General features: G+C 64.2%; 89 protein-coding genes, 8 pseudogenes and 4 other annotated features (1 of these 101 only partly in view). Of the genes and pseudogenes, 50 read left to right on the top strand and 47 right to left on the bottom strand.

What is annotated here, in order from left to right; genetic code table 11:
• Nucleotides 1–61 precede the first annotated feature (61 nt).
• The 7 genes from G6N43_RS27965 (at nt 62) to G6N43_RS27935 (ending at nt 7790) form a co-directional block, all read left to right on the top strand.
• Nucleotides 62–808: an SDR family NAD(P)-dependent oxidoreductase gene (locus G6N43_RS27965; RefSeq protein ID WP_083150460.1), complete on the top strand. Its 747-nt coding sequence runs from the start codon at nt 62–64 to the stop codon at nt 806–808.
• Nucleotides 809–1026: 218 nt separating this feature from the next.
• On the top strand, nt 1027–1950 hold the full coding sequence (locus tag G6N43_RS27960; protein WP_234810059.1) for an acyl-CoA dehydrogenase family protein: 924 nt from the start codon (nt 1027–1029) through the stop codon (nt 1948–1950).
• Nucleotides 1951–1984: 34 nt separating this feature from the next.
• Nucleotides 1985–3004, top strand: a complete 1020-nt coding sequence (locus G6N43_RS27955) for a thiamine pyrophosphate-dependent dehydrogenase E1 component subunit alpha (protein WP_234810058.1) — start codon at nt 1985–1987, stop codon at nt 3002–3004.
• Complete coding sequence (locus G6N43_RS27950) at nt 2998–3996, top strand: alpha-ketoacid dehydrogenase subunit beta (RefSeq protein WP_407664928.1); 999 nt, start codon at nt 2998–3000, stop codon at nt 3994–3996. The genes G6N43_RS27955 and G6N43_RS27950 overlap by 7 nt, the downstream gene beginning before the upstream one ends.
• 115 nt (nt 3997–4111) lie before the next feature.
• Nucleotides 4112–5350: a Rieske 2Fe-2S domain-containing protein gene (locus G6N43_RS27945; protein ID WP_083150459.1), complete on the top strand. Its 1239-nt coding sequence runs from the start codon at nt 4112–4114 to the stop codon at nt 5348–5350.
• Between the two features lie 608 nt (nt 5351–5958).
• Complete coding sequence (locus tag G6N43_RS27940; protein ID WP_163658249.1) at nt 5959–6939, top strand: Rieske 2Fe-2S domain-containing protein; 981 nt, start codon at nt 5959–5961, stop codon at nt 6937–6939.
• 542 nt (nt 6940–7481) lie between these two features.
• Nucleotides 7482–7790: a 2Fe-2S iron-sulfur cluster-binding protein gene (locus tag G6N43_RS27935; RefSeq protein ID WP_163658247.1), complete on the top strand. Its 309-nt coding sequence runs from the start codon at nt 7482–7484 to the stop codon at nt 7788–7790.
• Between the two features lie 81 nt (nt 7791–7871).
• On the opposite strand, the gene G6N43_RS27930 is transcribed toward G6N43_RS27935, so the two are convergent.
• Together G6N43_RS27930 and G6N43_RS27925 are read right to left on the bottom strand one after the other, a co-directional pair.
• Nucleotides 7872–8750, bottom strand: coding sequence for a DUF4344 domain-containing metallopeptidase (locus tag G6N43_RS27930; protein ID WP_083150456.1), 879 nt, complete (start codon nt 8748–8750; stop codon nt 7872–7874).
• Between the two features lie 79 nt (nt 8751–8829).
• Nucleotides 8830–10077, bottom strand: a complete 1248-nt coding sequence (locus G6N43_RS27925; RefSeq protein WP_083150455.1) for a hypothetical protein — start codon at nt 10075–10077, stop codon at nt 8830–8832.
• 247 nt (nt 10078–10324) lie between these two features.
• On the opposite strand from G6N43_RS27925, the gene G6N43_RS27920 reads away from it, so the two are divergent.
• Complete coding sequence (locus G6N43_RS27920) at nt 10325–10651, top strand: hypothetical protein (protein WP_163658245.1); 327 nt, start codon at nt 10325–10327, stop codon at nt 10649–10651.
• 15 nt (nt 10652–10666) lie between these two features.
• Here the strand turns inward: G6N43_RS27920 and G6N43_RS27915 are convergent, their stop codons facing one another.
• The 12 genes from G6N43_RS27915 to G6N43_RS27860 form a co-directional block, all read right to left on the bottom strand.
• Nucleotides 10667–11359 carry a helix-turn-helix transcriptional regulator gene (locus G6N43_RS27915; protein WP_083157842.1) on the bottom strand — a complete coding sequence of 231 codons (693 nt, stop codon included), beginning with the start codon at nt 11357–11359 and terminating at the stop codon, nt 10667–10669.
• Nucleotides 11360–11379: 20 nt separating this feature from the next.
• Nucleotides 11380–11775, bottom strand: coding sequence for a nuclear transport factor 2 family protein (locus G6N43_RS27910; protein ID WP_083157841.1), 396 nt, complete (start codon nt 11773–11775; stop codon nt 11380–11382).
• Nucleotides 11776–11826: 51 nt separating this feature from the next.
• The gene (locus tag G6N43_RS27905) at nt 11827–13302 is read right to left on the bottom strand and encodes an APC family permease (protein ID WP_083157840.1); all 1476 of its coding nucleotides are present in this window, start codon (nt 13300–13302) and stop codon (nt 11827–11829) included.
• On the bottom strand, nt 13299–14669 hold the full coding sequence (locus G6N43_RS27900; RefSeq protein WP_083157839.1) for an FAD-binding oxidoreductase: 1371 nt from the start codon (nt 14667–14669) through the stop codon (nt 13299–13301). Before G6N43_RS27900 ends, G6N43_RS27905 begins: the two co-directional genes overlap by 4 nt.
• Nucleotides 14670–14672: 3 nt before the next feature.
• Nucleotides 14673–16139 carry an APC family permease gene (locus tag G6N43_RS27895; protein WP_083157838.1) on the bottom strand — a complete coding sequence of 489 codons (1467 nt, stop codon included), beginning with the start codon at nt 16137–16139 and terminating at the stop codon, nt 14673–14675.
• Nucleotides 16136–17722 (bottom strand): MFS transporter, encoded by a 1587-nt coding sequence (locus G6N43_RS27890; protein WP_083157837.1) that lies wholly within the window; start codon nt 17720–17722, stop codon nt 16136–16138. The genes G6N43_RS27895 and G6N43_RS27890 overlap by 4 nt, the downstream gene beginning before the upstream one ends.
• Nucleotides 17723–17754: 32 nt before the next feature.
• Entirely contained in the window at nt 17755–18081 is a 327-nt protein-coding gene (locus G6N43_RS27885; protein WP_163658243.1) for a hypothetical protein, read from the bottom strand.
• Between the two features lie 133 nt (nt 18082–18214).
• Nucleotides 18215–19837 carry a helix-turn-helix transcriptional regulator gene (locus G6N43_RS27880; RefSeq protein ID WP_083157790.1) on the bottom strand — a complete coding sequence of 541 codons (1623 nt, stop codon included), beginning with the start codon at nt 19835–19837 and terminating at the stop codon, nt 18215–18217.
• Between the two features lie 51 nt (nt 19838–19888).
• The gene (locus G6N43_RS27875) at nt 19889–20686 is read right to left on the bottom strand and encodes an SDR family NAD(P)-dependent oxidoreductase (RefSeq protein ID WP_083157791.1); all 798 of its coding nucleotides are present in this window, start codon (nt 20684–20686) and stop codon (nt 19889–19891) included.
• 4 nt (nt 20687–20690) lie between these two features.
• Nucleotides 20691–21167, bottom strand: coding sequence for a PNPOx family protein (locus G6N43_RS27870; protein ID WP_083157792.1), 477 nt, complete (start codon nt 21165–21167; stop codon nt 20691–20693).
• Nucleotides 21168–21213: 46 nt separating this feature from the next.
• Nucleotides 21214–21600 carry a DUF2237 family protein gene (locus G6N43_RS27865; RefSeq protein ID WP_083157798.1) on the bottom strand — a complete coding sequence of 129 codons (387 nt, stop codon included), beginning with the start codon at nt 21598–21600 and terminating at the stop codon, nt 21214–21216.
• 37 nt (nt 21601–21637) lie between these two features.
• Nucleotides 21638–24010: a lysylphosphatidylglycerol synthase transmembrane domain-containing protein gene (locus G6N43_RS27860; RefSeq protein WP_083157793.1), complete on the bottom strand. Its 2373-nt coding sequence runs from the start codon at nt 24008–24010 to the stop codon at nt 21638–21640.
• Nucleotides 24011–24151: 141 nt separating this feature from the next.
• Between G6N43_RS27860 and G6N43_RS27855 the strand changes: the two genes are divergently transcribed.
• Entirely contained in the window at nt 24152–25480 is a 1329-nt protein-coding gene (locus tag G6N43_RS27855) for a cytochrome P450 (protein WP_083157794.1), read from the top strand.
• 90 nt (nt 25481–25570) lie between these two features.
• Here the strand turns inward: G6N43_RS27855 and G6N43_RS27850 are convergent, their stop codons facing one another.
• Genes G6N43_RS27850 through G6N43_RS27835 form a run of 4 tightly spaced genes read right to left on the bottom strand, consistent with a single transcriptional unit; the run spans nt 25571 to nt 30446 of the window.
• Entirely contained in the window at nt 25571–26587 is a 1017-nt protein-coding gene (locus G6N43_RS27850; RefSeq protein WP_083157795.1) for an NAD(P)/FAD-dependent oxidoreductase, read from the bottom strand.
• The gene (locus tag G6N43_RS27845; protein WP_083157796.1) at nt 26584–27096 is read right to left on the bottom strand and encodes an isoprenylcysteine carboxyl methyltransferase family protein; all 513 of its coding nucleotides are present in this window, start codon (nt 27094–27096) and stop codon (nt 26584–26586) included. Before G6N43_RS27845 ends, G6N43_RS27850 begins: the two co-directional genes overlap by 4 nt.
• Before the next feature lies 1 nt (nt 27097).
• Complete coding sequence (locus G6N43_RS27840; protein WP_234810348.1) at nt 27098–28156, bottom strand: type III polyketide synthase; 1059 nt, start codon at nt 28154–28156, stop codon at nt 27098–27100.
• A gap of 40 nt (nt 28157–28196) precedes the next feature.
• Nucleotides 28197–30446 carry an MMPL family transporter gene (locus G6N43_RS27835; protein ID WP_083157799.1) on the bottom strand — a complete coding sequence of 750 codons (2250 nt, stop codon included), beginning with the start codon at nt 30444–30446 and terminating at the stop codon, nt 28197–28199.
• Between the two features lie 213 nt (nt 30447–30659).
• On the opposite strand from G6N43_RS27835, the gene stpK7 reads away from it, so the two are divergent.
• Entirely contained in the window at nt 30660–32462 is a 1803-nt protein-coding gene (gene stpK7 / locus G6N43_RS27830) for a serine/threonine protein kinase StpK7 (RefSeq protein WP_163658241.1), read from the top strand.
• Between the two features lie 100 nt (nt 32463–32562).
• A complete protein-coding gene (locus tag G6N43_RS27825) occupies nt 32563–33507 on the top strand; it encodes a serine hydrolase (protein ID WP_179967937.1) in 945 nt (314 codons plus the stop codon).
• On the opposite strand, the gene G6N43_RS27820 is transcribed toward G6N43_RS27825, so the two are convergent.
• Nucleotides 33501–35045: a serine/threonine-protein kinase gene (locus G6N43_RS27820; RefSeq protein ID WP_163658239.1), complete on the bottom strand. Its 1545-nt coding sequence runs from the start codon at nt 35043–35045 to the stop codon at nt 33501–33503. The genes G6N43_RS27825 and G6N43_RS27820 overlap by 7 nt on opposite strands.
• A 169-nt stretch (nt 35046–35214) precedes the next feature.
• Here G6N43_RS27820 and G6N43_RS27815 point away from each other — a divergent pair, with 169 nt between their 5' ends.
• Complete coding sequence (locus tag G6N43_RS27815) at nt 35215–36660, top strand: neutral zinc metallopeptidase (RefSeq protein ID WP_083157337.1); 1446 nt, start codon at nt 35215–35217, stop codon at nt 36658–36660.
• Nucleotides 36657–37241, top strand: coding sequence for a DUF4333 domain-containing protein (locus tag G6N43_RS30790; RefSeq protein WP_234810305.1), 585 nt, complete (start codon nt 36657–36659; stop codon nt 37239–37241). The genes G6N43_RS27815 and G6N43_RS30790 overlap by 4 nt, the downstream gene beginning before the upstream one ends.
• A 6-nt stretch (nt 37242–37247) precedes the next feature.
• Here G6N43_RS30790 and G6N43_RS27805 read toward each other — a convergent pair whose 3' ends face one another.
• Entirely contained in the window at nt 37248–37940 is a 693-nt protein-coding gene (locus G6N43_RS27805) for a peptidoglycan recognition protein family protein (RefSeq protein WP_083157339.1), read from the bottom strand.
• Between the two features lie 154 nt (nt 37941–38094).
• A complete protein-coding gene (locus G6N43_RS27800) occupies nt 38095–39444 on the bottom strand; it encodes a glycoside hydrolase family 183 protein (RefSeq protein WP_083157340.1) in 1350 nt (449 codons plus the stop codon).
• A gap of 321 nt (nt 39445–39765) precedes the next feature.
• Between G6N43_RS27800 and G6N43_RS27795 the strand changes: the two genes are divergently transcribed.
• The 3 genes from G6N43_RS27795 (at nt 39766) to G6N43_RS27785 (ending at nt 42312) form a co-directional block, all read left to right on the top strand.
• Nucleotides 39766–39969, top strand: coding sequence for a cold-shock protein (locus G6N43_RS27795; protein ID WP_083157341.1), 204 nt, complete (start codon nt 39766–39768; stop codon nt 39967–39969).
• Nucleotides 39970–40336: 367 nt separating this feature from the next.
• Nucleotides 40337–40834, top strand: a complete 498-nt coding sequence (locus G6N43_RS27790) for a DUF5994 family protein (RefSeq protein WP_083157343.1) — start codon at nt 40337–40339, stop codon at nt 40832–40834.
• Between the two features lie 227 nt (nt 40835–41061).
• Nucleotides 41062–42312: a KasA/KasB family beta-ketoacyl-ACP synthase gene (locus G6N43_RS27785; protein WP_083157344.1), complete on the top strand. Its 1251-nt coding sequence runs from the start codon at nt 41062–41064 to the stop codon at nt 42310–42312.
• A 3-nt stretch (nt 42313–42315) separates the two neighbouring features.
• Here G6N43_RS27785 and G6N43_RS27780 read toward each other — a convergent pair whose 3' ends face one another.
• Nucleotides 42316–43200 carry a cyclopropane mycolic acid synthase family methyltransferase gene (locus tag G6N43_RS27780; protein ID WP_083157345.1) on the bottom strand — a complete coding sequence of 295 codons (885 nt, stop codon included), beginning with the start codon at nt 43198–43200 and terminating at the stop codon, nt 42316–42318.
• A gap of 24 nt (nt 43201–43224) precedes the next feature.
• On the bottom strand, nt 43225–44154 hold the full coding sequence (locus G6N43_RS27775; protein ID WP_083157346.1) for a cyclopropane mycolic acid synthase family methyltransferase: 930 nt from the start codon (nt 44152–44154) through the stop codon (nt 43225–43227).
• Nucleotides 44155–44519: 365 nt separating this feature from the next.
• On the opposite strand from G6N43_RS27775, the gene G6N43_RS27770 reads away from it, so the two are divergent.
• The 4 genes from G6N43_RS27770 (at nt 44520) to G6N43_RS27755 (ending at nt 49415) form a co-directional block, all read left to right on the top strand.
• Nucleotides 44520–46049, top strand: coding sequence for a serine/threonine-protein kinase (locus G6N43_RS27770; protein WP_083157347.1), 1530 nt, complete (start codon nt 44520–44522; stop codon nt 46047–46049).
• 429 nt (nt 46050–46478) lie between these two features.
• Nucleotides 46479–46940: a cyclic nucleotide-binding domain-containing protein gene (locus G6N43_RS27765; protein ID WP_083157348.1), complete on the top strand. Its 462-nt coding sequence runs from the start codon at nt 46479–46481 to the stop codon at nt 46938–46940.
• A 48-nt stretch (nt 46941–46988) separates the two neighbouring features.
• Nucleotides 46989–47945 (top strand): 2-hydroxyacid dehydrogenase, encoded by a 957-nt coding sequence (locus G6N43_RS27760; RefSeq protein WP_083157349.1) that lies wholly within the window; start codon nt 46989–46991, stop codon nt 47943–47945.
• A gap of 96 nt (nt 47946–48041) precedes the next feature.
• Entirely contained in the window at nt 48042–49415 is a 1374-nt protein-coding gene (locus G6N43_RS27755; RefSeq protein WP_083157350.1) for a serine/threonine-protein kinase, read from the top strand.
• 28 nt (nt 49416–49443) lie between these two features.
• Here G6N43_RS27755 and G6N43_RS27750 read toward each other — a convergent pair whose 3' ends face one another.
• The 3 genes from G6N43_RS27750 to G6N43_RS27740 all read right to left on the bottom strand — a co-directional run bounded on the left by G6N43_RS27750 (nt 49444) and on the right by G6N43_RS27740 (nt 50763).
• Entirely contained in the window at nt 49444–49773 is a 330-nt protein-coding gene (locus G6N43_RS27750; RefSeq protein WP_083157351.1) for a hemophore-related protein, read from the bottom strand.
• A 122-nt stretch (nt 49774–49895) separates the two neighbouring features.
• Complete coding sequence (locus G6N43_RS27745; RefSeq protein WP_163658236.1) at nt 49896–50051, bottom strand: hypothetical protein; 156 nt, start codon at nt 50049–50051, stop codon at nt 49896–49898.
• Between the two features lie 43 nt (nt 50052–50094).
• Nucleotides 50095–50763 (bottom strand): hypothetical protein, encoded by a 669-nt coding sequence (locus tag G6N43_RS27740; protein WP_083157352.1) that lies wholly within the window; start codon nt 50761–50763, stop codon nt 50095–50097.
• A gap of 165 nt (nt 50764–50928) precedes the next feature.
• Between G6N43_RS27740 and G6N43_RS27735 the strand changes: the two genes are divergently transcribed.
• On the top strand, nt 50929–52188 hold the full coding sequence (locus G6N43_RS27735; protein WP_083157353.1) for a serine hydrolase domain-containing protein: 1260 nt from the start codon (nt 50929–50931) through the stop codon (nt 52186–52188).
• Nucleotides 52189–52397: 209 nt separating this feature from the next.
• Here G6N43_RS27735 and G6N43_RS27730 read toward each other — a convergent pair whose 3' ends face one another.
• The 6 genes from G6N43_RS27730 to G6N43_RS27710 all read right to left on the bottom strand — a co-directional run bounded on the left by G6N43_RS27730 (nt 52398) and on the right by G6N43_RS27710 (nt 56382).
• Nucleotides 52398–53069: a TetR/AcrR family transcriptional regulator gene (locus tag G6N43_RS27730; protein WP_083157354.1), complete on the bottom strand. Its 672-nt coding sequence runs from the start codon at nt 53067–53069 to the stop codon at nt 52398–52400.
• Nucleotides 53062–54294, bottom strand: coding sequence for a cytochrome P450 (locus G6N43_RS27725; protein ID WP_083157355.1), 1233 nt, complete (start codon nt 54292–54294; stop codon nt 53062–53064). Before G6N43_RS27725 ends, G6N43_RS27730 begins: the two co-directional genes overlap by 8 nt.
• A gap of 183 nt (nt 54295–54477) precedes the next feature.
• On the bottom strand, nt 54478–54924 hold the full coding sequence (locus G6N43_RS27720) for an STAS domain-containing protein (RefSeq protein ID WP_083157356.1): 447 nt from the start codon (nt 54922–54924) through the stop codon (nt 54478–54480).
• A 301-nt stretch (nt 54925–55225) separates the two neighbouring features.
• Entirely contained in the window at nt 55226–55360 is a 135-nt protein-coding gene (locus G6N43_RS30915; protein WP_263991822.1) for a hypothetical protein, read from the bottom strand.
• 48 nt (nt 55361–55408) lie between these two features.
• Complete coding sequence (locus G6N43_RS27715; protein WP_083157357.1) at nt 55409–55708, bottom strand: putative quinol monooxygenase; 300 nt, start codon at nt 55706–55708, stop codon at nt 55409–55411.
• Nucleotides 55705–56382 carry a type 1 glutamine amidotransferase domain-containing protein gene (locus G6N43_RS27710; protein WP_083157358.1) on the bottom strand — a complete coding sequence of 226 codons (678 nt, stop codon included), beginning with the start codon at nt 56380–56382 and terminating at the stop codon, nt 55705–55707. The genes G6N43_RS27715 and G6N43_RS27710 overlap by 4 nt, the downstream gene beginning before the upstream one ends.
• Before the next feature lie 294 nt (nt 56383–56676).
• Here G6N43_RS27710 and G6N43_RS27705 point away from each other — a divergent pair, with 294 nt between their 5' ends.
• From G6N43_RS27705 to G6N43_RS27690, 4 genes are all read left to right on the top strand, one after another.
• Nucleotides 56677–59895 (top strand): BTAD domain-containing putative transcriptional regulator, encoded by a 3219-nt coding sequence (locus tag G6N43_RS27705; RefSeq protein WP_234810306.1) that lies wholly within the window; start codon nt 56677–56679, stop codon nt 59893–59895.
• A gap of 131 nt (nt 59896–60026) precedes the next feature.
• Nucleotides 60027–61097 carry an NAD(P)-dependent alcohol dehydrogenase gene (locus tag G6N43_RS27700; RefSeq protein ID WP_083157359.1) on the top strand — a complete coding sequence of 357 codons (1071 nt, stop codon included), beginning with the start codon at nt 60027–60029 and terminating at the stop codon, nt 61095–61097.
• 26 nt (nt 61098–61123) lie between these two features.
• Nucleotides 61124–61930, top strand: coding sequence for an alpha/beta hydrolase (locus G6N43_RS27695; RefSeq protein ID WP_083157360.1), 807 nt, complete (start codon nt 61124–61126; stop codon nt 61928–61930).
• Nucleotides 61927–62844 carry an AraC family transcriptional regulator gene (locus tag G6N43_RS27690; protein ID WP_083157361.1) on the top strand — a complete coding sequence of 306 codons (918 nt, stop codon included), beginning with the start codon at nt 61927–61929 and terminating at the stop codon, nt 62842–62844. The genes G6N43_RS27695 and G6N43_RS27690 overlap by 4 nt, the downstream gene beginning before the upstream one ends.
• Before the next feature lie 56 nt (nt 62845–62900).
• Here G6N43_RS27690 and G6N43_RS27685 read toward each other — a convergent pair whose 3' ends face one another.
• From G6N43_RS27685 to G6N43_RS27665, 5 genes are all read right to left on the bottom strand, one after another.
• The gene (locus tag G6N43_RS27685) at nt 62901–63296 is read right to left on the bottom strand and encodes a type II toxin-antitoxin system VapC family toxin (RefSeq protein WP_083157362.1); all 396 of its coding nucleotides are present in this window, start codon (nt 63294–63296) and stop codon (nt 62901–62903) included.
• Nucleotides 63297–63545: a type II toxin-antitoxin system Phd/YefM family antitoxin gene (locus G6N43_RS27680; RefSeq protein ID WP_083157363.1), complete on the bottom strand. Its 249-nt coding sequence runs from the start codon at nt 63543–63545 to the stop codon at nt 63297–63299.
• A 120-nt stretch (nt 63546–63665) separates the two neighbouring features.
• Nucleotides 63666–67028, bottom strand: coding sequence for an ATP-binding protein (locus G6N43_RS27675; protein ID WP_083157364.1), 3363 nt, complete (start codon nt 67026–67028; stop codon nt 63666–63668).
• On the bottom strand, nt 67018–67710 hold the full coding sequence (locus tag G6N43_RS27670) for a DUF4194 domain-containing protein (protein WP_083157365.1): 693 nt from the start codon (nt 67708–67710) through the stop codon (nt 67018–67020). Before G6N43_RS27670 ends, G6N43_RS27675 begins: the two co-directional genes overlap by 11 nt.
• A gap of 434 nt (nt 67711–68144) precedes the next feature.
• Nucleotides 68145–68318 (bottom strand): Lsr2 family DNA-binding protein, encoded by a 174-nt coding sequence (locus tag G6N43_RS27665; protein ID WP_083157373.1) that lies wholly within the window; start codon nt 68316–68318, stop codon nt 68145–68147.
• A gap of 50 nt (nt 68319–68368) precedes the next feature.
• On the opposite strand from G6N43_RS27665, the gene G6N43_RS27660 reads away from it, so the two are divergent.
• Nucleotides 68369–69403 (top strand): patatin-like phospholipase family protein, encoded by a 1035-nt coding sequence (locus tag G6N43_RS27660; protein ID WP_083157366.1) that lies wholly within the window; start codon nt 68369–68371, stop codon nt 69401–69403.
• Between the two features lie 63 nt (nt 69404–69466).
• Here the strand turns inward: G6N43_RS27660 and G6N43_RS27655 are convergent, their stop codons facing one another.
• Nucleotides 69467–70087: an antibiotic biosynthesis monooxygenase gene (locus G6N43_RS27655; RefSeq protein WP_083157367.1), complete on the bottom strand. Its 621-nt coding sequence runs from the start codon at nt 70085–70087 to the stop codon at nt 69467–69469.
• A 413-nt stretch (nt 70088–70500) separates the two neighbouring features.
• A complete protein-coding gene (locus G6N43_RS27650) occupies nt 70501–71973 on the bottom strand; it encodes a DUF3375 domain-containing protein (protein ID WP_083157368.1) in 1473 nt (490 codons plus the stop codon).
• Between the two features lie 308 nt (nt 71974–72281).
• Between G6N43_RS27650 and G6N43_RS27645 the strand changes: the two genes are divergently transcribed.
• From G6N43_RS27645 to G6N43_RS27630, 4 genes are all read left to right on the top strand, one after another.
• Nucleotides 72282–72878 carry a DsbA family protein gene (locus G6N43_RS27645; RefSeq protein WP_407664927.1) on the top strand — a complete coding sequence of 199 codons (597 nt, stop codon included), beginning with the start codon at nt 72282–72284 and terminating at the stop codon, nt 72876–72878.
• Between the two features lie 126 nt (nt 72879–73004).
• Entirely contained in the window at nt 73005–76418 is a 3414-nt protein-coding gene (locus G6N43_RS27640) for a hypothetical protein (protein WP_234810307.1), read from the top strand.
• A complete protein-coding gene (locus G6N43_RS27635; RefSeq protein ID WP_083157370.1) occupies nt 76415–81046 on the top strand; it encodes a DEAD/DEAH box helicase family protein in 4632 nt (1543 codons plus the stop codon). The genes G6N43_RS27640 and G6N43_RS27635 overlap by 4 nt, the downstream gene beginning before the upstream one ends.
• A gap of 67 nt (nt 81047–81113) precedes the next feature.
• Nucleotides 81114–82181, top strand: a complete 1068-nt coding sequence (locus tag G6N43_RS27630) for a hypothetical protein (RefSeq protein ID WP_133056595.1) — start codon at nt 81114–81116, stop codon at nt 82179–82181.
• Nucleotides 82182–82209: 28 nt separating this feature from the next.
• Here the strand turns inward: G6N43_RS27630 and G6N43_RS27625 are convergent.
• Nucleotides 82210–83459, bottom strand: a pseudogene (locus G6N43_RS27625) (IS3 family transposase).
• Nucleotides 83031–83160, bottom strand: a sequence feature (AL1L pseudoknot). Its footprint overlaps the pseudogene before it by 130 nt.
• A 17-nt stretch (nt 83460–83476) precedes the next feature.
• Nucleotides 83477–83626 (bottom strand): annotated as a pseudogene (locus G6N43_RS31150) (DUF3375 domain-containing protein); the annotation flags it as partial.
• 277 nt (nt 83627–83903) lie between these two features.
• On the opposite strand from G6N43_RS31150, the pseudogene G6N43_RS27620 reads away from it, so the two are divergent.
• The 3 genes and pseudogenes from G6N43_RS27620 (at nt 83904) to G6N43_RS27610 (ending at nt 86558) form a co-directional block, all read left to right on the top strand.
• Nucleotides 83904–85134 (top strand): annotated as a pseudogene (locus tag G6N43_RS27620) (IS3 family transposase).
• Nucleotides 84203–84332: a sequence feature (AL1L pseudoknot), on the top strand. It overlaps the preceding pseudogene by 130 nt.
• A gap of 127 nt (nt 85135–85261) precedes the next feature.
• The gene (locus tag G6N43_RS27615; RefSeq protein ID WP_083157858.1) at nt 85262–85516 is read left to right on the top strand and encodes a DUF4062 domain-containing protein; all 255 of its coding nucleotides are present in this window, start codon (nt 85262–85264) and stop codon (nt 85514–85516) included.
• Between the two features lie 532 nt (nt 85517–86048).
• On the top strand, nt 86049–86558 hold the full coding sequence (locus G6N43_RS27610; RefSeq protein ID WP_234810357.1) for an SIR2 family NAD-dependent protein deacylase: 510 nt from the start codon (nt 86049–86051) through the stop codon (nt 86556–86558).
• A 498-nt stretch (nt 86559–87056) separates the two neighbouring features.
• On the opposite strand, the gene G6N43_RS27605 is transcribed toward G6N43_RS27610, so the two are convergent.
• Both G6N43_RS27605 and G6N43_RS27600 read right to left on the bottom strand, forming a co-directional pair.
• A complete protein-coding gene (locus G6N43_RS27605) occupies nt 87057–88769 on the bottom strand; it encodes an SIR2 family protein (RefSeq protein ID WP_083157856.1) in 1713 nt (570 codons plus the stop codon).
• Between the two features lie 30 nt (nt 88770–88799).
• A complete protein-coding gene (locus G6N43_RS27600; RefSeq protein ID WP_163658231.1) occupies nt 88800–89639 on the bottom strand; it encodes an FRG domain-containing protein in 840 nt (279 codons plus the stop codon).
• A 396-nt stretch (nt 89640–90035) separates the two neighbouring features.
• Between G6N43_RS27600 and G6N43_RS31145 the strand changes: the two genes are divergently transcribed.
• The 6 genes from G6N43_RS31145 to G6N43_RS27575 all read left to right on the top strand — a co-directional run bounded on the left by G6N43_RS31145 (nt 90036) and on the right by G6N43_RS27575 (nt 98586).
• Nucleotides 90036–90380, top strand: a complete 345-nt coding sequence (locus G6N43_RS31145; RefSeq protein ID WP_244960516.1) for a transposase — start codon at nt 90036–90038, stop codon at nt 90378–90380.
• Nucleotides 90335–90464, top strand: a sequence feature (AL1L pseudoknot). Its footprint overlaps the gene before it by 46 nt.
• Nucleotides 90456–91292 carry an IS3 family transposase gene (locus G6N43_RS27595; protein ID WP_407664847.1) on the top strand — a complete coding sequence of 279 codons (837 nt, stop codon included), beginning with the start codon at nt 90456–90458 and terminating at the stop codon, nt 91290–91292. Its footprint overlaps the feature before it by 9 nt.
• Nucleotides 91293–91605: 313 nt before the next feature.
• Nucleotides 91606–91788, top strand: coding sequence for a hypothetical protein (locus G6N43_RS27590; protein WP_083157833.1), 183 nt, complete (start codon nt 91606–91608; stop codon nt 91786–91788).
• 646 nt (nt 91789–92434) lie between these two features.
• Complete coding sequence (locus tag G6N43_RS27585) at nt 92435–94171, top strand: type I restriction-modification system subunit M (protein ID WP_083157834.1); 1737 nt, start codon at nt 92435–92437, stop codon at nt 94169–94171.
• 83 nt (nt 94172–94254) lie between these two features.
• On the top strand, nt 94255–95472 hold the full coding sequence (locus tag G6N43_RS27580; RefSeq protein WP_083157835.1) for a restriction endonuclease subunit S: 1218 nt from the start codon (nt 94255–94257) through the stop codon (nt 95470–95472).
• Between the two features lie 3 nt (nt 95473–95475).
• Nucleotides 95476–98586 (top strand): type I restriction endonuclease subunit R, encoded by a 3111-nt coding sequence (locus G6N43_RS27575; RefSeq protein ID WP_083157836.1) that lies wholly within the window; start codon nt 95476–95478, stop codon nt 98584–98586.
• 206 nt (nt 98587–98792) lie between these two features.
• Here G6N43_RS27575 and G6N43_RS27570 read toward each other — a convergent pair.
• Nucleotides 98793–100053, bottom strand: a pseudogene (locus tag G6N43_RS27570) (IS3 family transposase).
• Nucleotides 99623–99754 (bottom strand) — a sequence feature (AL1L pseudoknot). (Overlaps the previous pseudogene by 132 nt.)
• Before the next feature lie 298 nt (nt 100054–100351).
• On the opposite strand from G6N43_RS27570, the pseudogene istA reads away from it, so the two are divergent.
• The 3 genes and pseudogenes from istA (at nt 100352) to G6N43_RS27555 (ending at nt 103459) form a co-directional block, all read left to right on the top strand.
• Nucleotides 100352–101867, top strand: a pseudogene (istA, locus tag G6N43_RS27565) (IS21 family transposase).
• Nucleotides 101864–102675 (top strand): annotated as a pseudogene (gene istB / locus G6N43_RS27560) (IS21-like element helper ATPase IstB). Before istA ends, istB begins: the two co-directional pseudogenes overlap by 4 nt.
• A gap of 148 nt (nt 102676–102823) precedes the next feature.
• Entirely contained in the window at nt 102824–103459 is a 636-nt protein-coding gene (locus tag G6N43_RS27555) for a hypothetical protein (RefSeq protein WP_133056590.1), read from the top strand.
• A 215-nt stretch (nt 103460–103674) separates the two neighbouring features.
• On the opposite strand, the gene G6N43_RS27550 is transcribed toward G6N43_RS27555, so the two are convergent.
• Nucleotides 103675–105945 (bottom strand): GmrSD restriction endonuclease domain-containing protein, encoded by a 2271-nt coding sequence (locus G6N43_RS27550; RefSeq protein WP_083157043.1) that lies wholly within the window; start codon nt 105943–105945, stop codon nt 103675–103677.
• A gap of 462 nt (nt 105946–106407) precedes the next feature.
• Here G6N43_RS27550 and G6N43_RS30910 point away from each other — a divergent pair.
• From G6N43_RS30910 to G6N43_RS27530, 4 genes and pseudogenes are all read left to right on the top strand, one after another.
• Nucleotides 106408–106476, top strand: a pseudogene (locus tag G6N43_RS30910) (hypothetical protein); the annotation flags it as partial.
• Between the two features lie 131 nt (nt 106477–106607).
• On the top strand, nt 106608–108260 hold the full coding sequence (locus G6N43_RS30780; RefSeq protein ID WP_083157031.1) for a serine hydrolase domain-containing protein: 1653 nt from the start codon (nt 106608–106610) through the stop codon (nt 108258–108260).
• Between the two features lie 68 nt (nt 108261–108328).
• Nucleotides 108329–108586: a type II toxin-antitoxin system Phd/YefM family antitoxin gene (locus G6N43_RS27535; protein ID WP_083157042.1), complete on the top strand. Its 258-nt coding sequence runs from the start codon at nt 108329–108331 to the stop codon at nt 108584–108586.
• Between the two features lie 22 nt (nt 108587–108608).
• Nucleotides 108609–108992, top strand: a pseudogene (locus tag G6N43_RS27530) (PIN domain-containing protein).
• 17 nt (nt 108993–109009) lie between these two features.
• Here the strand turns inward: G6N43_RS27530 and G6N43_RS27525 are convergent.
• Entirely contained in the window at nt 109010–110635 is a 1626-nt protein-coding gene (locus G6N43_RS27525; protein WP_083157029.1) for a peptide chain release factor 3, read from the bottom strand.
• Nucleotides 110636–110835: 200 nt separating this feature from the next.
• Between G6N43_RS27525 and G6N43_RS27520 the strand changes: the two genes are divergently transcribed.
• Complete coding sequence (locus tag G6N43_RS27520; protein ID WP_110810536.1) at nt 110836–111456, top strand: hypothetical protein; 621 nt, start codon at nt 110836–110838, stop codon at nt 111454–111456.
• A gap of 83 nt (nt 111457–111539) precedes the next feature.
• Here the strand turns inward: G6N43_RS27520 and G6N43_RS27515 are convergent, their stop codons facing one another.
• The gene (locus G6N43_RS27515) at nt 111540–112316 is read right to left on the bottom strand and encodes an esterase (RefSeq protein WP_083157027.1); all 777 of its coding nucleotides are present in this window, start codon (nt 112314–112316) and stop codon (nt 111540–111542) included.
• Nucleotides 112317–112427: 111 nt separating this feature from the next.
• On the opposite strand from G6N43_RS27515, the gene G6N43_RS27510 reads away from it, so the two are divergent.
• The 3 genes from G6N43_RS27510 to G6N43_RS27500 form a co-directional block, all read left to right on the top strand.
• The gene (locus G6N43_RS27510) at nt 112428–113891 is read left to right on the top strand and encodes an amino acid ABC transporter substrate-binding protein/permease (protein WP_083157026.1); all 1464 of its coding nucleotides are present in this window, start codon (nt 112428–112430) and stop codon (nt 113889–113891) included.
• Nucleotides 113891–114664: an amino acid ABC transporter ATP-binding protein gene (locus tag G6N43_RS27505; protein ID WP_083157025.1), complete on the top strand. Its 774-nt coding sequence runs from the start codon at nt 113891–113893 to the stop codon at nt 114662–114664. Before G6N43_RS27510 ends, G6N43_RS27505 begins: the two co-directional genes overlap by 1 nt.
• A gap of 90 nt (nt 114665–114754) precedes the next feature.
• A protein-coding gene (locus G6N43_RS27500) for a serine hydrolase domain-containing protein (protein ID WP_083157041.1) crosses the window boundary here: on the top strand, nt 114755–115343 show its 5' portion. The gene runs 563 nt beyond the window's last position; only the first 589 of its 1152 coding nucleotides appear in the window; the start codon lies at nt 114755–114757; the stop codon falls past the right edge of the window.

The following is a 115343-nucleotide window of genomic DNA, read 5'->3' as shown; positions in this document are numbered from 1 at the left end:
GCTAGCGCGACAAAGGAACTCTTCGGAATTGTGGGTGCGGTGCGTGAATGGCGCTGACGACATGAATTCGGTTGATGACAAGCGTATCTCGCTTGTTGTCGGCGGAATCAAGGGCATTGGCGCGGCGACCAGTCGGCGGCTTGCCCGTTGCGGGCCCGTCTTCGCGACATATCTGCGTGACGAAGCTGCGGCGACTCGGTTTCAGGAGTCGGCCGGCCGTGAGGGGCTACCGATCCGCACGATGCAGGCCGACGTCAGCTCCCGTGAGGGGGTCATCGCCTTGCTGGCCGAGGTCGCGAAAGCGGCTGGGAGGGTCGACAACATTGTCTTCTCGGCCGTGAACGCGCATCTGTGCCAGAGCCTGGAAGTTTCCGAAGATGCGTGGTGGAAGGTGCTGGAGACGAATACCGCTCCGTTTCTTTGGCTCGGCCAGCACATGCCGAGGGTGTCAGGTCAAGGTGGCCGGCTCATCGCGCTGACATCACCGTTCTCTCGTCGCTACGTCGATGGATACGGAGCGGTCGGACCGTCGAAGGCCGCGCTGGAGAGCCTGGTCGTTTATCTCGGAGTCGACTTGGCGCGGTATGGCATAACCGTCAACGCTGCGTCGGGCGGACTGATCGACACACCGTTGATGCGGTCACTCGTGCCGGAGAACCATATCGGCGCCGTCGCGCGGCGAACTCCGCTCAAGCGTATTGGCACTCCGGAGGATTTCGCGGGGCTTATCGCATGGATCGCCAGCGCTGAGGCGTCGTGGATGACGGGCCAGATCGTCAGTCTGGACGGCGGATACTTCCTGCGCTGAGCGGGCTGCACGAAGGGAGCGGTCCATATGGACCTCGTGTTCACACCCGAGCACGACGAGCTTCGTACGACCTTGCGGGCGTTTCTCCAGAAGTACTCGGGGGAATCGGACGTGCGGGCCGCGATGGAAACCGTCGAGGGCGTCGACCGCTCGACCTGGGAGGCACTGGCCAAGGACCTCGGCCTGACTGCGCTTGCGGTCCCCCTGAATTCGGCGGCATGGGCTACGGCGCCGTCGAAACCGGAATCGTCTTCGAAGAGATGGGGCGGGCGCTGTACTGCGGACCGTACTTCTCCGTTGTGGCGTTGGCGACGAATCTGTTGCTCTGTTCGGGGGATTCGGCTGCAATGCAGCGCTATCTCCCCGGAATCGCATCGGGTGACTCGATCGCTACGCTGGCAGTTGCCGAGCCATCCGCACGTTGGGATCTTGAGAGCATCAAGGTGTCGGCGACGCAATCCGGTGAACGGTGGTTGTTGTCCGGAGAGAAGATGTTCGTGACCGACGGGCTGATCGCCGACTTGCTGCTCGTCGTCGCCCGATCGCCGCGCGGTGTGGGCGTATTCGCCGTCGAGGGCAGCGCGCACGGTCTTACCCGCTCCGGCCTGGGGACCGTTGACCAGACGCGCAAGCAGGCACGGCTGGTCTTCAGTGATACCCCCGCCCAGCTCGTCGGCGACGACGGAGCCGGGCGCGACATCGTCGGCCGGGCCTTGGACTTCGCGGCGGTCGCGCTGGCCGCCGAACAGGTCGGTGGGGCGTCGAAGGCCCTGGAGATGGCTGTCGAATACGCCAACACGCGCCAGCAATTCGGACGCCCGATCGGGTCGTTCCAGGCCATCAAACACAAGTGTGCCGACCTACTACTCGAGGTGGAGTCGGCGCGATCTGCGGCGTATTTCGGTATGTGGGCCGCGTCGAACGACACTGACGAACTCCCTGTAGTGGCAAGTCTGGCGAAGGCGTTCTGCTCTGAGGCCTACTGCAGGGCGGCGACCGACTGTATTCAGATCCACGGCGGTATCGGCTTCACGTGGGAACACCCGGCCCATCTCTACTTCCGGCGGGCGATCGGCACGCGTGCGCTCCTCGGAGATCCCGACTACCACCGCGAGCTCATGGCTCAGCGGCTGCCCGTCTAGGCCTTCACAGATGGACAACGACAGGAGTGAACCGGTGGCAACCTACACCCAAGCGAGCATGGACGGACCGAGTACCGATATGCCGTCGCGCGAACAGCTGCTGCAGATGTATCTGACGATGCGCACCATCACCACAGCGGACGAACGAATCAGCGCCGAGGCGCGGGCAGGCACGCTGCAGGCCACCTTCTATCCGGTGCGGGGCCTCGAGGGCGTGTGCGCAGCCCTCGGTATTACCTTGGATTGCAACGATTTTCTTGTCTCGACATACCGCAATCTCGGCGATGCCGTCGCAAAGGGCACCGAGCTGCGTCGGATAATCGCCGAGGAGTACGGCCGTGCGACGGGAGTATCGCAGGGCAAGGGTGGTCCAATGCACTTGCACGATGTGTCAGTCGGTTTCATGGCCACGACGGGCATAGTAGGGGCGGGGCTGCCGATCGCGGTGGGACTGGGCTTGGCCACACAACTCGACGGCGGCCGTCATGCCACCGCTGTCACCTTCGGCGACGGCGCCACTTCGATCGGAGCGTTCCACGAGGCCATGAATCTGGCTGCGCTCTGGGAGCTGCCCATCGTGTTCGTGTGCCAGAACAACCAGTGGGCCGAGCACACCGCCCTCAGTGACTATGCGGCCAACACCGACCTTGCAGCGCGTGCGGCCGCATACGGTATGCGGAGCACTTCCGTCGATGGGTTCGATCCGATCACGACCTGGCGGACATTGCGGACCGCGGTCACCGTTGCGCGTGCCGGGCTGGGCCCGACGTTCGTGGAATGTCGAACGTATCGACTCGCCGGCCATACCGGGGCAACGGACTACTCGTATATGCCTGCGGCCGAACTCGACTCGGCGCTGAAGCGCGATCCGGCGCCAAGCTTTCGCAGGTGGTTGCAGAGTGCCGGCATCTTCGATGCCGCTGAGTTGGACGACCTGGACCGTCGCGCCCAGGAGACGGTCGACGATGCCTTCCAGTTCGCGTTGGACAGCGAGCCGCCACAACGCGAACAGCTATTACAAGACGTATTCGCGCCGGAGAGGAACGCATCGTGACCGCCCCGGAAGACGTTCGTGTGGCGCGCATGTCGATGGCCGCCGCCATCAAGTCTGCGCTGCAGGTGGCGCTCGAAGCTGATGAGAAGATCGTCCTGCTCGGCGAGGACATCGCCGATCCGGCGGGCGGCGTCTTCAAGGTGACCAGCGGCCTGTCGACCAAATTCGGCGCACATCGAGTGCGGACGACGCCAATCGCAGAGCAGGCGATTATCGGTGCGTCTATCGGTGCCGCGCTGGCTGGTTACCGACCAGTCGCCGAAATCATGTTCTTCGACTTCATGACGGTGGCGATGGACCAGCTTGTTAACCATGCAGCGAAGCTGCGTTACATGTCAGGCGGCGCGACTCCCGTACCGCTCACAGTGCGGACCACCGTCGGCAGCAGCCGGTTCGGCGCGCAGCACGCCCAGGAACTCGAGGCGTGGTTCATGCACACACCGGGACTGAAGGTCGTTGTGCCGTCGTCGCCCGCTGAGGCGAAAGGCCTGCTGCTGTCATGCATTTTCGATCCGGACCCGTGCCTGTTCGTCGAGAATTCGACCCTCCTCTTCTCACCGAAGGAGGAAGTGCTCACCGGCGACTACCGCATCGAACTGGGCAAGGCGACCGTCAAGCGCGAGGGCCTGGATGTGACGGTGATGGCATACGGATCGAGCGTGCCGGTGGCTCTAAAAGCGGCCGACGGGCTGGCCGAACACGGGATCTCCCTTGAGGTTATCGACCTGCGGTCGCTTGTGCCCCTGGATATGCCGACATTGATGTCCTCGGTCGCGAAGACCAAGCGGGCGATCGTGATGCATGCCGCGACCCGGTTTGCCGGCCCCGGCGCCGAGATCGCCTCTGCGATCACCGAGGAGCTGTTTTCCGAGCTGCACAAGCCGGTGGTCCGCCTGGGCGGCGCGTACGCACCGGTGCCGTTTGCCATGAGCTTGTCGGTATATCCGACGGTCGATGATGTCGTTTCGGCAGCGACGGAGCTCATGCGGTAGCAGACTGATCCATCTCATCAACGTTTGAGTTCCGGCCACGTCGAGCGTGACCTTGACACCCTATCGGGCGATTAATAATCTAAGTCATCACTATATATGTGGGAGCGAGGAGCCGATGACCACTTCAAAGGCCGTGCGCGTACCGAAAACATCGTCACCGAAGGCGAATCCGCGCGATCGGTCGGCTGATCGCGAGTCGGAATACTCGACGCTCAACGCTGCCTATCCGAGGTCGTGGTGGCTGGTGGCGTTCTCGTGTGACGTGAAGCGTCGCCGTGTCGTGCCGTTGCGCGTCCTCGAGCGAGACGTCATTTTTTGGCGCGACGAGCAGGGAACCGTCCACTGTCAGGCGGCACACTGCCCACACCTCGGGGCACACCTTGGCTACGGTGGCGAGGTGGTTGACGGCGCCGTGCGGTGTCCTTTCCACGGCTGGCGTTTCGACCCGACAGGTGCTGTGGCCAGTCAGCCGGGGCCGATCGCTCCCCGAAAGAACGCATGCCTACCTACTTACCGTGTCGTCGAACGCCACGGCGGCCTCTTCCTGTGGAACGGCACGGGCACTCCCGATATCGACTTTCCGGACTTCCTCGCATTCCTGAAGGACCTGAACGCAACGCCAGACGACGTCACCTTTGCCCACCACCGGTGGTTCCTGCCCTTCCCGGCTAAATGGTTCGCCGAGAACTTGTGCGATGGCATGCACTTCGCAATCGCTCATGACACTGGTAACTGGGGTACGACCATCGTGCACGGTTCCACTCCGACCGTGATGGAGATGGAGAACGCAATCTACGAGCGACGTGGTTGGTGGAGTTGGGAGAACATTTGGCGCCGTTTCATCCGACGAGAAATGATCAACCTGCTGACGCCGGTGTCGGACAATGTGATGTCCACGTGCTGGGGCGCCTCGGTTCACTTGGTCCGCTTCGCCGGGCGGCCGCGAATCCTCGGCACCATCATTGCCTGCTGGCTACCGGTCGACGCTGATACCCATTACGTCATGGACATCACCCTGGTCCCGCGTATCCGAATCCCGATCATCGGCCGCCAACTGGAGCGACTGATCGGCTTCGTGGCCGGACTCGGCAACTGGTCGACAGCGATCCAGGACGCCGGCCTCATGATGCATCGCGAAGAGCCGGAGAATCCGCCCTATACACGTGAAGACAAGGGTCTCATCCAGTTCCGGCGATTCTGGGACTCTCGAATCGTCAGCGATGTACAACTGGCCGGCGACAACCTTCGAAGCAACGGTGCTCGGGCGGGAATCCGGGTTCGCGGTCGTGATGCGACCGTGGCCGATCACGAGAAGCTCGAGGGCGGCGCGACAACGAATGGGGCCAGCGCATGAGCAAGATCGTCACGACGGTGCTCGCCGCTAGCGGATTGTTGATCCTGTGGCGACGGCGATACGGACCGACAAGCCTCCGCGCACTTGCAAATAAAGAGGGCGTGACGACGTGGAGCGCCTGGCGCAGATCCAGGCTCAACGCCCGTCGTGATTTGGGCAGGCGCACCTAGCGGGCGTCGTATTCGGCGGACGCCACCAGCACCCACAACCACCGAGGGGCGCATCATCGGCTCGGCGAGTTTGCGCTGCCCGATGCCGTCGTCGGTGCGTCTTCGCAAACTCTGGCCAACCACCAACCTTGCATAAGAGTATTTACCGCTATATTATTTCAAGCGCTTACTTAGTTAATTGGTTCGGCGACCGATGCCGTCACTGCAAGCCGTGCAGGAGGGACCTGTGTCGCACACAGAAACGCCGGGTACGACCCGTCGGCACCTCCGCATTTCTGTCGAAAACCTGGCCGCTCGTCCAGACAACCGGGATATTTCTCAGAAGAGACCAGCACCGAATTTGGTCCACCGAGGAGCCGCGCCGAATCGCCTTCTGCCGACAGGCGGCATGCATCAGCAGCCGCCGAGTGAACAGTGTGACGTCGAAAGGGGATATGTGTGATTCGCCAAGGTTGGCCACACCAGTCCTTTCCATCCGGCTGGTTCCAGATCGGATGGTCCGCGGATTTCGCGCCAGGCGAGGTCCGCTCGGCGCGGTATTTCGGTAAGGACTTGGTAATCGCCCGCACAGAGTCCGGCACTGCTTCGGTGTTCGACGCCTACTGCCCACATCTGGGTGCCCATATCGGTCTCGGCGGCAAGATCATCGGTGAGAATCTGGCATGCCCGTTCCACGGGTGGCAGTTCGATTCCGACGGCCGAAATGTCCTGGTGCCCTACAGCACCAAGGTGAGCAAGTGCCGGTTACGTAGCTGGGCGGTGGCCGAAGTATCGGGCCTGATGCTCATGTGGCATGACCCTGACGGCACCGGACCAACGTGGGATGCGCATGCCGTCGCCGATCGTGTTCCTGATGTCGACGCGCGCGGTGCCGAGTACGTCGCCGGGTATCCAGACGGCGCACGGCGCTGGGAACGGGTGCATGTTTACCCGCAGATGATCGTCGAGAACATCACCGACCCCGCGCACTTTCATTGGGTCCACCACGCCGACTGGATAACACGGGTAGAGAACTTCTCCGAGGACGGGCCACAGTTCAATGTGCTGCACACGATGCAGTTCGCACCCAACGAGCCCAGCAAGTGGACGCTTGATATCCGTACTTACGGGGTCGGCGTCATGACGGGCACCTTCCGACGTGAGGACGAGATTCAGTTCGTCGAGGTCCAGGCGACCACACCGATCGACGAGGAGTACTCCGACGTTTGGGGCACCATCTGGATGAAGGCGCCCGACGACGGCAGTGCAATCACCGACGAGATGCGTGGTGTCATCGCAATGCAGCACGAACAGCTGGAGCGCGACTTCTTCATTTGGGAGAACATGCGATACGTGCCCGCGCCGCCATTCGCCCCCGAAGAGGCCGGGCCATATCGCGCGCTGCGCAGGTGGGCGGGCCAGTTCTATTCCGACAACTGATTCCGATGCTCCGATGGGGCTGGACGCCGTGTGACAGAACGAGTTCCATCCCAGCTATCCGAATCTTCGAAGGGAGACTCGATGCCTGGCAGCGCCGCCGGTCCCGAGCTGGACTTCGACCACTGGGATCCATATCCCACGTTTTCGGAAATGCGAGCACGTGCGGATGAGTGGTGGCACGCGTTACATTGTCCGACAACGTCATCGGCGAGCAACTGGAACTTGCGCGCAAGGCTGTCGCCAATTGTCCGGAACGTGCTGTTCACCTGATTGGAGAGCATGACTAGGCGTTCGCCGAGAAGGCGCAGATGACACCGGCGGCACACGGTCTTTCGCCGCATATCGGACGCTGACGAAAAGGCAAGGGGAGCCGAGTGATCGAGCGTCGGACCCACGCCGCAACCGACTGCGGTCGGCAGATCCACGCTTCCAGCAGCAGTGACGCACTCGCGGGACGGTCATCTTCCGACGAGCACGACGAAGCTATCGACCGTCGTGCCGAGACACGGGCGACTGTGTGCCCTGACACCGCAGTGGCCCACGTGACGCTCGTGACCGTCGAACCGTCAGGGATTGAACTCAGTGTCGAGCCAGGTGAAACCCTTATGAACTGTGCCGTGCGCCATGGCTACTACTGGCCCAACGTATGTGGTGGCATAGGCAGCTGCGGGACTTGCTTTGCCGTGATCGTCAGCAGTACCGGTGGGCTGCCACCGCCCAGCGCGATCGAGGAGGTCGGACGCCGGATGGTCGCGATCGGTGACGAGCGTCAATCGATCCGCCTGGCCTGTCAGATGCGACCGGTTGGTCATGTGGTGGTCTACAAGACTGGAGTCCGACCGCTTCTCTGAGGGTCTTCGCCGTGTTGATGGCACGAAAACGTTCTTTGACTTTGACCGGTATGAGCTGGACGTCGAATCGGGGTCTCGCCGTTACTTCCAATGGGGCTCGAGCAGTGTCGACCAGGCTTGGTCGATCTGCTCCCACTCTTCGGGGCAGCGCTCCGCGCGGTCCTGGGGTAGTTGACCGTTCGCGACCAAGTCGCCGTTGGCTTCGGGATTGGATCCGTAGATCCAGCATTCCAAGTTGTACACGCGCTGCAGGTTCAGTGAGTGTTCGTCGGCCATGTCTTCCGCGCTGAACTCCGTCTGCACTTCTGCGAGGACGGCGAAGGCGCGCGCGAAGTCCTTCACCGCGTCCACCGACTCCGGGTCCTGGCCATCCTCGCCCGGCGTCAGAAGTAGATAAGCCGCGGCCTGGTCCGCGGCGTCTTCCTCGCGCCCGGTGATCGGCAGGTCGTAGATGCTCGTCGCCATGTGGGCGAGCTCGTGATAGAAGGTCGTGTACTCGGAGCCGAGTGCTGATTTCAGGGGATCGGAGTCACCCGCCTTGGTGAACGCATCGAGGGACCAGTCGGTGTCTTCGTAGCACATGGTGATGGCGTTGTCGGACTCACTCCAATAGGCGTTCGGAGTACCGCATTGCGCTCCGCGCAAAGTGACGTCGTGGGGCAGGTTGAGCGATTCGTTCACATCGTCAGCGAGATCTTCGAGCATCTGATTTTCTTGCTGAATCTTCTTGCCGTTCACTGCTTCAGGGGTGTCGGCGTCCTCGTATACGACGATCATCTTTCCACCGGAGCCGCCGTCGGCAGGCGCCTCTGGGGCTGGGCCGTTCTTCGAATCGACGGTTTGGTCCGCCGACTGCGCCGCTCCCGACGACCCGGGAGATTCGGCTTCCTCCTTGGCGCCGCCAGCACAGCCGGCTAGTACCAACGCGGCCGCCAACACCGGAACAATTCGATTGCGCATCGCTGTCTCCTCATCAGTGACCTGGGAATTGACACGGTCGCAGATTCCGACCGCGAAGTAAATGGCAGTAGAGCGTGGGCTATTCGGAGTCGGGGTAGGCAACCGCATCCACGATGCCGCCGCCGTTCACGTCTGCGCCGAGCAGCACGGTCGAGGTGCCCGATGCCGGGTCGTAGTCGAGTAGCGATTCGCCGCTACCGCACGCCTGCGTCGCCTGGAGCTGCAGCCGGCCGTCGGTGACACCGAGCACCCGGATGCTGTGCTCTTCCTCCACGTCCGGCACGGACACCGGGGTGGTCGTGCCGTCTTTCGGATTGAGCTTCGCGAGGTAGATGTAACCGCATCCGCCCGCCGCTTGGACGAACGTGCCTGCCGGAACCTGCCAGGCGTTCAGGTCGGCCAGATCCGGGCCGACGGTTCCGTCGTTCTCCGCGGTGAGCGGTCGCGGCGCTGTGCCGTCGATGGGGACGAGCCACAGCCGCGAAGAGCTGAATTCGGCTCCGTAGCAACGGGTCAGGGCGACGTCTTTCTCCCACCACCGCACCGGCGTGCAGTCGGTGGCATTTGGAATCGCGAGATGGTCGCCCGGGGTTCCGTTGTTGCCCATCAGCGACAGACCGTTTTCGGTGCCGAGCAGCAACCGGGTGCCGTCGGGTGTGGAGAGGACCGAGGCGTTGAACTCGCTGCCGAGCTTGTCCACCGGATATGTCAGCTGCTGCTTGCCGGAAAGGTCGACGCGCGTGAGCGATGCGGGGCTGTCGACGTCGTTCGATTTCACCAGCAGCACCGCTTTGCCCTCGGGCTGGGTGTAGCGCGGGATGACGGAGTAGCCGCCCTTGACCGGGAACGAGGTGCGCTCGCCGGTGTGCAGATTGACCTCGATGACGGTCAAGTCGTCGCCGTGTCGATAGAACAGCGCGCGGCTGCCGTCGCCCGACCAGTCGGCCAATACCGGTAGCGAACCGTCGTCGCCGGGCGCGGCGAACGTTGTGATCGCGTAGCGGCCCCCGTCGGGGTTGACCAGGTACAGCGTCGTCTCGGCGTTGTAGGGCGTCGGCTCATCCGAAGAGAAGTCATCGCCGGGGTGGTTGGGTGACGCCGCGTTCCACATCGCGAGCATCCAGCCCGGTCCTACCTCCGCCCAGGGGATGGCCTGGATCGACGCCTCGGTGTTGTGGGCGACCATCTCTGCGGACGGGGTCGGCGACGGCGACGCGGGCAGGGTAGGAGTGCCGGACTGCGCGCCCGGGTCCGTTGACGACGAGCATCCGACCGCGACTACCGCCGCCGCTGCGACGACCGCTGCTTGACGCAAGATCTTTTGCATGTGCGTTCCCTTCCAGTTGAGGAAGGGTCCGTCGGAGACCTTGAAGGATTCTTGACGAATTCTTGGAACCGGCCCTGCGCGTGCCCCCGCGTCGGGGACAGTTTCGGAGCCTGAGCGCGTTTGCATCATTTGACCCATACGTGGTGTAGCAAACGCATCTTTCTCCCGATGTTGGGGCCTATATGAGGTCCATAGCTTTGTGATCAGCCGGTTCACCCCGGAACAGACCACCAAAAGCAGGGACATCATGACCACCACCGCAACCACCAAGATCGCCCTGGCCGCCCTGGCCGCCCCGATGATGACCGCCCTGGCCATTGGCCTGGCCGCCGCCGCGCACGCCGACGCCGACCCCGCCTCCATCGACGGCGCAGCCCCCTCGGCCCCCACCGCCCAAGACACCATCCTCGACTTCAAAGACCAGGGCTTCCGCGTCACCGTCAACACCACCTCCGACGCCCCGCTGACCAAGTGCTCGATCATCTCCACCCACCAGGAACGCCACCAGCACCACGGCAACACCAACGGCCTGGTCACCGTCTACGTCGACGCCTACTGCCCACCCAACGCCTAACCACCACAACCAATTTCAGCCGAGTCGTCGGGTGCGCCACCGCGACAGATCCGCGTCCAGCACCGCAGGATCGCGTTCGGGAAACACCTCAGCAGTGATCTCCAGGTGCCGGATGCGGTCGAGGTGAAATCCGCGGATGCCTTCGCGCAGCCGGCACCATCCCACGAACATCCACGAATCTCCTCCTCGCAGCAGACCCATGGCCTCCACGTCCCGGGTGGTATGGGTCTTGCCGTCCTCGGAGGAGTAGTCCAACCGCACGACCCGTCGCGCCGCGATGGCCTCGGGAATGAGCGAGACTGCCGCCTCCGACGGCGGCTCGGCGTCGATGACGAACATCGATGCCAACGCCTCATCGATCGGCGCGAGCTGATCCTCGCGGCTGACCGCGAGGACCTTCGCCCGCGCCCGCCGCGCCGCCGCGCCATACGGCGAGTTCTCCACCAGGCCGAGGCCCGCGAGCACCGCCAGCGACTCCGGCACCGTCAGATTCAGCGGCGGCAGGGAATGTTCGCGCAGGATCGAGTACCCGCCCGACACCCCATGGTCGGCGTAGATCGGGACACCCGCCAGCTGCAGCGACTGGATGTCACGCTCGATCGTGCGCTTGGACACCTCGAACTCCTCTGCGAGCCGAGCGGCCGATAACGGCCGGCGGGATCCCCGAAGCAGATCGACCAACGCGTACAACCGCTCGGCTCTCCTCATGAATGTGAGTCTCCCCGGTCTCAGGTCAGATGCGGGCGCGTCCCGTTCACCGACCACACTTCGCGGATCAGCCCATCGTCGGTGAAGTCGAAGACATCGATCCCGCCCACAGCCATCTCGCCGACTTCCATGTTCCAGAGCATCCGCCCATGCGCGCCGTCCACCGCACGCGAGACTTCGGTGAACACCACACCCGGATGCCCCTCCCGCCACCGATCCAGAAACCGAGCGAAACTGTCCGCGCCGAGCACGTCGTCGAACGGGTTCGAACCGTCGGCATCGGAGACCAGGAAGCGAATCCGGAAATCCGCACTGCAGATCCGACGCGCGATCTCGGGATCGGTGTTCCACATTTCCAACCACAGCGACAGCGCCGCATCGGCAGCAGTCGAGATTGTGTTCGTGTTCTTGTTCATGGCACCAGCGTCAGACACCGCCGCGACAACGGTATGTCGGTGTTTGCGCGGCTATGGTGCAAAGAATGAAGGCGAGTCTTCACCCGGCTCGTGCTCGAGGACGTCGCGGTTGAAGAACAGCATCTTGGCGAAGTAGACCCCGCCGGTCAGGATCAAGCCGAGGACGATCAGGTCGGGAACCAATGCGTCCGACGGAGACACCAGCGCCAGCAAGGCCAACGCCACCCAGATCACCGCCGCGACGGCCACCGGCAACTCGTAGCGCCCGAGGCTGAACGCGCCTTCCTGGCGGCCGAGGCGTTTCCGGACCGAAAGGTAGAGCACGACGATCCCGCCATAGATGAGAGCAGGCAGCAGCGTCGACCCGATGATCAGTTGCAGCAGGGCGGCACCGGGCAGCGCCAGCATCAGGATGACGCCGATCGCGAAGATCAGAAGTGTTGCCAGCACCGGGGTCTGGGTACGCGGATTGACGCGGCGGAACACGCCGTGGGCGGGGAAGCGCGCGTCGCGGGCCATGGCGAACGCCAGTCGCGCACACGACGCCATGATCACCGTGCCTGCGCCGAACATTGCGAATGTTATGCCCGACAGCAGGATTCGCTCCATGACCGGACCGAGCTGCTCGCGGATGATCGTCGCCACCGGGGACGCGCTGTTGGTCACCGACGGGATGTCCTTGACGGCCACTGTGAGCGTGCCGATGAACAGCAGCCCGAGCACGGACGACGCCACCACGGACAACACGATCGCGCGCGGCACACTGCGGAACGGGTCCTTGGCTTCCTCGGCCAGATTCGCCGCGGAGTCAAAACCGACGAGTGTCGTTATGCCCACGATCATTCCGGCCATCAGGGCGCCGCCGATCGCGAAGTAGTGGGGATCGCTGGCCGCGACGCCCCGCGAGACGAGGTTGTCCATCGTTCCGCTGCCACTGAACGCCATGACGGCGATGAGGCCGATGATCAGCACGGCCAGGATGACGAGCTCGAGGCCCACGGCGGCGGATGAGACCATGCCGAGCAGTCGCGTCGACGCGATGACGAGGACGGCTTCGATCAGCAGCAGCGCGACCGTGAGCAGCCGTGCCGCATGCTCGCTCGGCTGCATACCCAACAGGGGCATGAGTGCCTGGCTGGCCAGTGCGTTCGTCATCGCTACCACGGCGATCGCCAGATACCAGAACGTCAACCAACCGAACCACCAACCGATCTTGGGATTCGCCAGCCGTGAGGCCCACTGGTAGGACGAACCGCTGAGCGCGATGCGAGCCGCGAACTGTGCCACCACGAGTGCCACGAGGGTCTGCCCGATTCCGGCAAGGACGAACAGCCAAACGCCGACCGGTCCGGAGCTCTGCAGCATGGCGCCGTAGGTCGCGAAGATGGCGACCAGGACCGAGATGAACGCGAACGAGATCGCGAACGTCTGGAACGGCCCGAGGGTACGTTTCAATTCCGGTGCGTAACCGGAACTCCGAACCGCGTCGTCAGCGCTGCGGACGTCGGGAATCTTCTCTGTCGTCATGGTGAAACCTGCACGCTCTGCTCGTAGTTGAACACGTTGTCGGGGTCGTACTTCGCCTTGACGGTGCGCAGTCGGTCCACGTTGGCTCCCCAGTACGCGGCCTCCCATCCCGGCATGCCCGCATTGGGCACGTTGACATACGCCCCATTGACGTAGGGCTGCAACGCTTCACCGAACTCCTTGATCCACGCTTCGCATGTCGCCGTCAACGGGTCTTCCGAGGCGGGAAGCCCACCGCGGGTGCCCCAGCCCGCGCCTGGCTCGGCATAGTAGAGTGCGTTGCGGTGGACAAAGGCCGAGCCGTCCGCCGGTTCGCTGTCCTTGACGGCCCCGCCGAATGCGTTGGTGAAGTAGTTGGACTCCGGGGTCGGCGCCTGCGCCATGAACGACTTGACGATGTTCACGGCCTCCGCTGGATATGGCTCATAGATGAACTGAGAGAGGAACTTCCAGTTCGCCAACTCGTCTGCGGGCGGTATCTGGAACCCTGCGTATGTGTCGGCCCAGTTTGCATCCGTCACGACGACATTCGGCTTGCCGACGGACAGGATCGGCGACAGCAGGCTTTCCGCTTCGGACTCTGATCCCGACGCCAGCAGGGCGATCAAGACGAACTCGTCACGGCGGATTTCGAGCTGGCTCGTCAAGCGATTGTCGGTGTACGGTGCGGACTGCTGCCACGCCTCGTACACCTCCGACAGATCGTCGAGTCCCGTCCACGTCGCGGTGACGTAGATGGTCTGCGTCAACGGATACGTGCGGTACGTCAGCGTGGTGACGATGCCGAAATTGCCATTGCCCGCGCCACGTAACGCCCACAGCAGATCCGCGTTGTTCTCTTCGTCGGCGACGATCGTCTCGGCCCCGCTGCCCGCCGGTGCGACGACGATCTCCGCCGCCAACAGGTTGTCGGATGCCATGCCGAAGTTGCGAGTGAGCAGACCGAAGCCGCCGCCGAGCGTCGCACCGACCAGTCCGACAGTTCCCTCGGTGCCGGTCGGCGCGGCGCAACCAGCCGCCCCGAGTGTGGTCACCGCCTCCAACTGGTTGAGCCCGGCGCCGACGGTGGCGGTGTTCGACGACGTGTCGATTTCCGCCGACTTGATTCGGCTCACGTCGATGACCAGACCGTCGTCGATGGAGGACCAGCCCTCCAGGCAGTGCCCACCGCTGCGTACGCGAACCGCAACCTCGTTCTGTCGTGCCCACGAAAGGGCGTTGACCACATCCTGCGTCTCGTTGCAGTACACGATCGCTTCGGGGCGATGACGGAACAGATGGTTGTAGCCGAGTCGTGCGGCGTCGTAGCCCGAATCACCCTGCCGGACAACGTCACCCGTCAAAGTAGTGTTCACAGTGGTGCCCATCGCTCAGTGCTTGAACATTTCGGTGTCACCCGGCTCGGTCTCCAGGATGTCCCGGTTGAACTTCCACAACTTGAAGAAGTAGAGCCCGCCGATGATGAACAACCCGACCACGACCAGGGTGGGGACCCGCGCTGACGGGGGTGCCATGATGACGAAAATCGCGATGGCCGACCAGATCAAAGCGCTGACCGCAACGGGCATTTCGAACCGCCCGAGATCGAATGCGCCCTCCACGCGGTCCAATCGTTTGCGCACCGACAGATAGAGAACGATGGTCGCGCCGTAAAGAAGAGGCCCGAGAATCGTGCCGGTGGTGATCAACGCCAGCAACGCGTCACCGGGCATCACGGCCATCAGCAGGATCCCCAAGACGACCACCAGGATCGTCGCGGGAATCGGCGTTTGGGTGCGGGGGTTGACGCGTCGCATCAACCCGTGCGCGGGAAATCGGGAGTCACGCGCCATCGCGTAGACGATTCGCGAGCAGGTGGCCAGGGTTACCAAGCCGGCACCGAAGAACGCGAAGACGATTGCGGTGAGCAGGATGCTCTCGGTGACGGGGCCCAACTGGTCGCGCAGAATCAATACGACGGGTGAATCGCTCTCGCTGATCCGCGTCACGTCATCGATCGCGATCGTGAGCGAGATCAGGAATATCAGCCCCAGCACCGACGCCGCGACGACCGAGCCGACGACCGCGCGGGGGACGGTGCGGTAGGGGTCCTTGGCTTCCTCGGCGAGGTTGGCCGCGGCATCGAAACCGACGAGAGTGGTCATGCCCAGGACCGTCGCGAGCATCAATCCGCCGCCGATGGCGAAGTAATTCGGAGCGCCCTCGGTGATCCCTCGTGACACGAGGTTGTGGACGGACCCCTTACCGGAAACCATCACGGCCACAAAAAGTGCGATGGTCAAGATGATCACCAGCGACAGCTCCAGGCCCACCGCACCGCTGTTGATCATCGCCAACAGGCGAGTCGACGCGACGACGATCAACGCCTCGACGATCATCAGCACCACCGTGATGATGCGCGCCGTGCCTTCGTTCTCGGGGATGCCAAGCAGCGGCATCAGGGCCATTTGGGCAAGCGCGTTGTTGATGGCCACCACGCCCGCCGCCAGGATGCAGAAGTTGGCCCACCCGAACCACCAGCCGACCTTCGGGTTGGCCAGTCGCGAACCCCATTGGTACGACGAGCCGCTCAGCGGGATGCGGGCGGCGAACTGCGCGATCACGAGCGCCACGAGCGTCTGCCCGATGGCCACGACGATCCAGAGCCAGATCCCGACCGGTCCCGCGTTCTTCAGGACGTCGTCGTAGGTACCGAAAACGCCGACCGCCACCGAGATGAATGCGAACGAGATCGCGAACACTTGGAATTGGCCGAGAGTTCGCTTCAGTTCGGGTTCGTAACCGCAGTCCTCACAGAATTCATCGGCGTCCGGCTTCTCGGGCGAAAGCTGTGTCATTTCGGTGCCTCCTGCCGCCCCGATGGGCACTCTAGCTGGGCGGATGTGCATGTATTCATGTTTTTTACCTTTCCGACAGTTACTGCGGCGGGGTGATCAATCTCCGGCGCCGAGCGTGGTTTCAGCAGGAACCACACTGCGGCCGACGACGCCAACAGCAGAAGCGAACCGACACCGGCCGCTACGGCGAGACCTTCGGTGAAGGCGCTCTGCGCGGATGTCAGCAGCGCGTGAGCCTTCTCGGGCGGCAGCGTGGCTGCCGAATTATGCGCAGCACCAAGGGTTTCCCTCGCATACGACGCCACGTCGTCATGGATGCCCTGTGGAATCGTGAGCCCACGGTAAACGGCCGCGATGATGGACCCGAGGAGGGCGATGCCCAGTGCCATGCCCAACTCGTAGGCGGTTTCCGAGAGGGCCGCCGCTGCACCGGTTCGCTCCGGCGGGACGCTGCCGATGATGAGGTCGTTGGCCACCGTGTACGCCAGGCCGAGGCCGACGCCGACAAAGAACAGGGCGACGCCGAGCCGGGGGTAACCGGTGGCGGGGCTGATGGTTGTCAACGACGCCATCGCGAAACCGATGACCGCCAACCCGGTGGTGAGCACCGCGCGCCGGGACCAGAAGCGGACGGCCACACCGGCCGACACACCGAACACCATCGCGGCCACCGCGGCGGGTAGTTCGGCGAGGCCGGCGTTCAGCGGGCTGTACCCATTCACCAGTTGGAAGTACTGGGACAGGAAGTACACCACGCCCGAAAGGCCCAGTATCGAAAGCAGGTTGGCGGTGACGACACCGGTGAAGGTGCGGTTGCAGAACAGCCGGATGTCAATCAGCGGGTCGGGCAGCTGTAGCTGGCGTCGGACGAACAGAGTCATCGCTGCGGCCCCGACCAGGCCGGCCGCCACGATGTCGATGCGAATCCCGTTGTGGACGCCTTCCTTGAGGGCGTAGACGAGGCCGAGGGTTCCGACGAGCGACAGACCGACACTGGGCAGGTCGACCGGTCCGGGTGTGGGGTTGCGCATTTCCGGCAACAGCACGGCGCCGCCGACAAGTATGACGGCGATCACCGGGACATTGATCAAAAAGACTGAGCCCCACCAGAAGTGCTCGAGCAGGAGCCCACCGACGACGGGACCCAGTGCGGTGCCTGCCGAGAAGACGGCCGCCCAGATGCCCACGGCGACGCTGCGTTCACGTGAGTCGGAGAACAGGGCGCGGATGAGCGCGAGGGTCGACGGAGCCAGGGTCGCTCCGGCGACTGCGAGCAGGGCGCGCGCCCCGATGAGCAGCTCGGCGTTCGGTGCGTACGCAGTCGCCACCGACATGATCGCGAAGCCGATTGCACCACCGAGCAACAGCTTCTTGTGACCGATGCGGTCACCGAGACCACCCATCGTGACGAGCAGACCGGCCAGCACAAATGAGTAGATGTCGCCGATCCACAGCACCTGGGTGGCGGTCGCGCCGAGGTCTTTGGTGATGAACGGGACCGCCACCGCCAGCACGGTGGCGTCGACACCGATCAGCAGGACGCCCAGCGCGAGCACGCCGAGCGCCGACCACCTGCGTGTCATGACCGTTTACTCCGTCTCGGCGGTTGTGGTGGTTAGGCGTTGGGTGGGCAGTAGGCGTCGACGTAGACGGTGACCAGGGCGTTGGTGTTGCCGTGGTGCTGGTGGCGTTCCTGGTGGGTGGAGATGATCGAGCACTTGGTCAGCGGGGCGTCGGAGGTGGTGTTGACGGTGACGCGGAAGCCCTGGTCTTTGAAGTCGAGGATGGTGTCTTGGGCGGTGGGGACCGAGGGGGCCGCGCCGTCGATGGAGGCGGGGTCGGCGTCGGCGTGCGCGGCGGCGGCCAGGCCAATGGCCAGGGCGGTCATCATCGGGGCGGCCAGGGCGGCCAGGGCGATCTTGGTGGTTGCGGTGGTGGTCATGATGTCCCTGCTTTCGGTGGTCTGTTCCGGGGTGAACCGGCTGATCACAAAGCTATGGACCTCATATAGGCCCCAACATCGGGAGAAAGATGCGTTTGCTACACCACTTATGGGTCAAATGATGCAGACGCGGTCAGGCGGTCGGCAGCACCTTGTTCTCGTGGGCCCACGCCGCGGCGGCCGTGCGGGACGAGACGTCGAGCTTGACGAAGATGTTGGCCAGGTGCCTGCCGACGGTCTTTTCGCTGATGAACAGCTGTTTTGCGACGTCGCGGTTGGATGCGCCCGACGCGATGAGCCCGAGCACCTCGACCTCGCGCTTGGTCAGCCCGCCCGGCAGCTCGGCGTCGGTTGCCTGACACGGCTGCGCACCGAGTTCACGGTAGATCGACTCGGCGTTGGCGCGATCTGCGGCGGCGCCGGCGCTGTCGCTGGCACCCTGCCGCGCCAGCGCCATCCACTCGCAGACCTGCGCCATCTCGTAGCGGCGTTGGGTGGTCCGGTATCGGCGCAGCGCCTCTTGCAGCAGGGGCAGCGCCTCAGCTGGGGTGCCCTGTTTGACGAGCACCGCGCCCCGATAGTGCAGCGCCCACGCGCGGAAGCCTGGCGAGTCGAATTTCTCGGCGCCAGCCTCGAGTTCGCGGCAGTACTGATCAGCCTCGTCGACGCGGTCGCGTGCCAGTGCGATCTCGATTACCGCGGGCAGCAGCCTGATGCGGGTGATTTCGTCTTCCTCGGCATCGATCCGCATGCGCAGGTCGTTCCATGCGCCGGCGTGGTCGCCGAGTTGGCATTTCAGCAACGCCTCACCCGGCAGCGGTTCGAACCCGATCTCCCGTGCCTTCGCGAAAGCCGCGCGGGCGCCGTCGATGTCGCCCATCCGCCGACGCAGGTCGCCGAGTTCGTAGTGTCCCTCGCCCGACGTCGGTGCGTGAAAATCCTCGATGGCGTCGAGGGCATTGATCAAGCGCTGCTCGAGCTCGCGGTAATCTGTTGTGGCGCTGAGTAATTGCCATTTATGGACCTCGCACGTGGTGCCGTACCACGTGGCGGCGACGTCCGGACCTTCACGCCATTTGTCCATCGCGTTGGTCCAGGTCTTCATGCGGTTCATATCGCCGAGCCGATAGCACTCGTGGATCACGGCGCAGTAGATGTCGCCGGCCCAGTCCACAGGAACCTGACCCGCCAGCACCGGCATCATCGCCTCATCGAGTTCGGCAAGCGCCTCGCTGGTGCGGGCGAAGGGAAGTTTCGACAGACCGCTGGCGGTCAACCCGAGCGCGGTCAGTCCTGGCGAGTTGCGCTGACGCACGAACTCCTGAAGTTCTTCGGCGCGTTGCACTCCCGCGTCGAACTCGCCGGCGATCACAGACAGCTGCGATTCCACGTACAGCAGATAGGCGAGCGCCTCGTCCTCGGGCGAGGAGTCGAGCAGCCGGCGGGCGCGGTTGATCCACACCCGGGTGATCGTCGGGTCACCGCCGTTGAGCCACTGCAGTGCGACATCGGTGGCCTTCATGGCGGCTGTTTTCGTGTCGTTCTCGGCCACCAACCGGTTGAAGGCCTCTTCGGACATCCGGATGGATTCCCTGCCGTGGCCCAGCCGCCACGCCGCCATGCCGAACGAGGAGAGGTCATCGGTGCTCAGCTCCGCGGTCTGCGCTGCACGGCCGAAATGGTCGTAGGCGGCGCGCCAATCACCACGCGAGTACGCGTCTCGCGCAGCGATCACGTCGTCATCTACTGCGGGCATGATTGAAGACGGTAATCGCAGGTAGCCGCCTAAATCACCCGAACGGCGTCATCAGCGTTTGTGCATCTGCCCGGCCGCGATCTCGGCGGTCGTCTTGGCGGCGAGACCACCGCCGAGGCGCGACGCCAGCGCGGGGGTGTTCATGGCGAACCGCGCGATCGCGCGCTGGCGCAGCGGGGCGACATCGACCTCGCCGCGGTTGCGCTCGATCGCGGTGACCACGGCGTCGCCGACCTGCTCGGGTGAGGCGGTGCCCGCGAACGGCAGCGGTGTCGCCCCCGACTCGGCGAACATGCCCGCGTCGCGGATGAACCCGGGACAGATCACCGATACGCCGACGCCGGCGGGCCGTAGGTCGTCGCGCAGACACAGCGCGAACCCGCGCAGGCCGAATTTCGTTGCGGCATAAAGTGATCCGCCAGGACTCGCCGCCTTGCCGGCCAGCGATGACACGAAGACGAAGTGGCCCGACCGTCGCATGGTGAACGTGGGGATCAATGCGCGAGTCATCTGGATCGGCGATTCGAGGTTCACCCGCAACGCCCTGTCGGTCTGATCGGAGGTGAAGCTGTCGAGCGTGCCCGACGCCGGCAGGGCTGCGTTGGCGACGAGGACGTCGATGTCGCCCGCCTCGGCCAACAGCGCGTCGCTCGCGCCGACTTCCGCGAGGTCGCTGACGATCGTGCGGTGACCTTCACCGGCCAGAGACGCCGCTAACGCGTCGAGTTCCTGCTGTTTACGTGAGCTCAGGATCAACTGCGCACCACGGGCGGCGAGCGCCGCGGCGATGGCGCGTCCGAGGCCGCCGGTGGCCCCGGTGAGCAGGACGCTCTTGTCTGAGAGGTGCATGGGACTAGCGGGGAGTGAACTTGACGGCGACGATCTTCTCGCGGGCGAGGCCCTCCTTGAACTGGTCGAGCGTCGGGATCTGGTTGTCGCGGAACTTGAGTCCCATCATCGTCTGCGCTTTCTTGACGCCGTAGGACTGCGCGCAACGATGCGCGAGGTCGGCGACGACGTCCGGGTTGGAGATGAGCTCGCCGTGCATCTTCGTCGTCTTCCCGCCGTGCACGACCTCGGCGTCGGCGCCACCGGTGAAGTTGTGCTTCCATCCCGCGTTCGCGATGGCGTACAAGTCGCCGTCGATGTGGTGTGCGCTCACCGGGATCGAGAACGGGCGCCCCGATTTGCGTCCCTTGAAATTCAAGACCATCAGCTGTTTACCCAACGGACCTGCCAGCGGGGTGCGCAGCAAGACGCGTAGCGCCGGGTTCGCCACCTTCAACAGCGTTTCGGGCGGATGGTCGGCTTTGACCGCGGGTTCTGTCATAGCGCCACGGTATTCCTGATCCGCGGCGGGCTAAAGGGTATTTCGGTTAGAGACTGCCGAGGTCGTCGGGGACGTCGACCGCGTTCTCCTGCAGCGCCGCCATCGGCACGATGTCGAGCGTGCGTTCATGAGTGGATGCCAGCACCACAGGGGCCGCACAGCCGTCGTGGTAGGCGCGCAGCCAGTTCACCGCGGTGACGCACCAGCGGTCGCCGGGTTGCAGACCGGGGAAGCGGTATTGCGGCATCGGGGTCGACAGGTCGTTGCCGATGGAGCGTTGGTGTTCGAGGAACTCGGCGGTGACCACGGCACAGATCGTGTGCCTGCCGACGTCTTGGGGGCCGGTCGAGCAGCAGCCGTCACGGTAGAAACCGGTCATTGGGTCGGTGCCGCAGGGCTCCAACGCCGCGCCGAGGACGTTGAGTTCACGCACCCGCACAGTATGCCGCTGCGGCTGCCGATCCGTGCATCTAGATCAGTGAGTTCTTCGTCATCCAGCGCATCACCTGCCACCCGACGAACACCGGCAGCCAGGTCGTCAGCACCCGGTACAGCAGCACCGACGGAACGGCGACCGCCGCGGCCATCCCGAACGCGGCCAGACCACCGATCAGCGCGGCCTCCACGGCGCCGACGCCGCCGGGCGTGGGTGCTGCGGACGCCAGCGTGCCGCCGACCATCGTCACGACCGTGACGGTGATGAACGACGTGTCGCCACCGAACGCCTCGATCGCCGCCCACAGCGCGAACGCATTACCGAGAGTGGTTGCCGCACAACCGAGCACGATCACCGCGAGGCGTTTGGGTTCGCGGCCCAGCTCGATGAGGTGGCCGACGACCTCCTCCAGCCGCGGTCGCACCGACGTGGCCAGCCAGCGTCGTAACCTGGGCACCAGCAGGAACGTGCCGATCAGGCCGAGCAGCAGGCCGGCCGCCAGATACAGGATGTTGACGCTCGGCACGAAGCGAGAAAGGTTGGCGGACACTCCCGCTGCCGTGCTGAAGAAGATCAGCAGGATGATGTGGGTGATCACCTGAACCGACTGTTGCAGTGCGACGGCGGTCGTCGCGCGCATCGGGGTGACGCCGCCCTTCTGCAGATACCTGGCGCTGAGCGCGAGGCCCCCGACACCCGCAGGCGTGGTGGTGGCGGCGAACTTGTTGGCCACCTGCATCACGATCAGGCCCCACAGGCCGACCACACCGTCGGCGGCTGCCCACAGTGCCGCTGCCGCACCGATATACGTCAACCCCGACGCCGCCAGCCCCAGCAGCGCCCACCACCAGTTCGCGCTGCGCAACTCGGTGAGGAACGTCGGCACCGAGCTGATGAACGGATACGCGACGTACACCAGCGCGATCAGCAACACCAGTTGGATCAACTGACTGCGAGTGAAACGGGTGACAGTCTCGGTGCGGATCTCGTCGACGCGGGTCTGCCGCTTCACCTCCTCGCGCGCGGCGGCGATCACGGCCTTCGGATCGACCACGGACTGCCGGATGCGCAGCGGCACAGCCGCATTCGTGAGACGCCGCGATGCCGTCAACACCGTGTTCTTGCCGAAGGCGTCGATGGCGGCGCGCACCGCGGACGGCGCGTCGTAAAGATGCGTCGTCGTCACCAGCAGCTGCGCGATGTCGGACCGCAGTTGCGCCTCGGTGGCGCCGTACTCGGCGGTGTCGAATCCGCCGAACAGCACCGTGTCATCGACGGTGATCTCGCTGGCGCGAAGGTCTCCGTGCGAGATCTGACAGTCGTGGAGTTCGCGCAGCGATTCCCAGACCCGGCTGACGGGGATGGCCGCTGTGCAGTCGCCGATCGGCGTACCGCGGGCGGGGGTGTGGGCGTACAGCGTCCAGCCGCGTTCGAGCCCGGCGACGGCGATCGTGGCGATGTTGGCGACCTTGAGTTGGCCGATCGCGATGGCCATCAGCGCGCGATGCTCGACGAGGCGGCGCATCGACGCGTGCAGGGGCGCGGTCTCGCGGTCGCGGAAGCGCACCTTGCGCCACAGCTGCAGGAGCACGCCGCCGCCGCGTTGGTGCGGGCCGTACATCTCCATCACGGCCGTCGTCTGCTGGTTCTCGCACGCGGCCTGCAGGATCAGCGGCCCGGCGCCCGACGGCCGCAGCACCTTGAGCTCGTAGACGATGCAGCCGCGGCGGGCCATCGCGCGCACCGCCCCCTCCAGCGGCACGTCGAGCCCGGGGGTGCCGACGACGAGCACGACCAGCGCGCCGACGAACCAGCCGACGGCCAGCCCGACCAACGAGCGTGCGGGGACGATCGCGCTGATGACGAGATGTATCGGGACGAACGCCAGCAGCAGCGCCCACCACCAGCGTCGCCACCGCGCGGGCAGCCACGGCCCCGACACCGTCAGCACGGCGGCCAGCATCGCGATCCAGCGCGGATCGTCGACGAACTGCGAGGGCAGCGTGTCGAGGCGATCGGAGAGGTCGAAGTGCCACTGTGGGGCGGCAAAGCCCGCATTGGTGATCGACAGCGCCAACCCGGCGATTGCGGCCGCCGCGGCATACGCGCCGAGCAGCTTCCACTGCCGGCCCACGATGAGGCTGACCAGGATGACGAACGGCGCCGCCAGGATCAAGACGCCGTATGCGAGGTACACCAGGTTGGCCTGGGTCGGGGTGAGGACGGCGACGATCTCGGAGATCGACCGCTCGAGCGCCACCCACTCGTTGCGGGTGATCACGGAGCTGGTGACGACGACCGCGAGGAACACCGCGGACAGGACCACGCGGAAGATGTCGTTGGTCCGGCGGGTCAACGGTTGCAACAGGCTGCCCGAGACGGTGATGTCCCGTCCGTCAACTCGCATGTATCAAGGATCTTTCGGAAGCGGCGGGTCAGTGTGCGACTCGCCGACACCTTAGCCGTCTGTGTCTCGCCCACCTGTTCGCGGCGACCGAAACCGCCGAACTTATTGCCCACGGTGGTCCCGCGACGTACCGTATTAGGCATGAGTCTAACAACGCGGGACGGCCTGCCCCCTGGGCCCAAGGTGCCCAGCGCGATACAGACGTTGGTGATGTTGGGGTGGTGGGCGCCGTTCGTGGCGGCCTGTCGGCGCAGGTACGGCAAGGTGTTCACGCTGCGGAACACGATGATGGGCGAGATGGTCTATCTGGCCGACCCGGACGCCATCAAGACGGTGTTCGCCGGCGACCCGCGGATCTTCCATGCGGGCGAAGCCAATTCGATGCTGGGCGGACTGCTCGGGGACACCTCGGTGCTGGTCATCGATGACGACGTCCATCGCGACCGCCGACGGATGATGATGGGGCCGTTCCATCGCGACGCCGTCGCGCGCCAGGCCGACCTGATGGCACAGATCGCGGCCGAGAACATCGCGGGCTGGCCGGTCGGACGGCCGTTCGAGGTGGCCCCGAAGACGTCCGAGATCACGCTCGAGGTCATTCTGCGGACGGTGATCGGCGCCAGCGACCCGGCGCGGCTGTCGGCGCTGCGCGATGTGATGCCCCGCCTGCTGCGTGTGGGTCCGTGGGAGTCGTTGGCGATCGCGAAACCGAGCCTGCTCGGACGACGGCCGTGGCGGCGGTTCAAGCAGACGATGGAGCAGGCCGATCGACTGCTGTACGCCGAGATCGCCGAACGCCGCGCCGATCCGAACCTCGCCGAGCGCACCGACGCGCTGGCGATGCTGGTCCAGGCGGGCGGGATGAGCGACAAGGAGCTGCGCGACCAGCTGATCACCCTGCTGGTCGCCGGCCACGACACCACCGCCACCGGGCTGGCGTGGTCGCTGGAGCGGTTGACCCGCCATCCGTCGATCCTGGCGAAGGCGGTCGCCGCGGCCGAAGCGGGCGATGACGAGTACCTCGACGCGATCGCCAAGGAGACGCTGCGCATCCGTCCGGTGGTGCCCGATGTCGGTCGCATTCTCAAGGAGCCCGTCGAGGTGGCGGGGTATCGACTGCCGGCCGGGGTGATGGTGGTGCCGAGCATCCTGGCGGTGCACGCCGATCCGGAGGTTTACCCGGATCCGAACAAGTTCGATCCCGACCGGATGGTGGGGGCGACGCTGAGCCCGACGACGTGGTTCCCATTCGGCGGCGGTAATCGACGCTGTCTCGGCGCGGGGTTCGCGATGGTGGAGATGCGGATCGTGCTGCGCGAGATCCTGCGTCGCGTCGAACTGAGCACCGCCAACGCGCCTGGGGAGAAAACGAAGCTCAAGCACGTCATCATGACGCCGGCGCGTGGCGCGCGGATCACGGTGCGGGCGGCCAAAAAGGTTGAGCCCGAGGTGCCGTCGGCGAGTCGCTGACGCGGTTCCTTCGCCGTCTCGCCGAATCTGAGGTTGTGCACGCGGTTACGCAGGAGTTGGCTGCATAGGTTCAGATTCGGGGGCGACGCGTCACTCGGCAAGCTGGTTCACGACGCCGGCGAACACCGTCGGCAGCGCCGCGGCCGCGGGCACGATGCGCTTGCGCAGCACCGTCGACTCGCTCGCCCGCAGCACCGCGGCCGTCAGCAGCCGATACCGTCGCGACATCCGCTGCCACTGCCGCTCGTAATCACCCGGCCGGTCGGCGATCACGCTTTGCACCAACAACTCCGCCCCGCCGAAGGCGATGCCCAGCCCTTCACCGGTCAGCGCGTCGACATAACCCGCCGCGTCACCCACCAGCAGTACCCGACCCGCGACACGGCTGCGGACCTTCTGCCGCAACGGGCCCGCGGCCATGTCGTGTCCGTGCGGGTGACCGCTGACCCGCTCTGAGAGTGCCCCGAACTCACGCAGATGATCGTCGAACGAGCCCCGGTTCGACGACAGGATCGCGATGCCCACACAGTCGTCGGCCACCGGTGTCACGTACGCCTCCGCGCCCGAAGTCCAGTGCACCTCGACGCGATCCGTCCACGGCGCGATCTGGACATGCCGCCGGATGCCCCACCGCCGCGGGCCACGGGTCGCCGACTCGAGGCCCAGCAATCGGCGGGTCGGCGAATGCAGACCGTCGGCGGCCGCCAGGTACCGCGCCCGCAAGCCGCCCGCCGACACCGACGTCTCATCCTGCGTCACGGCACCGATGTCGCTCTGCACGACCTCGACTCCAGCTGCGGCCACCGCGTCCAAAAGCGCTGTGTGCAAACATGTCCGCCGCACACCGAGTCCGGCGCCTGAGCGGAACGTGGCACTGACTTCCCGCGATCTGTCCAGGTACCGGATGCCGACGAACTCCCTGCCGGGCGGTGACACCCCGAGCCGTTGCAGCTGCCGAACCGTGTGCGGCATCAACCCCTCGCCGCACGCCTTGTCGATGGCCCCGGCACGCCGTTCGACCACGACGACCGAGAGCCCCGCGCGCGCCCCGTGCAATGCAGTGGCCAGGCCCGCCGGTCCACCGCCCGCGACGAGAAGGTCGATCACGTCAGGGATTCCAGCGCGGCGTTCTCGACCCGGATCCGCCGCCGCAGCAGCGCAGCATCGAGCACCGAGAACACCAGCGCGGTCAGCCACCCCGAATGCACCAGCGGCAACGCCGCACCCTCGGCCACCACGGCCACGTAATTCGGATGTGGCACAACCCGATACGGTCCACCAGTCACCCGTTGCGCACCGGGGACGACGACCACCCTGGTGTTCCACTGCCTGCCCAGCGTGGCGATGCACCACCAGCGCAGCCCCTGCGCGAGCGCCACCACCGCCAGCATCGGCCAGCCCAGCCAACCGACGAACCGGCGGCGCAACAGTGCGGCCTCGGCGAGACATCCGGCCAACAACCCGGTGTGCAGGGCGACCATCGCGGGGTAGTGCCGAGCCCCGTACTCACGGCCACCCTGCGCCCGACTCCACACCAGATTACGTTGCGAGACCACCAGTTCCGCGACCCGCTCAGCCGCGACCGCGCCGATCACCAGAACGTAAAACCGCTTCACGTCAGTGCCAGCGCAGCAGCACGAGCTCGGAGCAGAACCCCGGACCCATCGCCATCAACACCCCGGGGCTGCCCTTCGGCGGCCGCTTTGCAATGGTGTCGCGCAGCACGTGCAGCACCGACGCCGACGACAGGTTGCCGACCGCGGCCAGCGACCGCCACGTCAGCTCCAGCGCATCCTCGGGCAGGTCGAGCGCCTCGGTGATCGACTCGATGATCTTCGGGCCGCCGGGATGGCTCACCCACGCGCCGACATCGTCGACGCTGAGCCCGTGCGCCCCAAGAAAATTGGTGACGTCGTCACCGACATACCGCTCGATGACCGCAGGCAGGTCCGGCGAGAGCACCAGCTTCATCCCGTTCGCACCGACGTCCCAACCCATCGTGCGCAGCGAGTCGGGATAGAGGTGGCTGCGGGTGTCGACGATGTCGGGACCGGACGCGTTGATCTGCTCGGCACGACGGTCACCGACGGCAACCACCGCCGCGGCGCCGTCGCCGAACAGTGCACTGCCGACCAGCGTGGCCATCGACGGATCGGCCCGTTGCGTCAGCGAGCACAACTCCACCGACACCAGCACCGCGACGTCGTCGGGTGCGCCCCGCAGATAGTCGTGCAACCGAGCCACGCCCGCCGCCCCTGCAACACAACCCAATCCGAAGATCGGCACCCGCCGCACGTCGGGCCGCATGCCCAGCCGACCGGCGATGCGCGCGTCCAACGACGGCACCGCGATACCGGTGACCGTCGTCGACACGATGAGGTCGACGTCCTCGGGTGTCAGACCCGCCTCGTCGAGCGCCCCCAGCACAGCGGCGCACCCGAGATCGACGGCATGCTTGATGAAGGTGTCGTTGAGATCGCCGAAATCGGTGAGGCCCACGTAGTCTTCGAAAGGCAACACGAAGTGGCGGCTGTCGACCTTCGCACTCTTGTGCAGGCTGTGCAGCACATCGGTGAACGCTTCCCAGCCCCCGAGCTCGATGAGCGCGTCGGTGATCTCGCGTTGGCTGTAGCGGTGTGGCGGCAGCTCGCCGTGCACACCCGCGATGACGCTCACGAGACCCATGCCCGGTAAACGCCCCCGGTTACTGAAATCTTCATCTGACTCGCCCTTCCACTCGGCGTTTCTGCGGCTCACCTTCGGTGAGCCCGATACGGTCATGCAGCCGGACCAGTGGTTTGGGCGCCCACCAGTTCCACCGGCCCAACACCTGCATGAACGCCGGTACCAACACCATTCGCACCAGGGTCGCGTCGACCAGCACGGCGACGGTCAGACCCAGCCCGAACAGCCGCATCACCTGAACCTGGGCCGCGATGAGCGCGGCGAACGAGATCGACATGATCAGCGCGGCCGCGGTCACCACCCGCCCGGTGCGCGCCACCCCGAGGGCGACGCTCTCGCTGTTGTCGGCGTTGGTGCGGCTCGACGCCAGCCAGTACTCGCGGATTCGCGAGATGAGGAACACCTCATAGTCCATCGACAACCCGAACGCGATACAGAACAGCAACACGGGCATGTTCGCGACCAGCGTGCCCGTCGACGTCGTCCCCAGCGCGCCCAGATGCCCGTCCTGGAAGATCCACACCATCGAGCCGAACGCGGCCGTCAGCGATAAGACGTTGCACACCACGGCTTTCAGCGGCAGCACCACGCTGCCGGTCAGCAGGAACAGCAGCGCGAACGTGATGACCGCGATCAGCCCGAGCACCAGCGGCAGGCGATTCGTGATGGCCTCGACGCTGTCGTGGTTGATCTGGGCGGTGCCCGTCATCTCAACGGCGCGGCCCTCGGGTCCGGGTACCTGGTGCAACCGGTCGAGTTGGGTTTCCGAGCTGTCGGAGAACAGCGGTGCGCTGCTGCCGACGGTCAGGAATGCGCTGCCGTCGGCGACGCCGGTGGCCGCCGCGGGGGGACCGACCTTGGCGCCGTGGACAAATGTGCCGTCCGGTGCGGATACCTGCGTCACGTCGGGCACCTGCGACAGTGCGGCGGCGTAGCCGTCGAGGTCCGCGGACGGTAACCCACGCGCGTCGGGTATCACGACGGTGACCGCGGTTTCGGAGTTGTTGACGAAGTCGTTGCGCAGCTGGTCGCCGACCTCGTGCGCGGAAAGGGAATTCGGCAGCACCCGGTCATCAGGGAATCCCCAGCGGACGCCCAGGAACGGTGCACCGAGCAGCACGAGCAGCGCGACGACGGCGAGCCCGATCGGGATGGCGCGCGCCATCACGAATTTCGTTGAGCGATACCAGAACTGCTGCTCGACGGGTCGGTGCACCGGTTCGGGTCGCTTGAACACCCGTCGCGCCAGCCGGCGTACATCGAGCGCATCGAGCCGGTCGCCCAGCAGAACGATGGCCGCGGGGGTCACGATGACGGCGGCGGCCGCGGCGAACGCGACCGTCGCGACACCCGCGTACGCGAACGACTTCAGGAAATGCATTGGGAACAGGACCATCACGGCCATCGACAGCGCGACCGTCGTCGCCGAGAACAGCACCGTGCGCCCTGCGGTGACCATGGTGCGCACCAGCGCGGTCTCTCGATCGGCGCCGTCGGCCAGCTCGTCGCGGTAGCGGCTGATGATCAGCAGCGTGTAGTCGATCGCCAGCGCCAACCCCATCGCGGTCGTCAGGTTCAGCGCGAAGATCGACACGTCGGTGCCGAACGTGATGAGCCGCAACACCGAAAGCGAGCCCAGGATCGCGAGAACGCCGACGCCCACCGGCAGCGCGGCGGCCAGCAGCCCGCCGAACACCCAGACCAGCACCAGGAAGCTGAACGGAATCGCGAGCGACTCCATCAACAGCAGATCGCGCTGGGACTGCTCGGTGAGCTGAACGTTCACCATCGCGACACCGCCCGCCCGCACGGTCACGCCGTCGCGGGTCCCGGTGACCTCACTGGCCAGCGTCTTGGCGTACTTCTGGGTGTCGTTCTCGTTGCCTCTGATGCCGGCGACGATCAGGCCGGACCTACCGTCCTTGCTCACCAGTTCCTGCGCCGTACCCGGCGCTGCGGTCCACGCTGAGGTCACATTCGCGACGTGGGGCGATCGCTTCAGCTGATCCACGACGTCCAGACCCACCTCGCGGGCGGGCCCGGTGACGGCGTCGTTCTCGCCGGTGACTGTGAGCACCATCTGGACGTCGCCCTGGCCGAACTTCTGGGTCAGCAACTCGGTGGCCCTGGACGACTCCGCGGTGGGGTCTTGAAATCCGCTCGAGGACAGGGTTTCGGCGACCGGAATGCCGAAAATGCCTGCCGCAACCGCCACCAACACGGCGACCGCAATGATGCGGCGCGGTGCCGAAAGGGCCGTCAGGGCGATTCGTTGCAGCAAGTTCATCCTCCGGAGCGACGCTGACAGCGCCCTAAACATCCCACGTGAGTGGCTGGTCAGCTGCACGAGCGTCTTGTATATATACGTTTCCGGCGGCCGATTTGTTCACCGCGTATGTGACGAGTCGGTGACAACAATTAAGACTTTCTGGCAAACCTGATGTAGTTTCGAGCGACACAGCGACGCGGGGGCCCGCTGCCGAGGAGTTAAACGGTGGATCCGACACCATTCGGGCACTATCAGCTGCAGCAGCTGATCGGCCGTGGGGGAATGGGCGAGGTCTACCGGGCCTACGACACCAAGACCGACCGGATAGTCGCGGTCAAGGTGCTGCCGCCGAACATGGCGGCCGACGAGACGTTCCAGGTGCGGTTCCGGCGCGAATCACAGGCCGCCGCCGGACTCAATGACCCGCACGTCGTGCCGATTCACAGCTTCGGTGAGATCGACGGCCGTCTCTACCTCGATATGCGGCTGATCGAGGGACGCAATCTCGGCACCATCCTCAACGAGACGAAAAAGCCGCTGAGCGCCGAGTTTTCGGTGAAGGTGGTCGAGCAGGTCGCAACGGCGCTGGACGCCGCACACGCCGCGGGGCTGATCCATCGCGACGTGAAACCGTCGAACATCCTCATCACCGACCGCGACTTCGTCTACCTGATCGACTTCGGCCTGGCCCGTACCGCAGGCGAAGTCGGGCTGACGACGGCGGGCAGCACGCTGGGAACGATGGCCTACATGGCCCCCGAGCGGTTCGAGGGCAAGCCCGTCGACCCGACGTCGGACATCTACGCGCTGACATGCGTGCTCTACGAATGCCTCACCGGTGCGCGGCCGTATCCGGCGCAGAGCCTCGAACAGCAGATCGCCGGACACATGACCCAGCCCATTCCACAGCCGTCGGCGGTGGATCCCACACTCGCGGCGTTCGACGACGTGATCGCGAAGGGCATGGCCAAGAACCCGTCGAAGCGGTATCAGACCGCGGGCGAATTGGCCGCTGCCGCACGGCGAGCCCTGAACGCGCCGGTGCGGATGGCCGGCAGCGGACGGCATTCGGCGCGACGGGCCGCCTCGACCGATCGACGGGTGTCCGCGCGCACGATCGCCGTCGCCGTCGCGGTGGCCGTGCTGCTGGTGGCCGGCGGCATCGGCGTCTGGCAGTGGCGCGGCGGGAGCGAGCGTGCCGAGCCCGAGAGAGTCGCGGAGAGCACGTCGACGGCGACACCGCAACCGGCGCCCGGCGCGGTCGAGTCGATCGCGGCGACGGTGCCCGAGGACATCCGGTCGACCGGGCGGTTGATCATCGGCGTGAATGTGCCCTATGCCCCAAACGAATTCAAAGATGCCAGCGGCGCGATCGTCGGCTTCGACGTCGATCTGATGAATGCGATCACCCGGGTCCTGGGGCTGGTGCCGGACTATCGGGAGACCGCGTTCGAGGCAATCATTCCGTCGGTGCGCGGCGGCGACTTCAACGTGGGGATGTCGTCGTTCACCGACACCAAGGAGCGTGAAGAGGCTGTCGACTTCGTCACGTACTTCGAGGCGGGCACGCTGTGGGCGCAACGACCCGGTGTCGAGGTGGACCCGAACAACGCGTGCGGTTTGACGGTCGGCGTGGCGTATCCGTCGCTGCAGGAGTCGGAGGAGATTCCGGCCAAGAGCGGGGCGTGTGAAGGGGCGGGACAGCCGCCCATCAACAAGAAGGTGTTCGTCAGCCAGGACGATCTCAACGCCGCCCTGATCAACGGGGAAGTCGATGCGATGTCGGCGGATTCGCCGGTGACGCTGTTCGCGATCAAGACCTCCGGCGGTGCGCTGGAGCCCGCGGGTGAGGTGTTCGACTCTGCGCCCTACGGGTGGCCCGTGGCCAAGGGGTCGGGCTTGGCGGAACCGCTGTTGAAGGCGCTCGAGCACCTGATGCAGACCGGCGAGTACCGGACGATTGCGACGATGTGGGGCGTCGAGAAGGGCATGGTCCTCACGCCGACCATCAACGGGGCGACCAAGTGATGCGCGCTGCCTGACGTTTGTCGGCGGTGATGGCATTGTTATCAACAGCGCGCCGCCTTGCTGCGCGGAGTCCGTCCCGTCGGCGGTGATACTGGGGGAGATGGCCACGACGACCAACAGCCGACCCGTCCCGGGTTCGAGGGACACCCGACCGAAGAGAAATCGACCTCTTCTGCTGCTTGTGCTCGCCGCGTTGGCGATCGGCATCGTCGGCGGCGGTTTCGTCATCGGGAGCAATCTCCGGTCGGCGCCGACGTCGACGGAGACCAGTGCGCCCGCGCAGCCGACGACCGCACTCCCGTCGCCCGCACCTAGTGTTCCCGTTGATACCAACCCGTTCGCCGCCGAGTTCGCCTCACTGGCCGCCGAACTCAACGCGGAGGCCGGCATCGTCGTCCGGCCGGTGGGTGCAGGACCGGCACCGGTGACAGCGGGCTCGTGGACGACGGGGCCCGCATGGTCGACGATCAAGGTGCCGCTCGCGATCGCCGGGCTGCGCGAGAGCGATCCGCCGGTGGTGACCGACGCGATGCGCGCGGCCATCACACAGTCGGATAACGATGCGGCCGAAGCGATCTGGGCGAGTCTCGGTGATCCGACCGTTGCGGCGCAGAGGGTTCAGGCGGTGTTGGCGGCGACAGGTGACCCGACGGTCGTCGAATCACGAAAGGTCAGGCCGGAATTCAGCGCCTTCGGCCAGACGATCTGGTCGCTGACCGATCAGGCGACGTTTCTGTCCGCTTCTGTATGCGACCTCCAAGACCAGCCGATCATGGATCTGATGGGGGACATCGCGCCCGATCAGCGTTGGGGGCTCGGCAGGATCGATGGCGCGAAATTCAAAGGTGGCTGGGGTCCGTCGCCCGAGGGCAACTACTTGGTCCGGCAGTTCGGCGTCATTCCGGTTGACGACGGCTTGGCGGTGGTCGCCGTCGCGGTCGAGCCGAGGTCGGGTTCACTGGAGGACGGCTCGCAGGCGTTGACGCGGGTCGCGACCTGGCTGCAGGAACACAGCGCGCTGCTGCCGGCGGGTCGCTGTCAGTAGAGGTAGACGACGGCGTCCTTGCCGCCTGTGCAGGTGATGTATGCATTACCGGGGCGTGCTTGGCAGTCCATGATGAAATTCGGCCCGTCACAGGGGATCCCGCCTGGTAGCGAGCGACAGTCGACGGCACCGGGAGCCGACACCTGCCGAAGGTCACGGCTGGCATCGCCGTAGGTCTGCCAATACGCGTGGAGCACATTCTCGGTGAAGAGGCAGGATGTGTCGGCCGAACCCCTGCGCGCATGAGTGCCGACGTCGTTGCGGCCGGGCAGCGAGTAGTCGCCGGTGCAGCTCTGGGGGTTCGCGCTGGTGTCGTTGCCGACCAGCGGTGGCGGTGGTGGCGAGCCCACGGACAGCGGAGTTTCCGTGGGTTTCGGGCTCGGACTCTTGCTGTCGCGGTTGGTGGGCCGCGGATCTGGGGTATCCGGCGCGGTGGCCACCGGCGGGGGATCGTCGTTGGCGAGCAATCCGATGACGATCCCGATGCCGCCTAGGGCCAGGACCGCGACGACCCCGATGACGGCCGGTATCAACCACTTGCGCGGGGTCGAAGCGGGTGCAGGAGGCGGGGCCGGGCTGTACGACGGGTAGGCCGGTTGCGGGGAAGCGATATCGGCCGGCCGCACGACGGTCGGGCCGCTGAATGGGTAATTGGGGGCAGGCGGGGACGGCGGATTCGGGGGTCTCGGTTGCCGCTCGATCACGGTGTCGGCCTGCAGCGCGCGTTGTGCCGCTCGCCCCAGCGCGCCGCAGCTGCCGTAGCGGTCGTCGGGCTCTTTGGCCATACCGCGGGCGATGACCTCGTCGAAGGCCGGCGACAGGTTCCGGTTCGCGAGGCTGGGCTGCGGTGGCGGCGAGAACAGGTGTGCCGTCATGACCACCTCGAGGCTGCCCGATTGGAATGGCGCGACGCCGGTGAGGCATTCGTAGAGGACACACGCCAGTGCGTACACGTCGACCGCGGGCGTGGCGTCCTGGTTGCGGAACCGTTCCGGGGCCATGTAGGCGAACGTGCCGATGTGCATTCCCGTTGCCGTCAACCCGCTGTCGCCCTTGGCTTCTGCGATGCCGAAGTCGACGAGATAGGGGAAGTCCGACGGCGTGACGATGATGTTCTGCGGCTTGACGTCTCGATGGATCAGCCGCGCCTCATGCGCTGCGTCGAGAGCCGCGGCGACTCCGTTGACGATCTGCACAGCGCGCGAAGCGGAAAGCGGCCCGTCGGCAAGCACCTCCTGCAGCGTCCGACCGTCGACGAGCCGCATGTCGATGTAGGGATGGCCGTCGATCTCACCCCAGTCGTGGATCGGAATCACGTGTGGTTCTTGAAGAACGGCGGCCGCCCGCGACTCACGCTGGAAACGCGTCCTGAACTTCTCGTCCTGCCAGTACTGCTCCGCGAGGATCTTCAGCGCGACCGTCCGGCCTTTCCTCGTGTCCTCCGCTCGGTACACCTCTCCCATACCGCCCCGGCCGATAAGGCCGGTCAGCCGGTAATGGCCGAACATCTGGCCGACACGTGCGCTACCTGACGCCACGTTGATCTCCCTCCTTGAAGACGAGTATCCCCAGCCCGCAGGAGCGGTGCGAGGGGTTATGAGGATGTGGTGGCCGCCCCGATGGGTTGTTCGGCTATTCGCCCTGCTGAAATGGGCCGAACGCGGCAGAGTTGGGAGAGAATGTGGCACCTGTGAGGGGTAATTGCGAGTGAACGACGTGGTGACCGGTCGCGGCCGCAACGGAGCAGCCCGGTTGGGGCTCGTGGTGGCCTGCGTGGCGTTGCTGTTGGCGGGATGCACGCCGACGGTGGTCAACGGGCGGGCGACGTCGATGCTCTTCAACCCTGACCGGGTCGGCGGCCTGCCGGTGACCGAGGGGCCCAGTGGCCCGCGGCCGAATGCACCCGCGCCCGAGGGCACCGTCGAGATGACCGACAACGGACCGATGGACAAGCTGGCGCTGTTGTCGGTCAACGACATTCAGGAATTCTGGGCGAAGAACTACGAAAAATATCTGCCCGGTGAGTTCGTCCCGGTGGCCACGCTCATCTCCTACGATTCGGACGACCCGTCGACCCCGCCGCTGTGCGGGTCGGAGATGTATCAGGCTCCGAACGCCGCGTTCTGCTACAACCTGAACACGATGATCTGGGACCGCGGCATCTTTCTGCCCGTCGCGCAGCAGTACTTCGGTGACATGGGTGTCGTCGGCGTGATTGCACACGAGTACGGACACGCGCTGCAGTGGATGGCCGGGCTGGCCGACCTCGATACACCCGGTCTGGTCAGGGAACAGCAGGCCGACTGCTTCGCCGGGGTCTACCTGCATTGGGTGGCGGCCGGCGATTCGCCACGATTCACATTGAGTACCGGCGACGGTCTCAACCATGTGCTCGCCGGCGTGATCTACATTCGCGACCGGCTCGAAGGTGGGCCTGCGGAGGATCCGCACGGTTCGGCGCTCGACCGGGTCAGCGCGTTTCAGTTGGGCTTCACCGGCGGCGCGGACCAGTGCGCCGCGATCGACATGGACGAGATCATCAGGCGGCAGGGTGATCTGCCCGAGCACGTGACGTCCGGATACGAAACGACGCTGGACAGCCCGATCAACGACGACACATTGTCGAAGTTGATGGATGTCTTGAAGACGACGTTCGAGCCCGTCTCGCCGCCGACGCTGACGACCGACCGCGTCGACTGCACCGGCGCGACGATCACCGAACCGACGGCCTACTGTCCCGATTCCAACAAGATCTTTGTCGACATGCCCGCGCTGCAGGCCGCTGGTGCGACCAAGAACGAGGACGAGGACGAGGTTCTGGTGCAAGGCGACAACACCGCGTTGTCGATGGTGACGTCCCGCTACACGCTGGCGTTGCAGAAGGAGCGCGGCGTCAGGATAAACACACCCGTATCAGCCTTGCGCACAGCGTGTTTGACGGGTGTGGCGCAGGGACGGATGACCGCCGAGGACGGCGCCGACTTCGTCCTGTCGCCGGGGGACACCGATGAAGCGGTGGCGGGGCTGTTGACGAACGGCATGGTCGCCAGCGACGTCAACGGCGTCTCGGCGCCTGCGGGTTTCACGCGGATTCTTGCGTATCGCCTCGGGCTTTCCAGCGGAGTCGACGAGTGCTTCGAGCGGTTCTCATGACGCGCCCGCCGGGACAGGGTCAGGGTCAGGGCGATCCGTGGTGGGTGCGTCCAGGTGGTGCTCCGCCGCAGGGTAGGCCCGCGTATCCGCCGCCGCAGCAGCCGCGTCAGCCGTATCCGCCGCAGGGGTATCCGCCGCCGCGGCCGTCATACCCGCCGCATCAGCAGCCTGGGTGGCACCAGCCGCAGACTCAGCAGCCGTACTGGCAGCAGCAACCGCCCACGCGTCCGGCGCCTCCGAAGCCGGCGCGCGGACCGATGATCGCCGGTGCGATCGTCGCCATCGTCGTGCTTGGCGGACTGGCTCTGCTTGGCGGGCTGTGGTTCTCGGGAAGCTTGGGCAGCGGAACGGTTCTCGATGTCGCGCAGGCTGAGGCCGGGGTGAAGCAGATCCTCAGCGATCCGATCAACGGCTATGGCGCGAACGAGGTTTCGGCGGTCAGGTGCAATGACGGCAAGAATCCGAAAGTCAAACAGGGCGAAGGCTTCACCTGCGATGTGACCATCAACGGTGCCAAACGCAGAGTCCAGGTGGTCTTCCGAGATGACGCCGGGACGTTCGAGGTCGACGGGCCTCGATAGGCGCGCCTACCGCAGACCCGCCTCGATCTCTCTGACGATCTCGTCCGCCTCGGGCCCGCAGACCGTCGGCAGAGCTACGGGGCCTGCGGCCAGCAGACTGTCCACCCGGTTCTGGAGGTCGCCGGACGCGACGTGGTCGTAGAGACTTGCGCCAGGACATGTCGTTTTGGGAGCGAAGTCCCGATGCCCCGCCAATGTGCCGGTGGGTATGCCGAATTGTTGCGCAGCCCAGGCGAATACCAACGCCGTCCCGTTCAGTTGGTCCTCCGACACCGCCTCCTTGTCGAAGTCGCCCTCGCAGACGACGAGGAAGTGACCGGTCGGGTCGTAGGTGGTCGCGGTATCGCCGACGAGATGCGGGTCGCGCAGCTGGTAGATGTTCCCGTTGCGGTCGACGCTGTAGTGGTAGGCGATGTCGATCCACCCCTGCGTGTCCTGGTGGTAATGCTGATGTTGGCGGAGTCGAGCCGGCGCGTTGGCGTTGTTGCCCAGAACCACCTCGGTGTGGTGCAGCGTCATAAGGCTGAGGGGATTGGGCGCACCACCAGGACGGGGCGGTTGCGCACCCCAGGCATCCCGGCACAAGACCACAGGGTTCACCGTCGCCGCTGCCGTGGGCTGGCTCAAGCAGGTCAGCGCCAATCCCGCGGCTCCCAACTGCAGCAGTCGGCGACGGGACACGTGCGGAACTACGTCCATGACTGCACGATATGTAACCGATTCACTCCTATGCGCGAGATTCACACCACGGCTGTGGTCAGACTCGAACAGCCATGGTGTGAATGTCGCCCATAGGGCTGCAAACAAGCTATGCCCGGCGCCTCCCCGACACCGGGCATAGCTGTGTACTGCCTTACGGCAGAACGGTTCTCATCAGCATCACGTTGTACGCCGACCACAGCGACACGTTGTAGTACAACTCCTTACCCGTCGACCACGGATGCAGGAACGGCGCATAGATACCACCGGGGAACTGCATCGACGGCACCAGCAGCCGCTCCGGGCTCCACGGCCCCTGCGGCGCGGGTGCGGTCCGCATGACCATGTCGTTCGCGCCGTTGCCGTAGAGCACCAGGTACTGCTTGAGATAGGTGTTGAACTGCGCCGACATCTCGCTTACCGGCCCCGGGATCACCGGCGTCGCTGCCGCTGGATCCCCCGGCACCCAGGAGTTCGAATCACCGTTCCAGTACTCGTACCTGCGAGGGTCGGGGATGCCCGCCGGCAGCACCCGCGAGATGTATGCGGAGCCCCCACGCCCCGAGGGGGTGCCGAAGGAGTAGATGTAGGGATCTCCAGGCCCGGGTTTGAGGAACGCTCCCTGCTGGAAGTTCTCGTTGCCCGGCACGTAGCGCGCCCGCTGCACGTTGTTGGGCGCGGCCGGGCGCACGGAGTCCGGATACACGCCCCAGCGCTCACCGTTGTCGGGCGAGACCGCGATCGCCGAGAAGTTCGTCGTCCACCGGCCGTCGCTGTCCCAGTTCTTGATCGACATGAAGTTGATGTACTGCTTGCCGCCCACCGAGATGCCCGCCGTCGGGATGATGCCCTTCTCTGTCGGCGCCCACCTGATGCTGTTGATGATCTGCTTCGAAAGGCCCTGCGCCCACAGCGGTGAACTCGACGCCGCCACGGTGTTGGTCAGCGTGCCGTCGCGGCTGCGCATCAACACGTTGTAGCGCCACTGTTGGCCGCGCACACTGCAGTAGCCGTAGGTGTCGCCGAACGCCATCAACACTTCGCCATTGCCGTTGTCCCACATGATGCCGAGGTCGGTCCCGGTGATGGCGAACCGCTTGACCGTGTCGTTCGGGCTTTCCGGCCCGGTCACCCAGCCGACGAGGGAGGTGCCCGGCGGCGACGGCGCCGGTGGCGCCGGCGGATTGACGGGGTTCGCATCGGGAACCGGTCGCGCCGGGTCGGGGACGACCGCGGCCTGCTGCTCGATCTGCCCGGAGCGCGGGATCTGGCCCAGGTGGGGCAGCGGGGCGCCGTCATTCGTGCCGGTCGGCCGTTGACCCCGCGGTCGACCGTCGCCGGGCAGGTCCGGCGTCTCGCCGGTGTTCGCCGTCGTCGGAGGTTGAATGGCCGCGGCGGGACCCGTGCACGGTGCGGCGAACGCGGATGGCAGGACACCCATCGCGACGGTCAGTGCGGTGGCCGAGGCAACCGAAGCCGTTGCGATGAGAAGTCGCGGCGACATGTCACACCTTTCAGGGGCACGACGTCGCAAAAGACGTCTTTGGGGGCTGATGTGACCATAGTGATCAGTGGGGTTTTTGTGACTACTGGTACCCGGATGGATATGCTTCCGTGACCGTGTCGCAACCACTTGCGGCGATGCGTGCAGCCAGCCGCTGCAGAAGCGTTGGCACGCAAGGAAAATCGACAGAGCGCGCACGCCGACCCCCGGAACTGGACGAAAGATATTCCAGCACAAGCGAATACGCTTTATCGGCAGACCGTGCTACGGTTGACCTGGGTGTTTTTCGACATCCAATCACAATGAGAGAAGTAGAAAAGTATGACGCAGGGAACTGTGAAATGGTTCAACAGCGATAAGGGCTTCGGCTTCATCGCTCCCGACGGTGGAGCGGACGACGTTTTTGTTCACTTCAGCGAGATCCAGGGCAGCGGCTTCAAGTCGCTCGAGGAGAACCAGCGGGTCGAATTCAACATCGAGCAGGGGGCCAAGGGCCCGCAGGCAACCGGTGTGACAGCGGTTTAACCAGATCTTCGTCGCGTGGGCTGGTGGGTATTTCCCGCCAGCCCACAGCGCGTTTTTAGGACCGAAGATCGACGCGCATCACTGCGCTTGGCATTGATCGGGTAAATTGGGTGTAGGCCGTTTCGCCCAGCATTCTTCCAACATTGCTCCCGCGATCAGCTTGCGGACGGATTTCTGTTCGCCCAATTCGTATGTACGGGCTGTACCCGTACGTTTTAAGGACGTGTCCTATGGAATCGTCGGACCTGTTTTCACACCCCTACGAGCCGCAGGTTGCTGCGAAGCGCGCGCCCTCCACGGAGCGCACGGAGAACCCCACCTTCTCGGACCAGGATCAAAAGAAGTCGCCTTCTTCTAAGCCTTCCTCGTGAACGGTCTGTCGGGGACGCGGCGGGTGGCCCGCCCCGTACGACTTCTACTCGCACGACAGCTGGGCGCCGACATCGACGGAGCGTGGTGGCCCCACTCCGCGTCGGTCGCCTCGGAGCTGCCCGAGCTCATCGGTGTGCTGCACGCCCCGCTCGGCGAGATCGTCGACATCGGGATCAACTGGTCGCCCACCGAGGGGCCGGTCGACCTCGAGTCGATCGTCACCGGCGCTCGCGTCATTGACCGGCCTGGCCCGCGCCGTCCCCGGCTGATGATGGTGGAGGGCCGCACCGCCTGCGCGAAGTTGCTCGTGGTGCCCTACATGACGTCCCAGAACCTCGGCGCGACGGTGATGCGCTGCGCGGCGGGCCTGTCCGCATCTCTCGAGGAGCGCGACAGCAAACTCTGGGACCTCGCCCACAGCCTCATGGGCATCGCCAAGGCCGAGAGCGCCGTCTGGTCGGGGCGCCTCGGCGCCGAGGACGCAGTCCTCTAGCGCGCCGTCCTCGAACATCGGTGCCTGCCTGATGATTTCGGCGTGATTCCCGCCGGTCGAGTTAGACGCGATCGGCCCCTTCGTCGGTGACCGAAGAGCTGTCGTTTACGCTAGAACCGTTGCTGGAGTGTGCGGATCGAAGAAGTCGCTGCGGCGGTGCATATTCCGTCGTAGATTGGGGAAATCACGACCAGGTCCGCTAGCTGAGTGAAGGACTTTGGTGACCCATGGCCAGTAGAACGACCGGCGGCGGTCTTCCCGATGTCGTCGTTACCGCGCTGGCGTCGACCAACGCGCTGGCCACCGACCCCGAAGACACCTGGCAGCAACTGCTGGAGGGGCAGAGCGGCATTCGCCGACTGGACAAGCCGTTCGTCAAGGAATACAACCTGCCCATCCGCATCGGTGGTCCACTCCGCGAGGATTTCGACCAGCACCTCAACCGGGTCGAGCTGCGCCGGCTGTCGTACATGCAGAAGATGTCGCGTGTGCTGGGCCGCCGGCTGTGGGAGGCCGCCGGATCCCCCGAGGTCGACACCCGTCGCCTGCTCGTCTCGATCGGGCTCGCGCTGGCCAGCACCCAGGCGATGATCTCGCTGTACGACGACTTCAAGCAACGCGGCGTGCGCGCTGCCAACCCGCTCGCGGTGCAGATGCACATGCCGAACGCGCCCGCCGCCTCGGTGGGGCTCGACTTCCAGGCCAAGGCGGGCATCACGTCACCGGTGCTGGCCGACGCGTCGGGCGCCGCCGCCATCGCGGAGGCCTGGCAGGGCATCATCCTCGGCGAAGCCGACATCGCCATCTGCGGCGGCGTCGAGAACTACATCGAGGCGGTGCCGGTTGCGTCGTTCACCAACCTCGGCTGGCTGGCGTCCAACAACGACGACCCGGCCGCCGCGTGCCGTCCCTTCGACACCGACCGCGACGGCATGGTCCTCGGCGAGGCCGGCGCGCTGATGCTCATCGAGACCGAGGAGCACGCCAAGGCCCGCGGCGCGCCGATCCTGGCGCGGCTGATGGGCGCGGCCATCACGTCCGACGCCTTCGACGTCGTCGACCCGGACCCGACGGGAGAGCGGGCGGGCGACGCGATCACCCGGGCGATCGAGCTGGCCGGGGTGACGCCGACGGACATCGACCACATCAACGCGCACGCCACCGGCACCAAGCACGGCGACCTCGCCGAGGCCCGCGCGATCCGCCGCGCCCTCGGCGACCACTCGGCGGCGGTGTATGCGCCGAAGGCGGCACTGGGCCATTCGTTGGGTGCCGCAGGTGCGGTCGAGGCGGTGCTGACGGTGCAGGCGCTGCGCGACGGGGTCATCCCGCCGACGCTGAACCTGAAGGCACTGGATCCCGAGATCGATCTCGACGTGGTGGCCGACCGGCCGCGTCACGGCGACTACCGGTACGCCGTCGCGGATTCCTTTGGCCTGGGCGGCAATAACGTCGCGCTGGTGTTCGGCGCGCCCTGACGTTCAGCCCTTGGTCAGCGTGAACTGACCCAGTTCGCTGATGCCGCGCTGGAAGAAGTCCGCGCAACCCACCAGGTACTTCATGTAGCGCTGGTAGACCTCTTCGGACGTGGCGGCGACGGCCTCGTCGTGCGCGGCCTCGAGGTTCTTGGCCCAGGTCTCGAGGGTGCGGACGTAGTGCGGGTTCAGCGTTTCGAAGTGCTGCATCGCGAAGCCGGCCTCGCCCGAGAGTCCGATGATGTCCTCGTCGCAGGGGATCGAGCCGCCGGGGAAGATCTCCTTGGCGATGAACCGCATGAACTTCAGGTCGGACATGACGATCGGGATGCCGAGGTCGGGCCAGCGCTTGAGCGGATGACCCATGATCGTCTGCAGCACCAGCCGGCCGCCGTCGGGCAGGATCCGGTAGCACGTCTCGAAGAACGCGCCGTAACGCTCCTTGGGGAAGGCCTCGAACGCCTCGATGCTCACGATGCGGTCGACGGGCTCGTCGAACTGCTCCCACCCGTGCAGCTCGACGCGCATGCTGCGGTCGGTGTCGAGCGTCGTGAAGAGCTCCCTGCAGTAACGGGTTTGGTTGTTGCTCAGCGTGAGACCGATGACGTTGACGTCAAATTTCTCCACGGCGCGCTTCATCACCGAACCCCACCCGCAGCCGACGTCGAGCAGCGTCATGCCGGGCTGGAGGTCGAGCTTGCCGAGCGCGAGGTCGATCTTGGCGAGCTGTGCCTCGGCCAGCGTCATGTCCTCGCGTTCGAAGTATGCGCAGCTGTAGGTGCGTGATGGATCCTGGAACAGCCCGAAGAACTCGTCCGACAGGTCGTAGTGCGCCTGGACGTCCTCGAAAGGAGGCTGCATGTCGTTCGGGCGGGACTTCATGTCGGTCATCAACGCTTAACCCTACTAAATGAATTATTGCTTCTCGCAAGTGAATTGGCATACGTCGGTGTATCCGTTGCGGAACAGGTCGGCGCACCCGGTGAGGTACTTGTGAAAGCGCTCGTAGACCTCGACGGACGTGATCTCGATGGCCCGTTCCTTGTTCGCCTCGAGGTTTGCCGCCCACGTGTCGAGGGTGCGGGCGTAGTGCGGTTGCAGATGCTGCTCGCGCGTGACGGTGAAGCCGGCCTTCGTGGCTTGCTCGACGACCTGCGCCGCGAGCGGCAGCCGACCGCCGGGGTAGATCTCGTCGAGGATGAACTTGATGAAGCGCACGGTCGACATCAGCAGCGGCAGCTTCTTGGCTTTCACCTCTTCATCGCTGGGGATGAGGATGGTGTGTAGCAGCATCACGCCGTCGTCGGGCATGAGGTTGTACGTCTTCTTGAAGTAGTCGGGGTATTTGCCGAAGCCGAAGTGCTCGAACGCGCCGATCGATACGACGCGGTCGACGGGCTCGTCGAACTCCTCCCACGGCTGCAGTCGAACCTCCATCTTGCGGCTGCTGGTGGAGTTGGCGAACCAGTGCTCCTCGATGTGCCGCTTCTGGTTCTGCGAGAGCGTGAGGCCGATGACGTTGACGTCGTACTTCTCGACGGCCCGCATGATCGTCGAACCCCAGCCGCAACCGATGTCCAGCAGCGTCATCCCCGGCTGAAGCCCCAGCTTGCCCAGCGACAGGTCGACCTTCGCCATCTGCGCTTCCTCGAGCGACATGTCGTCACGCTCGAAGTACGCGCAGCTGTACGTCTGGGTCGGGTCCTGCCACAGCTTGAAGAAGTCGTTGGAGATGTCGTAGTGAAACTGGACCTCGTCCTTGTCGGAGCCGTGGATCTTCCCCGCGGACTCAGACAGCCATTTCGATTGCGCAGTGGGTGCGGTCTTGGTACGTGAATCAGCCACCGTGGCTCCTGTCGCGCATTGTTCGGATACCGACATGCCGCCGGACAAGAGGGTGTTCCCCGTCGCGGCGAACGTTATGCCTATGAATTTGTGACGTGCGACCGGCGGTGCGCGGATGCGTGGCTGCGCAGGTCAGCAGGCATGTCGCTGGCCGGCTGCCCCCGGAAACGCCGTTCGCAAAGTGCCGCTACCCTTTGTACACTCGCCAGTGAGCAAATCGGTTGTGCTGCTTTGCTTTCGGTGGTCGCATCGGTGCGCCACATATTACCGCTGCGGGGAGCGGTTAAGGATCAGGTTGTCGCGGGAACTCGGTTGAACGCAGCGGATCGACCTGCACACATCTAGCGAAGGACGAAAGGATTCATATGGGTTCCCCGAACGGCGGGACTCGCGTGGGTACGCAATTCGGGCCGTATGAGCTCCAGTCGCTGATCGGTGTCGGCGGAATGGGCGAGGTGTACCGCGCCTACGACACCGTCAGGGAGCGCGTGGTGGCGATCAAGCTGCTTCGCACCGAGGTGGCCGCCGATCAGAGCTTTCAGCAGCGCTTCCGGCGCGAGTCCCGCGTCGCCGCGCGGCTGCAGGAGCCGCACGTCATCCCGGTGCACGACTTCGGCGACATCGACGGCGTCCTCTATATCGACATGCGGCTGGTCGAGGGTGCGAGCCTGAAGGATGAGCTGCTCGCCAAGGGGCCGTTGCCGCCTGCGCGTGCGGTGTCGATCATCAGTCAGGTCGCGGCCGCGCTGGACGCGGCGCATGCCAACGGCCTCGTACACCGCGACATCAAGCCGGAGAACGTGCTGCTGACGCCCGAGGACTTCGCCTATCTTGTCGACTTCGGTATCGCGCACGGCGGCGGCGAGGCGAGCGTCACGAGCACCGGACTGGTCATCGGCTCGTGCGCCTACATGGCGGCCGAGCGGTTCAGCGGCGCGCGCGGCGGACCGGCCGCCGACGTGTATTCGCTGACCTGCCTGCTGTACGAGTGCCTTGCCGGCCGTGCGCCGTTCGAGGCAGGCGACGTGCGGCAGATGATGGGCGCGCACATGTTCTCGCCGCCGCCGCGGCCCAGCATCATGCGGCGCGGCATCAATCGCGGGTTCGACGACGTGATCGCGAAGGGCATGGCCAAGCAGCCCAGCGAGAGGTATTCGACGGCCGGTGAGTTGGCGAAGGCCGCGTCGGCGGCGCTGTCGGAGTCGACGCCTCCGCCGGCTGTGCCCGTCCCTCCGGTTCCGCCGAGTCACACCAGGCAGTTCACCGCGGTCGACCCGAATCCGGTACGGACCGGTTATCTGCCGCCGCCGCCTTCTAAGAAGTCGCGGTTCGGCCCGACGCAGGTGGCGCTGGTCGCGGCGACGATCGTGATGTTCACAGCGGCCGTGGTTCTCGCGGCGGTGCTGGTGTTCGGCGACCGCAGCGGCGGGTCGACGCCGCAGACGAGGTTGGCGGTGCCTACTTCAACGCCGGCGCCGGAGACGACGACGGTCACGGAGTCGCCGTCGACAACGACGAGCACGACACCTACCACGACGACGTCGGCTCGGTCGGAGCCCATCGCGGGGGTGTCCGGCACCGATGCGCAGGGGTTCGTCGGCCATACCGCGCGCTGCGACCCGGGCAGCACGCCCGCTGCGGCGATCCGGACAGCGAACTCGATTGCCGTGGTGTGCGAGTCGGCGCCGGGCACCTATTACTACCGGGGTGAGCGGCTGCGCGACGGCGCCAATTTGCAGCTGTCGAATGCGACGCCGTCCGGTCGCGGGTTCACGGCGGTGAACCCCGCCGACGGGGCCCGCTACGAGGTGCAGCCCGACATGCTGACCATCCTGTCGCGGACTGGAGTGGACTCGGCGGAACCCGCGCTCGAGTACGGCTCGGACGAGCGATAAGACATCTCCTTTTGGCGTCCTATGACCGAGATTGAACTGATGGTTGTGGCGTGCGCTCAACAACCCTCAGTTCAATCTCGACGAGAGCGGGCTCAGCGGGAGCGGAGCAGGCGATAGTCGGTGCGGACGGGCCGCCCCGCGGCCAGGCCACCGCGGGACGGCTCGACCGCGTCGACTAATCGACGCGCGTCGGCTACATGCCGGCCAGGCCGACCGCGACCAGTCCGAGTCCTGAAACGAGGAGGACCGCTCCGGTGGCCGTGACGGCGAGGGCGCGGAGGCGATCGATCATGGGGCTTGCTCCTTGGGTGCGTCGGTGGGACGACCCAAGGTTCGGGCACTGATCTTGAGGAATTCTTGCCACATTCTTGAAGTGCGGTGGATAGGCTCGTCGAGGTCAGGGTCAGATCGCGGATCGGGGGACCCACCATGGACAACCGCAAGTACGAGCGCGAGAGCGCCGAGGCCCTTCGCCAGGAGCAACAGGAAAGCGTCCGCCGACTACGCGAGTTCCCGACCTTCGCGAAGTTCTCCGACTCCGACCTGAAAAAGCTGGTCGAAGCGGCACACCGCACGTCGACCTCGGGGCCGTGGCCGCTGATTCGTGAGCAGACCCCGTCGGACGCCTGCTACATCCTGCTCAGCGGGGAGGCGGGCGTCTACGTCGGCAATGAGCGCATCGCCGTCGTCGGGGCCGGCGAGATCATCGGCGAAAACGCGCTGCGCCGCGGCAAGCTGCGCAACGCCACCGTGACGACGACCGGTCGGGCCGAAGTCCTGCACATCGAGCGCGAGGACCTCGAGCGGTTGATCGCCGAGATCCGCGCCCTGCGCGAAACCCTGGACGAGACCGTGTCGCGTCACGTCCCGGCATCGGCCACCGCCGAGTAGGCCCGGCCCGGTAGCGAGTTTCCGCACGTCACCGTACCGTGCAGCACTATGCCCCAAGGCGTGTTGCAGGTCGGCCGGCTGATGCCGTCGCTGACGCAGAAACTTCGTGACGACTACGCCGCATACCTGCTGCCCACTGACCCCGCCGAGCGCGCGGAGTTCCTGACGTCGCACGGCAGCGAGATCCGCGTGGCGGTGACGTCGGGCGGCGTCGGCGTGAACGCGGACCTGATGGCGGCGCTGCCGAACCTCGGCGCGGTGGTGAACTTCGGCGTCGGCTACGACACGACCGACGTCGGCGCGGCCGCCGCCCGCGGCATCGGCGTGAGCAACACCCCCGACGTGCTGACCGACTGCGTGGCCGACACCGCGGTGGGCCTGATGATCGACACGCTGCGGCAGTTCCCGGCGTCAGACCGTTACGTGCGCGCGGGCCGGTGGCCGGTCGACGGCATTTACCCGTTGACCCGTCAGGTGAGCAACACCCGCGTCGGGATCATCGGGATGGGTCGCATCGGCGGCGCAATTGCCAAGCGGCTCAGTGCTTTCGACTGCACGATCTCGTATCACAACCGGCATCAGGTCGACGGGTCGCCGTATACGTACGTGGGCTCGCCGGTCGAGCTGGCAGCCGCGGCCGACGTGCTGATCATCGCGGCGACGGGCGGTGCGAGCACCGAGAAGCTGGTGAACCGCGAGGTGCTCGACGCGCTCGGAGCCGACGGCTATCTCGTCAACATCGCCCGCGGCAGCGTCGTCGACGAAGACGCCTTGGTGTCGGCGTTGGTCGACGGTCGGCTGGCTGGCGCGGGCCTGGACGTGTTCGCGCACGAACCGAACGTCCCGGAGCCGCTGCTGTCGATGGACAACGTCGTACTGCAGCCCCACGTCGGCAGCGGCACCGTCCAGACCCGCGCAGCGATGGAGGAACTCACGCTGCGCAACCTGGACAGCTTCCTGGAATCCGGGCAGCTCGTCACGCCGGTTCCGCTGCCGGCGTCGTAGCCGACGCGCCGTCCGCCAGCCCCACAGCAACGCGCGGGCCGCTGCGTGCGAGAGTTTTGACATGGCTCCGACGGGCGATATGTGGGGCGTGCGGCCATGCCGCTAGCCGAGGGCGACGTCTTCGCCGGGTACACGATCGTGCGCAAGCTGGGCGCCGGCGGGATGGGCGAGGTCTACCTCGTGCAGCACCCCCGGTTGCCGCGGTACGACGCGCTGAAGATCCTGCCGCGCGAACTGACGATCGACCACGAGTACCGCGAGCGCTTCAACCGCGAGGCCGACGTGGTCGCACGGCTGTGGCACCCGCACATCGTCGGGGTGCACGATCGCGGCGAGTTCGACGGCCAGCTGTGGATCACGATGGACTTCGTCGAGGGCACCGACGCTGCGCGGATGCTCGCCGACTATGGCGGTGGTCTGCCGCCCGAGGACGTCGTGCGGATCGTGTCGGGCGTGGCCGACGCGCTGGACTATGCGCATCAACAAGGCCTGCTACACCGCGACGTCAAACCATCGAATATCCTTCTGGCCCAGACTGGTTCGAAGTTCAGCCGCGTGATGCTCGCGGACTTCGGGATCGCGCGCTGGGTGCGGGACTCGTCCGGTCTGACGGCTACCGACATGACCGTCGGCACGGTGGCCTACGCCGCGCCCGAACAGCTGATGGGGCAGTCGCTCGACGGCCGGGCCGACCAGTACGCACTTGCCGCGACGGCCTTCCACCTCCTCGCCGGGCAGCAGTTGTTCCAACACGACAATCCGGCGGTGGTGATCAGTAACCACCTGACGGCGAGCCCGCCGTCGATCGGCGAGCGCATTCCCGAGCTGTCGGGGCTGGGGTTCGCGTTCGAGCGCGCATTGGCCAAGTCGCCCGCCGACCGCTTCGACACGTGCACCGAGTTCGCCGAGGCGATGGCCGCCGGTCTATCCGGGGTCGCGCAGGAACTGGGCGCCACCGATCGGACGGTCGCGGCGCAGGCGTCGGGACGGCAGCCGACGAAGCACGCCTCGCCGGCCGGCGGGCACCGGCTGCGCAACGCACTGCTGATCGGGGGCGCCGCGGCGGTGCTCGTCGGTGTGGCGATCGCGGCGGGCGTGATCTTCGCGGACCGGGAGAAACCGGCTGCCCAGCGTCCCACCGTTGCGCAGCCTGCCCCGGCGCCGCCGCCCGCCACCGCGCCGGCCATTCCGGTGGTGCGGATCGGCGCGGACTGCGACCCCCTCGGTGCCGCGGGCGTCGCGACGACGGGGCAGCAGGCGTACTGCTCGAGCCTGCCGAGCACCGGCGATCACCTGTGGTCGATCTATTCCGGACCCGTGCCGGACCCGACGGTCATGCCCGGACCCAACGACGAGGTGTACCCGCCGGGCATCGAGGAGCAGGTGCGGGTCTGTGTCAGTGAGACGGGGAAGAGTCGAATCGAATGCCGCAACGACATTCGCGACGGAAACCTGACCGGTCCCGCTTAGTAGTAATCAGGTTGTGTCGCTACTGTTTTCAGTAGTTGTTGCAGGAGCCCGCGACCAACAGCATCGTATCGAGATACTGCTGGGCGGCCGGCATGGCCGACAGCTGCTGGGCGGTCTGCTGACGCTGAGGAATCGGGGACGCGAGGAAGTCCTGCACCACGCCGGTGGCGATGGGGGAGCTGGTCAGTTCGGCCGCAGCCGCGGGGTTCTGCGCGTTGAGCGCTCCGAGCACCTGCGGGTACGTGCAGGTGGTGTTGATGATTGCGCTGAGATCTTGCGCAGACGCCATCCCGGCCCCGGCGGTCAATGACAACGCCAGACCGCCAGCGGCGACGAGAACTTTCGCATATGTCCGCATGAGGCGAAGCTAGCACGCATCGACAATCCTGACCACGCAAAGTTTCGCGATCGGGGTCCTATTCCACTTGTGGCAGAACATCTCTGAGCAACTTCTAAGAAATCACTGTCGCTCATAAGAATTCAGATCAACATTTGTCGCAATGCGCGCTCGGTGATCGCCTCGGCGTCCTCGCGGATGCCGACGTTGGTGAGGTGGCGGCCGATCGTCAGGGTCGAAACGCCGTGCAGCAGTGACCATATCGTTCCGGCAAGGTCCTTCGGGTTGCTGACGGGCATACGTGGGTGGCGTCGTTGACTCGGCCCGTTCGCTGACGCCCGCTCAGCCGCCCTTAGAGGCCGGCAGTCGCACCAACACCACCGAGACGCCGAGGTACCAGATCATGGTGGCCAGTGACGGGATCCAGACCGTGGCCCAGCTCGCCGCCGCTGGGAGATCGGTGGCGACGAGGACGCCGAGCGTGCCGATGAGATTCAGCGCTGCGGCGACGACCGCCAGCCACGCCGTCCAGCGCGGCAGCGCACCCCTTTGAAAGACACACATCGCATAGGCGATGGCCGCCGAACCGATGGAGAAGCCGGCCAACTCGACCAGGGCCAAGCCGAAGTCGAACCCGACGACCCGCACCGCATGCGGTGACAGCCGATCCGCGGCTCGGGCGACGACGATCTGGATCGCCATCGCGACCAACATCATCGAGGCGAACACTGCCCAGCCGACGAAGAACAGGTCCCCCAGGCTCCGGCTGGCCTCGGCCCGGTGCAGCACTCGACGCACGGCGAGAGCGAACCAGACCAGCATCGAGACGGCGAGCGCGATCAACCAGCCCTGGGTCACCAATGTGGCGTGGTGGTCGACGAAGAACGCGTGGATCTCCTCGTCTCCCGCCGACGGTGGCAGCTGCTTGCCGACGACTGCGGCAGCGACTCCCGTCACTGCGATACTTCCCAGGCCGGCGACCCCGCCCCATCGAATCCAGTGTTCAGCCATGCCTCCCCCTGCCTTCTCAAGGTTCAATTAAGCGTCTACAGGGTACGAGGCGAAATTGTGACAGTTTCTGTCACCTGCGGCGGCGAGATGTATCGGGTCATCCAGTGGTCCGCCGGCGGCGCATATCGTCCCCCGGCCCCGAGGAGGCCCTATGGTTGGCGGGCCATGACAGCAACGGCCCGGGTCGCGTCGCTGGCGATGTGCGTCGCGCTCGGCCTCGCCGGGTGTGCGTCGTCGCCCGAGCCGTCGACGGCGGGGCCGTCGACCACTTCCACGACAACGGGCGCCCCGAATCCGGCGCTGAAGACCATCGACCCCGCATCCCTGCGGAAGGTGGTCGAGCAGGCCGCAAAGGACCTCCTCGTCCCCGGCGCCATGGTCGTCCTGCGGACGCCGCAGGGAACCTTCGACGTCGGTGTCGGCACGACGGAACTCGGTGCGACGACACCGCCGACCGCGGACACGCACTTTCGGATCGCGTCGAACACCAAGACGTTCACGGCCGCACTGATCGTGCTGCTCGCGCAGGACGGCAAGCTGAAGTTCACCGACCCCGTGTCCAATTACGTGCCGGATGTGCCCGACGGCGCGAACATCACCATCGCCGACCTGTTGACGATGCGCAGCGGCCTCTACAACTACACGGGCGCGCCCGAGCTCGCGAAGATCCTCGATACCGATCCCGCGAAGGCATGGACACCGCAGGAGGCGCTGGCCATCGCGTTCGCGCACCCGCGGGAGTTCGCCCCAGGCGCCGAATACGACTACAACAACACCAATTACGCGCTGCTGGGTCTGGTCGCCGAGAAGGTCGGCGGCCGGCCGTTGGCCGACCAGTTCCAGGAACGTTTCTTCGGACCCTTCGGGCTAAGTCAAACCTCGCTGCCGGCGAGCGGTGACACTCAGATCCCGTCGCCCTCCTCACACGGCTACATGTACGGCGACTCCAGGTATGCCCTCGCCGACGTGGAGTACCCGGACCAGATGCAGGACGAAATGCACGCGGGCACACTCAAGCCCGTCGACTACACCGACCAGAACCCGTCGTATGCCACTGCGGCAGGCGGGGCGATCTCGACGGCCAACGACCTGGCGACGTGGATCAAGACGCTGGTGTCGGGCAAGGTGTTCGACGCCGACTACCAGAAGCAGTGGTTGGACAGCCTGCAAGTCGAGGATCCCAGCGCACCCGGGGGACAGGAGTACGGCTACGGAATCTCGTATCAGCGGTACAGCCCGACCGCCCAGATGTACTACCACGGCGGCGAGCTGCCGGGGTTCAACTCGTTCATCGGCCACGATCCGGATGCCGATGTGACGCTGGTGATTTGGACGAACCTGACATTGTCACCGGATGGCAGGACGACCGCCAACGCGATGCTTCCGATCGTTCTCAAAGAGGTCTATAAGGACCTACCCTTCTAGCTCATGGCATGGACACGCACGGTGGGGCGGCTGCTCCTCAGTGGCGATCCTGCTCGCATCGAACGGATTTGGGAACAGTCAGGCGGCAGCAGACCCATACGTCCTCTGCGGCCACTACAGCGCGATTGCAGTCGCCGGTGAAGTCCTCGGCGCGGGTCAACCCCTTCCAGTTGCTGGCCGACGGGGTGCCGGGGTCACGGGAAAGTAATTCAGGACGCGGCAGTGGGTCTGCTTCGCTGCGGCCGCACACCGGCGGGCTGCAGCGCCTCCAACGCCTGCGTTAGCCGCGGATACACGATCGCCGGGCCCAACCAGCGAGAGATGAAGCGGCGCAAGGCGAAACCGTCGCGGGCGGGCTCGCCGGGGTCGACGAGCAACGAGTGAAACGTCCGCAGTCCCAGCTCGGCTAACTCGTCGAGAGCAGCGTCGTCGAAACCGTGTCTCTCCCAGTCGACGTCGCAGCGGTGCAGCATCGAACGGCTGAACGCCCGCGCTGTGTCGGAGGTCAACGAGACCGTCGAGCCGCGCTTGGATCCGCTGCGTAGCAGGTTGGCAAACTGCGGGTCGTCGGACAGTGTTTCGACGGCGAACGCGATGCCCTCGACAAGCGCCTCAGCGGGTTCGGTCAGCCCGCTGGTGCGCTCGGCGAGCCGGTCGAGGAAGCCGTCCGCGGTGCGCATCCCACTGGCGAGCAACAGCTCCTCGCTGCTGTGGAAGTAGCGGTAGACGGTCTGGCGCGTCACGCCCAGGGTGCGGGCGACGTCGGCGATGCGGACGCTCGACCCGCGCTCGGCGATGATGGCGTCGGCCGCGTCGAGAATCCGGTCGATGGCCTCTTCGTCGCTGGCCGGCGCGTTGCCCGACCAGCCGCGGCTACGCATTGGAGAACTCGATGGGCAGTGTTCGCGGTCCGCCCAGCCCGATCATGGGCTTCCACGGCGCGGGCCCGGTGCGCTTCGGATGCACGATGCGGCGGGTCAGGATGCGTAGGGCTTCGGCGAGTTCGAGGCGGGCCAGGTTCGCGCCGAGGCAGTAGTGGATGCCGCCGCCGAAGCTCAGCACGGCGGGTGCTTCGGTGCGGGTGATGTCGAAACGGTCGGTGTCGTCGTAGATGGCCGTATCCCGGTTGGCGGCAAAGGTATTCACCAGCACCGGTGTGCCGGCGGGGAAGAGGTAGCCCGCGAACTCGGTGTCCTCGGTGACCGAGCGCAGCGTGCCGACGGCGATCGGGGAGTGGCGCATGGTCTCCTCGACGGCGGTGGCCGCCAGCTCGGGATGCTCGGCCAGCAGCGCCCATTGGTCGGGGTTGTCGAGCAGGATGTCGATCGACGCGGCGACCTGGTTGCGGGTGGTGTCGGTGCCTGCGAGGAGCAGGCCGCCCGCGAGCATGCGCAGTTCGGCGGCGTTGAGATGGTCGCCCTCGTCCTCGGCGCGGATCAGGTCGGACAGCAGATCGTCGGTGGGGGTGTGGCGCCGGCGCGCGACCATCTCGTCGACGTAGTCATCGAGCTCGCCCCAGGCCTTCATGACGAGCGCCTCGTCGATGCCCGCCTCGAGGTCGAGGCTGAATGCGGTGAAGATGTCGTCGGCCCACAGTGAGAATTGTTCCCAGTCCTCGCGCGGGGCGCCGAGCAGTGCGCAGATGATCGGTACGGGGTAGGGCCGGGCGATGTCGGTGACGACGTCGCAGCGCCCGTCGACGGCCGCGCGGTCGACGAGTTCGTTGAGGACGTCGACGATGGTGTCGTGCAGCCGCGCGCTGGCCCGCGGCGTGAACGCCTTGGACACCAGGCTGCGCAGCCGGCGGTGGGGTTCGCCCTCGACGCCGAGGAGGCTGTTGACGATCTTGTCCCACAGCGGTCCCGAGGTGATGCCGTGCATCATCAGGTTCAGTCCGGGCGGGATGGTGAAGCGCGGGTCGCGCAGGATGGCGCGGACCAGTTCGTGGGAGATGATCTCGGGCCCGAACGGGCCGATCGCGATCGGGGCCTGCGCCTGTGCCTCTTGAATCCGGGGAAACACGTCTGCCGGGCTCTCGTCGACGGCGTACGTCAGCGTCGGGAGCCCGGCATCGAAAACACTGGGAGCTAGCACGTCGACGGTCATGGGCCACCTGTTTCGGGCTGGTGCGACAGATTATTAAAAATGTATGACCGCGCCAAGGGGAAGTCAACGAACGGCGAGGAAGACGTATCGAGGCCGTCATACAAATAGAGGAAAGCGTCTTACTGGAGTTTGCCGGGCGCGCAGCAACCAGCCACGGCGGAGCAGGAGTGTGGCGGCCGGACGCTAGCCCGCGGGCCGAACGTGCTGGTGGCAGCGTGCCGAGCGGGTCAGCAGATCCAGGCCCGACGGGAGGTCGTCGACGAGCGGCAGTTCGCCGTCGGGATCGCAGATCGACAGCAGGCGTCGCACCGGGTGGCTGCCGATGATGATCCAGTCGACGTCGCTGCGGGCGCAGTGCACGCTGATGTAGTAGAGCGCGGTGAAGGCCTGCGTTCCGGCGAACTCGACGGCCCGCAGGTCGAGGATGAGTTGGCGCGAGATACCGGTGTGGTGTTCGACGAAGCGGCCGAGGTCGCGTCCGTTGGCGGCGTCGAGTTCGCCGATCACCGCGATGGCGAGCCGCGACGCCGACAGCCGTCGCACTGAGAACGTCGCTCGTCCGCACCGAAGGTGCTCATCTATCGACACAGCATCCGGTCGACCGATCTGTACGGTCTCAACCGTCGTCATCACACCACTCCCCCGAGGCGTCTTCAGATTGTCGCCGGGCAGCGTTCCCAGGCGAAACCCCCAGTACGCGGCGCCATGAGGCGCTGCCGGCGGGCTGGAAGCTCAACCACCGTTGACACTAGTACGGATGACGCGGCAGGTCTGCATTTCTCAGGGAACTGCCAGATATGGCTTCCTGCTTAGGTTTTGGTCAGCTGGACTAACAGCGTTGCTACGCCGTCGTCAATAACCGAAGGTCGCGCTACACCCGGACGGGAACCTTCGCGGCTGAGAGCCCTACTGCAGAGCTGACCTCGGCAGGTCAGCGCGAGGACGCGTCCCTGCCCATCCCCTGCTCATCGCTCCCGCGGTCCTCCCCGCGGATGTGCTCGCGGTCGCTGACCGAGCTTTCGCCGGTCTGCTGGCCGGGCACTTGCTCGGACGAATCGTCTGCCATGCTGCGTGCGTTCATGGGAAACGGACTACCCGCTGCGCGGCGTTCGTACTACACGGGGCGCAGAATCTGCACGCGTCTCTCGGCCAGCAGCGGACCGATCTTCGCGACGACAATCTGTTGGTAATGGTCCGAATTCTTATGCGCCGCAAGCGACTCCTCGTCGCGATAGCGTTCGATCAGCACGATGCCGGTCGGATCGTCATCGGCTTGGAGGATCTCGTAACCTTCACATCCCGGTTCGGCCAGGGATTTGCGCTGCAATTCGCCCAGTAGGCCGCGGATGGTGCCGATCGATTCTTCGGTGGGCCGCCAATGGGCCACCACTACAACCGATTTCACCGGTGTCATGGAATCTGCTTCAACGCCTCGACCAGAGCCTCGCCGACGAGCGTCCCAGATTGCGGGTTCTGACCGGTGATCAGACGACCATCGACAACGAGTTTCGGATGCCACGGTTCAGTGGCTTCGTAGAGGGCGCCTTCCTCTCGCAATGCGGCTTCGAGGTCGAACGGCACGTCTTGGTCGGCATAACCATCTTCCTCAGCAGTGGAGAAGCCGGTCAGCTTGCGGCCACGTACCAGCGGCGTGCCGTCGTCGAGGGTGACGCCCAGAAATGCCGATGGACCGTGGCACACTGCCGAAACGATCAGGCCGGCGTCCCAAGCGCGAATGACGGTGGACTGCACCTCGGGGTTACGGGTGATGTCGACCATCGGTCCGAGGCCGCCCGGAAAGAACACCGCGTCGTAGTCCACCACGTCCACCTCCGACAGCTTGCGGCTACGCGATAACCGCCGATAGGCCTTGTTGTCGAGGAAATCGGTCTGGCTCTCGTCGTCACCGTCGAATCCATCCTCCGGCGGTTTGCCGCCCTTCAGAGAGGCGAACTCGACGGCGATGCCTGCGCGATCGAGGGTCTCGAATGGATGGGCGATCTCGGGAAAGAAGAAGCCCGTCGGACGATTGTGCGGTCCGATGAATGCGGCGTTGGTTGCGACGAACAGCACATATGGGACACCCATGACCTTCTCCTTGACCTAAGACATCCGACCGTTGGACGCAGCACAGCACGTGCGAGCGGAACGCGGCTTAGCTCTAGCTGCGATCCGCGCGGAACGGGCAATCACCGGGCACGAATGGGCTATCGGAGTGCTGGGTGACGATGTCGTTCGTCCTGCGGCCGACGGTGCCCGGACAGTAAGCTCATCGGGTAACTGGGCAGGCCAGGGTGGCCGGTCGATACGGGCCGGCGTCGATCCGAGTCGGTACGGCCGGTCACAGTGGCCACTTATCGGATCGATCCGGAAGCGACAGACGTGACTGTGCCGAACGGTTCCGTCGGTGCGCCCGACAGCGAGCTTTCGGACTCGCCTGGCGCGTTGAGTCTTCATGTCCTCGGTCCGTTGCGGATTTGGCGTGACGGCGCCGAGGTGGATGCGGGTCCGCAGCAGCAGGGGCACGTGCTTGCTGTTCTGCTGGCGAGGGTGGGACACCCGACGAGCACCGCTGAGCTGATCGACGCGATCTGGGGTCGGGACCCGCCGACAAGTGCGGTCAATGTCCTCCACAAGTACATCGGTGCCCTCCGGCGGGTGCTTGAGCCCGCACTACCGGCGCGAGGGGCCGGCTCGTACCTGTCGCGGCGGGGCGACGGGTACCTGTTCACGGTGCATCCGAATGAGCTTGATCTGCTGCGCTTTCGGAATAATGTCGGCGACGCGCGGACCGCGATGGCGGATGATCGGCTCGATGCGGCGCTGGATCACTACGCGCGTGCGCTGGAGCTGTGGAACGGGCCGGCTGGCGACGGATTTGCGCACGGACCCACCGCTTCGGCGATCTTCGCCGGATTGAACGACGAATTCTTCGACGCCTGCGCGGCGGCTGTCGATCTTGCGGTCGCAACACGCCATCCCGAGCGAGTGCTCGCGTCCGTTCGACTTGCCGCGGCAATGGCCCCCTTGCATGAGCGGGTGCAGGCGGGGCTCATCACAGTTCTCGGCGCTGCCGGACGCCAGGTCGAAGCCTTGTCGGTGTACCAGGCGGTGCGCGGCCGTCTCGCCGAGGACCTCGGGCTCGACCCCGGTGAAGCCCTCGAGAAGGCGCACCAGGATGTGTTGCAGCACAACGTTGTTGAGAGCAGGCGATCGCATGATCCGGATCGCGCAGACGTAGCCATCCTGTACGCAAGTCCGTTGGTCGGCAGGGCCGAAGAAATCAAGATGCTCGAGCAGGTCGTCGATGGCGCACTCGCGGGCCGTGCCGGGTCGGTGATCGTCGAGGGTGAGCCGGGGGTCGGCAAGACCCGCGTTCTGCAGGAGATCGCCACCGATTCCGTTCGTCGCGACGTCCTCGTCGTGTGGGGCCGCTCCCTCGAACGCGAGGGGATGCCGTCGATGTGGCCCTGGGTTCAGGTGGTGCGCGCGCTCATCGATGTGCTGCCCGTCGCCGCCCGGGACGAATGGGTCAACAGCGAGATCGGTCGACTCGTCGAGCCACGCGACGGCGTCCTTTCTGGGCCCCTGTTTCCCGACAGCGGCACCCAGTTCCGCCTCTTCGAGGGAGTCGTCGCCTTCCTCGAGAACGTGTCTGCTGCACGGCCTTCGGTGATCGTGCTCGACGATCTGCAATGGGCCGACTCTGCGTCGCTGCAGCTGTTCGCGCACCTCGCGGGACGACTCCCAGCTGGCATAGCCATCATCGGGGCGATGCGCGATCGCGCTCCCACTCCCACCCAGGAACTGGCGCGCATGTTGGCCGCCACAGGTAGGGTGCCGGGCCATCGGCGGATCCGCCTGGCCTCTCTGAACGTGGCCGAGGTCGCGGAACTCGTCCGTTTCGAAACCGGCCAGGATCCGCCTGCGGACCTGGCTCGAGGCCTGCACGCGCGCACCGGCGGTAACCCGTTCTTCGTTCGTGAGTTGTCCCGTTACCTCGCCGACGATGACGCGCTCACCGCGGACAGCGCCGCTGCGGCGAAGGTGCCGGCCTCGCTTCGGGACGTCGTGAAGGACCGGTTGACGCACCTCGACGAGGTCTGCACGGGCCTTCTGCATGTCGCGGCACTCATCGGCAGGACCGTCACCCTCGATCTGCTCGCCGAAGCCGCTGGGCTCACCGTTCAGACCTGCCTCGACAAGCTCGACTCATTGGAGGCCTTCGGCTTCCTCGAGCAGACACCCCGAGATCCGTTCTCCTACTCCTTCACTCACGATCTGATCCGCGATTCGGTCGTCGGAATCATCCCCAACGGGCAGGCGCCGCACCTGCATTTGCGAATCGGCGATGCGCTCGAACGCGCCGGGGCCGACGACGACTCCGTCGCCGAACGTCTCGCATATCACCTGTGGTCCGCAGGGCCGCTGGCCGAATCGGCCCGGACCGCTCGGGCACTGATGAATGCCGGCAGCAGTGCGGCAACGAAGTCCGCGCTGGAAGCCGCCGAGGAGCACCTCCGGTCTGCGGTCCTGCTCTCCCGGAAGGCCGGCCTGGCGGAACTGGAGTTGTCGGCACTGTCCCAGCTGACCGCGGTGGTCGGCATGCGGTCGATGTACGGCATGGCCGCTTTGGAACTGTTCGAGCGAGCCGAGCACTTGGCTCGCGGTCTGGGCCGGAAACCGGAGGCGGCCGGCTTCTTGTTCTCCCGCTGGACCGCCCTTCAACAGGCCATCGAGTTGGACCGCAGTGGACCGGTCGCGCGGCGTCTGCTCGAGCAGGGCTACGAATCGTCGGACCCGCTGGTGCGAACCTATGGGTTGCAGGCCTGGGGAATTCATCAGTGGGACGTCGGCAATGTCGGTGAGGCCGTGCGATATCTGAGTCAGACGAAGCAGACGTTGGTCGATGGTCTGGCGAGTAGCGACGAAGATCCAGTTGCCGGCGATCTGCAGTCGCTCATGGTCGGGATGCTGGCCGAGGTCACCGCACTTCACGGTGAGGTCGACGCTGCGCGCGAGCTGCTTGGGGTCTTGGAAGGTCTGTCGGGCGAAAACCCTTATCGCACAACGGTTTGGGCAACGATGGCCTGCAGGGTCGCGGCGATCGTCGGAGATACCGCGTGGGCTCTGCGCGCAGCGCAGCTGGGCATTGCCGTAGACCCCGGATTCTCATTCGTCTTCCTGGGCACCTACCAGCGGCTGGCGCGTTGCTGGGCTATCACGCTGTCGAGCGACGATCCGGACACCTGGACGGCCGCCATCGAGGAGGCCCAGCAGTTGATTGCCGCGAACCTGCTCGACCCGCCGCGGTCATGCGTCGCGACGTGGTACGCGCTGCTCGGCGAAATGCTCCTGGCGAGCCGGTCAGTCGAGGCCGCTGACGAGGCACTGGATCGCGCGCAGTTCTACGTCGATGCCTTCGGTCAGCGCTACCCGCAGGGCCTGATACTGCTTCTGCGTGCGCGTGGTTCCCACGCACGCGGCGAAACCCTTGCCGCCGTTCAATCGGCTGCCGAAGCGGCTCGGGCATGGTCGGTGGACCACGAAGCCGGACTCTTCGTCCAACGCGTCGACCGGTTCCTCGCCGAACTTCGCTGACGCGCGACATCCAGCGGCGGGCGCAGCGATCCACTGCGAATCAACTGCTGGTCAACTGGGTCGGGATACGTTGATGCCGGGTCAGCACAGGCAGCGGCTCGGCGAACCACCCACCACGTCTGGGGACGACAATGCAGATGCGTGCGGCGCGAATCCACCGTTTCAACGAACCGCTCGAGATCGACGAAGTGCCCGTCCCCGAAGTGGGACGCAATCAGGTCCTGATCAAGGTCGCGGCCGCAGGCATGTGCCGCAGCGACTATCAACTCTTGGACGGCTATTTCCGCGACGGCCTGCCGGTGGAGTTGCCGTTCATCCCGGGGCATGAAGTGGCAGGCACCATCGCCGCAATCGGTTCCGAGGTGCCGAAATCGGCGGGGCTGTCGGAAGGCGATCTGGTCGTGGTGAACCCGAACTGGGGCGACGGCACGTGCCGCGTGTGCCACGAAGGAAACGAACAGCTCTGCAGGAATGGGCAACTCATCGGATTCGGGCCTGACGGTGGTTACGCCGAGTACATGCTGGCGCCGTATGACCACGCGATCTCGGTCGCCGACCAACCCGATGCGCGACCGGAAAACCTCGCACCCCTGACCGATGCCGGGGTCACACCATACCGGGGTATGAAGAAGCTTCGTGACGCCGGGAAGCTCGGCGCCGGACGCACCGGGGTCGTCAACGGCGTTGGGGGCCTGGGCAGTTACGGCGTGCAGTATGCCCGACTTCTCGGCGGCGGCGCGACCGTCGTCGCGTTCGGGAGAAGCGACGAGAAGCTCGCGGTGGCCACCGAGAACGGCGCGCACCACACGGTGAACGTACGAGACAAGTCGGTTGAGAATGTCGAGGACGAACTCGAAGAGCTCACCGGCCGGCGAAGCGTCGACGCGGTTCTGGATTGCGCCGGTTCGACGGAATCGCTGGCGTTGGCGGCGGCCGTTCTGGCAGTGGAAGGCGCGCTCTCACAAGTGGGTTTGATGGGCCAGCGCATCGAACTTCCGCTGTTCCCCTTCGTCAACGGAGAGAAGTCCTACTTCGGATCGTTCTGGGGCAATCACAACGACCTCACGGAGGTTCTCGGCCTCGCCAGTCAGGGCTTGATCAAACACAACGTGGTCACCACCAAACTCGACGACGTCAACACGAACCTGGAGGCGCTGGGTCGAGGAGACATCGTCGGCCGCGCCGTGATCGTCTTCGACTGAGACCGCGGATTATAGGGAGCAGCGCTATGTCAGACATCGTCTTCATTCACGGACTCTGGGTGTCGTATACGTCGTGGCAACCGTGGATCGAGCACTTCGCGGCCAACGGCTACCGAGCGATCGCGCCGCGATGGCCGGGCGAAGCGGAAACTACGGCTGCATCCCGTGAAAACCCAGGTGCCCAAGCCGGGTTCAGCCTCGATCAAATCACCGAGCACTTCGCTGCGGTGATCCAACAGTTCCCCAGCTTGCCGGTGGCTGTCGGGCATTCGTTCGGTGGTTTGATCGCTCAAAAGCTGCTCGGGCAGAACAAGGTGGCAGCCGCGGTGGCGATCGATCCGGCGCCGATGAAAGGCGTGAGAGCGTTGCCGTTCGCGCAACTGCGGTCCGCTTTCCCGGTGTTGGGCAATCCGCTGAACCGTGGCCGAGCCAAGGGCCTCACCCGCGCACAGTGGCGCTACGGATTCGGTAACACGCTGACCGAGGCGGAGTCGGATTCCTTGTGGGAACAATGGTCGATCCCGTCGCCGGGCAGGCCGCTTTTCGAAGTGGGGACCGCCAACTTCGTGCCGAACTCCGCGGCGAAGGTGGACGTCGCCAACGCGGACCGAGGACCGTTGCTGATCACCGGTGGAACAGCCGACCACACCGTGCCGTTCGTGACCGCCAAGGCCGCATTCAAGCGGTATGCGAAATCACCTGCAGTCACGGAGTTTCACGAGTTCGACGGCGCCGGACACTCCCTGACCGTCGACCGGCGGTGGCAGGAAGTTGCCGGGGTTGCACTGACCTGGCTGCGCGACAAGGGGATCACTGGGAGCATCGCGGTATGAGTGGTGGTCGTGCGACCAGCGTGACTGATTGTGGCGCAGGATTATTCGCCCAGTTGGCAGCGCTCGCACCGGGCGAAGGCGTGCACGCCGGTCGCTGGCCCGGTCTTACGATCTACCGGTTTACTCGGCCGTCGCGGCCGCAGTGGGTTGAGAACCTGTCGGTGTCGCTCGTCGTCACCGCGCAGTCCGGTCATGCTGAGGCCTGCGGAGAGCGGCTCGTCGGCGGAGTCAACCATCTGGTGGCAGCCCCTTACCAAGGACTCGATTGGCTGGTTTTGGGGGCGTCACAGGACGACCCGGTGCTGGGTCTTGTCTTGCCGATAGACCCGGCGCTGGTTCGTTCGGTGACGACGAGCGTCCGTGGCATGCACGTTGCAGCGCATGATTCACGTGGACGTCAGCGCATCGCGTCGATCGCCGGTACGGACATAGTGAGCACCGCTGCGAGATTCCTGGAATCGCTGCGAGACGAGTGTGACCGTCGCGTGCTGGCACCGCTGTTGTTGCGGGAGTTGGTGTATCACGTGTTACGCGGTGAACAGGGCGGGCGATTGATTCGGGTTGCCGCACAGCAGACTACAGCCCATCCCGTCGGCGTGGTGATGGCCTACATCGATATGCATATTGCTGAGCCGTTGACTGTCGATGCGCTTGCGGCGCAGGTTTGTCTGAGCCCGTCGAGCTTGTCGCGGGTGTTTCGCGAGGCGACCGGTTGCGGGCCGCATCAGTACGTGAAGGAGGCGCGGCTGGTCCGCGCGCGTCAGCTGCTCGACGGTGACCGATGCACTGTCGCGGAAGCAGCGCGCCAAGTCGGGTACGTGAGCGTGTCGAATTTCATCAAGGCGTTCCACCGCCGGTTTGGCTCGACGCCCGGCGACTATGCGAGCGCACATCCGTTCCGTCGCGCCTGCTAGGTCGATCGTTGCACTCCCTTGGGAACACGGCGTCGGGGAGTGTGCCTGCCGGTACGTCACACCGCGACCACCCGGACGAGATCCTCGAGACCGGTGAAGTCGTCCGCGTTGCGGGTGTAGAGGTCCAAGCCGTTGGCATGCGCGGTCGCGGCAATGAGCAGATCAGCCAAGCGGCTGCGGGGTTTACGTCGTTGGCCGACTATCGCTGCTACAACGAGTCCGTAGCTGCGAACGGTTCTGCTGTCGAACGGGATTGGCTCCATCAGGGATTCGACTTCCTGCAGCCTTGCCTGCCGCTTGGCGGCCTCGACCGGTGTGCTGGCCAGGAGGGTGCCGGCTGCCAGTTCGGCGGCGGTGGCGGCTGAGATCGCCATCTCGTCCGGCAGCTTCTCGACGACTGACGGGTCGTGCCAGTCGACAACCACCGACGTGTCGAGCAGACCGGTGGCCATCTACAAACCCTGGTCGATGGCGTCGTCGAGGTCCCGGCGAAAGCGGTCAGGGTCGATCCGGACCCTCGCGCCGGCCATGTGTGCCAGGTCGTCGCGGCTGATGAATGTCTTCCGGACTAACTGCACGGGACGAAGTTCTGCGACTGGTTCCCCGTTGCGGGTGACCACGAAGGTCTCGCCTGCCGACACCGCATCCATGAGCTTGGCGTTCTCGTTGCGAAGCTCTCGCTGCGGAATGGTCCGGGCCATACATCGAGTGTAGCTAAATGTGCTACGGCGTGCTACGCGGCAAGGCGGCCGTGTCAGTTGGCCCGGCGAGCGCCCCTACCGGCGCACACGCGGTCGTGCTTGATTCCCAGGGGGCCGGGGTCAGACGCTGACCGGCACCTTCGCGCTCTTCCGCATCTCCTGCCGCAGCGAGCTGAACTCGGAGATCGTTCGGGTCGCGACCGTCGCCACCGGACGGGCGTTGCGACCCGTCGCCTCCGTCTTCGACACCATCACCACGCTGTCGATGTAGGGCTGGATCGTCGTCGCGTTCTGCACCGTCGCCACGATCACCAACTGGAAGCCGAACTTGCGGAACGCCGACAGCGCCTGTTGCGCGAACTGCGGGTCGGACTTGGAGAACGCCTCGTCGAGCATCAGCTGCGCGAACACCGGCGTGTTGTCGTCGCTGTCGGGGCTGGCCAGGTTGAAGCTCAGCGCACCGGCGAGGCAGAACGCCATCAGCTTCTCCTGCTCGCCGCCGGAGTTGTCGCCGGCGTTGCTGTGCGTGCGGATCAGCTCGTCGGTGGCGACGTCCCACTCCGCGCAGTCGAACATGAACCGGTTGCGCACATCCAGCGCGTCGCGCGTCCACGCCTTGTCCTCCGGCGCGGTGGACGCCAGCCGGTTGCGCAGCCGCAGGATGTCGGCGTACTGGTCGAGGATCGCCTGCTTGTCGCCCAGCCCCACCTCGGCGATGCGCCGCGAGATCGACCGCACGATCTCGGTGAGTTCGTCGACAGCCGCCAGGTTGCGCGGGGTGGCACGCAGCGTCAGCCTGGTGCCGCGGTTGAACTCGACCGCGCCGAGGCCGTTGTTGACCCGGTCGATCTGCTCGGCGATGCGCCGCGCCTCCTGCTCGGCGACGCGGTGCAGCGTGAGGATCGCGTCCGGGGCCTGCTCGGTGACCAGTCGCATCATCCGCTCGTAGGCCTCGGGCAGCTCACGCTCGTCGATGTGCTTACACAGCGCCACGTAGTCGTGCACCCGCTCGTCGAAGTCCTCGCTGTCGTTGGGGATCGCGTCGGGGAACGACGTGTCGAACGTATTCAGGATGCGTGCCAACTCGTCGTACGACCGGCGCCGGCTCTCCCGCAGCTGCTCGCGTTCCTTCTTGATCGCGGTGAACAGCGCATCGCGGTACGGTTCGGGGTCGAGCAGCTCCAGCGACATCGGTAGCGAGGCGGAGTAGCGCTGCAGCAGTTCGGTCAGCGGCTCGGACACGAACGGCGGGGACAGCCGCTCGGCCAGGTCCAGCAGCCGGGTGCGGCGCTCGTCGAGGGTGTCGCGGCGGGTCTGGATCGCGCCGCGTCGCGTCATGAATTTCTGGATCTGCGACCAGCATTCGTCGGCGCGGGCATTGAGCGCGTCGAGGTCGGGGTTGTCGGCCAGCAGCAGTTCGTACTGTTCGCGCAGGCGCTCGGCGTGCCCGTCGGCGGTTTCGGTGTCGATCTGGCTCCACTGCGGGAACTGCTCGCAGATCGCCCTGCACGCTGCGGCGCGGTCGCGCCAATGCTGGCGCTGGGCGGCGATGTCGTCGGCGACGCGGCGGGCCTTCTGGTAGGTCTCCTCGGCGGCGGCGAGCTCCAGCGTCAGCGCGTTGATCTTGGCGGTGACGTCGCCCTGGTACAGGTACTCGGACTGCTTGACCGCCCGCCGGTCGTCCTTGACCGCGAGCCGGTCGGAGTCCTTGTACAGGCCGGTGTCGGTGACGGCGCGGCGGTAGCGGGCGAACACGTCGGGGGTGTCGACGCAGACGTGGTCACCGGCGTGGGTGATGAGGTCGACAGCCTCGGCCGCGCACGGATGCTTGGGGTCGACGGCGAACAGCTTGCCCGCCAACGTGTTCGGTTCGGGGGCGACGGGTTCGGCGCCGAGCATCTTCGTCCGCACGTGGTGCAGCTGCAGACGGCCGCGCATGTCGGTGTCGTTGACGAACCGCAGCACCTTCTCCCAGTGCTGGTCGGGGACGAGCAGCCGCAGGCCGACGCCTCGTAGGACCTTCTCGACGGCGGTGCGCCAGCGGGTCTGGTCGGGTTTGAGGTCGAGCAGTTCGGCGATGTAGGGCAGCTCGGAGGGCGCGACTTTGAGGGCCGCGCTGATGTGGTCGCGCATCGCGAGCGCGAACTCCGGCAGCGCGGAGCCGACGTGCTCGACGCGTTTGAGTTCCTTGGCGGCGTCGTCGCGGGCGATGCGGGCGGCCTTCTGCGCGTACTCCGCGTCGGTGGACGCCTCGCGGTTGCGTTCGACCTTAGCGAGTAGTTCGGTGGCCTCGGCGAGCAGTTCCTCGCGCAGGTTCCAGAACTCGTCGGCGGTGTCGGGGGACTCGATGTCCTGGGCGGCGAGCATGTCGTCGTAGGCGGCGCGACGGCGCTCCACCTGCTCGGCCTCGGTCTCGGCGGCGGTCACCTGCGACTGCAGCGGGGCGATGTTCGCGCTGGATCCGCTGATCTGTGCGTTGAGCGAATCAGCTTCGGCCTTGGCGAGATTCAGGCTGCGGGTGACGTCCTCGTACTCGTTCTCCAGCTGCGCGATGGTGCTGTCGAGCGTCTCGATCTGCGTCGGGCACTGGGCGAGGCGGACGTGGTCGGTGAACGCGCGCACCATCGGCGCGTCGACGAGGTCGATGATGCCGAGGTCGGAGGACTCGGAGGTGTAGCGCTGCTGGATGGCCTCGATGTCGCCGAGGATCTTGCGCTTCTTCTGCGCGACGGCCAGCAGTTCGCGGGCCTCGACGAGGGGGTCGATCTGCTTGAGCGCCTCGGGCAGCCGGGCGAGGCTGTCAGGTTCGTCGAGCATGAACTCGCGGACGAACTGTTCCAGTCCGCCAACGCTTTTCAGCGATTTGGCCTTGCCGAGCAGCTGCTGGGCGGCGTCGGAGGCGCGGATTCCGATCGTGGCGTACAGCTGCGCGAGGTACTGCGATTCGACCTTGGTGGTGAAGCGCCAGTCGTCGTTGAAGACTTTCGCGTCGAAGCGGCCGGCGGCCCAGCGGTTGCAGACGTCCTCGATGTCGAGGTCGCCGTCGCCGAGGACGAAGCGGCTGGAGGAGTCGTTGCGGGATTCGCCGGTCAGCCACTTGAGCACCAGGCCGGTGACGGTGCGGCCGGTATCGCTGGTGTAGGTGACGGCGACGGCCGACCAGGCGGTGCCCTCGCCGCGCAGGTACATGACGCGGCTGGTGCCGCCGTCGCTGCGCTGGCCCCAGGCGCCGCGGACATACTTGTCGACGGTGCGGCGGCCGGCGCTGGATCCGGCGGCGGTGTTGTCGCCGGAGGCGTTGAAGTTGCGACGGTTGAACGGCAGGAAGCCGAGCGAAATGGCGTCCAGCAGTGAGGATTTGCCGCTGCCGGAGGCGCCTGCGATGAGGGCGCCGCCCGCGCTGAACGGGATGGAGTGGTAGCCGTCGAACACACCCCAGTTGATGACCTGCAGGCGGGACAGGTGGAACTGTTCAGTCGTCAAGGTCGGTCTCGTCTTCTGCTGCTGGGGTCCCGCCGTTGAGGAGCTGTTCGAACTGCTGCTGCAGTTCGGTGATGACCGAGGCGGTCATGATGGCGGTGATGACGGGGGAGATGGTGTAGCTGTCCTCGTCGTCGCGGCTCTTGCGCAGGATCTCCAGGCCGGTGAGCCGGGCGATGGCGCCGTCGATGCGGGCGGCGAAGGTGACGGCGTCGCGGTCGGTGTCGTTGAGGACGCCGGAGAACAGGTTGTGCATCTCCTCGCGGCTGATCAGGACGGTCTGCCCGCCGGCGGCGCGCATCATCTGGGCAAGGTGCAGGGCGAGGATGGAGTCGTAGGTGCCGAGCGGTTCGCGGCGCAAAAGCTTGATGCCCCTGGCGGATTCGTAGCGGGCCTGCTCGACGAAGGCGATGTCGGTGCCGTCGACGATGCGCAGGATCAGGTCGAGTTCGGAGAGTCGGACGGCCAGTTCCTTGCGGTACTCGAGGACCCAGCTGTAGACGTCGGCGTCGGCCTCGGCGCTGAGATAGCGGCGGGTGAGCAGGTGCTGCAGGGCCCAGCAGGCGCGGTCGGGGAGTTCGGAGACGTCGCCGTCGAAGCGGGGTCGGCGTACACCCGGCGGGCGGGCGGTCTGTTGGTCGACCTGGGGGAGCGAGGAGAAGTCGATGTCGGCTTCGGTGGTCATGCGGAAGCTCTCACGTTCTCGTCGTGCACCTGCGTTCCTCGCTCTGCAATTGGTCGGACGCCCCAACATAGGTCACGGCCCCGACATGTTCGGAGCGCGACGGGTCGTGTCGGGGGAGATTTTGGCGACGGTGCGGGTTTGCCGACGTCAGCGGAATACCCGTGCTCGCAAGGCAATGCGAGTGACGGTGCTGCTGTGAAATGTGAGGCAGAAGTTATTTCGGGTTGGCGTGTCGCGGGACTTCGGCGTAAAGAGGGAAGCACTATCCGAATTGCCAGCCTCCGCGCGACACTGTCGCTCAAGAACTACCGCTCGTCCGGTCACAAGCGAATGTGTCGCTCGTAGGTTGGCAACTCGGTAGGCGACCCACCGTGCTGCCAGCGGACGATGGTGTCGCGCCGCACGGCGGGTGTGGCACCGCGGGAAGGGGGCGGTCAGCGCGGGTCGTTGGCTTCGTGCCATGCCCGACAGATGTCGGGGCGAAGTCGCCCACGATCCGGTACCGGGAGTCCGGCGGCGCGGGCCCAAGAACGGACCTCGGCGGTGTTCGGTTCCGGAGCTCCGGCCGCTTGATCGAGTTCGGTGGTGGCGAGCGTTGTTCGGGCGATACGTCCGCAGCGGCGGCGAGATTCTCAGCATCTCGTGTCAGGCTGGGCCTATGGCTGCGATGCGACCCTCGGGCCCCCTTCGTGCGGATCTGGTGTTGTCCGGCGGCGGGGTGAAGGGCATCGGGTTGGTGGGAGCTGTCGGCGCGCTCGTGGACGCGGGGTATGAGGTTCAGCGGGTCTCCGGCACGTCCGCCGGGTCGCTGGTGGGCGCGGTGGTGGCCGCCGCGTCGCAAAGCGATCCACTGAGCAGCGAGCAGTTGCGTGATCTCGCGTTGAGCGTGCCGTACCGCAAGTTCGCGGACAGCGGTCCGATCGAGCGGATCCCGCTGTTGGGTACGGCATGGGGGCTGTTGCGCGAGACCGGTATCTACCGCGGCGATTTCGCACACGAGTGGGTGCGCGGTGAGCTGAAAAACCTGGGCGTCAGCACCTTTGGCGACTTGGCGATCGATGACAAACACTTGCTGCCGGAGCGCCGGTACCGCCTGGTGGTCACGGTGGCCGACCTGACGACCGGCCAACTGGTGCGGCTGCCGTGGGACTACCGGCGGGTCTACGGACGGGACCCGGACGAACAATCGGTGGCCGACGCGGTGCGGGCCTCGATGGCGATACCGTTTCTGTATCCCCCGGTGACGTTGAATAACGCTGCGGGACAACCGTGCACGCTGGTTGACGGCGGTGTGCTGTCGAACTTCCCGATCGACTCCTTCGACCGTCCCGACGGCAAGGAGCCTCGTTGGCCCACGTTCGGTGTGACGGTGGTTCCCTATCTGCCGGCTCCCAGCGTCGAACAACTGATTCCTGGGCTGGGCCGGCTGCGCTGGGGTGGACCGTCCTTGCTGGAGAGCCTGATCACCACGATGCTGGTCGGGCATGACCAGGCGCACCTCAGCCAGCCCTGGGTGAAGGTGCGCGCCATCCAGGTGGACTCGACCGATGTTGGTGTGCTCGACTTCGACATCACCCCCCAGGACACCGAAGCGCTGTACGAGAACGGCTATTCGGCGACCACCGAGTTCCTGTCGACTTGGGACTGGCCGGCCTATCTCGATCGCTTCCGCAGAGCGCATCGGGTGGACTGAGCAGCCCGACTGTGTCCCCGATGGCGGCGCGGGTGGTGACTGCGGGCAGTGCCCGCGCTGGGGTCAGACCATTTCGGGCACATGCAGGTGCGCGAGTGCCAACTCGAAGTCGCACTCGTCGAGTACGTCGGCGCGTGCTTCCTGGCTGCCCGAGGACTTGATGCCCTCCAGCCGATCCCTGTTCTGCTCGAGCGCTTCGGCGTTGTCGAAGCTCGCCACGGCGACGCCGCGACCCGACGCCCGATCGACGAGCAGGCTGGCACTGCAGAATCCGTCGAGCTCCTCGAGGGCGGGCAGGATGGTCGCCTTGTAGAACTCGATGCCTCCGTCGAGTTGATTCGGATCGACCTGGACCCAGGTGGCCCGGGCGCAGGCTCCCTCACCCGCGCGGTGCTCGCGGTGCATGGCGGCGATCTCCCATTCCTCGATCTGGGGGCTGCCACCGAAGAGCTCCGCGGCCCGGTCGCGAATCGGCCGCAGGGTCTCCGCGCTTTCACGCATGGCCTCCTCGGACTCCCAGGAGCTGGTGACAATGCAGCGGCCAGACGTCCGGTCGACCATCAAGGACAGGCCCATGCAGCCGTCGATGGCTTCCAGTGCGGGCATCACCGTGTCGCGCACGTGCGCAATACCGTCGTCGATGGACCTGGGCCGCGCCTGGATTGTGGTGCTTCTTGCATACATTTTTCTGCCTCCGGTGTTAGGTGGGGCAGCGTCTCGGCGGCGCCGCTGGATCTCCTTATCGTCCTCCCACGGGCAGGGAGTGGCAATGGGTTGCGACAGTCAACATGACGGATGATTGCGCGCTGAAACCCGCTGCGCACCAGAACAATACGTCCGTCACAACAAAGCGCAACTAATGATTGCTGAGTCAAGCGGTGGTGACGGTGACCGCCGGATCCGAGTTGCTTTCATCGTCGCGCTTCATGGGTGGTTGATGATCGATGACAAGGGGCTACCCAGGGCCTAGGCCGCAGTCCAGGCGCAGAAGCTAGATGGCTACTGGCTGCGCTTGGTTCTTTCTGTCGTCGTCGGAACGGGGCCGTCGGGGTCATCGACCTGGGGGAGTGAGGAGAAGTCGATGTCGGCTTCGGTGGTCACGTGGCGACTCCGGTGGTGATGGGTTCGGTGAATGTCAGGCGGGGGACGGCGATTTGGCGGTCGGGGCCGTCGAGGGACTTGAAGCGCACGGTGACGGAGTCTTTGGTGTCGGGGTTGGGCTGGGTGAGGGCCCAGGACCACAGCACGATGACGTGGCCGAGGTAGGCGGTGTCGAGCATGGCGACGGCGTCGGGGAGGTCGACGGGCCCGTCGCGAAGGGCGCGGTTGAGCATGTCGGACATGGCGGGTGCGTCGACCTGGGTGGTGAGGGCGGCGAAGCTGGACAGGTCGACCTCGCCGTCGGCGGGTTTGGCGGGTTTGGGATTGGACAGGTCGCCGATCTTAAAGCTCAGTGCGCCAACGGAACTGATGGCATGGCGGGCCAGGGGGACGTCGATGTCGAGGCGGGAGTCGGTGAAGCTGGACTTGAGGAGGGCGCGGGCGGCGCCGATGGCCTCGTTGAGTTGGCGGGCGATGCCGCGGCTCTGCTCCATGGTGCCGAAGGCGGTGAAGCGTTTGACGCGTTGGGCACAGCGCTGCTGGATGCGTTCGACTTCGTCGATCTGGTGGCCGACGAGTTCGAAGAAGCCGGCCATGACCTTGCGCAGGGCGGGGTCGAGGTCGGGGAGGGCTTCGGCGACGGCGGCGACATCGGCCTCGAACTCGGCGCGTTGGTCGGGGTCGTTGATCATGCGCAGGAAGGCGCGGTGGGAGTCGCGGCCCTGGGAGTCCCAGGCGGCCTGGTAATCGGAGTACATCTGGCGCTGGCGGTCGCGGTACTCGGTGTTAGAGTCGATGGGCTCGTCCAGCGCGGCGGTGGCCTGCTCGATCATGGTGCCGTATTGGCCGATGTCGGTGATGAGGCGTTCCATCTGCAGGGCGATGGCGCGGGCCTCGTCATAGCAGTCGGTGACGTCGGGCTGGGGACGGTGGCCGGCCTCCAGGGCCTCGAGTTCTTCGTGGAGGGCGGCGATTTCAGCTTCGATGTGCTTGCGGATGCGGGCGGGGTCGTGGTCGACCTTCAGAGCGACTTGTTTGAGGCGGGCGGCGATGCCGGTGATGGAGCCGCCGGTCGCGATGGTGTCCTGGCGGCGCATGCCTCTGAGGAAGTCCAGGGCGCGTCGGGCGTCCTGGGTGAGGTAGCAGACGTTCTGGTCGTGGCGTTCGTCGACGATGCGGTGCAGCCATCCCTGGGCGGCCCAGGACTTGATGAGGGCGAGGCCAGATTGGGGGTCGTCGAGGTCGGCGAGGTCGCGTTCGAGGTGGATGACGAGCTCGGTCTCGGGTACGGCGCCGTCGGAAAGGTGGCGCTCCATGAGCGTGGCGTAGAGGCTGAGGTTGGTGGCGGCGAGCAGACGGATCGCCCGGGAGCCCTGCAGGTCGCGGTTGAGCTCGAGCAGGTCGGCTGCTCCTGCGTTGTCGTCCACCCGTTCCTCTATCCAGTTGGGTTCGTCCGGAGGCCTCAACATAGGGCACGGGGACGACATGTTCGGAGCGCGAACGGGTCGTGTCGGGGAGGATTTTCGTCAGGCCGGCGTTTGTCGACGTCAGTGGAATCGCATTGCGCTCAACGGATTGTGCTGCGTCGCCGCAGCCTGGGGCTGGCGTGAATTATGGGACTTGCGGGGCTCATGTGTCGACGGGTCTCGTCGCTGCCGGGGACCGCGCGAATCGTCCCCGGGGGACGGCGCGACATGATGGTGGCATGGACGGAACTCGGGTGAGTCGGGCGGTGCGCGCTCTCGGGGCGTTTGCCGCCGTGATCGTGGCACTGCTGATGTGCGGACCGGTCGCAGGAGTTGCCCGGGCGGCCGTTGCGGCGCCGGCCGGGGATGCGATCGCCATCGGCGACCCGAACGCACTCGGGGTGATCGATCTGTACGTGGATCCGATGTGCCCGTTCAGCGGGAAGATGATCCGCGCGCAAGGTGACGAGATCGGTCGACGCATCGAGGATGGCACGCTTCGGGTGAACCTTCGGTTCGTGGACTTCCTCGATAAGTACTCGGCCAGCAAGACGTATGACATTCGAGCGATCTACGCGACGTACGTCGTGGCGGATCAGTCGCGGTCGAGCGACGTCACGTGGCGCTTCGTTCAGCAGATCTTCTCTGCCGAAAATCAGCCCGAGGAGGGAGGGGCGACAGATCTCGATAACAACCAGCTCGCCGAGCTGGCGAACCGCGTCGGCGCACCTCCACTGGCGCAAGATCTGCTCAGGCTCGGCCTGCCGATAGGTTACGACGCCCGCGCGATCGCAGCCAACAACCTTGCGGTCCTGCGGCAGTTTCCCGAGCCTGGTGTCCCGCTGGTCGTGATCAGCGGTGCCCCCGTCGGCGGTGACTCGGACTGGATGGATCGACTGCCGGGTTAAGAGCGGCGCGCGTTCCCTAGCTTCAAGGGTGCGTCCCGGTTGCCGAATGCCTGCTTAAAGGCGAGGCCTACGGAGCGGGTTCGATTTGCTCTTGCATTGTCACCTACTTGACCTAGAGTGCCGTTAGTGCGGCAGCAGAGGGGAAATTTGGCAGAGAAACTATCGCTTCGAGATTGGCTCTCGGACGCTGAATACGACTGGCGAGCAAAGCTCAAGCCGGTGAATCTCGTCATCGAAACGGACTTCACCGCTGAAGAGATTGACGAAACGAAGCGCAAGTGGGGTCAGGCCGCGCGCCAGCTGCTATTGCGTGATCTGAGCTATTCCGATGTCGTCAAGCGGTTCCCTGCGCTGACGCTCTTGATCCTCGTGGGGCACGCGTCCCTGTACTACGAGGAAGGCAGATTCTGGGATAGTTTCTGGACTGACGTGGGACTTCCTCATAACCAAGATTTTGAACGCGTGCTCAGACACAGCATCGCTGAGTTGTTGGCCAAGTTCTCCTTGGCACGATTCCCGGAGATAGAGAAGGAGAGTGGCCGCAAGTACGTCATGCTCCTCGCCCTGCACGCGGGCATACCTGTGCACTGCCTTCGGGACCTGCTCGACATGATCAACGAACACATCGTTCACGGCCGGCCCGCAAACGGTGCCGCGTTGTTGAGTTGGCTCGACGAACCGGGGAAGAGCTACAGGTACGACAGTCTAGATATTCCCGTTCGCAATTTCTTCAAGCACGGGGCAGAGTTTGCCGTCGATATCCTCGACCGGATCATCGAGTTCGTCTCGGCGGCGGGGGACGATCCTGGGCTACTCGACGCCGAGCTGGACTCGTCGACGACGGGCCTGCCGGTGGTCCTTCTCGCTGAGCTGATCGATCAACTTCACAACAAGCAGGTCCGGTGGACCAGTAATCCTCGCGAAGGTGCCATCGCACAGAAGCGCCCAATCCTTCGCTATGACGTCGACGACGATGAGATCTTTATTGCGCTGCCCTTTCCTTCGGCGGGGGCGGAGGAACCATGGCGCGTATCGCTTGACGGTGACGTCCGCGACGTCCACTGTGCGCGTCAATGGGGTGCGAGCGCCGAAGCCTCGACGACCCGGGCATCTGTTTCGGCGCCAGTGCGTGAAGTGGTGCTTGTACACGGACCGTCCGATACAAGCGCTGTGCTGCCCGTCGTCGATAAGCAGGACCCGCTGCTCACCTTCTCCACCGATGGGCAGTTGATTCCACGGCGCGATGGTCTCAAAGACGCCGTGTGGGTTATTTATCCCGGCGACAACGAACTGATCGACCCGGTCAGCGGAAACGTCGTGGAGCTACAGAATGAAGGAACCCCTGCTGGCTGGCGCGGGTGGAGGAGTGCGTTCATCGGTCTGGACACCGTCGATGCTCTTCAACTGCGTTGGCAGGGTGAGCTTGTCGGCACACATCGGATGGTGCGCAAGGATGCCCGCCCGCACTTCGAAGTCGGTGAACCAGTGCTAGGAATCCGATCCAGTGATGGTCGGCCGGTGCACGCGACGCGTCCATGGGTCATGCTGCCAGCCACCAAGTCTGACCCGCCACCCATCTGGCGTGTGCGAGCACGGCGTCTTGGTCACACCGAATGGATCACCGACGAAGCGTGGAACGCAGAAGATGTCGAGACCTGTGTCGATCCTTTCGATGATTCGGAAGAACCACAACTCGGGTTGTTCGAGATCGTCGTCTCGGGTCCTCTGGGGGCTGATGCGCGCCTCGTGATATTTCTCGCCGAGGGAATCTGGATGGAATCGGACGTTTCGATCCGCGTTCCCGTGCCAGCCGGCCTAACGGCGTGCAGCGTGGCATTCGGCGCTGACGCCCTTATCACGAAGCCCTCCGGCACTATCGAATTCGGGGCGGATCGGATTGAGGCGTCGATCGAGGTTGCGAGCGACGACCACGTGGAGCGGATCTCCATCGTCCCGCCGTACGTGGAGGTTCGGGCGGGGGATGTGGGTTCCGCTGCGATGTGGCGTGTGATTGCCCCGATGGCGGCTCCCGAGGAATTGGCCGACGACCGATTCGTGGCTGTGCGCGCGCCGGGCGCCGAACTGGAAGAGTTCGCATTGCTTGGCAGCACCGGCGACCGGGTTCAGGTGGGCACGCGACCGAGGCGGAAGTCCGGAGACGTCTTTGAGCTGAGCACGCAGCAGTTCGCCGATGCTGCGCGTTTGCAAGGCTCGGGACGAATCGTCGCCCGGCTCAGGACGGGAGACGACGTCATTGATGTCACCGTGCTATCGATCCATCCGAAGCAACTTGGATCACGCGTCGAGCTGCACGAAGACTTGCTGAAGTTTGACATTGCGGAAGAAATACAAGGCTTGTCGACATACGTTTGGTGTGCCACGGCCCCGTGGCGACCCCCAGAAGTGTTGGAGATCAACAACGGTGTGGCCAAGCTCCCGCCAACGTTGATCGACGCAGGCGAGCTGCGTTGCCAACTCTTTGTCGATGATCCGTGGGTTGCTATCGAGCCTCCCCGTCTGCCGTCGCGTGATGCCTTCCGCGTGCCACAACTTGGTTGGTACGAAGGCGGGAACGCTACCGAGACCCGGATTGCCAGGTTCCTTGCCGGCGTTGGGCGGCTGCATGACACGGTCGGGTCTGTTCCTGAGGCGTGGGCGGCGTTAGCGCAACTGCATGCCGATGGCCATGCGGATCGTGCTTCGGGCTTGGTGCCGATTCTTGTCGAAAACCCACGGGCATCACTTGAAAGCCTGGGCAATAGCTCGATCGAATTGCGCGACAAGATGGCGATGTTAATGCGTAGCGAACTCGTGAACCACAGTTATGCAACGGATTTCACGCTAAACGAGCTGCATTCTGACCCGTGGTTCGGATGCATGACCGAGATAGCCGACCTACCGTCGCTTTATAACCGACGTGATGAAGTCCCTCTGGAGCGGAAAGAGACCATCGAATACCTGACGGACAAGGGCGGAGAGGTATTGATCGAGCTGCTGAGTACGGGCACGGTGTCACCGGTCGGTCAGGCCTGTATCGACGAGGTGATTTTCAAAATGGCATCGGCACCTACTGGAGATGTGGAAACTGCAGTGCGCGAACGTGCTCTCGTTCCGCGGCCACTGCTGCACTACGACACGCGACGTATCGGTTCTTATGAAGCCTTCCTGCGGCGACGTGAATGGTTGGAGTCCGGATGGTCGGCGAACTTCGCCACGCGCATGGAGCTGGTGCTTGGACCAATCAAGCGTGCGTCGGACAAGGCATTTGAGGCCATTGCACTTCGTCGCGAACGCATTAGGGGGATCGATACAGGTTCGCATCCGTGGATTCTCATGTCGGTGCAATCCCTGACTTTGGCGTTTCTCGCACGTCTAGAGGCGTGCGAACGGCTAAACGGTCGATACCTCGATCGCGGCATGCTGACCGTCTGGACCCGGCTCGCTGAGTTGTGCCCGACCATGGTTGCCACCGATCTCCTGATGGCAGAAGCACTGACGATGTACGAGCGCCGCGGAAATCTCATTGGAAGCCGAGCATGACGGAACGCCTTGATCCACTCGAAACATCGAAGCAGATCGAAGAAAGCTACAAACGCTACTTGAAGACGCTGTTGGCGCCACGGGACGGCAGGCTGGCGGACGCGTTTGACGCCGAGATTGATGCCACGACTCTGCTGACGAAGGGTCCGATTCTCGAACTCACTCCGCCTTATGAGACAGGCTCAACCGTGCGCCAGCTCATCGATGAGGGCCTGCTTCATCCCGACTTCACGCAGTTGGGTTTTCCAGTAGACCAACCGCTGTACGTCCACCAGGAAACCGCGATCCGCAAATTCCTATCTGGTCGTAATCTCGTAGTGAGCACAGGAACTGGTTCGGGTAAGACCGAGAGCTTCCTGATTCCAATCCTCAACACTTTGCTTCAAGAACGGGCGAACGGGACCCTGGGGCCCGGCGTACGCGCGCTGCTCCTCTACCCGATGAACGCACTCGCGAATGATCAGCTCAAACGGTTGCGTGCGGTCCTCGGATCCTTCCCGGACATCACCTTCGGCCGGTACACGGGTGAGACCCTGATGAAGCAGACGGACGCGGAAAACGACTTCCTGCACAACAATCCAGGGGACCGAAGGCTGCGGAACGAACTTCTCAGCCGCGAGGAGATGCGAGCGTCGCCCCCGAACCTCTTGCTGACCAACTACGCGATGCTCGAGTACCTGCTGATCCGTCCAGCGGACATCGATCTGTTCGACGGCCCCTACGCCGGCACCTGGCGCTTCATCGTGATGGACGAAGCGCACGTCTATGACGGCGCTCAGGGCTCAGAAGTTGCGCTACTGCTGCGCCGACTCAAGCAACGGGTAGCGCCAAGGCGGAATGTTCAATGCATCGCGACCTCTGCGTCGCTAACCGGAAGCGTGCGCGATGATCCACACGGCGAGGCCATGCAGTTCGCCAGCAACCTGTTCGACGCCCCTTTTGAATACGACGAAGGCGACAGCAGCCGCCAAGACCTCGTTGAACCCACCCGCAAGAAGCATATCGACCAGGCAACGTGGAAGCTCACCGGAGACGAAATCTTGCAGTTCGCTTCCGATTCAAGCGACGACGACTCGATCGCCCGTTTCGGCGGAGCGGCGACGGCCGCCGAGGCGCTGCATCGTGAGGAATCGATCGTCAATCTGAAAGCAGCACTCAGCAACGGTCCACGCGACGTGCGTGAACTTCAAGCACAGCTCTGGCCAGAAGATCCAGCCGCACACGAGAAGCTCAATGCGCTGGTAGCTCTTGGCAGCAGGATTCACGACGATGCTGGGCATCCGGTGTTGTCGGCACGCTACCACTTATTTGTGCGCGCAACCGAAGGAGCTTTCGTCAGCTTCACGCAGGATGGCCCGCGGATCTTTCTCGGCCGGCACGAGGTTGATCCCGACACGGGTCGCGCGGTGTTCGAGTTCGGTACCTGCAGTCGCTGTGGCGCCGTGCACCTTTCCGGCGAGGTCGATCGACGCGGCCGTCACGAATACTTCGTACCGACAAAAAAGGCCGACGGTGCGGTCAACTGGCTCGTACTCGCCGACGCAGATCTCGACACACTGATTGATGAGGACGAAGCGACGCTGGCAGACGAGGCAGGTTCGGCCGACGACCCGACTACCCGGATTCTATGCACGGGGTGTGGGCTGCTTTCCGCGCCCGACTCGACTCGGTGCGACTCCGCGCAGTGCCTGGGTGGCCCGATGCTGACAGTGCGCGAACATCCGCGGGCGAAGAAGGTGATGACCCGATGCACCGAGTGCGGTGCACAGTCGCGGCAGGGAGTTCGCAGATTGCGGACGGACACCAACGCTGCACCCGCCGTCGTGACTACGGCTCTATATCAGCAACTTCCCGAAGCTGTAGGTGAAATCGCCGACGAGGTTGGATCGGGCCGAAAGCTCTTGATGTTCTCGGACTCCCGGCAGGCGGCCGCGTTCGCAGCGCCGTACCTTGACAGAACGTATTCGCGTCTGCTCGAGCGTCGTTATTTGACGCAGGCCCTGTTGCGTGCAGATACCGGTGAGCACCTGACGCTCGGCGATCTCGCGGTTCTGACCCGCGAACAAGCAGATGCCGCTGGGCACTTTCCTCGCGGCATGGGTTCTATCGAGATAAAGCAAGAAATCAATCAATGGGTGATGGGAGAGCTCATCACGCTAGAGACCCGGCAGTCACTCGAAGGCCTCGGGCTAATGACGGTCGGACTCCAGAAGGACTCGCGGGTTCCGATGCGCGGTCTTACGGCTCTTGGACTCAGTGAAGATGAGGCGTGGTCGCTCCTCAACGTGCTCGTAAAAACCGCGCGAATGCAAGGCGCAATGAGTCCTTTGGAACGGGTCGACATCAAGGATGAGCGGTTCGCGCCCCGTAACACCATAGTTCGGATGCGCTCGACAGGTTCGGATGCGAAGAAGCAAGTGATCAGTTGGAATCCCAGCGGAAGGCCCGGCACTTCCAATGGTCGAATGATCTTTCTCAACAAAGTTCTTACTGCTCTGGGGAACTCGACGCCGGCCGCAACAATTCTAGAAGGCTGTTGGAAGCTACTCGAGAGCAGCGGCTACTTCACAGTCGAGTCGGACCGAGTACTTGGGCCGGTTTTTCAGATCGATCACGCGCGATTGACGGTCGCAAATGGCAAGGACGGACGCTGGTTTCTCTGCGATACCTGTCGGACTCTGACGGCATATTCCGTCAGAGGTGTCTGCCCCAACAGCCGATGCACAGGACGGCTTGGAGAGATCACCATTCCTGATGTCGAAGATGACACCAACCACTATCGCGTCATCTACCAGACGATGAACACTGCGCCACTAAGCGCGAAGGAACACACGGCCCAGTGGGATGCCAAAGAGGCCGCGCGGATTCAGCGCGAATTCATCTCCGGCAGGGTGAACGTGCTGTCTTGTTCGACAACGTTCGAGCTCGGTGTCGACGTAGGTGATCTGCAATCGGTAGTCATGCGCAACATGCCGCCGAAGACCGCCAACTATGTTCAGCGCGCGGGTCGGGCGGGGCGACGCGCCGCGTCGGCGGCGTTAGTTGTCACGTATGCCAACAGGACGGCTCACGACCTGGCAAAGTATCAGGAACCCACGTCGATGATCGCCGGACAGATGCGCATCCCTTGGGTCCCAGTCGACAACGCGAGGATTGCTCGACGACATGCACATTCGATCGCGCTGGCTGCGTACTTCCGTCACCGTGCGGAAAATGACAGCGAGACGTGGCGGCACGCCGGCCCCTTCTTCACACCGCAGGGTCCCGGCCAAGAGTCGCCCGCGGCCATGGTGAAGCACTTCCTCGATCCCGTACCCGAAGACGTCCATGAAGCCTTGAAAACAGCATTGCCGCTTAGCGTGCAGGCGGAGATCGGCGTACACGACGGGAGCTGGGTTGACGTGTTGGTCGAACTCTTGGCCAGCGTCGGGGCCGAGGTCATCGCTGACATCAACATCTACAACGAGCAGATCGATGCCGCTGCGCGGGAGCGCAAGTTCGCGCTCGGTAAGAAACTTACGGATACACTGCGTACGATCGAAAGCCGCGAGCTTCTGGGCTTCCTTGCCAACAAGAATGTGTTGCCAAAGTATGGATTCCCTGTCGACACAGTCGAACTGCGGACCCTGCACGCCACGGACTCGATTGGGCGGCAGTTGGAGCTAGGCCGAGATCTGAGCCTGGCCATTTACGAGTACGCACCCGGCAACCAGGTGGTGGCTGGTGGCAAGGTCTGGACATCTGCAGGACTTCGGCGGGTGCCTGGCCGCGAGCTAGTTCCCCTCCAATACAGGATCTGCGAGGCGTGTCAGCGTTTCGAGAGTGGCCATGTGCTGGATGAGTCGACACCCTGCCCGACATGTAACAGCGCCTTCAAGCCCTCCCGCCGACTTGTGCGGCCAGAATTCGGCTTCATCGCTCAACGCGAGACACGGGACGTCGGAACTGCTCCGCCGGAGCGACGTTGGCATGGCGCAAGCTACGTCGAGCATGTAGGCGAAGAGGTTGCAAGCTACACGTGGACTGGTGCGGGCGGCATGAAGGTGACCGCCCGAGCTGGTACGCGGGCGCGTCTTGCCGTGGTATCCGACGGCGCGGGTGCCGGCTTCGTTGTCTGCGGCTGGTGCGGGTGGGCGACCTTACCCGAGCGGGGCAGTCGCCGTCAGAAGCATCAACGCCCAGAGGACGGGAGGGATTGCGGTGGACCGCTCGAAGTGCTGTCGCTCGGCCATCAGTACCAATCAGACGTTGCGGAGTTCACGTTTGAGGGTGTGAATTACCGTATCGACGATGAGCCCGTGTGGTTGTCGGCGCTGTACGCGCTGATCGAAGGTGCCTCTGAAGCACTGGAGATCAGCCGTGATGACATCGGCGGGGCGCTGGCTTGGAGCGCTGACCTACGCCGCAGCATTGTGCTGTTCGACACTGTGCCGGGTGGCGCCGGTGCCGCCAAGGTCATCGCTGCCAACATCGGTCGTGTGCTTGAGGCTGCCGTGCACCGGCTCACCAACTGCGACTGCGGCGAGGAAACGTCGTGTTATGGGTGCTTGCGGACGTACCGGAATTCCCGAGATCACGAGCTGTTATCGCGGGGCGCGGCATTGAAGTTATTGGGAGGTTTCCTGTAGGACGATGCGTAATCCTGGGCTGAGACCACAATCTGTACACAGAATCCGCACAGCACTCGAGCGATTGGTGCCTGAAGCTCTCCAGCATGAGCCGGTCCCGGAGGATGCTGGGATCGGAGGCGAGCCTGGCATCGAGATCGTGATATCGGATCCAGGGGGCGACTTGCGTTTGGAGTCTCCGAATGACTCATCAGAACCGGGCCATGATGGTGCCACCGTCGATGAGCCGGTCATCGGGTTCGAGATACCGCCTGACATCACCGATGCCGAGATCCGGAACATGCTAGGCGACGACCTGATAGGCAAACTGCACCGACTCCATGAGATTCGCGGCGTTGATGCTCTCGGCTGGTACGTCAGCTTTCATCAATTGGGTTGTCAGTACGGCATTTATATTCGCTTCGAAGCAGTGGTATGGCTTGCATTGGAGTTCTTGCAGGATGTACAAGTGCCTCTGGATCGCAAGCTGGAACTGGCCGTTCAGGCGATTCTTCGGCACGAGATCTTCCACTTCGAAGTCGATTGCATGATCGCCAACTGGGAACTAGCCACAGGTGTGGAGGTGTATTGGTCATCCCGTAAGCACCGCAATGCCGCTGGATACATCGAGCTCGAAGAAGGCTTGGCCAACGCCTACATGCTACGTGGATTCAAGTATCCGACTCGATTGCTTGGCAACGCACCTGGCGCGTATGCGGCACTCAAACGGTTCTGCGAACGGCAGCCCATCGGGTACAAGGATGGTCCGCGGTATCTCAGGTCCAATTCGAGCGACCTCTATCTCCGCGAATGTAGTCAACTAGCTGATGACTACCACGGATCCTCTGCGGCACCGTGGCACGTGCCAGATGAATTTGACACGTTGAAGTTGTATGACGATGTAACACAGATCGATTGGACGCGGTGCCCGATCATCCTGCAGGACCGATACAACCTGCAAGGACAGCTCGGCATCAACATCTCGTACTTTCGAACGGTCGAGCGAATCGTCGAGACTGATCGATTCCGACGCGCTTTGGCCAAGCTAGACGGCACCCTGCAGAGGCAATGGGAGAAGGTGAAGGACATGCTCGCCGTTACGACTTATGGGAACGGTGCCCGCTTCAAGCGGTGGCACGCCGGTGGGGATGACTGAATCGCCCTGGTTCTGACGGAGACTCGAACTATTGGATTGCGACCAGGGGTTGGTCGGTCCGTTGGGCATCGTAGAACGCTGCTTCGAACTCTGTGGGTGAAACGTCATCGAGGTAGCTGTGGAGGCGGTTGGTGTTGTGCCAGTAGACCCAGCCCAGGGTGGCCAGTTCGACGTCCTCGACGGTCTTCCATGGACCGCTGCGGGCGGGGCCGTAGATCAGCTCGGCTTTGTAGTAGCCGTTGACTGTCTCGGCGAGGGCGTTATCGAAACTGTCTCCGATTGAACCGATCGAGGGCACCGCGCCGATCTCGGCGAGCCGTTCCCCGTAGCGGATGGACGTGAACTGCGATCCGGCATCGGGTGACATGTCAAGCCTTCCAACAGGTTTCCGCGTGACCAGCGGGCCATTTCCAACGCGTCGAGCACCATGGTGGTGCGCATGTGAGACGCCACTCGCCAGCCCACGATCATCCGGGAGTAGGCGTCGACGATGAAGCAGACATAGGCCACCCCCGACCAGGTCGGCACGAACGTCAGATCGGTGACCCACAATTGGTTGGGCGCGCTCGCTGAACTTCCGGTTGACCAGATCCGGGTGGCGCGCCGCGGCCGGGTCCGGTGTGGTGGTGGGCACCCGTTTACCGCGGCGCACTCCGTGGATGCCGGCCGCGCGCATCAGCCGCGCGACCTGGTCGCGGCCGACGTCGTGGCCAGCGCGGCGGGCGGCTTTCCACAGCTTGCGCGCCCGTAGACGCGGTAATTGTCCTCCCACAACGCCACCAGGGCAGGCCCCAGGACCTCGTCCCGCTGCGCCGACGGCGCGCGGGTCTTGGTGTCGTAGTAGGTGCTCGGGGCCATCGACACCTGCGGTGCGCAGGACGGTGATGATGGGCTCGACCCCGAACTCGGCGCGATGGGCGTCGACGAAGTCGACTACTTCTTGTGTTGGCGGTCGAGCTCCGCCCCGAAGAAACTGGCCGCTCGCTTCAGTATTTCGTTGGCACGCTTGAGTTCTCGGTTCTCCTGTTCAAGCGCTTTGATCCGCGCCGACTCCGCAGTGGACACTCCCGGTGCGTACCCGTCGTCGATGTCAGCCTGGCGCACCCACGAGCGCACCGACTCCACCCCGTACCCGAGCTGGCGGGCCACCCGCGACACCGTGCCCTGCTCGGTGCCCAACTCGGCACGCAGAGCGCGGACCATCCGCACCGCGGCGGCCTTCTCCTCCGGGCTGTAACGCCTTGACGTGGGCTTCCCGGCAGACTGTTCCTTCGGCATACCTGCATCCTCGTTTCCAAGGTCAGGAGCCTCCGGGATTTCCAGGGCGATTCAGAGTCCCAGGCGGCCTGGTAGTCGGAGTACATCTGGCGCTGGCGGTCGCGGTACTCGGTGTTGGAGTCGATGGGCTCGTCGAGGGCGGCGGTGGCCTGCTCGATCATGGTGCCGGTAGGCCGGTCGAAGACCGGGAAGATGATGCTGGCAATGATCCTGCGGCTCAGTCCGATTAACCACTATCGGTGACGGACCCGACGGCGGAGAGATTCCAGTTGGAGCCGATCGCCGCAATAGGCAAGTAAGTGCATCTGGTCTAGGTGGGGTGATCGCCGTCGTTGAGGGTTGCGCTGAGACTAGGAGACAACCGTTCTCAGCGGAATCGGGACAGAGTGATGAATCGCCCTGGAAATCCCGGAGGCTCCTGACCTTGGAAACGAGGATGCAGGTATGCCGAAGGAACAGTCTGCCGGGAAGCCCACGTCAAGGCGTTACAGCCCGGAGGAGAAGGCCGCCGCGGTGCGGATGGTCCGCGCTCTGCGTGCCGAGTTGGGCACCGAGCAGGGCACGGTGTCGCGGGTGGCCCGCCAGCTCGGGTACGGGGTGGAGTCGGTGCGCTCGTGGGTGCGCCAGGCTGACATCGACGACGGGTACGCACCGGGAGTGTCCACTGCGGAGTCGGCGCGGATCAAAGCGCTTGAACAGGAGAACCGAGAACTCAAGCGTGCCAACGAAATACTGAAGCGAGCGGCCAGTTTCTTCGGGGCGGAGCTCGACCGCCAACACAAGAAGTAGTCGACTTCGTCGACGCCCATCGCGCCGAGTTCGGGGTCGAGCCCATCATCACCGTCCTGCGCACCGCAGGTGTCGATGGCCCCGAGCACTACTACGACCGACCCGCGCCGTCGGCGCGCGCGCAAACCCGCCTGGTGGCGTTGTGGGAGGACAATTACCGCGTCTACGGGCGCGCAAGCTGTGGAAAGCCGCCCGCCGCGCTGGCCACGACGTCGGCCGCGACCAGGTCGCGCGGCTGATGCGCGCGGCCGGCATCCACGGAGTGCGCCGCGGTAAACGGGTGCCCACCACCACACCGGACCCGGCCGCGCGCGCCACCCGGATCTGGTCAACCGGAAGTTCAGCGCGAGCGCGCCCAACCAATTGTGGGTCACCGATCTGACGTTCGTGCCGACCTGGTCGGGGGTGGCCTATGTCTGCTTCATCGTCGACGCCTACTCCCGGATGATCGTGGGCTGGCGAGTGGCGTCTCATGCGCACCACCATGGTGCTCGACGCGTTGGAAATGGCCCGCTGGTCACGCGGAAACCTGTTGGAAGGCTTGACATGTCACTCCGATGCCGGATCGCAGTTCACGTCCATCCGCTACGGGGAACGGCTCGCCGAGATCGGCGCGGTGCCCTCGATCGGTTCAATCGGAGACAGTTTCGATAACGCCCTCGCCGAGACAGTCAACGGCTACTACAAAGCCGAGCTGATCTACGGCCCCGCCCGCAGCGGTCCATGGAAGACCGTCGAGGACGTCGAACTGGCCACCCTGGGCTGGGTCTACTGGCACAACACCAACCGCCTCCACAGCTACCTCGATGACGTTTCACCCACAGAGTTCGAAGCAGCGTTCTACGATGCCCAACGGACCGACCAACCCCTGGTCGCAATCCAATAGTTCGAGTCTCCGTCAGAACCAGGGCGATTCATGACTCGATCTGCGTTCGGTATTCCCGCATCGATGTCATCGAACTGTGATAACCGTTTTGCTGTGAGTTTAGTATCCACTGACCGGGAGGTGGGCTATGCCGGGAGCATTGCGCGTGTTCGTCAGCAGTACCATGGTTGATCTTGCGAATGAACGGGCGGCTGTCGTGGATCAGCTGCGCGAGTTCGGTTTTGAGGCGGTGAATGCAGAAGCCATACCTTCGTCAGGTGAGGGCTCGTGGGCGATACTGGAATCTGAGATCCAAAGCTGCGAGGCTTTCGTACTCATTCTCGGCGAACGCTACGGCTGGATTCCTTTCGAGGGCCGCGCGCGGCGGAAGGACTGTCCGTAACCGAGTTGGAGTACCGGGCAGCCGGCAAACGTGGGTTGCCGGTATTCGCATTCTTCAAGAAGCTGCCCTATGGCGCGCCCTCCGATAGTGCTGATGCACGAGCACGCGACAAATTCCGCGAAGACGTTGCCTCCTGGGATCGAGGCTTTTTCAAGTCAGACTTTGAACTAGCTCGAGACCTCGCACCGTTGGTCACAGGGGCGCTCGTGCGTTACCTAGTTGACAGGGCACGGGCGCACCTCGCGCGGAAATCCGGCCCCTTCATCCGAAGCCGAAGGTGCTCCCGCCGCTGCCAAAGGCTCTCATTGATGCGGTTGCCGACCGTTCAGCAATAATGTGGGCTGGAGCCGGGATGTCCCTGCAAGCCGGTCTCCCGTCGGCAAAGGTGTTTACGGAGACCATCCTCATGCGGTTGCAAGAGCATGACCCGGGATACACCTGTGGCTGGCACGGTGGCGACCTCAGTGTCATCGCCTCCGACCTAGAGAAGCTACTGGGCACGACCTCACTACGATCGGCAGTGGTGGACCTCATGGCCCTCGACAGCACTACGTCTCCCCCGGAGGCCCAACTTGTTGCGGCTGACTTGTTCGATCTGATCCTGACCACCAACTACGACACCCTCATCGAACGGGCAGACCAGCACCGCCGGTTGGCGGTTGTCGATGGTGAGCTGGATGGCTCACTTCCCGAGCCGGCGCTAATCAAACTCCACGGGTCATTGGACAACCTTGATTGGTTGGTGCTAACCCAGCAGCAACTCGAACAGCACGCCAGGAGACGCCATCATCTACTGGATGTGATTCGTGGTGAAATTCGCCGTCGACCACTAATCGCCGTCGGTTCGTCTTTGCGTGACCCTAGTATTGTGGCGCTTTTCAACGAATGTAAACCAGAAATTCGTGGTTGGCTCGTGAGCCCGTTGCTGGGTTCCGTGGATGCGCTACGCGCCGCCGACTGGAGATTAGAGCCTGTGGTCTCCACTGCGGAGGACTTCTTCTCTGGGTTGGTGGCATGCCTGGAAACTGACTCGGCGTCTTAGCATGCGGGCTCATATGACGACATGTGCACCGTTCCCGCGGAATAAATATCCCATTCGTGCAATTCTGTTGGAGGAAGTATAGGTAGCAACGAACCTTTGACCATTCTTATCGAGCCGACACTCTCCAGCGGCCAGCACGGTATAGTCGGAGGGCGTGACGCTGTGACTAACACAGTGGTTCACAAAGAAAGTTCTAAAGCGGCTCGCAGTTGCTTCCGTGGTCGGAGCCGTGAACGGACGGTGGGACTTGAAAGACGCTGTCGAGCGACGGCCGGACGTGGAGGGTGGCCCTGATATGCCTGAACTTCCATCACGAGTGTCTCCTGAGAATCGAACGGATGAACCGTTGAGCTCGGGACGCGTCGACGAATCGATCACGTCGAATCAGTTCCGTGACCGGAGCCGCGTCATCCGTGAAGATTTCACTCGGGCGGTGTACCACGACATGATGGTCAAAATTCAGGGACTGCAGACTGCCTGCAACCGGCAGGCTTCGCACTAGCGATCCATTAGGGATGACGCCGCCAAAGGCTCGAGGCCGAACGCGAACTTGGACAGACTTCGAATCCTCCACACTAAATCATCTAGAAACGCGGCGTTCCGATCGTCAAGGCATGAATCCCTATCCCGCGTCGCGAGGGTAATCACTCCCACCGCAGTCTGGGTGTGGTCTGCAGAGACTAGGATAGGCACAGACAGGACAACTGGCCACCGGCTCGCCCGAGGGCTTTCGTTCGGGTCGTCTGTCTCTGGAAGGTCGAAGCGGTGGAGTTGCGGCCGGCCATCAATTAGTGCAATCACGCACGGATATTTTGTGTTTCTGGCAATTTCAGCTTGGCGCGCATGGTTTTCCAGATTTCGGATGTCGTTCTCATCCCACCTGCATCGTGGCCAGGATGTGCTGGCCCACCGCTTCAAGTAGCGGCGCTCACTTGCCGGATCCCAGATCGCCCAGATGTCGATCTTGAATCGCTCTTCACGCCCCTGATCGATCAAGACATCTGCGGTCAGCTCGGCTAGATAGGCCCGAAGATAGCGATCGAAAACCCTCATGAATCGAGGATTGTGAAACCTATTGGCGTACCAGTGTTCCCACCAGTACGTATACCGTTGCCAATAGCCATGCGGGCCTGCGTCCGTTGGTGAATCACCAGGTTGACTGTTTCGATAAGTAGCGCAATCAAGTTCGTCGCAAAATTGCGCGACCGACGAAAAGAAGTCCGGAACTAACAGGGTTACGTCCAAGGACTTCATGCGCGCCACGTGTTGAGTCCGCAGCGACCGCGTCTCATCGGCATCTACTGTGCGTGTTACGCGGGCTTGAATTGCTGGTATGGGAAGCAAAGCCGACCTGCACTCGCGCCCGACTCCTGCACTGTCCGGCCTTGCCGTCTCCTGTAATGCCGACAGTAAAGGAGGGTCTGTGAGGCTTGCGCCAATCACTAGGAGCGCGGACGAGCTAAACAGCCCACAAAGTAATTCGGAAGTTGCGGGTCGAAGCTCGGCGTAGTCAAGTTCGGTGAATGCCACTCTGCCCCTCAGGGGGTCTCTATGCGAAGGCGATATGCGGCCGTGCAAGTAGATGAAGTCGATAATGCCGGTAGTCCGATCAGTCGCCGCTGCAGCGCCGTCTTCTAATGTCCACACTTTTAATCGCGGCTTCGGTCCCCCGACGCCGTACTCACTTCGCTCGGCGTCGAAGGCATCGATACGTGACTGCAATTCCCTCTCGAGCAATACGTCGTAGTTGGTCGTCACGATGCGGGTCTTCTGATTACAGACAGCGCGAGTCATCGCCACAGACGCCACCGCACGAATTAGTTCTCCCTGATCCCATCGAGGTGGTGGATAGAGACACCTAGCAAGGCACCCATCCAGGGCATCCTTGGGTTCACCTGCTCCGCGAAGGTTCTGCTGGTCGTGGAACTTAGAGAAAATCGTAGTAGCCGCTTCTAGTGGCTCCAGTAGGCGGCCCAGCGTAAGGACATCTGTGTCCGACATTGGAGTATTCCTGCGGCGCATGTCATTTGCCATATGCTCGATCAATTCCGGCCAGGTGTAACCACCCTGATCAACCGTTGCTCCAGCGCCGACAAATAGCGTCAAGGTCGACGCTGATGCGAGCTTGTCAATGACCAAGTTCGGTTCATCACGAGTGAAGAACGGCCTCAACTCGCGGCTGTACTCGGACTGTCCGGGTAAGTTATTCATTGTTCTATTACCCCCAGCACCTTTGGAAGGTCACCCCTCGATCGATGTCTCAGACCAGCGCGCATACGGCTGGCTGCCCCAGCCGGAGAAGTCGAGACCGCTTTTCGGGTCGAATGCCCAATGCGTCTCGAGCTCGTAGCGTAACGAGGCAGCGAGTCCGTTCAGGTCCGGAAAAAGGCTCGCATTGTGGACGTTTCGGTCGTAAAGCGATCGCATCGCCTCGTCTCGAAGGCTATGCCGCAACGTAAACTTCACTAGAGCGTCCGACCCGCACGATTTGTCGATTGCAGCATCCGCAGGCTCGGCTATAACCCCGGGAATTACGAAGGTGCCCAATTGAGCGATGAGCCGCGGGTTTAGCACACCTGGATCTGACTGAGCAACAATATCATTGGTGCCTGGCAAAAATAAACGCTCAAAAGCTCGTGGGGCTCTAAAGCTTGGGAAGGAATCGCCGCCGACGATTAGGGTGTCAGGTACCTGACGTGTGTCAAGCGCAAAGACCGCGGCGTCGTCTGTCGCTGTTTCTAGTGCAAAGAAGGCCGCTACGTAGGGTGACCATGTGAAGTCTAACAACCGGGTAGGGCCACCATAATGTTGGATCAAAGCAAGCCATTGAAAGGTGTCACGGTCTGATGGCACGTGCGTTAGGTGTAGATGCGCCTTGCGTTTGAAGATACGGATTATTCGAGCCTCTTGCGGTTCCCAGACTGATTGATCTACGCCGAAATCACGAAGGTGTCGAGCTAGCGATGTCCACAGGGGCCAGCGTGCATCGCGCTGTCCACGGAATGCCCAGCTAGAGTACGGGCCGCCATTCCGCAAGATCTCGTCAAATTCCGACCAGGTCGTAATGGTTTCATTCAGCACGGCCGCACTATACGAGACGCAATGAGGACGCGGAGTACGAATTCGGGAATAAGTTGACGTCGTGAACATTAGAGACGACGGCTGGCATTCGCTGCGTTCATTAATAATCGGTGCCTGAGTCGCGAGGCATGGAAGTGGTGAATCAGCAGAGGTCCTCGAACACCTCGTACCCAGCGTTGCAACGGGGATAAACGAAATATAAGCAACGCCGTTGGCAGCTGGCTCCAAAAAGGTACAGCCCATCGATGCCCGTACATCGCCGAAACCATTGGGCCAGAGGCACAGACCGACCGGATCCGGGTGTGGCAGGGACGCGGCACAACTCGCCGGAGGGACGCGTCCTGAATCGCCCTGGAAATCCCGGAGGCTCCTGACCTTGGAAACGAGGATGCAGGTATGCCGAAGGAACAGTCTGCCGGGAAGCCCACGTCAAGGCGTTACAGCCCGGAGGAGAAGGCCGCCGCGGTGCGGATGGTCCGCGCTCTGCGTGCCGAGTTGGGCACCGAGCAGGGCACGGTGTCGCGGGTGGCCCGCCAGCTCGGGTACGGGGTGGAGTCGGTGCGCTCGTGGGTGCGCCAGGCTGACATCGACGACGGGTACGCACCGGGAGTGTCCACTGCGGAGTCGGCGCGGATCAAAGCGCTTGAACAGGAGAACCGAGAACTCAAGCGTGCCAACGAAATACTGAAGCGAGCGGCCAGTTTCTTCGGGGCGGAGCTCGACCGCCAACACAAGAAGTAGTCGACTTCGTCGACGCCCATCGCGCCGAGTTCGGGGTCGAGCCCATCATCACCGTCCTGCGCACCGCAGGTGTCGATGGCCCCGAGCACCTACTACGACACCAAGACCCGCGCGCCGTCGGCGCGCGCAGCGGGACGAGGTCCTGGGGCCTGCCCTGGTGGCGTTGTGGGAGGACAATTACCGCGTCTACGGGCGCGCAAGCTGTGGAAAGCCGCCCGCCGCGCTGGCCACGACGTCGGCCGCGACCAGGTCGCGCGGCTGATGCGCGCGGCCGGCATCCACGGAGTGCGCCGCGGTAAACGGGTGCCCACCACCACACCGGACCCGGCCGCGGCGCGCCACCCGGATCTGGTCAACCGGAAGTTCAGCGCGAGCGCGCCCAACCAATTGTGGGTCACCGATCTGACGTTCGTGCCGACCTGGTCGGGGGTGGCCTATGTCTGCTTCATCGTCGACGCCTACTCCCGGATGATCGTGGGCTGGCGAGTGGCGTCTCACATGCGCACCACCATGGTGCTCGACGCGTTGGAAATGGCCCGCTGGTCACGCGGAAACCTGTTGGAAGGCTTGACATGTCACTCCGATGCCGGATCGCAGTTCACGTCCATCCGCTACGGGGAACGGCTCGCCGAGATCGGCGCGGTGCCCTCGATCGGTTCAATCGGAGACAGTTTCGATAACGCCCTCGCCGAGACAGTCAACGGCTACTACAAAGCCGAGCTGATCTACGGCCCCGCCCGCAGCGGTCCATGGAAGACCGTCGAGGACGTCGAACTGGCCACCCTGGGCTGGGTCTACTGGCACAACACCAACCGCCTCCACAGCTACCTCGATGACGTTTCACCCACAGAGTTCGAAGCAGCGTTCTACGATGCCCAACGGACCGACCAACCCCTGGTCGCAATCCAATAGTTCGAGTCTCCGTCAGAACCAGGGCGATTCATCCACTACGTTGTTCATGTGATATGGCTCGAAGCCGTGGCGGATCTGGATATATTTGAACTGGGAGATGTAGCGGCAGGTCTTGTAGACAACACAGTGGCCCTCTCGTTCTTCAATTGCCGTGCTGATCGCGGGGGTGCCTCAACAGAAACGCGTATGTGTAGGGACTGGTGACGCACATACCCCCTGGCGCCACGTCGGTGTCATGCACCGACGGGAATGTTTGCCAAACGACGGGTGCGGTGGGTCTCGCCCTGGTTGGCGCGCAACCTGGTGACTTCTTGTGGTCGACCAGGGTCTGTTCGGCTTGACGTGCGGTTGCGATCTTTCCGCCGCGGTTCTCGGACACCTCGCGCAGGTGCTCGATGAGGGCACCGATCCCGCGTTCAAGGTCAGTCACCGCCTGACCGCCCTCGTCGGGAGCCGCGAGCGCGAAGTCCAGGCTGGTAACACGCTGGGTGGGTAAGGGCCGCGGTCAGCGAACTAGACGGCGGGAAGGCAAGCATGTCGCGCGTGACTTAGTGCTTCTGCTATTCGCCTAGGTAGGTACGAAAAAGCCGAAACCGATGAATGTTGAGGAGGTGGGTGACGTGTGGAGCCTCGATGGTCCTGCGTAGGTGGTCAATGATTGCGTTACTCGTAGCCCGCCACCAACTCGACGAGTTTGTCCTGGACGAGACCGGTTTCGAGTGAGGTGAGATGCCGCACGTGATGTGACGTCCGTCGGAGCCGTGCGGAGGTTGCGATTTGGCGCTGCGAGCCAGTGGATGGCGCGGGAGCCCTGCGGTCGCGGTTGAGTCCGAGTGTTAGAGCTCCGCGCGGTCGTTCACCGGGTTCCTCTCTCCGTCCTCACGCAGGGCAATTTGACGACCGGTGCAGCGCAACGACAGGTTCGTCGGCGGCGATGTTTGTCCGCGGTGACTTGTCGAGCCAACGGAATGCGCGGCTGCAAGACGTCGTGGCGGGCCAGGCCGCTGTGACGGATGAGGATCGGTATTTGGTCACCATTTACCGCAGCCACTCACCGCAGTGTTTTGTCGCCTCGTGTAGTCGGATGTAGTTACAGTGCGTGCCACACGCGTGGATGCATGTTGGTCTTAGGGAGACACGAATTGAGCCAGCTGGGCAACTTCGTCTGGGGCATCGCCGACCAGCTCCGGGGGGTCTACAAGCCGCACCAGTACGGCGGAGTGATCCTGCCGTTCACGATCCTGAGGCGGCTGGACTGCATCCTGGAACCGACCCGTAACGAGGTTCGGGCCCTGGCCGCTAAGTACAGCGGCGGAGCCCTCGACGTCCAGGTGAAGCGCAAGACTGGCCTGAGCTTCTTCAACACCAGCGCGTTCAACTTCGCGCGCCTGCTGGAGGATCCCGAAGGTCTGCGGGCGAACCTAATGGACTACATCACCGGGTTCTCGGCCAACATCGATGTCTTCGAACGGTTCAAGTTCGAAAACGAACTGGCCACGTTGGACGAGAAGAACCGCCTGTACCTGGTGACATCGGCGTTCGCCGAGGTGGATCTTCACCCCGACACGGTGCCCAACGCCGTGATGGGTGACTTGTTCGAGTACCTGATCTACAAGTTCGCCGAAGCCTCCAACGAGGAGGCCGGTGAGCACTACACCCCTCGCGACGCGATTCGGCTCATGGTCGACCTGCTATTCGCCGAGGAGAACAAGGCCCTGCTCGAACCGGGCACGGTCCGTACCATCTACGACCCCACCGCAGGCACCGGCGGCATGCTGTCGGTCGCCGAGGAACGCCTGCTGGAACGCAACCCGGACGCACGGCTGCGGCTTTACGGCCAAGAGATCAACGACCAGTCATACGCCATCTGCAAATCCGACATGCTGGCCAAAGGCCAGGATCCCGGCAACATCCGCCTCGGCGACACCCTTGCCGACGACCAGTTCTGGGACAAAACCTTCGACTTCTGCATGTCCAACCCCCCCTACGGAGTGGACTGGAAGGCCTCGAAAGAGGCCGTCGAGAAGGAAGCACTTGCTCAGGGCTCGAGATTCTCCCACGGCCTACCGCCGATCAACGACGGGCAGATGCTGTTCCTGTGCCACCTGGTGCACAAGATGCGCCCGAAACACGAGGGCGGCGGGCGGGCCGGCATCGTTTTGAACGGATCCCCACTGTTCAACGGTGCCGCCGAGTCCGGCCCGTCGAAGATCCGTCAGTGGCTGCTGGAATCGGATCTGGTGGAGGCGATCATCGCGCTGCCGGCCAACATGTTCTTCAACACCGGCATCGCCACCTACATCTGGATCCTGGACAACACCAAACGCCCCGACCGCGTCAGCAAAATCCAGCTGATCGACGCCACCTCGTTCTGGACCAAGATCCACAAGAACCTCGGCTCCAAGAACCGCGAAATCGACGACTACGCCCGCGATAAGATCCTCGCCCTCTACGACGCCTTCGACGAAGCCGACCCCGACAACTCGAAAGTACTCACCGCCAACGACTTCGGCTACTGGACCATCACCGTCGAACGCCCACTGCTCGACGAGGACGGCAACCCGGTCACCGACCGCAAAGGCAACCCCAAACCAGACCCGCAGAAACGCGACACCGAAAACGTTCCGTTCACCTACGGCGGTAACACCGACGGCGACGCCGGCCGCGCCGCGACGATCAAGGCCTACCTCGAAGCCGAAGTCCTCCCCCATGTACCCGACGCCTGGATCGACGAAAAGAAAACCAGGATCGGCTACGAAATTCCCTTCACTCGCCACTTCTACAGGTACATCCCACCCCGCCCCCTCGCCGAGATCGACGCCGACCTCGAGAAACAAGTCGCCAAGATCCTGGCACTGCTCCGAGAGGTGGAGGGGTGAGGGCATCGCTGAATCCTTTCTCGTCCGCTGTCGGGTCTGCTTACGCACCCATTGGGGGTTCGTTTACCGTCACTCTCGGGAAGATGCTGGATGCCGGCCGCGAGGCAGATCCGTCAGCTCGGGAGCTTCCGTACATCCGTGCGGGCAACATCCAGGACACAGGTCTAGACCTTTCCAGCGTCAACACGATGCCTTTCACCGAGTGCGAAGCCGCCACTCTGAACCTGCGACGAGGAGATGTCCTTGTGGTGGAGGGCGGCGCCGTCGGTACATGCGTTGTGCTGGACTCCGACCTGCCAGGCTGGTCGTTCCAGAAGACAGTCAACCGCGTTCGCCCTGTGGGCGACTCATCATCGCAGTATCTCGCATACGTTCTTCGCGCCTATCGCGATGCCGGGATTATCGACATAGTTTGCAACAAGTCGACGATCCCCCATCTGACAGCGGAAAAGCTACGTGCACTCCGGATTCCGTCCTGGGCACCGGGGGTGCAACGCGCCATCGCTGACTATCTCGATCGTGTGACGGGTCGAATCGACATGCTCATCGCTGAGCAGCAGAAGCTCATCAAATTGTTAGGGGAACGACGGCAGGCCCTAATTGAAAAGCGTGTCGCCTGTGGCTTGGATGACCGAACGTCGTTCAAAACCAGCACGCTGGCCTGGACGGAGAAGGTCCCGACGCACTGGCGTGTTGCCAACATCAGGCGGTTCGCTCAAATGAAGACAGGCCATACACCGAGCCGATCAGTTCCCGAATACTGGGAAAATTGCACTATCCCTTGGTTTACCCTGGCTGACGTTTGGCAGCTACGTGACTCGCGGCGAATGTACCTGGGTGAAACTTCGAGCCTGATCAGTGAAGATGGACTGGCGAACTCGGCAGCGGAGCTCCTCCCAGCAGGAACGGTTGTACTCTCTCGGACCGCATCGGTGGGGTTCGCCGGCATCATGCCGACTGCGATGGCAACGAGCCAAGACTTCTGGAATTGGATGTGCGGCCCGGAGCTGGAACCGGCGTATCTCGTGTATGTCTTCAGGGCGATGCGAAATGAGTTCCAAGCATTGATGATTGGATCAACTCACAAGACAATCTATCAGCCAGTGGCGGCAGCAATGCGCATCCCTGTCCCACCTCTTGATGAGCAGCGCGGCATCGTTGCGCATCTGGACGAGCAGACAGCGAGGATCGACACCCTGATTGCGGAGTCGGAGCGCTTCATTGAGTTGGCGCGGGAACGTCGCGCAGCGTTGATCACAGCCGCGGTTACAGGTCAGATTGATGTGCGGGAAGTGGCCTGAATTATGGGGCAACACAACGAGATCGAGTTCGAGAAGGAGCTCGCTGAGTATCTGGCTGCCCATGGCTGGTTGTACTCGACCAATGATGCTGGCTATGACAAGGAACGAGCACTGTTTCCGGAGGACGTGCTGCGTTGGTTGGCGGACACACAGCCGGAGCAGTTGGCAAAGGTCGTCAAACCAGGCTCCGGAGACGAGGCCAAACAGCGGTCGCAGTTACTGGACCGGATCGTCAAAGTCCTTGACACCCGGTTGGACAACGGCGGCGGGACACTGAGCGTCTTACGCAAGGGGTTGTCGCATCTAGCTGCGAAGTTCCAGATGTGTGTGTTCAAACCCGAAACGACTCTCAACGAGAAACGCAACGTCGACTACGCCGCGGTGCGGGTGCGGGTGATGCGGCAGGTCCACTTCTCCACCGCCGACCAGCGATCGGTGGACCTAGTGTTCTTCGTCAATGGCCTTCCGGTGGCCACCGCTGAGCTCAAGACCGACTTCACCCAGACCGTCGCCGACGCGATCAGCCAGTACAAGACCTCCCGGTTGCCCAAAGACCCCGACACTGGACGGCGGCAGCCGCTGTTCGAATCCGGTGCGCGGGCGTTGGTACATTTCGCGGTGTCCAACGACGAGGTCTGGATGACCACCAAGCTCGCCGGTGACCAGACTCATTTCCTGCCGTTCAACCGCGGTACCGAAGACGGCGGTGCCGGCAATCCCGTCAACCCCGACGGGTCCAAGACCGCGTATCTGTGGGAGCGGGTGCTGCAGCGCGACGCCTGGCTGAACATCCTCGGCCGGCTGATGTACATCAAACATGAGTCATCCACGGATCCGATCAGCGGGAAGACCACCCGCTCGGCGTCGCTGCGGTTCCCCCGCTTCCACCAGTGGGAGGCGGTCACCAATCTGACCGAGGCTGTGACCGCCGAGGGTGTCGGAAAGCGTTATCTCATCCAGCATTCCGCGGGGTCGGGTAAGACCGACTCCATCGCCTGGACTGCCCACCGCATGGCCCGACTGCAGGTCGACAACAAGAAGGTGTTCGACTCGGTCATCGTCGTCACCGACCGCAACGTCCTCGACGCCCAACTGCAGGACGCCATCAAGCAGATCGACAACGACCAGGGCATCGTCGTCGCCATCGACCGCGCCGAGGCCGCCAAGGGCGGTGGTTCGAAATCGGGGATGCTGTCCAAGGCGCTCACCGAGGGCAAGCTAATCATCGTCGTCACCATCCAGACGTTTCCGTTTGCGATGGAGGAGATCCGCCGCAACAAGGGCCTCAAAGGCAGGACGTTCGCCGTCATCGCCGACGAAGCCCACTCGTCACAGTCCGGCCAGGTCGCCGGCAAGCTCAAAGCGGTGCTGACCTCCGAGGAACTCCAGGAGATCGAAGCGGGCAAGGAGATCGATATCGAGGCCGTGCTGGCTGCTGAGGCCAGCGAGCGGGCCGAGTCGGCCAACATCTCCTACTTCGCGTTCACCGCCACCCCGAAAGCCAAGACCCTGGAACTGTTCGGCCGCCGCCCCGCCGACGGTGAGCCGCCCGTGCCGTTCCACGTCTACACCATGAAGCAGGCCATCGAAGAGGGCTACATCCTCGACGTCCTCACCGGCTACCACTCGTTCAAGCTGGCGTTCCAGGTCGGCCAGAACGCCAGCGACGCCAAGGAGGTGGATCAGGCCCAGGCCACCAAAGAGGTCATGCGCTGGGTCAAACTCAACCCCCAGACCATCGCGCAGAAGTCCGCCATCATCGTCGAGCACTTCCGCGCCAACGTCGCACACCTGCTGGACGGGCACGCCAAGGCCATGGTCGTCACCGACTCCCGCAAGGCCGCCGTCCGCTACAAACGCGCGATTGACGACTACATCTCCAAGAAGGGCTACGGCTACGGCACCCTGGTCGCCTTCTCCGGCACCGTGCACGACCCCGAGACCGGGCCTGACGACTTCACCGAGGCCAGCATGAACCCCGGGGTGCACGATCTGCGCACCGCGTTCCGCGGAGACGAATACAAGGTGATGATCGTCGCCAACAAGTTCCAGACCGGCTTCGACCAACCGCTGCTGAGCGCGATGTACGTCGACCGCATCCTCTCCGGAGTCACCGCGGTGCAGACACTCTCACGGCTGAACCGCACCTACCGCACCCCCTCGGGCATCCAGAAGACCGCAGCCATGACCCAGGTGGTCGACTTCGTCAACGAACCCGAACTCATCCGCAAGGCATTCGAGCCGTACTACACCGACGCGTTCCTGGAGACCGAGACCGACCCCAACCTAGTGCACGACCTGTCGGCCAAGCTCGACACCGCCGACATCTACACCACCGCCGAAATCGACCAGTGCGCCGAGGCGATCGTGAAGAACAAGGGTCACAACGCCCTCAAAGCAGCGATCGACCCCGCGCACAAGCGCTTCGCCGAGCGCTACCATGCCGCCCTGATCGACAATGGCGGTGAGGGCGACAAAGCCGCGTTGGCGGAACTGGACATGTTCCGCAAGGACGTCGGAACCTTCGTGCGGCTCTACGACTTCATGTCGCAGATCATCAACTACGGCGACCCGGAGCTGGAGAAGAAGCAGCTGTTCCTCCGCCACCTCGAACGGGTCATCCAGCCCGACAACTACACCGCCCCCATCGACCTGTCCGACGTCGTCTTGAAGAACGTGAAGCAGATCGACCGCGGCAAGATCGACATCGGCCTCGGCGTGCGCGTCGGCCTGAAGGGCGCCACCGCAGCCGGTTCCGGCGAGAAGCGCGACCCGAAGATGGTCGCCTTCCAACAGGTGCTGGATCGGCTCAACGACCTGTTCGGCTCCGAGGACTTCACCGAATCCCAGAAGGTCTCGTTCCTCGAAGCGTTGATGCAAACTCTGCTCGCCGACCACGCCCTCGTGCAGCAGGCAAAGGTGAACTCTGCCAAGCAGTTTGTTGAATCGCCTGATTTCGACGACGCGGTCACTGGAGCGGTCGCCGACAACCATGGAGCGCATGAGAAGATGAGCGACTACTTCTTCACTAACGCGCCGGGCCGGTCACATTTGATTTCGGACATCGCGAAATGGTTCTACCAAGTTGTTGCTTCCGAACACGCGAACGTGTAGCCGTCGCCGGACGGCATGTATGGGAGTTTGACATACTGTGCGATGGCTCGACGCCGTCAACCGAAGGAAAGTCTCGCGCATGCTGTTCAAATCAAGCGGTCAGGTTAGCGACGACGTAGCCTATCTCAGAGGCCTCCGCAGGCGCCTCTTCGAACAGACCAGTGCGCCGATACAGTGAATCGCCCTGGTTCTGACGGAGACTCGAACTATTGGATTGCGACCAGGGGTTGGTCGGTCCGTTGGGCATCGTAGAACGCTGCTTCGAACTCTGTGGGTGAAACGTCATCGAGGTAGCTGTGGAGGCGGTTGGTGTTGTGCCAGTAGACCCAGCCCAGGGTGGCCAGTTCGACGTCCTCGACGGTCTTCCATGGACCGCTGCGGGCGGGGCCGTAGATCAGCTCGGCTTTGTAGTAGCCGTTGACTGTCTCGGCGAGGGCGTTATCGAAACTGTCTCCGATTGAACCGATCGAGGGCACCGCGCCGATCTCGGCGAGCCGTTCCCCGTAGCGGATGGACGTGAACTGCGATCCGGCATCGGGTGACATGTCAAGCCTTCCAACAGGTTTCCGCGTGACCAGCGGGCCATTTCCAACGCGTCGAGCACCATGGTGGTGCGCATGTGAGACGCCACTCGCCAGCCCACGATCATCCGGGAGTAGGCGTCGACGATGAAGCAGACATAGGCCACCCCCGACCAGGTCGGCACGAACGTCAGATCGGTGACCCACAATTGGTTGGGCGCGCTCGCGCTGAACTTCCGGTTGACCAGATCCGGGTGGCGCGCCGCGGCCGGGTCCGGTGTGGTGGTGGGCACCCGTTTACCGCGGCGCACTCCGTGGATGCCGGCCGCGCGCATCAGCCGCGCGACCTGGTCGCGGCCGACGTCGTGGCCAGCGCGGCGGGCGGCTTTCCACAGCTTGCGCGCCCCGTAGACGCGGTAATTGTCCTCCCACAACGCCACCAGGGCAGGCCCCAGGACCTCGTCCCGCTGCGCGCGCGCCGACGGCGCGCGGGTCTTGGTGTCGTAGTAGGTGCTCGGGGCCATCGACACCCCTGCGGTGCGCAGGACGGTGATGATGGGCTCGACCCCGAACTCGGCGCGATGGGCGTCGACGAAGTCGACTACTTCTTGTGTTGGCGGTCGAGCTCCGCCCCGAAGAAACTGGCCGCTCGCTTCAGTATTTCGTTGGCACGCTTGAGTTCTCGGTTCTCCTGTTCAAGCGCTTTGATCCGCGCCGACTCCGCAGTGGACACTCCCGGTGCGTACCCGTCGTCGATGTCAGCCTGGCGCACCCACGAGCGCACCGACTCCACCCCGTACCCGAGCTGGCGGGCCACCCGCGACACCGTGCCCTGCTCGGTGCCCAACTCGGCACGCAGAGCGCGGACCATCCGCACCGCGGCGGCCTTCTCCTCCGGGCTGTAACGCCTTGACGTGGGCTTCCCGGCAGACTGTTCCTTCGGCATACCTGCATCCTCGTTTCCAAGGTCAGGAGCCTCCGGGATTTCCAGGGCGATTCAACAGTTCCCCGAGCCGTCACTTGTGCTCAATCTCGAACAGCGGAATAGCCGGGCCCGCAGGTTCAAGCATGTGCATCAATTGTCCGTGGCCATGAAAAAGTCCCCACTGGTGGCCAAGTGGAGGTCCCCGTTGGTGGCCAGATAAAAGTCCCCACCTCGTGTTCGTCGTGTCGATCAGGAACTGCGGGCCCCGATGGTGACGGTGAAGGCGCCAACCAATCGCCACCACCACCGGGGAGTTCCATTGAAGTCTGCGAAGGACCGCATGGACATTATTTCTGCCTATCAACAGCTCGGGTCGTACCGGGCTGCCGCCGATGCGTGCGGCACCACCCATAAGACCGTCAGACGTGTCGTGGCCAAGTTCGAGGCCGACCAGGCCGGCGTGCTGCCGGTGCCGCGAGCCGAGCGTGTCCACAACTACGATGCGGTGGCCGATCTGGTCGCTGAACGTGTCGAGAAGTCCCAGGGTCGGATCTCGGCCAAACGGCTGCTGCCGATCGCCCGCACCGCCGGCTACCAGGGCTCGCCGCGTAATTTCCGGCGCCTGGTCGCTGAGACGAAAGCGTTGTGGCGCAGTAACAATCACCGTGGCCGCCGCCCGGCAGTGTGGGCGCCGGAGAGTATCTGGTGATCGATTGGGCCCAGGCCGCGCCGGGGCTGTTCTTGTTCTGCGCGGTGCTGGCGTTCTCCCGGTGGCGCTTCGTGCGGTTCGCCACCGACCAGAAAGCCTCCACCACGCTGGCGTTGATCGCCGAAGCCATGGGCGTCATCGGCGGCGTTCCGGCGCGGGTGCTGGCCGACCGGATGGCCTGCCTCAAGGGCGGGGTGGTCGCGAACGTGGTCGTCCCGACCCCGGGCTACGTCCGCTTCGCGACGCACTACGGGTTCGCGCCGGACTTCTGCCATGCAGGCGACCCGCAGTCCAAGGGCATTGTGGAGAACCTGTGCGGCTACGCCCAACGCGACCTGGCCGTGCCGCTGCTGACCCAGGCCGCCGTCGACGGTGTGGCGGTCGACCTCCGGTCGGCCAATGCCGCCGCGGCCGCCTGGTGCGCCGAGGTCAACGCCACGGCGCATTCGGAGATCCAAGCGATCCCCGACGACCGACTGGTAACCGAACGTGAACTGCTACAACCACTCCCATCGCTACGCTTGCAGATCGGTGCACCCTCGGTGCTCCGTAAGGTCGACCGGTTGTCGTGTGTGCGATACGGGTCGGCCCGCTACTCGGTACCGACCCGGCTGATCGGGACCAGCGTGGCCGTCGTGGTCGATCACGGCGCGGTGTGCCTGCTCGAGCCGGCCACCGGGGTGGTCGTGGCCGAACACGAACTCATCGCACCCGGTGGCGCCTCAATCCTCGACGAGCATTACGACGGACCGCGGCCGGCACCGAACCGCGGACCACGGCCCAAGACCACCGTGGAGAAGCAGTTCTGCGACCTCGGTGAAGACGCGCAGGCGTTCCTGGTCGGCGCTGCGGCGATCGGCAACACCCGACTGGCCTCGGAGCTGGAGATCCTGCTCGCCCTGGGCGCCGCCCACGGTGAGCGGCAATTGGTGGCGGCACTGCACCGGGCGGTGGCGTTCCGGCGGTTCCGCGCCGCCGACGTGCGCTCCATCCTGGCCGCCGGCACCGGCGCCCGCAGCCACGCGAAGCCGGGGATGCGTTGATCCTGGACCTGCCGGTCGCCCCGACCCGGTCTCTGGAGGCCTACCGGGTCGCACCCGTCGCTGACGGTGAGGTGATGTCGTGACCAAGACAGCACCGTTGACCGATACCAAAACCATTGCACCCCCGTCGGTTCCACCATTGGATGCCGATCTGGATGCCGGGCTGCGGCGGTTGAAGCTGGCGGCGATCCGGCGGACGGCACCGGAGGTGTTGATCACCGCCAAGACCCAACGCTGGACCCTGAAGAGGTGCTGCGGACCCTGGTGGAGACCGAGCTGGCCGCTCGGGATGCTTCCAACGTCGTCAACCGGCTCAAGGCCGCCGCGTTCCCCGTGCCCAAGACATTGGAGAGCTTCGATGTGGCCACATCGTCGATCCAACCGAAGGTGTTCGACTACCTGTCAAGTCTGGAATGGATACGCGCACAACGGAACCTGGCGATCATCGGCCCCGCCGGGACCGGCAAGAGCCACACGTTGATCGGGTTGGGGACCGCGGCGATCCACGCCGGCCTCAAGGTGCGTTACTTCGCCGCCGCCGACCTCGTGGAGACGCTCTACCGCGGGATGGCCGACAACACCGTCGGCAAGATCATCGAATCGCTGCTGCGAGTCGACCTCATCATTCTCGACGAGCTCGGCTTCGCACCACTGGATGACACCGGCACCCAGCTGTTGTTCCGGCTCGTCGCCGGCGCCTACGAACGCCGCTCCTTGGCCATCGGGTCGCACTGGCCCTTCGAACAATGGGGACGGTTCCTGCCCGAGCAGACCACCGCGGTCAGCATCCTCGACCGGCTCCTGCACCACGCCACCGTCGTCATCACCGACGGCCAGTCCTACCGCATGAAAGACGCCCAACACCGAAAGGAGAACGCCACCACAACCTAGGAATCACCGCACGGGGTGGGGACTTTTATCCGGCCACCAGCGGGGACATCGAGTTGGCCATTGACATCAATCCTGTGTGATGCACAGAGAGAACTTCGCCGCGAGCAGTCGAGTCAAGCTGTTATACCTAGTCGATGGCTTCTTGGCAATGGTTGATGCGGAGAACCCGTTTGGCCTCTATGCGATATCACGGAGTATGTGTGAGCTGAGCGCATTTTTACACGAGATCCAAATCCGACTTCAAGCGATCGCCTTGCAGGTAACTGAAAGTTCTTGGCAACCGTTGGGGGAGCAGTTCTTCGGTGTGTTGATACGTGCGCGCTTTGCAACGACGCACCCCGACCACAGGGCCATGCTCATCGCTGAAGGCGTATCTGCTGCCCGCCTAAAGCCATTCAACATCATGCACTGTATCCAAGGACTTGCCGCGGAACCTGAACATATAGATGTCGCTGAACGGTATGCGCTACTTTGCGACTTCGTGCACCACAATCTAGGTAGTTCGACGCTTGCAAACTCTGGCAGTGGGGTAGCGGATGCGGCCCGGTCGTTATCGGGGGGTGAGATGAGGCATTCAAGCGGGGAAATGACGATCACCCAGTATGAGTATCCGGTGGCGGATAAGGCGGGCCTGGCTGTCAGCGCTCTCGTGTCGGACTTCATTCGTGACACGCAGGCTTGTGTCCAGTGGCTCAATCTGACCCCGGGTGGGCCCTTCCCGACGGACATGGTTGTGAAGGCGACTGGAAATCCAATTGGGTTCCCGCAGCTGCGGCGGCGCTGATCGTCCGCAGATGAAACGAACTGCGACAGAACGAGATGTCGTGTGTTCGGCGCAGGCAAGTCGAGCGAACAACCGTATGGGCAATGAATTTTCGTCAGTGTGTGTCGGGAGTTTTTCCTTCTCTGGCGCATTACTGCAATTGGAGTTCGTAGGGCTAGCGACGCGGGTACTTGGCCGAACCGAGTTGCCGAGGCGGCCCGCCCTTTCGTATGAAGTTAGCCCCAGTGCTGTTCGCGATACTCGAGCATGTCGTCACCATGGAGCTGTTTGGTCGCGTTGCCGATTCGGACCCAGAACTCCTCGGCGTTGTTGCCGGAACCTTTCGTAGGCTTGGCAAAGACAGGCTTTCCGGATGCCGCGACGGAAACCACGCAAATAGTCTGTCCGCGAGCGTTTTCAAAGCGGATGCGCACTGTCATGGCGGAAGGAACCGACAGGCCGTTGTCGAGCAACTGCCGAAGGAAGAGCTCGTAGCCGTCGGCGTTGCCCTTACTGCCAAGCGTTTGGAAATCATGCTGAAGCCCGAGCGGCTGTCCCTGGTCGTCGACGCCGATCAATAAGGTTCCGCCCTCGGCGTTTAAGAAGCCGCAAACCGTCTTAACGATCACCTGCTCCATCTTGGAATCTGCCTGTGCTGTATGAAGATTCCACCGTGCCGTCGACTTGAACTCAGTCGTTTGAGACTCACCCGCTTCGATGACGTCTTCGATGGTGGCGTTGTGAGGCACCTCTACCGAACCCCACAACGTTGAGAACCCTTCGCGGACGACCTTGGCGATCAAGACCCGTCGGCGTTCCAAGAAAGTTGTGTAGTCGAGCTGCTCCCAACCGATCGGGAGTGCGTGATGATGGACTTGTCGCTTTAGTCGGTCGGGGTTGATCTGACTCGACATGACCTGCCAATACTCATGTGGTGCAGCGCTGCTGATGGAGGCGTTCTCCGCCCAATCCAGGAACGCCATGTTGGCGATCGCGTTGATCTGCCGCGTCCCTGTCACCCCCAGTGATGCAAGGTATTTCTTGGGGAACAGATGATGCCTTTCGACCGAGCGAGGTGCTACTGCCGACGGGTCGAGTAGATGCGACACCTTTAACTCGCTGAAGAGGACCTCCGCGTCGAGGAGATTCAGCGCTGCCAGGTATGCGAACAACGCCGGTGACCGTGGCGAGGAGTTATCCAGCTTATTCGGCAGCGAGATCTCCCAATAGTCGTTGGTGAAGTTCGCCGTAACAATACGGTCCAGCTCTGATACGAAGGCTTGGCCGTCTCCCTTGGGAAGGTCCGCGATGCGTCCGAGATCCGACTCCAGCTGTGATTCAGGAGAGTTGGTGTACCGGCCAGTGGTGTGCGCCATGAAGAACCAACGGCTGATGACCTGCCTGAGCAAGCTGTAGTCAAGGCCGAAGTCGCACCGACCGATGAGCCAGAATGCGTATCCGAACAGGAGCGCGTTCTGTGACGTAATCATCTTGTTGCTTCGGAAGCCGGCAGCATATATGCACTTGAGAAATTCGTGCCAGTTCGTTAGATCAAGAGCACGCTCCTGAGCCTCAGCCAGCGCTTGAAACTGTGCTTCACGCCGCTCGGCGCTGACAACGCCGGTTTCGAGGTCCTTGCCCCTCAGAATGTTGTAGACGTATTGCAGACGTGCGCGCCGAAAGGCCAACGCAACTCCAGCGCGCAGCATTTGATCTGGGCTGGGTTCGATGTACGGGTTACGCGGGCTCGGGCCTACCGCGGCAGGATCCACCGCAGCGCGACTGAACGCCTCCAGTTCCCGACGCCCTTTTTCCCAGTGGACTGACATGAGCGTGAGGATGAAATCCGCTTGGTTGAGCTTGACGCCTTCGCTGTTGATGCGGACGAAGATCTCGGCGACCTGCTCTTCATCGGCGGTCTTGTCGAGCTCAATCACCTGGAAACGAAACGCATCCAGATCATGAACTCGGTTTATGCGATCTTCGAGTTGATCTTCTTCTGCCTCCGAAAGGCCGTCCGCACGAGTCTCGCCGAGACGCTTCAAGAAGTGACGGACGGTCGGCCGGTAGCCGTCCGTCCAGAGCGTGGTTATGTCCGGTATGAATTCAGGGTCACGCTCAATAGCGGCGTCAGTAACCTCAAAGGTCTCGTCGGCAGGTCTGAATGCTATGCGAATGCGGCGCTGCTCGAACTTCTTGGTGAGTACATGCTGACCGGTCAACACGGCATATAGCGATGTCAGACGCTGTTGACCATCGACGATCAGAAGTCGCGGGGATTCGGCGTCGCTCTCGCCGATCTTTCTCGTGCCGGCGTCGACACCTGTTTCCCACAGCATGATCGTGCCGATGGGGTAGCCGCGGTACATCGAGTCTAAGAGATCTCGTGCTTTCGCCGGCGACCACACGAAGGGACGTTGAATATCCGGCAGTGCGATACGCCCTGCGCCTATATCAAGTACGAGATGCTCAAGCGTGTAGCCGGTGTCCCTGTACAACGTCGGCATTGGCTTCCTTTCCACTACAGCGTGGCTGCCACTGTGGTTTCGATCGCTGCTACTTGTGCTCGTCGCGCCGCAAGTAGATCTATGACCGAGATTAACGCGGCACCTAGAATGGCGGCGGGCTCTCGAGCGCCTTGCAGCGAGTAGGACTTCCTCAGGCAGTTGTCGACTACCGACAAGGTAGGTGACTGTCGATGTACGCCCTGCGCGCGATCTGCAATCAGCATCGAAATGCCAGCGATCACGGGGCTGGCGCACGCGATTAGTCCCATCCGAACCGCGCCGACGGACCGACCACCCGTGCAATGATCGCCGAAAAGCGGAGGAGCTAGACATGGGTTTTGAGCGGATCGACGACCTACTGAACGGTGTGACCGCCGACCTGTCGCTTCACGGCATCGCACCACGGTCGTCGGCCGCGACGGCGTCCTCTACGAAGGCGCCGCTGGCGACGCCCGACCCGACTCCATGTTCCGCAACGCATCCATGACCAAGGCCGTCGCGACCACCGCGGCGCTCCAACTCGTCGAGTAGGGCCGCGTCGACCTCGACGCACCAGTGGCATCGACGTCCCCGAGTTCGGCGAGCTCCAAGTCCTTGACGGCTTCGACGGCGGCCAGCCCGTCCTCCGTCCACCCAAAACGCAAGCCACCGTCCGCCAGCTGATGAACCACACCGCCGGCTGCGGCTACCACTTCCTCAACGACAAGCTCTACACCTACTGCACCGACCACCGATTCCCGGACGTGCTCTCGGGGCCGCAAGCAGAGCATCAGCGCACCCCTGGTCCACGATCCCGGCACGGTCTGGGAGTACGGGTCAGCACCGACTGGGTCGGCCAGGTCGTCGGGGCCGTCAGCGGCCAGACCCTCGGCGACTACCTCGGCGAGCACGTCTGGGGCACGCTCGGCATGACCGACTCGACGTTGGCCCCCACCGACGAGCAACGTGCGCGGCTGCTGCCCGTCCTCGCCCGCACCCCCGACGGCGGCTTGGCGCCCAGCGACATCGACCTGCCGGCCGAGCAGGAATGGGACGCCGCCGGCCACGGGTCCTACGGAACGATCGCCGACTACGGGGGCTTCATCCGCGCCTGGATCAACGGCGGCGAACTCGACGGCGCCCGCATCCTCAAAGAGGAGACAGTGGACCTCGCGCTGCAAGACCACCTCGACGGCGTCCCCCTGCCGCCGAAACTGGCACCCACCGTTCCTGAGCTCGCCAACCCGGTCGAGCTGCTCCCTGTGCCCCAGGGCTGGGGTCTCGCTTTCGACGTCTACCTGATCGACCTGCCTGGCATGCGCAGCGCCGGCTCCGGCGACTGGTCGGTGACTGTTCAACAGCTTCTTCTGGATCGACCGAAAGGCGGGGATCGGCGCCGTGATCGCGACGCAACTGCTGCCGTTCTTCGACGCCAAAATGGTCGAGACGATCCTCACCTTCGAGGCCGCGGTTTACGCAGAGCTCGCCGCGACAGTCGGGTAGGTCCGCCGTCCCGCGAGCTGTCGGTGCCTCCCGATACCGTTGGATCAAATTCACCGATGCCGTTGCCGCTCCCCAGCCCGGCGTCCCGTGCGACGAGGGAGCTTGCCATGGTCCGATCCCACAACGAAGCCGTACCTACGGTCGTCGTGCTCGGCGACGATCAAACCGTCTACCACTGCGAACAAGACACGGCCTGCCACGGGCCGCGCTGGGCGAACATCGCCGCAATGTACGCGTTCCCGTCGGGCGATCCCGCCTCGCGCGACGACTTGACCGACGTCGAAGCGGTCGTCGCGGCGCTGGCCCGGGCGATCTCGGCCGGGCTACCGATATGGATGCCCAACTCGCTGAGGGATCTGGGGCGCGAGGAGCACTACCGCCGGCTTTGCATGGTCCTGCACCGTCACGGACTCGATCTGCTGGTGGACTACAAACTCTGGCTGGCGCCGGGCGTCGACGGCATGAACGAAATCGACCACGCGTTGCGACGCGAGGTACAAGCCGTCGACGCCCTCGACCGCGCAGCGCTGGCCGCGGCTGGGGTGGAAAGTATCGAGACGGTCGTCGAAAAAGCCGCGGTAGCTCTACAGCCGATGTCGCACCAAAATGGCTGGCCGCCAACACTTCCCCAACCGGACTTCGAGTGGGTGAATCGCCACGACCTTGTCATGAGCTATGTGCGCTGGCTGGTCGACGGTTGTGGCGTGACGCGTGCGGCGGCCGCGCGCGTGCTGAACTCGTCGGGTCAACGAACGCCTGACGGCAAGGCATGGCAGTCGAGAGACGTGTCGGCGTTGCTCAACGGCATCTGCGACCGTGGAGCAGCCGCTTAGCCCGGCGGGTGCCAATCGCCGCTGTCGGCGGACCGGACTTCCCAGTGCTGCAGAAGTACAGTCGTAGCATGTTTACGGTGGCCTCCCGCGAACTGCGAAACGACACAGCGGGTGTGCTTCGCCGGGTTCAGGCGGGCGAAGAGGTGACGATCACTGTCAATGGGCGTCCAGTTGCGGTGATCACCGCTGCGGAATCGAGGCGTCGGCGATGGGTGTCGAAAGCGGAATTGGTGAAGCGGCTTGAGACCAGTCAGGCGGACCCTGCTTTGCGCGAGGACCTCACGAAACTCGCCGGTGAAATCACGGGCGAACTCGACGAATTATGACGACCGATCGGCGCGCGGCCGGATTCTCGATACTTCGGTCTTTATCGCCAACGGGAGTGGGCGCTAGCTGTAGACGTCTCTGATTCCGGATGAAGTGGCCACGGCCGTGGTGACTCTCGCGGAACTGAACGCGGGTGTGCTCGCAGCGCGGACCTCCGAGATCCGCGGACGACGCATTCGCACGTTGTGCGCGATTTCTGATATGACTGCGTTGCCGGTCGACGAGGCAGCGGCTCAACATTGGGCGCTGTTGCGCGTTCGCTTGGCCGAGGCGGGCCGACGGGCTCGAGTCAATGACTTATGGATCGCCGCCATCGCAGCCACCAAAGGTCTGCCGGTAGTTACCCAGGATCTGGACTTCGATGCCCTTGAGGACGTCGCGGGTGTCGCGATAATCCGCGTCTGACACCAAGGCGCTCGGACCTATCCCTCCGCCGCCACTAGCGACCCCAGCTTGATGTCGGGGTTGTCGCGCTGGAAGCCCTCCAGCCGCCACGGCGTGGAGAACAGCACGAGGATGACGCCGTCGGTGCGCGTCAGCACTTCCGAGGACACCTGCTTGCTCATGAACTCGACGTCGGCCGGGTCCACGATCCGCGCGACCTGATACGGCAAGGACTCCAACGAGATCGGCGAGCTGAACTCCGTCGCCATCCGATGCGTTGCCACCTCGAACTGCATCGGCCCGACCGCCGCCAGCACCGGCGCCTGCTCCCCGCGCCGGTCCGAGCGCAGCACCTGCACCACGCCCTCCTGCTCCAACTGCTCGATCCCACGCCGAAACTGCTTGTGCTTACTCGGATCCATCCCACGAGCCACCGCGAAATGCTCGGGCGAGAAGCTCGGAATCGGCGGATACTGCACCGGCTCACCGAGATACAACGTGTCACCCGGACGCAGCGCCGCCGCGTTGGCCAACCCGATCACATCACCTGGCCACGCCGTGTCCAACGTCGAACGCTGCTGCCCGAACACGGACTGCGCATACTTTGTCACGAACGGCTTACCCGTCGCCGCATGGGTCAGCACATCCCCGCGCTCGAAGGTCCCCGACACCACCCGCGCATACGCGATCCGATCCCGATGCGCGGAATCCATCCCGGCCTGCACCTTGAAAACGAAAGCGCTGAAAGGTGATTCGACCGCGCGCAACACCCCGTCGACATCGACCGCCCCACTCGGCGACGGCGCCAAATCGACCAACACATCGAGCAGCTGATTCACCCCGAAGTTCAACGCTGCCGACGTGAACAGCGTCGGGGTCGCCTCACCGCTCAAGAACGTCTCGCGGTCGTAGTCGGCGCCGTCCGCAGACAACAGCTCCGACTCCTCGACGGCGGTTCCCCAATCAACCCCCGCCGCCTCGGAAGCATCACAAGCCGCGATGTGCTCCTCGGGCGCCACCGTGGCCCCGCCCGCAGTCCTCGTGAACCGAATGAAGTTGCCGGACCGGCGGTCCAGCACCCCCTTGAAATCCCCGGCGATACCCACCGGCCACGTCAGGGGAGTGGGCCGCAGCCCGATCCGCGACTGGATCTCGTCGATCAGTTCCAGGGCATGGCGCCCGGGCCGGTCCCACTTGTTGATCACCGTGATGATCGGAATCCCGCGGTGCTTACACACCTGGAACAGCTTCAACGTCTGCGGCTCAAGACCTTTCGCCGCGTCGATGAGCATCACCGCGCAGTCCACCGCCGTCAGCACCCGGTAGGTGTCCTCCGAGAAGTCGGCGTGACCCGGGGTGTCGAGCAGGTTGACGACGCAGTCGCGGTACGGGAACTGCAACGCCGTCGACGTGATCGAGATGCCCCTGGCCTTCTCCATCTCCATCCAGTCCGACACCGTCGACCGACGACCCGCCTTGCCGTGCACCGCTCCCGCCTCGGTGATCGCGCGGGCATGCAGCGCCAGCGCCTCGGTTAGCGTCGACTTGCCGGCGTCGGGATGGCTGATGACGGCAAACGTCCGCCGCCGGCCCGCCTCCGCGGCTATCCGGCCAGGTGGAGAGGGTTCGGCGGTCGGCGCAGCGGCCAGGGCGTTGTCGGTCATGACGACCGCGATGGTATTGGCTGCTGACCACAAATCCGTAATCGAGCACGGCGGTCGCGGCCTGACCAGGTCGGTTAGGTCATGGTGCCGGCTTCGGACAATCGGGTCCGAACATGGGGACCCAGTTGCCGAGATACCAGAAGCCCCACTGTTGCAAACCCCCGTCGAAGACAGGCGCAACCGTCTGGCCGCCGTATTGAATGGGTTGTGGCGACGGTGCATTCGGGGGTGGTGGGATCACGCACGGCGACGGCAAGGCCACCGTCGTACCGGGCTCCCACGTGTCGGATGTGCTCGGCCAGAACGGATCAGGCCACGGCCATCCTGGCGGGTCGGGCGGCATGGGCGGCACGGGCGGGTGCGGGCACCAGAACCGGTGGCAATCGGGTGGTTTACCGCCATCACCGGCATCCGGATCGGGCGGGGTCCCCGGCGGGGCGGTCGGCGCCGGACCACCGGGTGGGCCAGGCGGACCCTCGCCAGGTGGAAGGGCGTCAGGAATCGGCGGTGCGTCGGCACCCTGGTCGGGTGTCGCCTCGGGATCGATCGGCGGCGCGCCAGCGGGCAAGTCGGCGACCGGTCCACCGACAGATGAGTCGGTGCTCGGTATGCCTGAACCCGAATCCGTGGACGACGACGCTCCCGTGTCCCCGGAGAAGTCCGATGATGGTGCGGAGGGCGCCGGCTCGATGGTGATCGTCGGAGAATCCTGCTCGCCGATCACGACGGGTGGCGACGCACCGGCAGTCGCGTCCATCCCCGCCGAGCTGACGCAGGCCAACACCGCGACGCCCACGATGGCGAAGCCAGCGGCCACCTGATTCGGGTACATGCGAGACCTCCGACCCGCCATTGTCGTCGTGCTGCGAGGCAGATTGAGACTTTTGGCAGTAATCGAGCCAGGTCAGGCCAAGATCGACGCCAGTTCGCTGCGGGGTATCGACACCTTCTGCGCTCCGGCCGCCGAGATCGTCCATTGGCCTTGGCTGATGAAGAAGAGCACCGCGTCATCGGTCAGGGCGAAGTTCTTGTACATCTCCGCGCCGATTGGATTGTCGTCGATGGGCGCCCCCGGCAACTGCTTCGTCAACTCGGCCTTCACCAGCGGATCGAGCACCGCGACGGGGTCGGACCCCGGCTTGAACAACGTCTCGAACGTGATCGGCGCCTTCTTGCCGAGATCGAAGTTCAACGCGTTGTAGCTCGTCACCGGGTGGGCGCCGCCGAAGTTGCTGTACTCCTCGAACACCAGGCTCTCGGTGCCGGACGCCGGACTTCCCGACCGGTACGTCTGCGACTTGATATCGAGCGCCTTCGGCACATCGCGCACCGGCGGCTCCTCGACCAGCGCGATGAACCCGTCGCGCTGTTTGATCAGCACGTCGACTATCGCGGCTTGGTCCGGGTAGTCGATGGGGAAGCTCATGTCGATCGTGTAGTTGGGCGTCTCGGTGTGGACCGTGCAGAGGTTGTCGTCACCCACCGTGCCCTTGAGCTCCGTGCACGCCGAAGAGGCGGCAGCCGTCGTGGTCGGCGCGGCGGACGTGGTAGCTGCTTCCGATGTCGAGGCGCTCGGCGGCGTCGTCACCGCCTCGGAGGTTGCTGCCGGCTCGGAGGAGCTGTCGCACGCCGCCGCGGCGAGGATCACCGCGGCCGCAACCACGAGGTGCCGAGTCTTCATGCGTCGAGCATGCCTCAATTGCGCTTGCGTCGGAAACAATCCCTGCGGATTCGCAGCGCGGATAGCGCAGGAACATTAGCGTCGGAAACAGCCGACGCTGGGAGGGCAACGATGCGAGTCGCGTGTGTGAGAGATAGAAGGGACCCGCATCGATTGGTGGTCCTGCTTGCGGCGATCCTCATAGCGCTCCTCGGTATCGGGCTGCTGAACCCGTCAAACGCGTACGCGCAAGACGACGATGCTTACGTCATCGCCACCGATACGACGTTCGCCCCGTTCGAATTCCAGGACGAGCAGGGCAATTTCGTCGGTATCGACATGGACCTCATCCGCGAGATCGCCAAGGACCAGGGCTTCGAGGTCGACATCAAACCGTTGGGCTTCGACGCGGCACTGCAAGCGGTGCAAGCCAATCAGGTCGACGGCGTCATCGCGGGCATGTCCATCACCGACGAACGCAAGAAGGTGTTCGACTTCTCCGACCCGTATTTCGAGTCCGGCGTCCAGATGGCGGTGCTGGCGACCAACGACGACATCAAGGGTTACGAAGACCTTGCCGGCGAACGCGTGGCCGTGAAGAACGGCACCGAAGGCGCGGCGTTCGCCGAGTCGATCAAGGACAAGTACGGCTTCGAGACCGTGTACTTCGCCGACTCCTCGTCGATGTACGACGAGGTGAAGACCGGCAACTCCGTCGCCGTCTTCGACGACTACCCGGTCCTCGCCTACGGCATCAAGCAGGGCAACGGCCTGAAGACGGTGACACCGAAGGAGAAGGGGGCCAGCTACGGGTTCGCGGTCAACAAGGGCCGCAACGCCGAACTGCTGTCCAAGTTCAACGCCGGCCTGAAGAACCTCAAAGAGTCCGGCCGCTACCAGGAAGTGCTCGACACCTATCTCGGCAGCGACGCTGCAACCGCAGACAACTCGTTCTTCGGCCTGCTGAAGAGCACCTTCCCGCTGTTGATGGAAGGCCTGAAGATGACCGTCATCCTGACGATCATCTCGATCGCGTGCGCGTTGGTGCTCGGCGTGATCTTCGGCCTGATGCGGGTATCCCGGGCGATCTGGCTGCGTGCGATCGGCACCACCTTCGTCGACATCTTCCGTGGCACACCGCTTCTGGTGCAGGCGTTCTTCATCTACTTCGGCATCCCCGCCGCGCTGAGCTTCGAGATGTCGGCGTTCACCGCAGGCATCATCACCCTGTCGCTGAACGCGGGTGCGTACATGACCGAGATCGTGCGCGGCGGCATCCTGTCCGTCGACAAGGGTCAGATGGAGGCATCCCGCAGCCTGGGTGTCGGATATCTGCCAACGATGCGCAAAGTGATTCTGCCGCAGGCGATCCGGACGATGATCCCGTCGTACATCAACCAGTTCGTCATCACCCTGAAGGACACCTCGATCCTGTCGGTCATCGGCATCGCCGAGCTGACCCAGACGGGCCGGATCATCATCGCCCGCAACTTCCAGTCGTTCCAGATGTGGCTGATCATCGGCATCATCTACTTCATTGTCATCATGGCGCTGACCAAACTCTCGGATCGGCTCGAGAAGAGGATCAATAAGTAATGACGCAACTAGTACCGGAGGCCGCGGCCGCCGAACCCGAAGGCACCGTAAAGATCCGCATCGAGGGACTCAAGAAGTCGTTCGGCGAACTGAACGTTCTCAACGGTATTGACACGACGATCAGCAAGGGCGAGGTGGTCTGCGTCATCGGCCCTTCGGGATCGGGTAAGTCGACGTTCCTGCGGTGCCTGAACAAGCTGGAGGACATCACCGAAGGCAAGGTTGTGGTCGACGAGTACGACCTGACCGACAAGAAGGTCGACCTCGACAAGGTCCGCCAGCACATCGGCATGGTGTTCCAACACTTCAACCTCTTCCCACATATGACCGTGATCGACAACGTCACCATGGCGCCGCTGCTGACGAAGAAGATGGACAAGGCAGCCGCGGAGAAGAAGGCGCTCGAACTTCTGGATCAGGTGGGGCTCAAGGAGAAGGCGCACGTGAAGCCGTCGACGTTGTCGGGCGGTCAGAAGCAGCGCGTCGCGATCGCCAGAGCGTTGGCGATGAACCCGTCGATCATGTTGTTCGACGAGGCCACCAGCGCGCTGGACCCCGAGATGGTCGGTGACGTGCTCGAGGTGCTGCGTGCACTCGCCGCGGGTGGGATGACGATGGTCGTCGTCACCCACGAGATGGGCTTCGCGCGGGAAGTCGCCTCCCGGGTGCTGTTCATGGACGGCGGCAAGATCGTCGAGGACGCCCCGCCGGCCGAACTCTTCGACAACCCCAAACATCCACGGCTGCAGGAGTTTCTGTCGAAGGTGCTGTAGGCGGGGCGGCAGCTGTCATCAATTGATGACGCCGCGCAGCCGGCGATGATCCCCCTGCAACGATGATCTCGGAGAGTGAAGGAGCGCGACATGGGATTTGAGCGAATCGACGACCTACTTAACGGCGTTACGGCCGACGGGTCGCTGCATGGCATCGCCGCCACAATCGTCAGCCGTGACGGCGTGCTCTACGAGGGCGCGGCCGGGGATGCCCGGCCCGACTCCATGTTCCGCAACGCGTCGATGACGAAGGCCGTCGCGACCACCGCGGCGCTGCAGCTCGTCGAGCAGGGCCGCATCGACCTCGACGCCCCAGCGGCCTCAATCGTGCCCGAGTTCGGCGAGCTCCAGGTGCTCGACGGCTTCGACGGCGACAAGCCGGTCTTACGCGCGCCCAAGACGCAGGCGACCGTCCGCCAGCTGATGAACCACACGGCCGGGTGCGCCTACCACTTCCTCAACGAGAAGCTGTACAAGTACTGCACTGAACAAGGCTTTCCCACCCCGCTCGACGGGAAGAAGCAGAGCATCAGCGCGCCGCTGGTCCACGACCCCGGCACCATCTGGGAGTACGGCGTCAACACCGACTGGGTCGGCCAGATCGTCGAGGCCGTCAGCGGCCAGACGCTGGGCGGCTATCTCGCCGAGAACGTTTGGGGCCCACTCGGCATGACCGACT

The organism is Mycolicibacterium moriokaense, assembly GCF_010726085.1.
In the GTDB taxonomy this organism is placed as follows: domain Bacteria; phylum Actinomycetota; class Actinomycetes; order Mycobacteriales; family Mycobacteriaceae; genus Mycobacterium; species Mycobacterium moriokaense.
Note: the sequence above shows the minus strand (reverse complement) of the source record. Positions and strands in the feature narration are given on the sequence as shown.

Bases quoted from the DNA above. Each gene is read 5' to 3' on its own strand.
- G6N43_RS27695 (WP_083157360.1), top strand. From the start codon at position 61,124: ATGTCAGACATCGTCTTCATTCACGGACTCTGGGTGTCGTATACGTCG.
- G6N43_RS27890 (WP_083157837.1), bottom strand. From the start codon at position 17,722: ATGACACGCAGGTGGTCGGCGCTCGGCGTGCTCGCGCTGGGCGTCCTG.
- G6N43_RS27515 (WP_083157027.1), bottom strand. From the start codon at position 112,316: ATGAAGACTCGGCACCTCGTGGTTGCGGCCGCGGTGATCCTCGCCGCG.
- G6N43_RS27510 (WP_083157026.1), top strand. From the start codon at position 112,428: ATGCGAGTCGCGTGTGTGAGAGATAGAAGGGACCCGCATCGATTGGTG.
- G6N43_RS27760 (WP_083157349.1), top strand. From the start codon at position 46,989: ATGCCCCAAGGCGTGTTGCAGGTCGGCCGGCTGATGCCGTCGCTGACG.
- G6N43_RS30780 (WP_083157031.1), top strand. From the start codon at position 106,608: ATGAACCACACCGCCGGCTGCGGCTACCACTTCCTCAACGACAAGCTC.
- G6N43_RS27690 (WP_083157361.1), top strand. From the start codon at position 61,927: ATGAGTGGTGGTCGTGCGACCAGCGTGACTGATTGTGGCGCAGGATTA.
- G6N43_RS27505 (WP_083157025.1), top strand. From the start codon at position 113,891: ATGACGCAACTAGTACCGGAGGCCGCGGCCGCCGAACCCGAAGGCACC.
- G6N43_RS27905 (WP_083157840.1), bottom strand. From the start codon at position 13,302: ATGACGACAGAGAAGATTCCCGACGTCCGCAGCGCTGACGACGCGGTT.
- G6N43_RS27595 (WP_407664847.1), top strand. From the start codon at position 90,456: ATGGCCCCGAGCACCTACTACGACACCAAGACCCGCGCGCCGTCGGCG.
- G6N43_RS27660 (WP_083157366.1), top strand. From the start codon at position 68,369: ATGGCTGCGATGCGACCCTCGGGCCCCCTTCGTGCGGATCTGGTGTTG.
- G6N43_RS27875 (WP_083157791.1), bottom strand. From the start codon at position 20,686: ATGCACCTCTCAGACAAGAGCGTCCTGCTCACCGGGGCCACCGGCGGC.
- G6N43_RS27755 (WP_083157350.1), top strand. From the start codon at position 48,042: ATGCCGCTAGCCGAGGGCGACGTCTTCGCCGGGTACACGATCGTGCGC.
- G6N43_RS27670 (WP_083157365.1), bottom strand. From the start codon at position 67,710: ATGACCACCGAAGCCGACATCGACTTCTCCTCGCTCCCCCAGGTCGAC.
- G6N43_RS27780 (WP_083157345.1), bottom strand. From the start codon at position 43,200: ATGACCGACATGAAGTCCCGCCCGAACGACATGCAGCCTCCTTTCGAG.
- G6N43_RS27520 (WP_110810536.1), top strand. From the start codon at position 110,836: ATGGGTTGTGGCGACGGTGCATTCGGGGGTGGTGGGATCACGCACGGC.
- G6N43_RS27555 (WP_133056590.1), top strand. From the start codon at position 102,824: ATGGTTGATGCGGAGAACCCGTTTGGCCTCTATGCGATATCACGGAGT.
- G6N43_RS30915 (WP_263991822.1), bottom strand. From the start codon at position 55,360: ATGGCAGACGATTCGTCCGAGCAAGTGCCCGGCCAGCAGACCGGCGAA.
- G6N43_RS27710 (WP_083157358.1), bottom strand. From the start codon at position 56,382: ATGGGTGTCCCATATGTGCTGTTCGTCGCAACCAACGCCGCATTCATC.
- G6N43_RS27685 (WP_083157362.1), bottom strand. From the start codon at position 63,296: ATGGCCACCGGTCTGCTCGACACGTCGGTGGTTGTCGACTGGCACGAC.
- G6N43_RS27720 (WP_083157356.1), bottom strand. From the start codon at position 54,924: ATGACGACGGTTGAGACCGTACAGATCGGTCGACCGGATGCTGTGTCG.
- G6N43_RS27655 (WP_083157367.1), bottom strand. From the start codon at position 70,087: ATGTATGCAAGAAGCACCACAATCCAGGCGCGGCCCAGGTCCATCGAC.
- G6N43_RS31145 (WP_244960516.1), top strand. From the start codon at position 90,036: ATGCCGAAGGAACAGTCTGCCGGGAAGCCCACGTCAAGGCGTTACAGC.
- G6N43_RS27525 (WP_083157029.1), bottom strand. From the start codon at position 110,635: ATGACCGACAACGCCCTGGCCGCTGCGCCGACCGCCGAACCCTCTCCA.
- G6N43_RS27610 (WP_234810357.1), top strand. From the start codon at position 86,049: ATGGCCCTCGACAGCACTACGTCTCCCCCGGAGGCCCAACTTGTTGCG.
- G6N43_RS27615 (WP_083157858.1), top strand. From the start codon at position 85,262: ATGCCGGGAGCATTGCGCGTGTTCGTCAGCAGTACCATGGTTGATCTT.
- G6N43_RS27730 (WP_083157354.1), bottom strand. From the start codon at position 53,069: ATGCGTAGCCGCGGCTGGTCGGGCAACGCGCCGGCCAGCGACGAAGAG.
- G6N43_RS27580 (WP_083157835.1), top strand. From the start codon at position 94,255: ATGCTGGATGCCGGCCGCGAGGCAGATCCGTCAGCTCGGGAGCTTCCG.
- G6N43_RS27575 (WP_083157836.1), top strand. From the start codon at position 95,476: ATGGGGCAACACAACGAGATCGAGTTCGAGAAGGAGCTCGCTGAGTAT.
- G6N43_RS27870 (WP_083157792.1), bottom strand. From the start codon at position 21,167: ATGACAGAACCCGCGGTCAAAGCCGACCATCCGCCCGAAACGCTGTTG.
- G6N43_RS27900 (WP_083157839.1), bottom strand. From the start codon at position 14,669: ATGGGCACCACTGTGAACACTACTTTGACGGGTGACGTTGTCCGGCAG.
- G6N43_RS27930 (WP_083150456.1), bottom strand. From the start codon at position 8,750: ATGCGCAATCGAATTGTTCCGGTGTTGGCGGCCGCGTTGGTACTAGCC.
- G6N43_RS27740 (WP_083157352.1), bottom strand. From the start codon at position 50,763: ATGGCTGAACACTGGATTCGATGGGGCGGGGTCGCCGGCCTGGGAAGT.
- G6N43_RS27735 (WP_083157353.1), top strand. From the start codon at position 50,929: ATGACAGCAACGGCCCGGGTCGCGTCGCTGGCGATGTGCGTCGCGCTC.
- G6N43_RS27965 (WP_083150460.1), top strand. From the start codon at position 62: ATGAATTCGGTTGATGACAAGCGTATCTCGCTTGTTGTCGGCGGAATC.
- G6N43_RS27855 (WP_083157794.1), top strand. From the start codon at position 24,152: ATGAGTCTAACAACGCGGGACGGCCTGCCCCCTGGGCCCAAGGTGCCC.
- G6N43_RS27680 (WP_083157363.1), bottom strand. From the start codon at position 63,545: ATGGCCCGGACCATTCCGCAGCGAGAGCTTCGCAACGAGAACGCCAAG.
- G6N43_RS27920 (WP_163658245.1), top strand. From the start codon at position 10,325: ATGACCACCACCGCAACCACCAAGATCGCCCTGGCCGCCCTGGCCGCC.
- G6N43_RS27745 (WP_163658236.1), bottom strand. From the start codon at position 50,051: ATGCCCGTCAGCAACCCGAAGGACCTTGCCGGAACGATATGGTCACTG.
- G6N43_RS27795 (WP_083157341.1), top strand. From the start codon at position 39,766: ATGACGCAGGGAACTGTGAAATGGTTCAACAGCGATAAGGGCTTCGGC.
- G6N43_RS27880 (WP_083157790.1), bottom strand. From the start codon at position 19,837: ATGCCCGCAGTAGATGACGACGTGATCGCTGCGCGAGACGCGTACTCG.
- G6N43_RS30790 (WP_234810305.1), top strand. From the start codon at position 36,657: ATGACGCGCCCGCCGGGACAGGGTCAGGGTCAGGGCGATCCGTGGTGG.
- G6N43_RS27805 (WP_083157339.1), bottom strand. From the start codon at position 37,940: ATGGACGTAGTTCCGCACGTGTCCCGTCGCCGACTGCTGCAGTTGGGA.
- G6N43_RS27960 (WP_234810059.1), top strand. From the start codon at position 1,027: ATGGGCTACGGCGCCGTCGAAACCGGAATCGTCTTCGAAGAGATGGGG.
- G6N43_RS27765 (WP_083157348.1), top strand. From the start codon at position 46,479: ATGGACAACCGCAAGTACGAGCGCGAGAGCGCCGAGGCCCTTCGCCAG.
- G6N43_RS27645 (WP_407664927.1), top strand. From the start codon at position 72,282: ATGTGCGGACCGGTCGCAGGAGTTGCCCGGGCGGCCGTTGCGGCGCCG.
- G6N43_RS27825 (WP_179967937.1), top strand. From the start codon at position 32,563: ATGGCCACGACGACCAACAGCCGACCCGTCCCGGGTTCGAGGGACACC.
- G6N43_RS27750 (WP_083157351.1), bottom strand. From the start codon at position 49,773: ATGCGGACATATGCGAAAGTTCTCGTCGCCGCTGGCGGTCTGGCGTTG.
- G6N43_RS27605 (WP_083157856.1), bottom strand. From the start codon at position 88,769: ATGAATAACTTACCCGGACAGTCCGAGTACAGCCGCGAGTTGAGGCCG.
- G6N43_RS27785 (WP_083157344.1), top strand. From the start codon at position 41,062: ATGGCCAGTAGAACGACCGGCGGCGGTCTTCCCGATGTCGTCGTTACC.
- G6N43_RS27885 (WP_163658243.1), bottom strand. From the start codon at position 18,081: ATGACCACCACCGCAACCACCAAGATCGCCCTGGCCGCCCTGGCCGCC.
- G6N43_RS27635 (WP_083157370.1), top strand. From the start codon at position 76,415: ATGACGGAACGCCTTGATCCACTCGAAACATCGAAGCAGATCGAAGAA.
- G6N43_RS27860 (WP_083157793.1), bottom strand. From the start codon at position 24,010: ATGCGAGTTGACGGACGGGACATCACCGTCTCGGGCAGCCTGTTGCAA.
- G6N43_RS27895 (WP_083157838.1), bottom strand. From the start codon at position 16,139: ATGACACAGCTTTCGCCCGAGAAGCCGGACGCCGATGAATTCTGTGAG.
- G6N43_RS27925 (WP_083150455.1), bottom strand. From the start codon at position 10,077: ATGCAAAAGATCTTGCGTCAAGCAGCGGTCGTCGCAGCGGCGGCGGTA.
- G6N43_RS27715 (WP_083157357.1), bottom strand. From the start codon at position 55,708: ATGACACCGGTGAAATCGGTTGTAGTGGTGGCCCATTGGCGGCCCACC.
- G6N43_RS27770 (WP_083157347.1), top strand. From the start codon at position 44,520: ATGGGTTCCCCGAACGGCGGGACTCGCGTGGGTACGCAATTCGGGCCG.
- G6N43_RS27650 (WP_083157368.1), bottom strand. From the start codon at position 71,973: ATGTTGAGGCCTCCGGACGAACCCAACTGGATAGAGGAACGGGTGGAC.
- G6N43_RS27550 (WP_083157043.1), bottom strand. From the start codon at position 105,945: ATGCCGACGTTGTACAGGGACACCGGCTACACGCTTGAGCATCTCGTA.
- G6N43_RS27700 (WP_083157359.1), top strand. From the start codon at position 60,027: ATGCAGATGCGTGCGGCGCGAATCCACCGTTTCAACGAACCGCTCGAG.
- G6N43_RS27535 (WP_083157042.1), top strand. From the start codon at position 108,329: ATGTTTACGGTGGCCTCCCGCGAACTGCGAAACGACACAGCGGGTGTG.
- G6N43_RS27800 (WP_083157340.1), bottom strand. From the start codon at position 39,444: ATGTCGCCGCGACTTCTCATCGCAACGGCTTCGGTTGCCTCGGCCACC.
- G6N43_RS27725 (WP_083157355.1), bottom strand. From the start codon at position 54,294: ATGACCGTCGACGTGCTAGCTCCCAGTGTTTTCGATGCCGGGCTCCCG.
- G6N43_RS27910 (WP_083157841.1), bottom strand. From the start codon at position 11,775: ATGAACAAGAACACGAACACAATCTCGACTGCTGCCGATGCGGCGCTG.
- G6N43_RS27915 (WP_083157842.1), bottom strand. From the start codon at position 11,359: ATGAGGAGAGCCGAGCGGTTGTACGCGTTGGTCGATCTGCTTCGGGGA.
- G6N43_RS27945 (WP_083150459.1), top strand. From the start codon at position 4,112: ATGACCACTTCAAAGGCCGTGCGCGTACCGAAAACATCGTCACCGAAG.